The 97,588-nt window shown below is 69.4% G+C and carries 76 protein-coding genes (1 of these 76 cut by a window edge); 36 read left to right on the top strand and 40 right to left on the bottom strand.

Annotation, left to right across the window (positions count from 1 at the left end; all coding sequences use genetic code 11):
• The 4 genes from EV685_RS12495 to EV685_RS12480 form a co-directional block, all read right to left on the bottom strand.
• On the bottom strand, positions 1-9,768 hold a 9,768-nt coding region (locus tag EV685_RS12495), incomplete at its 3' end, for a hypothetical protein (protein ID WP_130482329.1).
• 111 nt (positions 9,769-9,879) lie between these two features.
• The gene (locus EV685_RS12490) at positions 9,880-10,497 is read right to left on the bottom strand and encodes a discoidin domain-containing protein (RefSeq protein ID WP_130482328.1); all 618 of its coding nucleotides are present in this window, start codon (positions 10,495-10,497) and stop codon (positions 9,880-9,882) included.
• 68 nt (positions 10,498-10,565) lie between these two features.
• The gene (locus EV685_RS12485; protein ID WP_130482327.1) at positions 10,566-11,279 is read right to left on the bottom strand and encodes a response regulator transcription factor; all 714 of its coding nucleotides are present in this window, start codon (positions 11,277-11,279) and stop codon (positions 10,566-10,568) included.
• A complete protein-coding gene (locus tag EV685_RS12480; protein ID WP_130482326.1) occupies positions 11,276-12,892 on the bottom strand; it encodes a sensor histidine kinase in 1,617 nt (538 codons plus the stop codon). The genes EV685_RS12485 and EV685_RS12480 overlap by 4 nt, the downstream gene beginning before the upstream one ends.
• 183 nt (positions 12,893-13,075) lie before the next feature.
• Here EV685_RS12480 and EV685_RS12475 point away from each other — a divergent pair, with 183 nt between their 5' ends.
• Positions 13,076-13,636, top strand: a complete 561-nt coding sequence (locus tag EV685_RS12475) for a hypothetical protein (RefSeq protein WP_130482325.1) — start codon at positions 13,076-13,078, stop codon at positions 13,634-13,636.
• A gap of 10 nt (positions 13,637-13,646) precedes the next feature.
• Here EV685_RS12475 and EV685_RS12470 read toward each other — a convergent pair whose 3' ends face one another.
• The 3 genes from EV685_RS12470 to dapF all read right to left on the bottom strand — a co-directional run bounded on the left by EV685_RS12470 (position 13,647) and on the right by dapF (position 16,323).
• Complete coding sequence (locus tag EV685_RS12470) at positions 13,647-14,603, bottom strand: tyrosine recombinase XerC (RefSeq protein WP_130482324.1); 957 nt, start codon at positions 14,601-14,603, stop codon at positions 13,647-13,649.
• A 27-nt stretch (positions 14,604-14,630) separates the two neighbouring features.
• Entirely contained in the window at positions 14,631-15,311 is a 681-nt protein-coding gene (locus EV685_RS12465) for a DUF484 family protein (RefSeq protein WP_130482323.1), read from the bottom strand.
• Positions 15,312-15,420: 109 nt separating this feature from the next.
• The gene (gene dapF, locus EV685_RS12460; protein ID WP_130482322.1) at positions 15,421-16,323 is read right to left on the bottom strand and encodes a diaminopimelate epimerase; all 903 of its coding nucleotides are present in this window, start codon (positions 16,321-16,323) and stop codon (positions 15,421-15,423) included.
• A 168-nt stretch (positions 16,324-16,491) separates the two neighbouring features.
• On the opposite strand from dapF, the gene EV685_RS12455 reads away from it, so the two are divergent.
• The 3 genes from EV685_RS12455 to EV685_RS12445 are packed head-to-tail and all read left to right on the top strand — an operon-like array spanning position 16,492 to position 22,465.
• Positions 16,492-17,742: a glycerophosphodiester phosphodiesterase gene (locus tag EV685_RS12455; protein ID WP_130482321.1), complete on the top strand. Its 1,251-nt coding sequence runs from the start codon at positions 16,492-16,494 to the stop codon at positions 17,740-17,742.
• 8 nt (positions 17,743-17,750) lie between these two features.
• Complete coding sequence (locus EV685_RS12450) at positions 17,751-20,708, top strand: ExeM/NucH family extracellular endonuclease (protein WP_130482320.1); 2,958 nt, start codon at positions 17,751-17,753, stop codon at positions 20,706-20,708.
• A gap of 17 nt (positions 20,709-20,725) precedes the next feature.
• Entirely contained in the window at positions 20,726-22,465 is a 1,740-nt protein-coding gene (locus EV685_RS12445; RefSeq protein WP_130482319.1) for an alkaline phosphatase D family protein, read from the top strand.
• Positions 22,466-22,491: 26 nt separating this feature from the next.
• Here the strand turns inward: EV685_RS12445 and EV685_RS12440 are convergent, their stop codons facing one another.
• Both EV685_RS12440 and EV685_RS12435 read right to left on the bottom strand, forming a co-directional pair.
• The gene (locus tag EV685_RS12440) at positions 22,492-23,442 is read right to left on the bottom strand and encodes a CYTH domain-containing protein (protein WP_130482318.1); all 951 of its coding nucleotides are present in this window, start codon (positions 23,440-23,442) and stop codon (positions 22,492-22,494) included.
• Positions 23,443-23,496: 54 nt separating this feature from the next.
• A complete protein-coding gene (locus tag EV685_RS12435; protein WP_338054450.1) occupies positions 23,497-23,715 on the bottom strand; it encodes a SlyX family protein in 219 nt (72 codons plus the stop codon).
• A 270-nt stretch (positions 23,716-23,985) separates the two neighbouring features.
• On the opposite strand from EV685_RS12435, the gene EV685_RS12430 reads away from it, so the two are divergent.
• On the top strand, positions 23,986-25,161 hold the full coding sequence (locus tag EV685_RS12430; RefSeq protein ID WP_130482316.1) for a 4-hydroxyphenylpyruvate dioxygenase family protein: 1,176 nt from the start codon (positions 23,986-23,988) through the stop codon (positions 25,159-25,161).
• Between the two features lie 51 nt (positions 25,162-25,212).
• On the opposite strand, the gene EV685_RS12425 is transcribed toward EV685_RS12430, so the two are convergent.
• The 3 genes from EV685_RS12425 to EV685_RS12415 all read right to left on the bottom strand — a co-directional run bounded on the left by EV685_RS12425 (position 25,213) and on the right by EV685_RS12415 (position 27,914).
• A complete protein-coding gene (locus EV685_RS12425; protein WP_130482315.1) occupies positions 25,213-26,127 on the bottom strand; it encodes a dienelactone hydrolase family protein in 915 nt (304 codons plus the stop codon).
• 113 nt (positions 26,128-26,240) lie between these two features.
• On the bottom strand, positions 26,241-27,128 hold the full coding sequence (locus EV685_RS12420) for an EamA family transporter (RefSeq protein WP_242615549.1): 888 nt from the start codon (positions 27,126-27,128) through the stop codon (positions 26,241-26,243).
• A gap of 27 nt (positions 27,129-27,155) precedes the next feature.
• Positions 27,156-27,914, bottom strand: coding sequence for a phosphonate utilization associated transcriptional regulator (locus EV685_RS12415; protein ID WP_130482313.1), 759 nt, complete (start codon positions 27,912-27,914; stop codon positions 27,156-27,158).
• A 197-nt stretch (positions 27,915-28,111) separates the two neighbouring features.
• Here EV685_RS12415 and EV685_RS12410 point away from each other — a divergent pair, with 197 nt between their 5' ends.
• Genes EV685_RS12410 through phnX form a run of 5 tightly spaced genes read left to right on the top strand, consistent with a single transcriptional unit; the run spans position 28,112 to position 34,035 of the window.
• Entirely contained in the window at positions 28,112-29,155 is a 1,044-nt protein-coding gene (locus EV685_RS12410) for a putative 2-aminoethylphosphonate ABC transporter substrate-binding protein (protein ID WP_130482312.1), read from the top strand.
• A complete protein-coding gene (locus EV685_RS12405) occupies positions 29,113-30,261 on the top strand; it encodes a putative 2-aminoethylphosphonate ABC transporter ATP-binding protein (protein ID WP_130482311.1) in 1,149 nt (382 codons plus the stop codon). Before EV685_RS12410 ends, EV685_RS12405 begins: the two co-directional genes overlap by 43 nt.
• Entirely contained in the window at positions 30,258-32,045 is a 1,788-nt protein-coding gene (locus tag EV685_RS12400) for a putative 2-aminoethylphosphonate ABC transporter permease subunit (protein WP_130482310.1), read from the top strand. The genes EV685_RS12405 and EV685_RS12400 overlap by 4 nt, the downstream gene beginning before the upstream one ends.
• A gap of 5 nt (positions 32,046-32,050) precedes the next feature.
• Positions 32,051-33,169 (top strand): 2-aminoethylphosphonate--pyruvate transaminase, encoded by a 1,119-nt coding sequence (locus EV685_RS12395; RefSeq protein WP_420820829.1) that lies wholly within the window; start codon positions 32,051-32,053, stop codon positions 33,167-33,169.
• 38 nt (positions 33,170-33,207) lie between these two features.
• Positions 33,208-34,035, top strand: a complete 828-nt coding sequence (phnX, locus tag EV685_RS12390; RefSeq protein WP_130482308.1) for a phosphonoacetaldehyde hydrolase — start codon at positions 33,208-33,210, stop codon at positions 34,033-34,035.
• Here the strand turns inward: phnX and EV685_RS12385 are convergent, their stop codons facing one another.
• Positions 34,036-35,385 carry a DEAD/DEAH box helicase gene (locus EV685_RS12385; RefSeq protein WP_130482307.1) on the bottom strand — a complete coding sequence of 450 codons (1,350 nt, stop codon included), beginning with the start codon at positions 35,383-35,385 and terminating at the stop codon, positions 34,036-34,038.
• Positions 35,386-35,616: 231 nt separating this feature from the next.
• On the opposite strand from EV685_RS12385, the gene EV685_RS12380 reads away from it, so the two are divergent.
• Together EV685_RS12380 and EV685_RS12375 are read left to right on the top strand one after the other, a co-directional pair.
• Complete coding sequence (locus EV685_RS12380; RefSeq protein WP_130482306.1) at positions 35,617-35,871, top strand: hypothetical protein; 255 nt, start codon at positions 35,617-35,619, stop codon at positions 35,869-35,871.
• A 64-nt stretch (positions 35,872-35,935) separates the two neighbouring features.
• Positions 35,936-36,670 carry a GntR family transcriptional regulator gene (locus EV685_RS12375; RefSeq protein WP_130482305.1) on the top strand — a complete coding sequence of 245 codons (735 nt, stop codon included), beginning with the start codon at positions 35,936-35,938 and terminating at the stop codon, positions 36,668-36,670.
• Positions 36,671-36,681: 11 nt separating this feature from the next.
• Here EV685_RS12375 and EV685_RS12370 read toward each other — a convergent pair whose 3' ends face one another.
• A complete protein-coding gene (locus EV685_RS12370; RefSeq protein ID WP_130482304.1) occupies positions 36,682-38,145 on the bottom strand; it encodes an amidase in 1,464 nt (487 codons plus the stop codon).
• Between the two features lie 237 nt (positions 38,146-38,382).
• On the opposite strand from EV685_RS12370, the gene EV685_RS12365 reads away from it, so the two are divergent.
• The 6 genes from EV685_RS12365 to EV685_RS12340 all read left to right on the top strand — a co-directional run bounded on the left by EV685_RS12365 (position 38,383) and on the right by EV685_RS12340 (position 44,597).
• Entirely contained in the window at positions 38,383-39,492 is a 1,110-nt protein-coding gene (locus EV685_RS12365; RefSeq protein WP_130482303.1) for an ABC transporter ATP-binding protein, read from the top strand.
• A gap of 69 nt (positions 39,493-39,561) precedes the next feature.
• Entirely contained in the window at positions 39,562-40,602 is a 1,041-nt protein-coding gene (locus EV685_RS12360; protein ID WP_130482302.1) for an ABC transporter substrate-binding protein, read from the top strand.
• Positions 40,602-41,462: an ABC transporter permease gene (locus EV685_RS12355; protein WP_130482301.1), complete on the top strand. Its 861-nt coding sequence runs from the start codon at positions 40,602-40,604 to the stop codon at positions 41,460-41,462. The genes EV685_RS12360 and EV685_RS12355 overlap by 1 nt, the downstream gene beginning before the upstream one ends.
• Positions 41,463-41,487: 25 nt before the next feature.
• Positions 41,488-42,300 (top strand): ABC transporter permease, encoded by an 813-nt coding sequence (locus EV685_RS12350; RefSeq protein WP_130482300.1) that lies wholly within the window; start codon positions 41,488-41,490, stop codon positions 42,298-42,300.
• Positions 42,301-42,328: 28 nt separating this feature from the next.
• Positions 42,329-43,774: a dihydropyrimidinase gene (hydA, locus tag EV685_RS12345; RefSeq protein WP_130482299.1), complete on the top strand. Its 1,446-nt coding sequence runs from the start codon at positions 42,329-42,331 to the stop codon at positions 43,772-43,774.
• Positions 43,775-43,790: 16 nt separating this feature from the next.
• The gene (locus EV685_RS12340) at positions 43,791-44,597 is read left to right on the top strand and encodes an aspartate/glutamate racemase family protein (RefSeq protein ID WP_130482298.1); all 807 of its coding nucleotides are present in this window, start codon (positions 43,791-43,793) and stop codon (positions 44,595-44,597) included.
• Here the strand turns inward: EV685_RS12340 and EV685_RS12335 are convergent.
• Entirely contained in the window at positions 44,573-44,959 is a 387-nt protein-coding gene (locus EV685_RS12335) for a hydroxyisourate hydrolase (protein ID WP_130482297.1), read from the bottom strand. The genes EV685_RS12340 and EV685_RS12335 overlap by 25 nt on opposite strands.
• Positions 44,960-45,105: 146 nt before the next feature.
• Between EV685_RS12335 and EV685_RS12330 the strand changes: the two genes are divergently transcribed.
• Together EV685_RS12330 and EV685_RS12325 are read left to right on the top strand one after the other, a co-directional pair.
• On the top strand, positions 45,106-46,278 hold the full coding sequence (locus EV685_RS12330) for an MFS transporter (protein ID WP_130482296.1): 1,173 nt from the start codon (positions 45,106-45,108) through the stop codon (positions 46,276-46,278).
• Positions 46,275-47,027 (top strand): maleate cis-trans isomerase family protein, encoded by a 753-nt coding sequence (locus EV685_RS12325; RefSeq protein ID WP_130482295.1) that lies wholly within the window; start codon positions 46,275-46,277, stop codon positions 47,025-47,027. The genes EV685_RS12330 and EV685_RS12325 overlap by 4 nt, the downstream gene beginning before the upstream one ends.
• A gap of 18 nt (positions 47,028-47,045) precedes the next feature.
• Here EV685_RS12325 and EV685_RS12320 read toward each other — a convergent pair whose 3' ends face one another.
• Positions 47,046-47,921 (bottom strand): NUDIX hydrolase, encoded by an 876-nt coding sequence (locus EV685_RS12320; protein WP_130482294.1) that lies wholly within the window; start codon positions 47,919-47,921, stop codon positions 47,046-47,048.
• 182 nt (positions 47,922-48,103) lie between these two features.
• Here EV685_RS12320 and alaC point away from each other — a divergent pair, with 182 nt between their 5' ends.
• A complete protein-coding gene (alaC, locus tag EV685_RS12315; RefSeq protein ID WP_130482293.1) occupies positions 48,104-49,336 on the top strand; it encodes an alanine transaminase in 1,233 nt (410 codons plus the stop codon).
• 114 nt (positions 49,337-49,450) lie between these two features.
• On the opposite strand, the gene EV685_RS12310 is transcribed toward alaC, so the two are convergent.
• The 8 genes from EV685_RS12310 to EV685_RS12270 form a co-directional block, all read right to left on the bottom strand.
• Positions 49,451-50,104 carry a hypothetical protein gene (locus EV685_RS12310; RefSeq protein WP_130482292.1) on the bottom strand — a complete coding sequence of 218 codons (654 nt, stop codon included), beginning with the start codon at positions 50,102-50,104 and terminating at the stop codon, positions 49,451-49,453.
• Between the two features lie 131 nt (positions 50,105-50,235).
• Positions 50,236-51,288, bottom strand: coding sequence for a dihydroorotase (pyrC, locus tag EV685_RS12305; RefSeq protein ID WP_130482291.1), 1,053 nt, complete (start codon positions 51,286-51,288; stop codon positions 50,236-50,238).
• A 42-nt stretch (positions 51,289-51,330) separates the two neighbouring features.
• The gene (locus EV685_RS12300; RefSeq protein ID WP_130482290.1) at positions 51,331-52,065 is read right to left on the bottom strand and encodes an amino acid ABC transporter ATP-binding protein; all 735 of its coding nucleotides are present in this window, start codon (positions 52,063-52,065) and stop codon (positions 51,331-51,333) included.
• A 97-nt stretch (positions 52,066-52,162) separates the two neighbouring features.
• Complete coding sequence (locus EV685_RS12295; protein WP_130480698.1) at positions 52,163-52,828, bottom strand: amino acid ABC transporter permease; 666 nt, start codon at positions 52,826-52,828, stop codon at positions 52,163-52,165.
• Positions 52,825-53,571: an amino acid ABC transporter permease gene (locus tag EV685_RS12290; protein ID WP_130482289.1), complete on the bottom strand. Its 747-nt coding sequence runs from the start codon at positions 53,569-53,571 to the stop codon at positions 52,825-52,827. Before EV685_RS12290 ends, EV685_RS12295 begins: the two co-directional genes overlap by 4 nt.
• A gap of 138 nt (positions 53,572-53,709) precedes the next feature.
• Positions 53,710-54,606, bottom strand: coding sequence for an amino acid ABC transporter substrate-binding protein (locus tag EV685_RS12280; protein ID WP_130482287.1), 897 nt, complete (start codon positions 54,604-54,606; stop codon positions 53,710-53,712).
• 172 nt (positions 54,607-54,778) lie between these two features.
• A complete protein-coding gene (locus tag EV685_RS12275) occupies positions 54,779-55,708 on the bottom strand; it encodes a LysR substrate-binding domain-containing protein (protein ID WP_130482286.1) in 930 nt (309 codons plus the stop codon).
• Positions 55,709-55,729: 21 nt separating this feature from the next.
• Positions 55,730-57,586: an ABCB family ABC transporter ATP-binding protein/permease gene (locus EV685_RS12270; protein ID WP_420820823.1), complete on the bottom strand. Its 1,857-nt coding sequence runs from the start codon at positions 57,584-57,586 to the stop codon at positions 55,730-55,732.
• Between the two features lie 49 nt (positions 57,587-57,635).
• Between EV685_RS12270 and EV685_RS12265 the strand changes: the two genes are divergently transcribed.
• On the top strand, positions 57,636-58,070 hold the full coding sequence (locus EV685_RS12265; protein WP_130482284.1) for an acyl-CoA thioesterase: 435 nt from the start codon (positions 57,636-57,638) through the stop codon (positions 58,068-58,070).
• 21 nt (positions 58,071-58,091) lie between these two features.
• Here EV685_RS12265 and EV685_RS12260 read toward each other — a convergent pair whose 3' ends face one another.
• From EV685_RS12260 to EV685_RS12230, 7 genes are all read right to left on the bottom strand, one after another.
• The gene (locus tag EV685_RS12260; RefSeq protein ID WP_165396784.1) at positions 58,092-59,015 is read right to left on the bottom strand and encodes an SGNH/GDSL hydrolase family protein; all 924 of its coding nucleotides are present in this window, start codon (positions 59,013-59,015) and stop codon (positions 58,092-58,094) included.
• Between the two features lie 34 nt (positions 59,016-59,049).
• Positions 59,050-59,814, bottom strand: a complete 765-nt coding sequence (locus EV685_RS12255) for an enoyl-CoA hydratase (RefSeq protein ID WP_130482282.1) — start codon at positions 59,812-59,814, stop codon at positions 59,050-59,052.
• A 165-nt stretch (positions 59,815-59,979) separates the two neighbouring features.
• Positions 59,980-61,206 (bottom strand): acetyl-CoA C-acyltransferase, encoded by a 1,227-nt coding sequence (locus EV685_RS12250; protein ID WP_130482281.1) that lies wholly within the window; start codon positions 61,204-61,206, stop codon positions 59,980-59,982.
• 113 nt (positions 61,207-61,319) lie between these two features.
• Positions 61,320-63,725 carry a 3-hydroxyacyl-CoA dehydrogenase/enoyl-CoA hydratase family protein gene (locus tag EV685_RS12245; protein WP_130482280.1) on the bottom strand — a complete coding sequence of 802 codons (2,406 nt, stop codon included), beginning with the start codon at positions 63,723-63,725 and terminating at the stop codon, positions 61,320-61,322.
• 47 nt (positions 63,726-63,772) lie between these two features.
• Complete coding sequence (locus EV685_RS12240; RefSeq protein WP_130482279.1) at positions 63,773-64,234, bottom strand: DUF2147 domain-containing protein; 462 nt, start codon at positions 64,232-64,234, stop codon at positions 63,773-63,775.
• Between the two features lie 37 nt (positions 64,235-64,271).
• Positions 64,272-66,062 (bottom strand): acyl-CoA dehydrogenase C-terminal domain-containing protein, encoded by a 1,791-nt coding sequence (locus EV685_RS12235; RefSeq protein WP_130482278.1) that lies wholly within the window; start codon positions 66,060-66,062, stop codon positions 64,272-64,274.
• Positions 66,063-66,173: 111 nt separating this feature from the next.
• Positions 66,174-66,851 (bottom strand): TetR/AcrR family transcriptional regulator, encoded by a 678-nt coding sequence (locus EV685_RS12230; RefSeq protein WP_130482277.1) that lies wholly within the window; start codon positions 66,849-66,851, stop codon positions 66,174-66,176.
• 194 nt (positions 66,852-67,045) lie between these two features.
• On the opposite strand from EV685_RS12230, the gene EV685_RS12225 reads away from it, so the two are divergent.
• Together EV685_RS12225 and EV685_RS12220 are read left to right on the top strand one after the other, a co-directional pair.
• Positions 67,046-67,603, top strand: coding sequence for an HNH endonuclease (locus tag EV685_RS12225; RefSeq protein WP_130482276.1), 558 nt, complete (start codon positions 67,046-67,048; stop codon positions 67,601-67,603).
• A gap of 80 nt (positions 67,604-67,683) precedes the next feature.
• A complete protein-coding gene (locus EV685_RS12220) occupies positions 67,684-68,178 on the top strand; it encodes a glycine zipper 2TM domain-containing protein (RefSeq protein WP_130482275.1) in 495 nt (164 codons plus the stop codon).
• Between the two features lie 148 nt (positions 68,179-68,326).
• Here the strand turns inward: EV685_RS12220 and EV685_RS12215 are convergent, their stop codons facing one another.
• The 3 genes from EV685_RS12215 to EV685_RS12205 all read right to left on the bottom strand — a co-directional run bounded on the left by EV685_RS12215 (position 68,327) and on the right by EV685_RS12205 (position 71,562).
• On the bottom strand, positions 68,327-68,569 hold the full coding sequence (locus EV685_RS12215; RefSeq protein WP_130482274.1) for a hypothetical protein: 243 nt from the start codon (positions 68,567-68,569) through the stop codon (positions 68,327-68,329).
• 188 nt (positions 68,570-68,757) lie between these two features.
• Positions 68,758-69,240 carry a cyanophycin metabolism-associated DUF1854 family protein gene (locus tag EV685_RS12210; RefSeq protein ID WP_207224812.1) on the bottom strand — a complete coding sequence of 161 codons (483 nt, stop codon included), beginning with the start codon at positions 69,238-69,240 and terminating at the stop codon, positions 68,758-68,760.
• Between the two features lie 3 nt (positions 69,241-69,243).
• Positions 69,244-71,562 carry a cyanophycin metabolism-associated ABC transporter gene (locus tag EV685_RS12205; RefSeq protein WP_130482273.1) on the bottom strand — a complete coding sequence of 773 codons (2,319 nt, stop codon included), beginning with the start codon at positions 71,560-71,562 and terminating at the stop codon, positions 69,244-69,246.
• Between the two features lie 136 nt (positions 71,563-71,698).
• On the opposite strand from EV685_RS12205, the gene EV685_RS12200 reads away from it, so the two are divergent.
• Together EV685_RS12200 and cphA are read left to right on the top strand one after the other, a co-directional pair.
• Complete coding sequence (locus EV685_RS12200) at positions 71,699-73,864, top strand: cyanophycin synthetase (protein ID WP_130482272.1); 2,166 nt, start codon at positions 71,699-71,701, stop codon at positions 73,862-73,864.
• Between the two features lie 61 nt (positions 73,865-73,925).
• Positions 73,926-76,553 (top strand): cyanophycin synthetase, encoded by a 2,628-nt coding sequence (gene cphA / locus EV685_RS12195; protein WP_130482271.1) that lies wholly within the window; start codon positions 73,926-73,928, stop codon positions 76,551-76,553.
• 23 nt (positions 76,554-76,576) lie between these two features.
• Here cphA and EV685_RS12190 read toward each other — a convergent pair whose 3' ends face one another.
• The 3 genes from EV685_RS12190 to EV685_RS12180 all read right to left on the bottom strand — a co-directional run bounded on the left by EV685_RS12190 (position 76,577) and on the right by EV685_RS12180 (position 79,726).
• Entirely contained in the window at positions 76,577-77,047 is a 471-nt protein-coding gene (locus EV685_RS12190) for a CopD family protein (protein ID WP_130482270.1), read from the bottom strand.
• An 84-nt stretch (positions 77,048-77,131) separates the two neighbouring features.
• Positions 77,132-79,057, bottom strand: a complete 1,926-nt coding sequence (locus EV685_RS12185; RefSeq protein WP_130482269.1) for a methyl-accepting chemotaxis protein — start codon at positions 79,055-79,057, stop codon at positions 77,132-77,134.
• 129 nt (positions 79,058-79,186) lie between these two features.
• Positions 79,187-79,726: a TlpA disulfide reductase family protein gene (locus tag EV685_RS12180; protein ID WP_165396783.1), complete on the bottom strand. Its 540-nt coding sequence runs from the start codon at positions 79,724-79,726 to the stop codon at positions 79,187-79,189.
• 98 nt (positions 79,727-79,824) lie between these two features.
• Between EV685_RS12180 and gatB the strand changes: the two genes are divergently transcribed.
• On the top strand, positions 79,825-81,276 hold the full coding sequence (gatB, locus tag EV685_RS12175; RefSeq protein WP_130482267.1) for an Asp-tRNA(Asn)/Glu-tRNA(Gln) amidotransferase subunit GatB: 1,452 nt from the start codon (positions 79,825-79,827) through the stop codon (positions 81,274-81,276).
• Between the two features lie 116 nt (positions 81,277-81,392).
• Here gatB and EV685_RS12170 read toward each other — a convergent pair whose 3' ends face one another.
• Both EV685_RS12170 and pyrE read right to left on the bottom strand, forming a co-directional pair.
• Positions 81,393-82,073, bottom strand: a complete 681-nt coding sequence (locus EV685_RS12170) for a DUF4124 domain-containing protein (RefSeq protein WP_242615548.1) — start codon at positions 82,071-82,073, stop codon at positions 81,393-81,395.
• Positions 82,070-82,762: an orotate phosphoribosyltransferase gene (gene pyrE / locus EV685_RS12165; RefSeq protein ID WP_130482266.1), complete on the bottom strand. Its 693-nt coding sequence runs from the start codon at positions 82,760-82,762 to the stop codon at positions 82,070-82,072. Before pyrE ends, EV685_RS12170 begins: the two co-directional genes overlap by 4 nt.
• Before the next feature lie 14 nt (positions 82,763-82,776).
• Here pyrE and EV685_RS12160 point away from each other — a divergent pair, with 14 nt between their 5' ends.
• On the top strand, positions 82,777-83,577 hold the full coding sequence (locus EV685_RS12160; protein WP_130482265.1) for an exodeoxyribonuclease III: 801 nt from the start codon (positions 82,777-82,779) through the stop codon (positions 83,575-83,577).
• A gap of 34 nt (positions 83,578-83,611) precedes the next feature.
• On the opposite strand, the gene EV685_RS12155 is transcribed toward EV685_RS12160, so the two are convergent.
• Entirely contained in the window at positions 83,612-84,796 is a 1,185-nt protein-coding gene (locus tag EV685_RS12155) for an ATP-binding protein (RefSeq protein WP_130482264.1), read from the bottom strand.
• Positions 84,797-84,969: 173 nt separating this feature from the next.
• Here EV685_RS12155 and EV685_RS12150 point away from each other — a divergent pair, with 173 nt between their 5' ends.
• The 8 genes from EV685_RS12150 to EV685_RS12110 form a co-directional block, all read left to right on the top strand.
• A complete protein-coding gene (locus tag EV685_RS12150; RefSeq protein ID WP_130482263.1) occupies positions 84,970-86,115 on the top strand; it encodes a gluconeogenesis factor YvcK family protein in 1,146 nt (381 codons plus the stop codon).
• Positions 86,116-86,225: 110 nt separating this feature from the next.
• Positions 86,226-86,903 (top strand): hypothetical protein, encoded by a 678-nt coding sequence (locus EV685_RS12145; RefSeq protein WP_130482262.1) that lies wholly within the window; start codon positions 86,226-86,228, stop codon positions 86,901-86,903.
• A 43-nt stretch (positions 86,904-86,946) separates the two neighbouring features.
• A complete protein-coding gene (locus EV685_RS12140) occupies positions 86,947-87,585 on the top strand; it encodes an MBL fold metallo-hydrolase (RefSeq protein WP_130482261.1) in 639 nt (212 codons plus the stop codon).
• Positions 87,586-87,717: 132 nt separating this feature from the next.
• Entirely contained in the window at positions 87,718-88,461 is a 744-nt protein-coding gene (locus tag EV685_RS12135) for a helix-turn-helix transcriptional regulator (protein ID WP_130482260.1), read from the top strand.
• A gap of 111 nt (positions 88,462-88,572) precedes the next feature.
• Positions 88,573-89,409: a Crp/Fnr family transcriptional regulator gene (locus tag EV685_RS21000; RefSeq protein ID WP_242615547.1), complete on the top strand. Its 837-nt coding sequence runs from the start codon at positions 88,573-88,575 to the stop codon at positions 89,407-89,409.
• An 18-nt stretch (positions 89,410-89,427) separates the two neighbouring features.
• On the top strand, positions 89,428-93,762 hold the full coding sequence (locus tag EV685_RS12120; protein ID WP_130482259.1) for an AAA family ATPase: 4,335 nt from the start codon (positions 89,428-89,430) through the stop codon (positions 93,760-93,762).
• 93 nt (positions 93,763-93,855) lie between these two features.
• Positions 93,856-96,699: a hypothetical protein gene (locus EV685_RS12115; RefSeq protein ID WP_130482258.1), complete on the top strand. Its 2,844-nt coding sequence runs from the start codon at positions 93,856-93,858 to the stop codon at positions 96,697-96,699.
• A 35-nt stretch (positions 96,700-96,734) separates the two neighbouring features.
• On the top strand, positions 96,735-97,588 hold the 5' portion of the coding sequence (locus EV685_RS12110) for a hypothetical protein (RefSeq protein ID WP_130482257.1). It continues 781 nt past the right edge of the window; the window shows 854 of its 1,635 coding nt (coding positions 1-854); it begins with the start codon at positions 96,735-96,737; its stop codon lies off the right edge, out of view.

Below are 97,588 nucleotides of genomic sequence, written 5' to 3'. Positions count from 1 at the left end.
CGTTCCGAGGCCATCCGCGTCCGACAGGTTGTTCGACGCCCGCAGCGTCTGTCCTTGCTTCGCCTCGCCGCTGATCGTGACGCTGCCGCTAGGCAGGTCGTTGACGTTGGCGACGACGCTCGTCGCTGCCGAAGTCTTCAACTCAACGGTGCCGCCGCCGTCGGTGTAGCTCGCGCGGACCTTGATGGCCTTGCCAACTTGGTCTTGCGTGAGCGTGTAGCTGTCACCGATCGCACCATCGATGGCGACGTCGTTGGCCAGCCATTGGTAGCTAATGGTGCCGAGGCCGTCGGCGTCAGACAGATTGTTGGTAGCGGTCAGCGTCTGGCCTTGCGTGGCCGTACCGCTGATCGTGACGCTGCCGTCGGGCAGGTCGTTGATGTTGGCGACGACGTTCGTCGCGGCCGAAGTCTTCGACTCAACAGCGCTGCCACCGTCGGTGTAGCTCGCCCGAACCGTGATGACCTTGCCGACTTGGTCCTGGGTCAGTCGGTAGCTGTCGCCTGTCGCACCGTCGATCGCGACTTCGTTGGCAAGCCACTGGTAGCGGATGGTGCCAAGGCCGTCGAGGTCTGACAGGTTGTTGGTTGCCGTCAGGATCTGGCCTTGCGTGGCCGTACCGCTGATCGTGACGTTGCCGCTGGGCAGGTCGTTGATGTTGGCGACGACGCTCGTCGCAGCCGAGGTCTTCGACTCAGCGGTGCTGCCACCGTCGGTGTAGCTCGCGCGGACCTTGATGGCCTTGCCAACTTGGTCTTGCGTGAGCGTGTAGCTGTCACCGATCGCGCCGTCGATGGCAATGTCGTTGGCGAGCCATTGGTAGCTGATCGTGCCAAGGCCGTCGAGGTCCGACAGGTTGTTGGTTGCCGTCAGGATCTGGCCTTGCGTGGCCGTGCCGCTGATCGTGACGTTGCCGCTGGGCAGGTCGTTGATGTTGGCGACGACGCTCGTCGCAGCCGAGGTCTTCGACTCAGCGGTGCTGCCACCGTCGGTGTAGCTCGCGCGAACGGTGATGACCTTGCCGACTTGGTCTTGGGTCAGTCGGTAACTTTCGCCGGTCGCCCCGTCGATCGCGATGTCGTTGGCGAACCACTGATAGCTGATCGTGCCGAGGCCGTCGTTGTCAGCCAGGTTGTTCATTGCCGTCAGCATCTGGCCTTGCGTGGCCGTGCCGCTGATCGTCACGCTGCCGGTAGGCAAGTCGTTGATATTGGCGACAACGCTCGTCGCTGCCGAAGTCTTGGACTCAACGGTGCTGCCACCGTCGGTGTAGCTCGCTCGGACCTTGATGACCTTGCCGACTTGGTCTTGCGTCAGCGTGTAGCTATCACCGATCGCACCATCAATAGCGACGTCGTTGGCGAGCCACTGGTAGCTGATGGTGCCCAGGCCGTCGGCGTCGGCTAGGTTGTTCACTGCCATCAGCGTCTGGCCTTGCGTGGCCATACCGCTGATCGTCACGTCCCCCGTTGGCGCGTCGTTCGAGTTCGTGACAACAGCCGTGTCCGCCGAGGTCTTCGATTCAGCGGTGCTGCCGCCGTCGGTGTAGCTCGCTCGAACCTTGATGGTCTTGCCAACTTGGTCTTGCGTGAGCGTGTAGCTGTCACCGATCGCGCCGTCGATGGCAATGTCGTTGGCCAGCCACTGGTAGCTGATGGCGCCTAGCCCGTCGAGATCAGCCAAGTTGTTGGTCGCCGTCAGCATCTCGCCTTGCGTGGCCGTGCCGCTGATCGTCACGCTGCCGCTGGGCAGGTCGTTGAGGTTGGCAACAGTGCTCGTCGCGGTTGAGGTCTTCGATTCGACGGTGCTGCCGCCGTCGGTGAAGCTCGCGCGAACCTTGATGATCTTGCCGACCTCGTCTTGGGTCAGCCTGTAGCTGTCACCGATCGCGCCGTCGATGGCGACGTCGTTGGCCAGCCATTGGTAGCTGATCGCGCCGAGCCCGTCGAGGTCAGCAAGGTTGTTCACCGCCATCAGCGTCTGGCCTTGCGTGGCCATGCCGCTGATCGTCACTTCGCCCGTTGGTGCGTCGTTGAGGTTGGCGACGACGCTCGTCGCGGCCGAAATCTTGGACTCAACGGTGCTGCCACCGTCGGTGTAGCTCGCTCGGACCTTGATGACCTTGCCGACTTGGTCTTGCGTCAGCGTGTAGCTATCACCGATCGCCCCTTCGATGACGACGTCGTTCGCGAGCCATTGGTAGCTGATGGTGCCCAGGCCGTCGGCGTCAGACAGGTTGTTCGACGCTCGCAGCATCTGGCCTTGCTTCGCCTCTCCGCTGATCGTGACTTCGCCCGTTGGCGCGTCGTTCGAGTTCGTGACAACAGCCGTGGCCGCCGAGGTCTTCGATTCAGCAGTGCCACCACCGTCGGTGTAGCTGACTCGGACCTGGATGGTCGCGCCGACCTGGTCTTGGGTCAGCCGGTAGCTGTCGCCCGTCGCGCTGTCGATGGCAATGTCGTTGGCGAGCCATTGGTAGCTGATCGTGCCCAGGCCGTCGAGGTCCGACAGGTTGTTGGTAGCGGTCAACATCTGGCCTTGCGTAGCCGTGCCGCTGATCGTGACGCTGCCGCTAGGCAGGTCGTTGACGTTGGCGACGACGCTCGTCGCTGCCGAAGTCTTCAACTCAACGGTGCCGCCGCCGTCGGTGTAGCTCGCGCGAACCTTGATGGTCTTGCCGACTTGGTCTTGCGTCAGCGTGTAGCTGTCACCGATCGCGCCGTCGATGGCGATGTCGTTCGCCAGCCATTGGTAGCTGATGGTGCCGAGGCCGTCGGTGTCAGCCAGGTTGTTCGACGCCCGCAGCGTCTGGCCTTGCTTCGCCTCTCCGCTGATCGTGACTTCGCCCGTCGGCGCGTCGTTCGAGTTTGTGACAACAGCCGTGGCCGCCGAGGTCTTCGATTCAGAGGTGCCGCCACCGTCGGTGTAGCTCGCCCGAACGGTGATGACCTTGCCGACTTGGTCTTGGGTCAGTCGGTAGCTGTCGCCCGTCGCGCCGTCGATGGCGATGTCGTTGGCCAGCCATTGGTAGCTGATCGTGCCAAGGCCGTCGAGGTCCGACAGGTTGTTGGATGCCGTCAGCATCTGGCCTTGCGTGGCCGTGCCGCTGATCGAGACGCTGCCGCTGGGCAGGTCGTTGAGATTGGCAACAGCGCTCGTTGCCGCCGAGGTCTTCGACTCAACGGTGCTGCCACCGTCGGTGTAGCTCGCGCGGACTGAGATGACCTTGCCGACTTGGTCTTGCGTCAGCGTGTAGCTGTCACCGATCGCGCCGTCGATCGCGATGTCGTTGGCCAGCCATTGGTAGCTGATCATTCCGAGGCCATCCGCGTCCGACAGGTTGTTCGATGCCCGCAGCGTCTGGCCTTGCTTGGCCTCGCCGCTGATCGTGACGCTGCCGCTAGGCAAGTCGTTGATGTTTGCGACGGCGCTCGTCGCTGCCGAGGTCTTCGACTCAACGGTGCTGCCACCGTCGGTGTAGCTCGCTCGGACCTTGATGACCTTGCCGACTTGGTCTTGCGTCAGCGTGTAGCTATCACCGATCGCCCCTTCGATGACGACGTCGTTCGCGAGCCATTGGTAGCTGATGGTGCCGAGGCCGTCGGTGTCAGCCAGGTTGTTCGACGCCCGCAGCGTCTGGCCTTGCTTCGCCTCTCCGCTGATCGTGACTTCGCCCGTTGGCGCGTCGTTCGAGTTCGTGACAACAGCCGTGGCTGCTGAGGTTTTCGACTCAACGGTGCCGTCGCCGTCGGTGTAGCTCGCTCGAACGGCGATGACCTTGCCGACTTGGTCTTGGGTCAGCCGATAGCTGTCGCCCGTCGCGCCGTCGATGGCGACGTCGTTGGCCAGCCATTGGTAGGTGATGCCGCCCAGGCCGTCGGCGTCAGATAGGTTGTTGGTAGCGGTCAGCATCTGGCCTTGCGTGGCCGTGCCGCTGATCGTCACGCTGCCGCTAGGCAAGTCGTTGATATTGGCGACAACGCTCGTCGCTGCCGAAGTCTTGGACTCAACGGTGCTGCCACCGTCGGTGTAGCTCGCTCGAACCTTGATGACCTTGCCGACCTGATTTTGGGTCAGTCGGTAGCTGTCACCGATCGCGCCGTCGATGGCGACGTCGTTGGCGAACCATTGGTAGCTGACGCTGCCCAGTCCGTCGGCGTCAGACAGGTTGTTGGTAGCGGTCAGCATCTGGCCTTGCTTCGCCTCGCCGCTGATCGTGACGTTGCCGCTGGGCAGGTCGTTAAGGTTGGCAACGACGCTCGTCGCAGTCGAGGTCTTCGACTCAACGGTGCCGCCGCCGTCGGTGTAGCTCGCCCGAACCTTGATGACCTGGCCAACTTGGTCTTGGGTCAGCCGGTAGCTGTCACCGGTCGCACCTTCGATGGCAATGTCGTTGGCGAGCCATTGGTAGCTGATGGTGCCGAGGCCGTCGAGGTCCGACAGGTTGTTGGTTGCCGTCAGGATCTGGCCTTGCGTGACCGTGCCGCTGATCGTCACGCTGCCGCTGGGCACGTCGTTGAGGTTGGCAACGGCGCTCGTCGCTGCCGAGGTCTTCGACTCAACAGTGCCGCCGCCGTCGGTGTAGCTCGCTCGAACGGCGATGACCTTGCCAACTTGGTCTTGGGTCAGCCGGTAGCTGTCGCCCGTCGCGCCGTCGATGGCGATGTCGTTCGCGAGCCATTGGTAGCTGATGGTGCCGAGGCCGTCGGTGTCAGCCAGGTTGTTCGACGCCCGCAGCGTCTGGCCTTGCTTCGCCTCTCCGCTGATCGTGACTTCGCCCGTCGGCGCGTCGTTCGAGTTTGTGACAACAGCCGTGGCCGCCGAGGTCTTCGATTCAGCGGTGCCGCCACCGTCGGTGTAGCTCGCCCGAACGGTGATGACCTTGCCGACTTGGTCTTGGGTCAGTCGGTAGCTGTCGCCCGTCGCGCCGTCGATGGCGATGTCGTTGGCGAACCACTGATAGCTAATGGTGCCGAGGCCGTCGGCGTCAGACAGGTTGTTCACCGCCATCAGCGTCTGGCCTTGCGTGGCCGTGCCGCTGATCGTCACGTCGCCCGTTGGCGCGTCGTTCGAGTTCGTGACGACAGCCGTGGCCGCCGAGGTCTTCGATTCAGCGGTGCCGCCACCGTCGGTGTAGCTCGCTCGAACCTTGATGGTCTTGCCGACTTGGTCTTGCGTCAGCGTGTAGCTGTCACCGATCGCGCCGTCGATGGCAATGTCGTTGGCGAGCCATTGGTAGCTGATGGTTCCCAGGCCGTCGGTGTCAGCCAGGTTGTTCGATGTCCGCAGCGTCTGGCCTTGCTTCGCCTCTCCGCTGATCGTCACGCTGCCGCTAGGCACGTCGTTGAGGTTGGCAACAACGCTGGTCGCTGCCGAAGTCTTCGACTCAACGGCGCTGCCGCCGTCGGTGTAGCTCGCGCGAACTGAGATGACCTTTCCGACTTGGTCTTGGGTCAGTCGGTAGCTGTCGCCGGTCGCCCCGTCGATCGCGATGTCGTTGGCGAACCACTGATAGCTGATGGTGCCGAGGCCGTCGGCGTCAGACAGGTTGTTCACCGCCATCAGCGTCTGGCCTTGCGTGGCCATGCCGCTGATCGTCACGTCGCCCGTTGGCGCGTCGTTGAGGTTTGCGACGACGCTCGTCGCGGCCGAGGTCTTCGACTCAACGGCGCTGCCGCCGTCGGTGTAGCTCGCGCGAACTGAGATGACCTTTCCGACTTGGTCTTGGGTCAGTCGGTAGCTGTCGCCGATCGCACCATCGATGGCGACGTCGTTGGCCAGCCATTGGTAGCTAATGGTGCCGAGGCCGTCGTTGTCAGCCAGGTTGTTCACTGCCGTCAGCGTCTGGCCTTGCGTGGCCGTGCCGCTGATCGTCACGCTGCCGCTAGGCAGGTCGTTGACGTTGGCGACGACGCTCGTCGCATCCGAGGCCTTCGACTCAACGGTGCTGCCGCCGTCGGTGTAGCTCGCCCGAACGGTGATGACCTTGCCGACTTGGTCTTGGGTCAGCGTGTAGCTGTCACCGATCGCGCCGTCGATCGCGATGTCGTTGGCCAGCCATTGGTAGCTGATCATTCCGAGGCCATCCGCGTCCGACAGGTTGTTCGATGCCCGCAGCGTCTGGCCTTGCTTGGCCTCGCCGCTGATCGTGACGCTGCCGCTAGGCAGGTCGTTGAGGTTGGCGACAACGCTCGTCGCTGCCGAGGTCTTCGACTCAACAGTGCTGCCGCCGTCGGTGTAGCTCGCTCGAACCTTGATGGTCTTGCCGACCTGGTTTTGGGTCAGCGTGTAGCTGTCACCCATCGCGCGGTCGATTGCGATGTCGTCGGCGAGCCACTGGTAGCTGATGGTCCCGACGCCATCCGCGTCCGACAGGTTGTTCGACGCCCGCAGCGTCTGTCCTTGCTTCGCCTCGCCGCTGATGGTGACGCCGCCGCTAGGCAGGTCGTTGAGGTTGGCGACAACGCTCGTCGCTGCCGAGGTCTTCGACTCAACAGTGCTGCCGCCGTCGGTGTAGCTCGCTCGAACCTTGATGGTCTTGCCGACCTGGTCTTGGGTCAGCGTGTAGCTGTCACCGATCGCGCGGTCGATTGCGATGTCGTTGGCGAGCCACTGGTAGCTGATGGTCCCGAGGCCATCCGCGTCCGACAGGTTGTTCGACGCCCGCAGCGTCTGGCCTTGCTTCGCCTCTCCGCTGATCGTGACTTCGCCCGTTGGCGCGTCGTTCGAGTTCGTGACAACAGCCGTCGCTGCCGAGGTCTTCGACTCAACGGTGCTGCCACCGTCGGTGTAGCTCGCTCGGACCTTGATGGTCTTGCCGACTTGGTCGTGCGTGAGCGTGTAGCTCTCACCGATCGCCCCTTCGATGACGACGTCGTTCGCGAGCCATTGGTAGCCGATCGTTCCGAGGCCATCCGCGTCCGACAGGTTGTTCGACGCCCGCAGCGTCTGTCCTTGCTTCGCCTCGCCGCTGATCGTGACGCTGCCGCTAGGCAAGTCGTTGATGTTTGCGACGGCGCTCGTCGCTGCCGAGGTCTTCGATTCAACGGTGCCGCCGCCGTCGGTGTAGCCGGCTCGAACCTTGATGGTCTTGCCGACTTGGTCTTGGGTCAGCCGGTAGCTCTCACCGATCGCCCCTTCGATGGCGATGTCGTTCGCCAGCCATTGGTAGCTGATGGTGCCGAGGCCGTCGGTGTCAGCCAGGTTGTTCGACGCCCGCAGCGTCTGGCCTTGCTTCGCCTCTCCGCTGATCGTGACTTCGCCCGTCGGCGCGTCGTTCGAGTTTGTGACAACAGCCGTGGCCGCCGAGGTCTTCGATTCAGAGGTGCCGCCACCGTCGGTGTAGCTCGCCCGAACGGTGATGACCTTGCCGACTTGGTCTTGGGTCAGTCGGTAGCTGTCGCCCGTCGCGCCGTCGATGGCGATGTCGTTGGCCAGCCATTGGTAGCTGATCGTGCCAAGGCCGTCGAGGTCCGACAGGTTGTTGGATGCCGTCAGCATCTGGCCTTGCGTGGCCGTGCCGCTGATCGAGACGCTGCCGCTGGGCGGGTCGTTGAGATTGGCAACAGCGCTCGTTGCCGCCGAGGTCTTCGACTCAACGGTGCTGCCACCGTCGGTGTAGCTCGCGCGAACTGAGATGACCTTGCCGACTTGGTCTTGCGTCAGCGTGTAGCTCTCACCGATCGCCCCTTCGATGACGACGTCGTTCGCGAGCCATTGGTAGCTGATGGTTCCCAGGCCGTCGGTGTCAGCCAGGTTGTTCGATGTCCGCAGCGTCTGGCCTTGCTTCGCCTCTCCGCTGATCGTCACGCTGCCGCTGGGCAGGTCGTTGAGGTTGGCAACAGCGCTGGTCGCGGCCGAGGTCTTCGACTCAACAGTGCCGCCGCCGTCGGTGTAGCTCGCTCGAACGGCGATGACCTTGCCGACTTGGTCTTGGGTCAGCCGGTAGCTGTCGCCCGTCGCGCTGTCGATGGCAATGTCGTTGGCGAGCCATTGGTAGCTGATCGTGCCCAGGCCGTCGAGGTCCGACAGGTTGTTGGTAGCGGTCAACATCTGGCCTTGCGTAGCCGTGCCGCTGATCGTGACGCTGCCGCTAGGCAGGTCGTTGAGGTTGGCAACTGCGCTGGTCGCGGCCGAGGTCTTCGATTCAGCGGTGCTGCCGCCGTCGGTGTAGCTCGCTCGGACCGAGATGACTTTGCCGACCTGGTCTTGCGTAAGGGTGTAGCTGTCCCCGATCGCACCATCGATCGCGATGTCGTTGGCGAGCCATTGGTAGCTGATCGTGCCGAGTCCGTCGAGGTCCGACAGGTTGTTGGTTGCCGTCAGGATCTGGCCTTGCGTGGCCGTGCCGCTGATCGTCACGCTGCCGTCGGGCAGGTCGTTGATGTTGGCGACGACGCTGGTCGCAGCCGATGTCTTCGACTCAACAGTGCCGCCGCCATCGGTGTAGCTCGCTCGTACCTTGATGACCTTGCCGACCTGGTCTTGGGTCAGCCGGTAGCTGTCACCCGTCGCACCTTCGATGGCAATGTCATTGGCGAGCCAGTGGTAGCTGATCGCACCCAGGCCGTCCGCGTCCGACAGGTTGTTCGACGCGTGCAGTGTCTGGCCTTGCTCCGCTTCGCCGCTGATCGTCACGTCCCCAGTGGCTGCGTGATTGACGGGTGACTGAGGCGTGCTCGTGGCGGATCTCGCTCGGGTCAGGGCGGCGGCCAGTTCGCCTTGGGCCTGCGCGTCGAGTCTCGGGAGGTCGTCTTCCGCGACGACCGCCACAAATGCGAGGTCGCTGGCGTAGGACGCTTGGACGGCGTCCAGGCTGTTTCCGGCCTGGACGGCCGCGTCCATTTGCGCCAGCAGTTGGCCATGGAGATCGGGGGAGCTGGCGTCAACCACCATGCCTTCGGCGTTCACCGTGACGGTCGGTGACGCGCCGAGGTGCTGGAGTTCGCGGCTGCCGTCGCCCAGGGACAAGCCCTTGGCAGCTGCGCGCGCGCGGGATTGGACCTCGGCGGGCGCCATGTCGATGGTGGCGCCGTCCTTGAGCATCGTGCGCGCCAGCACGTCGGTCAGCTGGGTGATGTGTACCCGCAGTGCGTCGCTCGACAGCACGGTGACGGTGCGCAGCTCGCCGGGCAGGTTCACCGGGCTGCGCTGGCTTTCGCTGGCGTGGTCGGGTGCGTCGCCGGTGCTCCACAAGCGCAGCACGATGACCGTGCCTATGTGGCTGGCGTCGATCGTTAGACGGAAGACGCCTTGTTCGTCGACGCTGGTGCTCGCCAGGATCGTCTGCCCATCGGCCGTGCGTGCGTCCACCTTCAGGTCATTGCCCAGGACCACCGGGCCCATCAGCGCCTGACCTTCGAGGGTGATCGTCGTTGCCGGTGCAGGTGACGGTGCAGGTGCTGGTGCAGGTTTGGCCGCGCCGCCACTCGCCACGGCCAGGACCAGTCCACCGATCAGGCCCGCCCCGGCGAGCCAAGTCAGGCCGGTGTGGGGTGCGAGCGCGGGTTCGTCCACGCCCGTCACCGGCGCGGCAGGAGCCGGCGCGGCCACGGTCGACACGTGCCCCTCGGCGGCTGGGGCCGCTGCGGTCGCGTCGGCCAGGATCTGCGTGGTGTCCGTCTCGGGCAATGCGCCTTCGATCGCTTCGGCGGGCGCATCGTGGACGTCTTGGGGCGGTAAGTCGAGGGTGTCCTCATCGACCCGCCGACGGCGAACGGGCGCAGGTGAAGGGATCGCCTGCGGGCGCGGCGTGGCGGGTTGGGTCATGACGGTTCTCCCTGAGCTGACATGGCCGCAGGCCTGGTCACCTGCGGAGAAACGAATTTTCTAGAGCGTGTACGAGCCGATTCGTCAGGTGTGCTCCCTGGCTTGGATCGGTCACCACTGACTCACAAAGGCCATTGACTGACCTTCGGGGCGCGACATGGCCCTGGAGACACCGCCGACGGTGCTGACCGGAGATGTGCCCGACAGCCGGACCTGGGTGCCCTGCAAATGCTCAGCGGACACCCTGAGGATGCTGGCATCGGCGTTCGGGGCGGTCATCAAGCCCAGGAGGGTGGCCCGGTTGACGGCCTGCGAGGCGCCCAGGTCCACTTGCAGCCAGCCGGTCACCGCCTGGTCTGCCGCGCCGTAGCTGTGGCTCCAGCCGTTGCTGGCGTCGACCAGAAGACTGGCTGACCAGCCAGGGCCGCAATCTCTTTGAGGAACGACGCGCACGGGCTTGTTCAGGGCCACGTTGGCGCCTCGTGCCTCCGGGATGAGTTCACCCAGGTCCCAGTCGTCCAAGGTTGACCGATCCAGAGACACATAGGCACAACGTGCGGCACGCGCCAGCTCGGCCTGAAGGATGTGCGTGCCGGCCGACAGTGCGGTGGTCGGCGTGTAGCGCCAGTCGGCGCTGCCGGCGCTGCCGGCGCTGACGCTGGCCGTGCCCAGCCAGCGCTGCGGACAGGCTGGCCTGCGCGGCCTCGCCCTTCTCGGCGACCGTCTCACCGGAGGCCTGTTGACTGTCGACGCCTTGCAGGCTGCGGAGGCGAGCGCGGGCCGCTGCCGGCGCGCGTTCAGGTCGATGACGCGGCTTCCAGTCGATAACCCAGCCCGCGAACGGTCTGGATCAGCGACGGCTGCCCCTCGACGTCGATGCGCAAGCGCAGGCGACGGATGTAGACATCGACGACGTTGGTGAGCGGGTCCTCGCTGCTGCCCCAGACACTGGCGAGGATGCGTTCCCGGCTGAACAGCCGACCAGGAGCGCCCAGAAACAGTTCAAGCAGCGCCAGCTCCCGGGCGGTCAGCGTCAGGGGCTTGCCGGCGCGGCTGGCCTGCATGCGCGTCAGATCCAGTTCGAGGTCCGCATGCCGCAGCACGCTGGCCTCCGGCGGTCGCATGTCGCGGCTGCGCCGCGCCAGGGCCTCCAGCCGCGCCAGCAGCTCCTCGAAGTCAAACGGCTTGCAGAGGTAGTCGTCCGCACCCAGGCGCAGACCAGCGACCCTGTCCTCCAGCGAGGTCTGGGCCGTGAGCACCAGGATCGGCAGCCAGATCCGTTGCGTGCGCAGCGCCTGGCAGATCTCCAGGCCGCCCATGCCGGGCAGCATCATGTCCAGCAGCAGCAAGGTCATGTCGCCATGCGACTGCGCCTGACGCGCCGCGTCCTGGGCCATCGCGAGGCCGGTGAGTCCATCGGCGGCACGCTGCACCCGGTGTCCCTCTGCGCGCAGACCACGCGTCAGGAAATCGGCGATGCGGTCGTCGTCCTCGACGATCAAGATGTTCATGCCTGCCTCAGCGGGTCGGTTTCCGGGGCCGCAGACGGCAACAGCAGGCGCGCGACCGTGCCTTGGCCGGGCTGGCTGCTGAGCTCGATCCAGCCGCCATGGGCCCGCGCCAACGACTGCGCGATCGCCAGACCCAGGCCGCTCCCCTCGGGACGCAGCCGGCGCGCCTGCTCGCCCCGGAAGTGACGCTCGAAGACCTGCGGCAGCTCGCTCGGCGCGATCCCGGCGCCGTCATCGGCCACCTCGACGCAGCAGGGGGCGCCGGGTCGTTCGGCCGCCCGCAAGCGCATGCGGACCTCACTGCCCGGCTCGGAGTAGCGCACCGCGTTGTCCAGCAGGATCAGCAGCAGTTGCCGCAGCCGCTGCGCATCGCCCAGGACGGTGCAGCCGCCCGCAGGCTTGTCGACGGCCTGCAAGGTGACGCCCCGGGACGCGCCCAGGGCAGAAGCCTGCAGCAGCGCATCTCGTGCGGTCTCGCAGAGGTCCAACGGACGCTTGATCAGCGACAGGGCATCGATGTCACTGCGCGCCGTGGCCAGCAGGTCATCGATCACCGCAGCCAACTGGCGCGAGGTGTCGACGATGCGGTGCAGCGTGGCCTTGTAGTCCTCGGGCGTCCGGTCCGCGCCGCGCAGCGTGATCTCGGCCTCGCCCCGGATCACGGTCGTGGGCGTGCGCAGCTCATGGCTCACGTCGGCGACGAGCTGTCGCCGCCGCAGGTCGGACTGGCTCAAGGCATGCAAGGCTTCGCGCAGTTCGAGGGTGCGCGCATCGACCTGGGCTTCCAGGCGCTGGCGTTGCGCCGCTTCACGCTCGCGGTGCTGCTCCAGCTCGGCGGCCATGGCATTGACACTGAGTGCGACGGCCGAGAACTCGTCGGCGCCTTCGAGCCGGATGCGATGCTGCAGTTGTCCATCGCGCAGCGCGAGCGCACCTTCGTTGAGCAAATGCATCGGCCGGCGCAGCGCCAGGTTGAAGTAGAGGGCCGCCACGACGGCCAGCACGGCCAGGGTCGCGGCCATGGCAAGCCAGAAGCCCCGCATCCAGGCCAAGGACGCATCGGCAGCGGAGCGCTCGCGGATCACCGCGTCGGACTCGCGCGCGAGGCTGTCGGCGATGAGCTGACGGACGTCACGCCCTTGCGAGCGTTCGAACACGGCATTCAGCGCCAGCCAGGCCTGCTGGGCGTCGGCATCCGGCGACAGGGGCCGCGCGGCACGGATGGCCACGTCCAGTTCGGCGAGGCTGGACGTCAGGACCTGCAGGGCATCTTGGCGGCGCAGGTGTTCTTCGCGCTTGAGGGCGCTGCCGTCCAGGGCAACGGCCGCCGTCGACAGCTGGTCCAGGCGCTCGAGCGTGCGCCGCATTTCCAGCTGCAGGGCATCCCTCGTCACATCATCCCCGCCGCCGCCCTGCTGGCGTTGGGCGACCCAGTTGCGCAAGCGTTGCTTGGTGGCTGACAGCTCGACGAAGGCGGTCCGTATGTCACTGGCCACGCGCCCGCGCTCGACCTGCAGTTCGGCCACGCTGAGCGCTGCGGCCGCGCCCAGACCTTCGGCCACCGCCACGGCGGCCAGCAGTCCCAGGGCGATGGAGAGGCGGCGTCTGAACATCGCACGATTCTCAGGTGCTCGCCGCTCGGCTCGGGCGGTTTCATCTGGCGTTCATTCGCGCCTCATCGTCTGCTCATCGGCCCGTCAGGGCCTGTCCATGCGGCGTGGCTGCAATAGCGATCAGGTTGAGGTCCACGTGACACCGGCCGCTCGACTTGTCTGACAAACCACAGAGGAATGAACATGAAACGCACCGCTGCCCTGCTCGCCCCCTTCATGCTGGCCTGCGCCAGCCTGACCGTCCACGCCAAGGGTGTCGTCGTCAACCAGGCCATCACCGAGGCGGAGGTCCTGGCGACCCAGCAAGGCTGGTGTCGGGCCTTGGTGGACATCTCCGCAGCCGGCGCTGCAGGCGGCCAGCCAGCGGCCAAGGCCCTGGCCGAGAAGGTGATCGACGCGGCCTACGGCTACCAGATGGGCGCCGTGCTGTTCAAGCCGACCCTGACGACGCAGCCGCAGACCTTCCGCACGACCCGTGCCGGCGCCTTGGCCTACTTTGTCGGCGGCGACGCGGCCTACCCGAAGGACACCGGCTTCGCGCTCAAGGGATGGACCCGCTGCGAGATCGACAACGCCGCGATCTTCATCACAGGCGACAGCGCGACCTCGATGGGCCGGGTCCACATCACTGGCACCAACGGCAAGGTGACGACCGTCGACAAGACCTGGGGCTTCGTCAAGGACGACGCCGGCAAGCTGCGCATCGTCGTCCATCACTCGTCGCTCGAACACGTCGAGCGCTGAGCCCTTGCTCTCAGCTCTTGCGCTTCGCCCGCGGATGCGCCGCGTCATAGATCGCCGCCAGGTGCTGGTGATCCAGCCGCGTGTAGACCTGGGTGGTGCTGATCTGGGCATGGCCGAGCAGTTCCTGCACCGCCCGCAGGTCGCCGCTGGACTGCAGCAGGTGCGAGGCATAGCTGTGGCGCAGCATGTGCGGATGGACATGGCTGGGCAGGCCGGCCTGGACGGCTCGGGCGGCCAGCCGGCGGCGCATCTGCGAGCCGGTCAGGCGGGTGCCGCGCTGGCTGACGAACAGGGCCGGCTCGTCGGGCCGGGCGAGCTGCTCACGCAGCGCCAGCCAGGCCTGGACGGCGGCGATGGCCGCCGCGCCAACCGGCACGACGCGGCGCTTGTTGCCCTTGCCGAGCACCTCGGCGTCGCCGCTGGTCAGATCAATCCAGCCGCCACCCGGGCCGCCGGGGTGCAGGTCCAGCCCGATCAGCTCGGCGCTGCGCAGGCCGCAGCCGTAGAGCAGCTCGACGATGGCGTGGTCGCGGGCATCCAGACGCGGGTCGTTCTCGCCGCTGTCGTCGCGGTGATCGGCCAGCGCGACGGCCTGGTCGACCGGCAAGGCCTTGGGCAACGGCCGCTGGCCCTTGGGCGGACGCAGGCCGTCGACCGGGTTGGACGTGACCCGCCCCTCGCGCCCCAGCCAGCGGAACAGCCCGCGCCAGGCCGCCAGGTGGATGGCGATGCTGCGCGAGCCCAGGCCCTGACCGTGCAACTGGGCCGCCCAGCGGCGCACGTGGTGGGGCCGGACCTGGTCGACGGCCAGCGTCTGGTCACGCATGGCAGCCTGCAATCGTCGCAAGGCCGCCGCATACATGATGCGGGTGCGTTCGGCCAGACGGCGCTCGACGCGTAGGTGTTCAAGGAAGGCCGTCGGGACCGGGCCGAGCGGTTCGACCGGCAGGGCCTCGGTCGGCTCCATGTGCAATGAACTCAATGCGCGGCGAACTCAGACCGGCTCGGGCAGCAGCCGGCTCAGCGCGGCACCGGCGAGTTCGCCGATGCGGGTGAGGAAGTCGGTGCCCATGTCGGCGCTGTAGCGGGTCGGGTCGGGCGAGCCCAGCACGAGCAGGCCGTAGACCGGGCTGGCGGCATCGGGCCGGATCGGGATCAGCGCCAGCGAGGCGATGCTGGCCGCATCAGGCAGCCAGTGCACGGCCTCGAAGGCCGCGTTGGCGCCGCAGTAGGGCTGGGTCAGGCCGGCGGCGAAGCTGCGCACCTCGTCGGCGATGTCGGCGGCCCACGGCCGCTCGGCGTGTTCGGGCGCCAGGTCCCACAGGCGGATCGCCGCTTGCGGGATCTGGAACTGCTCGCGCAGGTCGTCGACCAGCACGTCGGGCAGGTCGGCCGGCTCATCGACCAGCATCAGGCAGCGGGTCCAGTGGTGCAGGCGGTCGGCCAGGCCGGCGTTCTCTTGACCATGGCGGATCATGTCCATGATGCGGCGCTCCAGCCCGCGGATGCGCTCGCGCAGCATCTCCATCTGGCGCTGTTGCAGCGACACCGCCCGCTGGCCATGCGGGTTGGCCAGCTCGACGCTGGCGAGCAACTCGGCATGGCGCTCGAAGAAACCCGGGGTGTTGGCCAGGTAGTTGGCGATGTCGGTCTCTGTGATGCCCTGGATGGTCATGGGCGCCCCTCGTCCGATGGGTACATCGGCCGCTCCCCCGAGGGGATGCAGGCCTGCTTGGGAACGGCCCGGCGCTCGGCCCGCCGCAACTTCTGGTCAACAAGGGTCTTCATGCGACATGGTCAGGTAGTTGGATCTCGCCGGTGTAGACGGTCTGCGCCGGGCCGGTCATCAGGACCGGGTGGCCCAGGCCGGCCCAGGCGATGGTGAGCAAGCCGCCACGGGTGTGCACATCGACCTCGGCATCGAGCCAGCCCAGCCGGATGCCGGCGACCACCGCCGCGCAGGCGCCGGTGCCGCAGGCGAGCGTCTCGCCGGCCCCGCGTTCGTACACACGCAGGCGGACCTCGCGGCGCGAGACGACCTGCAGGAAGCCGGCGTTGACCCGGCGCGGAAAGCGGGCGTGGCCTTCGACCAGCGGGCCGATCTCGGCCACCGGCGCGGTGTCGACGTCGTGCACCCGCTGGACCGCGTGGGGGTTGCCCATCGACAGCACCGCGACGTCGACCGACGGCAGGCTGGCACCGGGCAGTGCCAGCGGCCAGAGGTCGTAGCCATCGGCCTTGTCGCTCGAATGGCCGTTGTGCGGACGCGGGCTCAGACCGTGGGCGTCGAAGGGGATGCGCTCGTGCGCGAAGACCGGCTGGTTCATGTCGACGGTGACGCGGCCATCCGGCTGCACATGCAGCTCGATCAGGCTGTTGACGGTCTCGACCTTGACGCTGCTGGCCAGCGTCAGCCCGGTGTCGCGCACGAAGCGGGCGAAGCAGCGCGCGCCGTTGCCGCACTGCTCGACCTCGTCGCCGCTGCCGCCGTTGAAGATGCGGTAGCGGAAGTCGACGCCCGGCGTGCTGCTGCGCTCGACCACCAGGATCTGGTCGGCCCCGACGCCGAAGCGCCGGTCGCCCAGAAAGCGGTAGTCGGCCGCCGACAGCGCCAGCGGCGCGCGGGTGGCGTCCAGCACGACAAAGTCGTTGCCGGCGCCCTGCATCTTGGTGAAGTGCAATCGCATCGCGGAATTATCGACCTCGGGGGCAGGGGTCTGTTGTGCAAAAGAGTGTTGGCGCCAGGGTCGGCGAGGGCGGCTCGGGACATTCCCGCGCTCGCTCGGGTTTCACCGGGCCGTCACGGCCGGAACCTACCTTGCGGGTTTTCGCCCGACCCGCAAGGAGGATCCGACATGTCCCGACTGAACACCCTGTTCGCCCGCGCCGCCGTCGCGCTGGCCGTTGCCGCTGCCACCGCCGTGGCCGCGCCCGCCCTGGCCCGTGACGATCACGGCGCGCGCGCGCCGTCCGGCCCGCTGGTCATCGGTCACCGTGGCGCTTCCGGCTACCTGCCCGAGCACACGCTGGCGTCCTATGCCTTGGCCATCGAGCTGGGCGCCGACTACGTCGAGCCGGATCTGGTCGCCACCCGCGACGGCGTGCTGATCGCCCGCCACGAGCCCAACCTGATCGCGACCACCAACGTCTCGCAGCTGCCGCAGTTCGCCGACCGCCGCCGCGACATGCTGGTCGACGGCGTGATGGAAAACGGCTTCTTCGCCAGCGACTTCACCCTGGCCGAGATCAAGACCCTGCGGGCCATCCAAGCGGTGGGCGAGCGCGATCACCGCTTCGACGGCGAGCTCTCGATCCCGACGCTGGAAGAGGTCATCGCGCTGGTCAAGCGCAAGTCGGCGCAGAAGGGCCGCACCGTCGGCATCTACCCGGAAACCAAGCACCCGACCTACCACCAGCAGCTCGGCCTGGCCCTGGAAGACCGCCTGCTGGCCGTGCTCGACAAGGCCGGCTGGAACCACCGCGACGCGCCGGTCTTCATCCAGAGCTTCGAGACCGCCAACCTGAAGTACCTGCGCAGCAAGACCCGCGTCAAGCTGGTCCAGCTGGTCGATGCCAACGACCTGAACGCTGATGGCTCGCTGGACTTCACCGCCCCCTATGACCGTCCCTACGACTGGACCGTGGACGGCCGCACCGGCCTGTTCAAGGACATCCTGAGCCCCGCCGGTCTCGACGAGGTCAAGACCTACGCCGACGGCGTCGGCCCGTGGAAGTACTACCTGCTGCCGACCGCCTGCACGGTCGTGGCCGGCGCCTGCACCGACATCAACGGTGACGGCCGCGTCAACGAGGCCGACCGCCAGCGCCTGCCCGGCACGGACGTGGTCGCCAACGCCCATGCCCGCGGCCTGGTCGTGCACCCCTACACCTTCCGCAACGAGCAGCGTCGCCTGGCGGCCGATGACGCCGGCCTGCCGGCGCGCGAGTACATGGCCTTCTACGCCCACGGCGTCGACGGCGTGTTCGCCGACTACCCGGACACCGCCGTGGCCGCGCGGGCGCTGCATCGCCTGGACAGCGACCCGAAGGCGCTGGCCTGCCTGCTCGACGAGCGCGCCTGCGCCCGTTCGCACAAGAAGGACTGAGCCCCACCATGAAGCGTCCCACCCGTCCCGCCTCGCCGGTCCGCCCGCTCGCGACCGCCCTCGTCGGCGCCCTCGCTGCGCTGGCTGCCGGCACCGCCGCCGCGTCGCCCAGCGGCGTGGTCATCAGCCAGATCTACGGTGCCGGCGGCAATGCCGGCGCGGTCTACAACCAGGACTACGTGGAGCTGCACAACGCCACCACGGTGCCTGTCAGCGTGGCCGGCTGGTCGATCCAGTACGCCTCGGCGACCGGGACGGGCAACTTTCAGGCAACGCCGTTGCCGGACCTCACGCTGCAAGCCGGCCAGTACCTGCTGGTGACGCTGGCCAGCGGTGCCAACGGCGTGGCGTTGCCGGTCGCCGGTGACACGAGCGGCACGCTCAACCTGTCGGGCACCGCAGGCAAGGTGGCGCTGGTGCGCAGCGCCACCGCGCTGGCGTGCAACGGCGGCTCGACGGTCTGCAGCGCCGAACAGGCCGGGCTGATCGAGGACCTGGTCGGCTTCGGCACGGCCAACTTCTTCGAGACGGCGGTCGCCCCGGCCAGCAGCGCCACGCTGGCCCTGCTGCGCGCGGCCGATGGCTGCACCGACAGCGACAGCAATGCGGCGGACTTCATCACCGGTGCGCCGCTGCCTCGCCACGGCGCCAGCCCGGCGCTGACCTGTGCCGGCGGGCCGGTCAACCCGCCCCCTCCGCCACCTCCGCCCCCGCCCCCGCCGCCCCCGGTCGAGCCGATCCTGACGCCCATTCCGGCGATCCAGGGCAGCGGCGCCGTCAGCACCTGGGTCGGCCAGACGCTCACCACCCGGGGCGTCGTCACGCTGCTGACCAACAACGGCTACTTCGTCCAGGACCCGGTGGGCGACGGCGATCCGCTGACCTCGGACGGCCTGTTTGTGTTCACCGGCGCCGCACCGACCGTGACCGTGGGCGCGCTGCTGGAGATCACCGGCCGCGTCAGCGAGTTCAACACCGGCGCGGCCAGCAACCCCGCGACCGCCAGCCGGCCGGTCACGCAGCTGGTCAACAGCAGTGCGCGGGTGCTGGGCAGCGGCACGGTCAACCCGGTCTCGATCAGCCTGCCGCTGGACTCGCACGACGCGCTGGAACGCCACGAGGGCATGCTGGTGGACATCGTCGGCAGCAGCCTGACGGTGGCTCAGAACTTCTTCCTCGGCCGCTATGGCCAGCTCACGCTGAGCGCGGGCGAGCGGGCCCTCACGCCCAGCAACGTGCATCGCCCGGGCACCCAGGCGATCGCCGATCTGGCGGCCGAGAACGCGCGCCGCTTCCTGCTGCTCGACGACGGCCGCACGGTCCAGAACCCGAACCCGATGCCCTACGCCGCCGCCGATGGCACGGTGCGCGCGGGGGACCGCCTGATCGGTTCGCTGACCGGTGTCATCGACTTCGGCCTGGCCACGAATGCCAACACCGGCATCGCGCTCTACAAGCTGCACCCGACGGTGGCGCCGCAGTTCGAGCGCAGCAACCCGCGTCCGGCCACGGCGCCCGAGGTCGGCGGCAACCTGCGCGTGGCCAGCCTCAACGTGCTGAACCACTTCACCACCTTCACCAACGGCAACACCGCCGCCGGTGCCAGCGGTGCAGGCTGTGCCCTGGGCGGGGTGGTCGCGGCGGCCAACTGCCGTGGGGCCAGCAACCTGGCCGAGTTCGAGCGCCAGCGCGAGAAGACGCTGCAGGCCCTGCTCGGCCTGGACGCCGACGTGGTCGGCCTGATGGAGATCCAGAACGAAGGCAACGTCGCCGTCGACGACCTGGTCGCCGGCCTCAACACCCGCGCCGGCGCCGGCAGCTGGGCCAGCGTGCCGGTTCCGGCCGAAGGCACTGGCAGCGACGCGATCCGTGTGGCCCTGATCTACCGGCCGGCCCGCGTCAGCCTGGTGGGCCTGCCGCAATCGGACGTCGATGCCGTCAACAGCCGGCCGACGCTGATCCAGACCTTTGCCGCGCTGAACGGCGAACGGTTCGCAGTGGCGGTCAATCACCTCAAGTCCAAGGGCTCCTGCCCGACGCCGGTGGAGGACCCGCTCAACATCGACCTCGGCGATCTGCAGGGCTGCTGGAACGCGCTGCGGGTGCAGCAGGCCGCACGATTGCATGACTTCGTCGCCGCGCACCGCGCCGCGACGGGCGTCGACGATGTCTTGCTGGTCGGCGACTTCAACGCCTATGCCCAGGAAGACCCGGTCCACACGCTGGCCGGGCTGGGCTGGATCGACCAGGTCGCGCGTTTCGAGCCCATCCCGGGCACCGGCTATTCCTACGTCTTCGACGGCGCAGCCGGGCGTCTGGACCAGGCCCTGGCCAGCGCCACGCTGAGTGCCAAGGTGACCGGCGCGGCCGAATGGCACATCAACGCCGACGAGCCCTCGGTGCTGGACTACAACCTCGAGTTCCGCCAGCCGGCCTGCGCCAGCTGCGCCCCGGACGGCTGGATGCCGGACGTCTATCGCGGCTCGGACCATGACCCGCTGCGCATCGGCCTGAGCCTGGTCAAGCAGATCGAGGCACCGCTGCGCGGCAACGTCACCGGCACGCCGGGCGACGACCGCATCGTCGGCGGCGCGCTGCGCAACGTGATCGACGCGGGCGGTGGCGACGATGTGCTGATCGGCAACGGCGGCCTGGACAGCCTGCGCGGCGGCGCTGGGCGCGACGTCTTCGTCTACGAGCGCTTGCTGCATGCCGGCGACGTGATCCAGGACTTCGTGCCCGGACAGGACCGGCTCGACCTGCGTGGCCTGCTGGGCTCGCTGGGCATCGATCCCGACAGCGCCTGGGCCGGCGGCCAGCTGCGTCTGGTGCGTGTGGGCCGTGACACCCAGCTGCGCATCGACCTGGACGGCAGCGCCGGCCGACTGCCGGCACTGCCCTACCTGACCCTGCGCAACGTCGCACCGACCGGTCTTGCGGTCGAACGTGACGTCATCCTGAAATGAACCGGCCGAACCCTCGCATGAACCCTTCCACTGGCCCCTCGACGGCCCATTCGGCGACATCACCGGACGCCACCGGTCGTCGCAGCTTCCTGCAGGGTCTGGCTGTCGGCGGCATGGCCCTGGGCACGCTCGGCCTGGCCGGCTGCGGCGGCGGTGACGATGCCGAGCCGGTGCAGTACCGGCACGGCGTGGCCAGCGGCGATCCGCTGGCCGACCGCGTCATCCTCTGGACCCGCATCAGCCCGGAGCGAGATCCGGCCGCCGTCGACGTGCGCTGGGAGGTCGCCGATGCGGCCGACTTCAGCCGCGTCGTCGCCCGTGGGATCGAACGCACCGATGCCAGCCGCGACTGGACCGTCAAGGTCGACGCCACCGGGCTCGCGGCCGGCTCGCGCTTCTGGTATCGCTTCAGCGTCGGCGACCGGCGTTCGCCGGTGGGCCGCACGCGCACGCTGCCCAGCGGCTCGGTCGCCCAGGTCAGGCTGGCGGTGTTCTCCTGCGCCAACTACCCGGCCGGCTACTTCAACGTCTATGCCGAAGCGGCCCGGCGCGACGACCTCGACGCCTGCGTCCACCTCGGCGACTACCTCTACGAGTACGACCGGGCCGGTTATGCCAGCGCCACCGCCAGCGCGCTGGGCCGCGAGGTCTTGCCGGCCGGCGAGCTGCTGACGCTGGCCGACTACCGCACCCGCCACGCCCAGTACCGCGGCGATGCCGACCTGCAGGCCCTGCATGCGGCCGCGCCGATGATCGCCGTCTGGGACGATCACGAGATCGCCAACGACGCCTGGACCGACGGAGCCGAGAACCACACCGCGCCCGCCGAAGGCCTCTACGCCGATCGCAAGGCCGCCGCCTTGCAGGCCTGGCATGAGTGGTTGCCGGTGCGCACCGGCAGCGATCGCGGCACGATCTACCGCAGCTTCGATTTCGGCAACCTGGTCTCGCTGCACATGCTCGATACCCGGCTGGCCGGCCGGGCGCTGCAGATCGACGTCGCCGACTACCTCGGTGCCGGGGGCGCCTTCGACGCGGCAGGCTTCACCACCAGCCTGAGCGACCCCGCCCGCAGCCTGCTGGGCAGCACACAGACAGCGTGGCTGCAGCAGCAGCTGACGGCATCGACCGCCACCTGGCAGGTGCTGGGCCAGCAGGTGCTGATGGGCCGCATGAACATCCCCGCGCCCATCCTGTTCGAAGCGCTGACGCCGGGCACCGGCGTGAGCGTGTCGGCCTACGGCGCGATCGCGGCCAAGGCCGCGACGGCGCCGCTGACGCTCACCCCCACCGAGCAGGCCATCCTGGCCCAGCCCAGCCTGCCCTACAACCTGGACGCCTGGGACGGCTACCCCGTCAACCGCGAGCAGGTGCTGGGCGCAGCGAGGACTCTGGGCAAGAACCTGGTCGTGCTGGCCGGCGACACGCACAACGCCTGGGCCTCGGACCTGGACGATGGCGCGGGCAACCCGGTGGGTGTCGAGTTCGCGACCTCGTCGGTCAGCTCGCCCGGTTTCGAGACCATCCTGACCGACGACCCGGCGGCGCTGGCCGCAGGTCTGACCCAGCTGATCGGGCCGCTGCAGTACTGCGACACCGCCCGGCGCGGCTACCTGCTGGTGACCGCGACGGCGGCCGAATGTGTCGCCAACTGGGTCTATGTCGACACGGTGGCCTCACGCACCTACACCGTCGACGCCAGCACGAGCCGCAAGGTGCTGGCCGGCGCGGTCGGGCGCCGCGTCGTGGCGGCCTGAAGCCGCCGCGACGCCGCGCGGGCGCGTCAGTGCCCTGTTGCCGCGCCGATCCAGTCCAGCCAGAGCGCTTGCACGGGGGCATCGCGCAGCCAGTCGGCCGGGTCGGCTGCGGCGTCAGGCCCGAAGGCCTGGAGCCGCCGGACGAGCGCCTCGGTGCGTGCGACCAGGTCCGGCTCGGTGCCCCGCTCGCAGAGTTGAACAAGGCCCGCCTGCGCCCAGCGTGCGTGGTCCCGGCGGTCGGCGCTGGCGCAGCGCGGATCGACCCGATCGGACAGGTTCGCCAGGACTGCGGCCAGCGTCTTCGCCAGAGCCGGCATCGGCGCGCGGCCGTCCCCGGTCGCTGGCAGCGCATGGGCCGGACCGACCACGAGGCCGCTGGCCAGCCGCTCGCCACGTTCGGCCTTGGAGCGCACATCCAGCCAGAGCCCGTGTTGCGCGACCCAGGTGCGCGCCTCGGCGAGCAGGCCGGCAACCGGTCCGGCCTTGAGCTCGAACTCCAGTTCGTGCAGCGGCCAGACCGCCGCGCCGGCGCGGATCTCGCCCAGATCCAGCGCCAGCTCGATCGTGGCGCCACCCTGTTCGACATGGCCCAGCGTGCGCGACACGTCGGTCTCGAAGCGGCAGGCCAGCCGGTCGGCGGCATCGCCCAGGGCGCGCCGCAGCGCCTCGCCAGCGGCGTTGCCGTCGTGACGCGACAGGTCCAGCAGCGGCGCGCGGGCGGGGTCGGCGCCATCGAGCACGACCTCGTGATCGAGCCGCTGCAGCATGCCGTCACCGCGCCCCTTGAGGGTCTGCACCCAGCGATCCCCTTCCAGCCGCAGACGCAGCGCCATCGCGGCGTAGCCGAGGCGACGGTCGGGCGTGTCGAAGTAGCGGGCCCGCAGGCGCAGCCCCCCGGCGGCGACGGTGGCCAGGGCCTGACGGACACCGGGCAGTCGCTCGGGCGGGATCTGGAACTTCAGTTCGGTCTCGAACATGGCAACTTCCGTCTGCAACGTCAGTGAGGTCAGGTCAGGTCAGGTCGGGTCAGGTCAGTAGTGCGGCGGCAGCTCGTCGCGCAGGCTGCGGGTGCCGGGCGCGCTGGTCTGGTCATCGGCCTGCTGGCGCAGCCGCGTCAGCTCGCGCACCAGCAGGTCGATCTGGCGGGCCTGCCCGATCACGACGGTGTTGAGGTGCTCCACCAGGTCCTCGGTGTAGCTGAGCTTGACCTCAAGGTCGGTCAGGCGCTGGTCGATCTGTTCGGGCGTCATGGCCGGCATTCTCGATGGCGTGCATGACCTTGTCGTTCCGGATGTTCAAGCCAGGGACCGCCCGATAGACTGGCCGTTCAGCGCTTTCCCCTCCTCCATGAACGAACCACGGCTCATCGTCGGCATGCACCTCGCGCGCAGCGTGCGGGGTCGCCCGTGCGCGCCGCCGGACGCGGCCTGAGCCTGTCCGTGTGCCGGCGCACTGGCGCGCCGGCTGTTTGCGTTCCGCCGTTCCGCCGTTCCGGCATTTGTCATCCATGGAGGACTTCCATGTCCGCAGCCGTTCCCGCATCCGTTCCCGTTTCTGTTCCCACACCCGCCACCATCGACAACCCGATGGGCCTGATGGGCTTCGAGTTCGTCGAGTTCGCCTCGCCCACCCCCGGCCTGCTGGAGCCGCTGTTCGAGCGCATGGGCTTCACGCTGGTCGCCCGTCACCGCAGCAAGGATGTGCTGCTCTACCGTCAGGGCGGCATCAACTTCATCGTCAACCGCGAGCCGCGCAGCCTGGCCGGCTACTTCGCCGCCGAGCACGGGCCGAGCGCCTGCGGGCTGGCCTTCCGGGTCAAGGACTCGCACCGGGCCTACGCGCGGGCGCTTGAACTCGGCGCCCAGCCCATCGAGATCCCGACCGGACCGATGGAGCTGCGCCTGCCGGCCATCAAGGGCATCGGCGGCGCGCCGCTCTACCTGATCGACCGCTTCGACAGCCCCCCACCCCCCGAGGGGGCCGAACCGACTTCGGGCGGCAGGGCGTCGGTCCAGGAAGGCAAGTCCATCTACGACATCGACTTCGAGTTCATCGAGGGCGTGCCGCGCCGCCCGGTCGGCCATGGCCTGCAGCAGATCGACCACCTGACGCACAACGTCTACCGTGGCCGCATGGCGTTCTGGGGCGGGTTCTACGAGCGGCTGTTCAACTTCCGCGAGATCCGCTACTTCGACATCCAGGGCGAATACACCGGCCTGACCAGCCGTGCGATGACCGCGCCGGACGGGCTGATCCGCATCCCGCTGAACGAGGAATCGGGCAAGGGCGCCGGCCAGATCGAGGAGTTCCTGATGCAGTTCAACGGCGAGGGCATCCAGCACGTGGCGCTGTCGACCGCCAACCTGATCGACACCGTCGACGCGCTGCAAATGGCCGGCATCCCGCTGATGACCGCCCCCAACGACATCTACTACGAGATGCTGGCCGAGCGCCTGCCCGGCCATGGTGAGCCGGTGCCCGAACTGCAGGCCCGCGGCATCCTGATGGACGGCTCGACCGCCGGTGGCCAGAAGCGCCTGCTGCTGCAGATCTTCAGCCAGCCCCTGCTGGGCCCGGTCTTCTTCGAGTTCATCGAGCGCAAGGCCGACGAAGGCTTCGGCGAGGGCAACTTCAAGGCCCTGTTCGAGTCGATGGAGCGCGACCAGATCCGGCGTGGCGTGATCCAGCCGACGTGAACAGGGCCCCGGCTGCGGCAAGCCGCAGCCGGGGCCCCGACAGACGCGTCCTCAGCCGCGCAGCGTGCGGTTGAACAGCGCCAGCGTGCTGGTCCAGGCCTGCGCCGCTGCCTTGGCATCGAAGCGCGGCGTGGTGTCGTTGTTGAAGCCGTGCTGCGTGCCCGGGTAGACCTGGGCGGCGTGGCGCACGCCGGCGGCCTTCAGCGCCGCCTCGTAGGCCGGCCAGCCGGCGTTGATGCGCTCGTCGTTTTCGGCGTAGACGATGAACAGCTCGGCCTTGATCTTCGCGACCTGATCGGCCGCAGGCGCGGGCCCGTAGAAGGGCGCACCGGCGACCAGGTCAGGCAACTGGGTGGCCAGGAAGTTCACCATGCCGCCGCCGTAGCAGAAGCCAACGCTGCCGAGCTTGCCGCTCGCACCGGCGAGGCTGCGGGTCCAGGCCGCAGCGGCCAGGAAGTCCTGCCGGATCTTGGTCTGGTCGAGCTTGCCAAAGGCCTCGCGCGCCTTGTCCTCGTCGCCGGGATAGCCGCCCAGGGCGGTCAGGGCATCGGGCGCGACGGCGATGAAGTTGTCCAGCGCCAGACGCCGGGTGATGTCCTCGATGTGCGGGTTCAGGCCACGGTTCTCGTGCACGACCAGGATCACGGGCAGCGGGCCGCTGACGTTGGCCGGCCGGCAGACATAGGCCTTGATCGAGCCCGAACCGTTGGGCGAGGCGATGGTCACGGTCTCGGTCTTCAGCCGCGCATCGTCGGGCTTGACCTGTTGGGCGCTGACGAAGTCCGGGCTGAGTGCGGCCAGCAGCGCCACCGAGGTGGTGCCCGCCACCGCCGCATATCGACCGGCCTGGTCAAGGAAACCGCGCCGGTCGAGCAGGCCGTGCACGTATTGGTCGAACAGCTTCAGGACGGCCGGATCGAAGTCGGCCGAAGTCAGGCGGCGAGGGGCATCGGACAGATCAGACATGGATAGGCTCCCGGGTGAGTTGGAGGCCCGGGTTGTACGTGAGCACACAAGGCCTTGTCACCCGCAGGCCCACCGACGGCCACGACAAGTTGTCGGCCCAGTTGGGGGTGACTTCAGCCCAGTCTCAGGGCCATTACGCCACCCACGATGACGGCGGTGCCGACACCCCGCTGCCAGCCGAAGGGCTCGCGCAACAGCACGGCACCGATCAGGGCCGCGAACAGCACCGAGGTCTCGCGGACGGCTGCGACCGTGGCGACTGGCGAGCGCGTCATGGCCCACAGCGCGATCCCGTAGCTGCCGATCGACGCCAGCGTGCCCAGCGAGGCCAGCGGCCAGCGTCCGGCCATGTAGCGGCGCACGGGGCCGAGGTCGGCACGCCGCTGCCACAGCACCAGGCCGAGGTAGGGCAGGCCGTCGAACAGGAACAGCGCCGCGATGTAGGGCCCGGGCTCGCCGGCCGCCCGCACGCCGATGCCATCGACCAGGGTGTAGGCGGCGATGAAGCCGGCGTTGCCGAAGGCGAACAGCAGTGCCCGACGGCGCCGGACGCGGTCTTCGGCGCCGTCCGGGCCCGGGCGCAGGCGCTGGCGCGACAGGCCCAGCGTCAGCACGCCAAGGCTGATCGCGGCGATGCCCAGCCAGGCCAGCGGCGAGAGCGTCTCGCCCAGCAGCGTCGAGCTGGACAGGGCCACCAGCAGCGGCGCGCTGCCACGCATGATCGGGTAGGTCAGGCCCAGGTCGCCATGGCGGTAGGCCCCGGCCAGCGCCACGTAGTAGCCGATGTGGATCAGCATCGATCCCGCGATCCAGGGCCAGGCTGCCGGCGGCGGAGGGCCCAGCCACAAGAGCGCCGGCACGGCCACGAGCGTGGCCATGCCATGGATCAACGCGGTGTCGAGTGTCTTGTCGGCCGAGGACTTGATCAGCGCGTTCCAGCCCGCGTGCAGCAGCGCGCCCACCAGCACGGCCAGCAGCACCGCGGCGGACATGTCGGGCATGGCGGGCATGTCGGTCCTGGCCACGCCTCAGACCGGCGAGCGGCGCCGCGCGGTCCGCGCGACCGCCTCGACCGGCTCGACCGCGTCGGCGTTCGCGCCAGCGGGCGGCGCGCTCGCCGCCTGCGTGGCCAGGTGGCGCTGCCAGGTCCGCTCGCGGCTGTTCATGACGTGGTCGTGCATGGCCCGGCCGGCGGTCTCGACGTCGCCGGCCGAGATGGCCCGCACGATCTGTCGGTGCTCGCGGGCATAGACCGCCATCGACTCGGGCGTGAGGTTCTGGCGCCGGTGCAGGCGCAGCTCGTTGGTGAGCTTGCGGTAGGTCGACGCCAGCTTGGCGTTGCCCGCCAGTTCGAGCAGGCGGTCGTGGAACTGCAGGTTGTGCAGGTGGAAGGTCGCCGCATCGCCGGCCTTGGCCGCCGTCTCCATCACCTCGACGAACTTGCGCAGCTCGCGCGCCTGCGCGGCGCTCACGGTCTCGGCCAGCTTGCGGCCGACGTGCTGGTCCATCAGGGCGCGGACCTCGAAGATCTCCAGCACCTCCTCGATCGGCAGCTCGCGCACAAACGTGCCGCGGTTCTTTTCGGTGCGCACCAGGCCGGCTTCCTCGAGCATGCGAAAGGCCTCGCGGATGGGACCGCGCGAGACGCCCAGCCGGGCGACCAGGTCGGCCTCGGTGAGCTTGGCGCCGGGTGCCAGCTCGCCCTCGAGGATCAGGCGCTCGACCTCGGCCTGCACCAGGGTGGCCAGTGACGTGCCTTGCAGCAGGGCGATGTTCTCGGTCGACATGGCGGTTCGGATCAGGTGGGCGAGGCCGGATTATCGGCCGCGACGCCACCGGGATTCATCTTGACGATCGCAGATTGTCAACAATCCACAACCTTCAATCGACGAAAACGGCTCGTGGCGACCGTCGATCCCGGTCTGACACCAACGTGTCATCTGCTGCTCCTACAACGACGGACATCCACCCAACGGAGCTCTCGATGACTCGCCTGAACATCCTCCGCAGCGCCCTCGCCGCCGCGCTCGTCCTGGCCTTCGGTGGCGTCGCCCACGCCCAGAAGACCACGCTGACCGTCTACACCGCGCTGGAGACCGACCAGCTCAAGGCCTATCAGCAGGGCTTCAACGCGGTCAACCCGAACATCGACATCAAGTGGGTGCGTGACTCGACCGGCGTCATCACCGCCAAGCTGCTGGCCGAGAAGGCCAACCCGCAGGCCGACGTGGTCTGGGGCGTGGCTGCGTCCAGCCTGGCGCTGCTCAACCGCAACGGCATGCTCGAACCGTATGCGCCGCTCAACCTCGACGCGATCATGTCGCAGTACCGTGACAAGAAGAACCCGCCGGCGTGGTTCGGCATGAACGTGTTCGGCGCGACGGTCTGCTTCAACACCGTCGAGGCGGCCAAGCGCAACATCGCCATCCCGACCAGCTGGAAGGACCTGACCAAGCCCGAGTTCAAGGGTCAGGTCGTGATGCCCAACCCGGCCTCGTCGGGCACCGGCTACTTCGACGTGGTCGCCTGGCTCGCGCTGTTCGGCGACAAGGACGGCAAGGGCGGCGGCTGGGAATACATGGATGCGCTGCACGCCAACATCGCCCAGTACACGCACTCGGGCAGCAAGCCCTGCAACATGGCTGCCGCCGGCGAGTACGTCGCGGGCATCTCCTTCGAGTACCGCGCGCAGTCCAACAAGCTCAAGGGCGCACCGATCGAGCTGGTGTTCCCGAAGGAAGGCCTGGGCTGGGACCTGGAGGCCTTCGCGATCCACAAGGGCACCCGCAACATCGAGGCCGCGCGCAAGCTGGCCGACTGGGCGTCCAGCAAGGACGCGATGACGCTGTACGGCAAGAACTTTGCGTTGACCGCCCAGCCCGGCGTCGCGCCCAAGCTGCCCAACATCCCGGCCGACTACGAGACGCGCCTGATCAAGCTGGACTTCGAGGAATCGGCGGCCAACCGCGAGCGCGTGCTGGCCGAATGGCTCAAGCGCTACGACAGCAAGAGCGAAGCCCGCAAGTGAGCGCCTCGCCCTGCCTGGTCCTGGAAGGCATCCACAAGCACTGGGGTGACTTCAGGGCGCTCGACGGCATCGACCTGACGATCGCGCGCGGCGAGTTCGTGTGCTTCCTCGGCCCCTCGGGCTGCGGCAAGACCACGCTGCTGCGCATCATCGCGGGCCTCGAGACCCAGAGCGCCGGCAGGCTGGTGCAGGAAGGCCGCGACATCTCGCGGCTGCCGCCGGTGGAACGCGACTACGGCATCGTCTTCCAGTCCTACGCGCTCTTCCCCAACCTGACCATCGGCGAGAACGTCGCCTATGGCCTGGTCAACGGCGGCGGCTCGCGCCAGGCGATCGCACGGCGGGTCGACGAGCTGCTCGACCGGGTCGGCCTGTCCGGCAGCGAGGCCAAGTACCCGGCGCAGATGTCGGGCGGCCAGCAGCAGCGCGTCGCGCTGGCGCGCGCGCTGGCGACCTCGCCGGGGCTGCTGCTGCTCGACGAGCCGCTGTCGGCGCTCGATGCCATCGTGCGGGTGCGGCTGCGCAACGAGATCCGCGCGTTGCAGCGCCAGCTGGGCGTCACCACCATCATGGTCACGCACGACCAGGAGGAGGCGCTGTCGGTGGCCGATCGCATCGTGGTGATGAACGGCGGGCGCATCGAGCAGGTCGGCACGCCGCTGGAGATCTACCGCGAACCGGCCACGCCTTTTGTCGCCGACTTCGTCGGCAAGTGCAACCGCCTGGAGGCCGTTGCCGAGGGCGGCGGCTGGTATCGCAGCGGCCAGTTGCGCCTGCCGGCCCGCGCGTCGACCGAGCCGGCAGCCGGCACGCCGGTGACGCTCTACCTGCGTCCGGAGGACCGCCGGCTGGAGGGGCTGGACGGGCTCGACCCGGCCACGCCTGGGCTGTGCCAGGGCCGCGTCGACGCGGTCGAGTTCCTGGGCGGCAACTGCCTCGCCTCGGTCCGGGTCGACGGCCTGCCCGAGGGCAGTGCGCCGCTGCTGCTGCAGTTCTCGCTCAACCAGATGGACGAGTTCGGCGTGCAGGCCGGACGCACGCTGCGCTTCGCGCTGCGCACCGATCGCCTGCGGGTGTTCGAGCGGGCCGAAGGTCAAGCGGCATGAGCGACCTGCCGCTGACCCGCGCCTGGCACGCCAACCGCGCGCCGCGCCTGCACGCGACGGCGCCGGACCGCCTGATCCAGGCCTTGCTGCTGGCCGTGCTGGCGCTGCTGCTGGTCGGCCTGGGTGGGCCACTGGCAGCCATCCTGGCGCAGGCTTTCACGCCGGCGAACGGGATGGGCAAGGTCGCCACGGACGCGGCGGTGGGCGCGGCCGTCCCGCCCGCCGGCTGGGCCGTTGCGCTGGCCGGGCTGCGCGACTACCTGGCCTCACCGGCCCTGCTGCGCAGCCTTGGCAACAGCCTGTGGGTGTCGGTGCTGGTGACGCTGATCGTGCTGCCGCTGGCCTTTGTCTTCGCCTATGCGCTGACCCGAAGCGCCATGCCCTTCAAGGGCCTGCTGCGCGCCATCACGCTGCTGCCGCTGCTGGCACCCTCGCTGCTGTCGGCCATCGCGTTGATCTACTGGTTCGGCAACCAAGGCCTGTTGCGCGACGCCTGGCGCGCGTTGGGCTTCGACGGCATCTACGGCGTCTCGGGCATCGTGGTGGCCGAGTGCTTCGCGGTCTTCCCGCATGTGCTGATGATCCTGGTCAGTGCGCTGGGTCTGGCCGATGCGCGGCTCTACGAGGCGGCCGACGCGATGGGCACCTCGGCCTGGCGCAAGTTCTTCACCATCACGCTGCCGGGCGCGCGTTATGGCCTGGTGTCGGCGGGCATGGTCAGCTTCACGCTGGTCATCACCGACTTCGGCATCCCCAAGGTCATCGGCGGCAACTACAACGTGCTGGCCACCGACGTCTTCAAGCTGGTGATCGGCCAGCAGGACTTCCAGCGCGGCGCCATCGTCGCGCTGCTGCTGCTGCTGCCGGCGCTGCTGAGCTTCGGCGTCGACCACCTGGTGCAGCGCCGCCAGACCGCCATGCTGTCGGCCCGCGCGGTCACGCTGGTGCCGCAGCCCTCGCCCGGCTTCGACCGGCTGATGTTGCTGGCCTGCGGGCTGATCGCCGGCCTGATGCTGTCGTTGTTCGGCATGGCGGTGTTTGCGTCCTTCGCGACGCTGTGGCCCTACAACCTGACGCCCAGCCTGGCCCACTACGTCAGCGGCCTGGTCGATGCCGAGCTGGACGTGGCCCTGTTCAACAGCCTGAAGCTGGCCGCTGGCACCGCGCTGATCGGACCGCTGGTCGTGTTCGCCGGTGCCTGGCTGCTGGAGAAGACCACCGTGCTGCCCGGGGCGCGCGCGCTGCTGCGCCTGCTGGCGTTGCTCCCGATGGCGGTGCCGGGCCTGGTGCTGGGCCTGGGCACCATCCTGTTTTTCAACGCGCCGGCCAATCCGCTGCACGGCCTCTACCAGACGGGCGCGCTGCTGGTGCTGTGCACGCTGGTCCATTTCTACACGACCGGCCACCTGACGATGACGACGGCGCTCAAGGCCATCGACCCGGAGTTCGAGGCCGTCTCCGCCTCGCTCAAGGTGCCGCTGCACCTGACCTGCTGGCGCGTCACCTTGCCGATCTGCCTGCCCACGCTGATCGATGTCTCGCGCCACTTCTTCATCAACGCGATGACGACGGTCTCGGCGGTGGTCTTCCTCTATTCGCCCGACACGCGGCTGGCCTCGGTGGCCATCCTCAACCTCGACGAGGCCGGCGAGACCGGCGCGGCCGCCGCGATGGCGGTGCTGATCACCGCCGTGTCGGCCACCGTCACGGTGCTCTACCTGCTGCTGGCCCGTTGGGCCCAGCGGCACACCCAGGCCTGGCGCCAGCCGGCCGGACCACGCTGAAACCCATCACCATGGATCGCGACAACATCCTCCTGACCCCCGGGCCTCTCACGACCACGCTGCGCACGAAGCTCGCGATGCTCAAGGACTGGGGCTCCTGGGACGCCGACTTCAACGCCCTGACCGCCGACCTGCGGCGCCGCCTGCTGGACGTGATCCACGCGGCCGACAGCCATGTGGTCGTGCCGCTGCAGGGCAGTGGCACCTTCAGCGTCGAGGCGGCCGTCGCCACCGTGGTGCCGCGCGACGCTCACCTGCTGGTGCTCGACAACGGGGCCTACTGCCAGCGCATGGGCAAGCTGGCCACGCTGATGGGCCGGCGCACGACGGTGCACAGCCGCGCCGAGGACCAGCCGATCTCGCCCGCAGAACTCGAAGGCCTGCTGCGCGCCGACCCCAGCATCAGCCACGTCGGCCTGATCCACTGCGAGACCGGCACCGGCGTGGTCAACCCGCTGGCCGAGATCGCCGAGGTCTGCGAGCGGCTCGGACGCGGCCTGATCGTCGACGCGATGAGTTCCTTCGGTGCGCTGCCGATCGACGCCCGCACGATCCGCTTCGACGCCCTGGTCGCCGCCAGCGGCAAGTGCCTGGAGGGCGTACCCGGCATGGGCTTCGTCTTCATCCGCCGCGACCTCGTTGACGCCTGCGCCGGCAACAGCCACTCGCTGGCCATGGACCTGCAGGACCAGCACGCCTACATGCAGCGCACGGGCCAATGGCGCTTCACGCCGCCGACCCATGTCGTCGCCGCACTGGCCGAGGCGATGCGCCAGTTCGCGGAAGAAGGCGGCCAGCCCGCCCGGCTGGCGCGCTACCAGGACAACTGCCGCACGCTGGTCGACGGCCTGGGCGCACTCGGGCTGCGCACCTTCCTGGCGCCCGAACTCGTCTCGCCCATCATCGTCACCTTCCACGCGCCGGCCGATGCGCGCTACGACTTCCGGGCCTTCTACGCAGCGGTCAAGGCGCAGGGCTATCTGCTCTACCCCGGCAAGCTGACGCAGGTCGAGACCTTCCGCGTCGGCTGCATCGGCGCCATCGGCCGCCTGGAGATGCAGCAGGCGGTCGACGCGGTCGGTCGCACGCTCGCCGCGATGGGCTTGCCGGCGGGCCGCGCATGAGCCGGACCTGAGCCTCCACGCATCCAGAGACGATCGCCATGAACACGACCTTGCCTTCCCCCGACACCACCCTGGCCGCCGTCGTCTTCGACTGGGCCGGCACCGTCATCGACTTCGGCTCGCGCGCACCGATGGGTGCCTTCGTGCAGCTGTTCGCGCGCCATGGCGTAGAGCTCAGCATCACCGAGGCGCGTGGCCCGATGGGCATGGCCAAGTGGGACCACATCCACGCCCTGGGCCAGCTGCCGCGCATCGCGGCGCAATGGCAGTCACGCCACGGCCGGCCATTCGGCAACGCCGACGTCGACGCGCTCTACGAGGAATTCACGCCGATGAACGCGGCCGTGATCCCAGCCCATGCCGACCTGATCCCCGGTGCGGTCGAGACCGTTCAGGCGCTGCGCGCGCGCGGCCTGAAGATCGGTTCGACCACCGGCTACAACCGGCCCATCATGGACGTGCTGCTGCCCTTGGCCGCGCAGGGCGGCTTCGCGCCGGACAACCTGATCTGCGCCGGTGACCTGGCCGCCGGCCGGCCCTCGCCGCTGATGATGTACCGCTGCTTCGCCGACCTGGGCGTCTGGCCGCCGCACCGTGTCGTCAAGGTCGACGACACCGGCGTGGGCCTGCAGGAAGGCCGGGCAGCCGGCTGCTGGGCGATCGGCGTGGCCGTCAGCGGCAACGCGGTGGGCATGGGCCGCGAGGAATGGCAGGCCACCGCGCCAGCCCAGCAGGCCGTGCTGCGCAAGCGCGCCACCGAACGCCTGCTGGCCGATGGCGCCCACCTCGTCATCGACAGCGTGGCCGACCTGCTGCCGGCACTGGACGGGATCGAGGCCCGGCTGGCGGCGGGCGAGCGACCCTGATCAAGCCTTGCGCGGGTCCTGGCCTGCGCCCGCCGCTGCGGCCGCCCGCAGCTTGTCCTTCTTGCTCGGGCGCCGTCCCTTGATGCCGCCGTTGCCGTCGACCGGTGGCGGGGGGGCGACCTCGGTCGGCTCGAAGCCGGGCAGCACCTCGCGCGGGACGCGCTGCTGCTGGCGCTTCTCGATCAGGCGGAAGTGGGCCTCGCCGGCCGGCGGGACGAAGCTGATCGCGGTGCCGGCCGCGCCGCCCCGGCCGGTGCGGCCGATGCGGTGCACATGGTCGGCCGCCGCGCGCGGCAGGTCGTAGTTGACGACCAGCGGCAGGCCGGCGATGTCCAGGCCGCGCGCGGCCAGGTCGGTCGTCACCAGCACACGCAGGCGCTTGAGGCGGAAGTCGGCCAGCACGGCATCACGCCCGCCCTGACTCATCTCGCCGTGCAGCGGCGCGGCGTGCAGGCCTTCCAGGCTCAGCTTGTGAGCCACCCGCTCGGTGGCCATGCGGGTGCCGACAAAGACCAGCACCGCATCCCACTCGGGGTGATCGGTCAGCAGGCGGCGCAGCGCGCCGGTGCGGCGGGTGCTGTCGACCACGAAGGCCCGTTGCTGGATGTCCGGGTGCGGCAGCGCGACCGGGGCGGGCTCGGTCGCTGCGTGGCCGGCGGCGGCGTCGACCCGCGCCGCATCGGTGCCGTCGCCGCTTAGGTCGATGCGCTGCGGGCGCGTCAGCAAGGCATCGGCCAGGCCGCGCACCGACTCGTCCAGCGTGGCCGAGAACAGCAGCTGCTGCAGCGTGCGGCCATCGGCGCGCGCGCGCAGCGGCGGCAGGCGGCTGCGGATGGCGGCCCATTCTTCGGCAAAACCGAGGTCGAGCAGGCGGTCGGCCTCGTCGAGCACCAGGACGGACAGCGCCTGCAGGCGCAGGCCGTTGTGGTCGAGCAGGTCCAGCAGCCGACCCGGCGTGGCGACGACCACCTCGGCACCGCCACGCAGCGCCATCAGCTGCGGGTTGATCGACACGCCACCGATCGCGGTGACGACCTTGGGCGCGTCGGGCAGGCGCCGGGCCAGGGCCTCGATGACGCCGCCCACCTGCTGCGCCAGCTCGCGCGTGGGCAGCAGCACCACCGCCTGGGTGCGACGCGGCCAGGGCCGGCGCGAGACCTGCAGCCCCTGCAGCAGCGGCAGGGCATAGGCCAGCGTCTTGCCCGATCCGGTCGGCGCGCGGCAGAGCAGGTCGTCGCCACGCAGCACCGCCGGAATGGCCAGGCTCTGGACGGGGGTCGGGACGCGCAGGCCCTCGTCGGCAAGGGCATGCAGCAGATCGGGCGCGAGGCCCAGCGAGGCAAAGGACATGGGGGTTCCAGGGTGGCCGCGGTGTGGCGGCCGAGCGCCGCACACCGGAGCGCGGATTGTGACGGGCGGGCACGTGGGCCGACCGTGTGCACTTTTTCCGGATCGGGCCGGCCACGTCCTTGGGTTCGGGGGAGCGCCACACACGGCCAAAACCTAGGGTTTACACTGATCATGCTGCGCCGCAACATGAAGGCGTCGCCTTCCATCCACGTTCTCCACGAAGGAACCGCCATGTCTTCCAAGCACCTCGCCGCCGCCACCCTGTTCGCCGCCATTTCGGCCACCGCCCTGCTGGCCATGGCCAGCACGCCGGCCGAAGCCGCGCTGCCCTTCAGCCACCCGGCCACGCAGGCTCGCCAGACCCAGGCGGGCAACCCGCGCCAGGCCGACGCGGGCATCGACGCCAACACCTTCATCGTCCAGCCGCCGGCCAGCGTGAGCTGGACGGTCGCCCCGGCGCCGGTGCTCAGCACGGCCGCACGCTGATCGAGGCCTGCGCGCATCCCGCCCGGATGCGCAACGGCATGGCGTTTGCTCAAATGCACCCGCCATGTCCCTGCCCCCACTTGCCGGCCGTCCGCGCCGGGCTGCTGCCGCCGCGTCCAAGGACGACATCCACGCGCGGATCTACACCGCCATCGTCGAACACCGCCTGCTGCCCGGCACCAAGCTGACCGAGGAGCGGGTGGCCGAGCTCTTCCACGTCAGCCGCACCCAGGTGCGCGGCGTGCTGCAGCGGCTGGCGGTGGAGCAGCTGGTCACGCTGATCCCCAACCGGGGCGCCTTCGTCACCACCCCCAGCGCCGCCGAGGCGCTGGACGTGCTGGAGGTCCGCCGCACGCTCGAACCGGGCATCGTGCGGCGGCTGCTGAGGCGGCTGGCGCAAGGCCAGGCACGCGATGCCGTGCGGCGCCTGCGCGCGCTGGTCGAGCGTGAGCACCAGGCCCATGCAAGGGGCGACCGACGCGCCGCCGTTCGCCTGTCGGGCGAGTTCCATGTGCTGCTGGCCGAGCTCAGCGGCAGCGGCATCTCGCACCGGATGATGCGGGAGCTGACCCCGCTGACCTGCCTGGCCATCCTGAGCTTCGAGGCCCCCACCGCAGCGGCCTGCCCGAACGACGAGCACACCCACCTGATCGACGCCATCGAGGCCGGCGACGTCGAGCGCGCCTGCCAGCTGATGGACCACCACCTGGCCCACATCGCGCTGGCGCTGGGTCTGCTGCCCGACGACGGCCACGAGGCCGCCGTGGACGACGACCTGGCCACCGTGCTGCTGGGCTGATCAGGCCCGCGTCAGGCCTGCATCAAGGGCGACACCGGCTGCGACCCCAGCACCTGCTCGGCCTGCCAGGCCAGCCGCAGCACGAGGTCGTCGCGGAACCGTGGCGCCGCGATCTGCAGGCCCACCGGCAGACCGTGCCGGCCGACGCCGCAGGGCAGGGACAGCGCCGGCAGCCCGGCGTAGTTGAACCAGGGCGTGAACGCGGCATGACCGCGCGGGCCGGCCGGCAGGCCGCCGATGGTGGCCGGGCCCAGCGCACCGATCGCCCAAGCCTCGACCGGCGAGACCGGGCACAGCAGCGCGTCGACGTCGGCAAACAGGGCCTCGAAGCGGTGGTGGATCTGCTCGCGCAGGCGCAGCACCTCGGCGACGCGGGGGCCGCTCAGCGCCAGTCCCAGCTCGATCTGGGCACCGATGTCGGGGTCGAACAGCTCGGGCTCGCGCCGCCAGCGTGGCCCATGCAGCTGCGCCAGACCGGCCTGCTGCAGGGCGATCAGCGGGTACTCGCGGGCGGCCTCGGGCCAGACAGGATCCACCCGCTCGATCTGCCAGCCGGCCTGCCGCAGGCGCTCGATGGCGGCCTCCAGCGTGGCCAGCACGTCGGCATCGATCGGGTAGCCACAACCCAGCCCCGGTGACCAGGCCAGCCGCAGCGGCGGCAGCGGCGCTTTCAGGTCAACCAGCAGCCTGGACCGGTCGAAGGCCGGGCTGGACAGCGGATCGGCCGGCGACCAGGCGCTCAGCAGGTCCAGCATCCAGGCGACGTCCTCGACGTCGCGGCCGATCTGGCCGATCACCGACAGCAGGTGGTTGGGGTCGTCGAAACCCCAGGGGTTGGGCACGCGGCCCAGCGTGGGCTTCATGCCGACCAGACCGGTGTGGGCGGCCGGGCGGCGGGTCGAACCGCCGGCATCGGTGGCCAGCGCCAGCGCGCCGATGCCAGACGCCAGCGCCGCGACCGCGCCACCGGACGAGCCGCCGGGCGTGCGGTCCAGATCCCAGGGGTTGCGGGTGACGCCGTGCAGCGGCGTCGCGGTGATGCCCTTGCAGGCGAACTCCGAACAGGCCGTCAGCCCGAGTGCAACGCCGCCCAGCGCGCGCAGCCGCGCCACACACCACGAGTCCTGCGGTGCGATGAAGTCGGCGTAGACCTTCGAGCCGAAGGTGGCCGGCCGGCCCGCGATCCAGAGGTTGTCCTTGACGGTGTAGGGCACCCCCGCCAGCGGCAGGTCCTCGCCGGCGGCGAGGCGGCGATCGACCGCCCGGGCCTCGGCCAGCACCCGGGCCGGGTCGTGGTCGACGAAGGCGTTGAGCTGGGGCTGCAGCGCCGCGAGGCGCGCGCACTGGGCCTGCGCGATGGCCTCGGCGCTGAGCCGGCCGGCGCGCACGGCGGCGGCCAGCGCACGGGCCGGCCAGCGGTGCAGCGGCAGGTCCGGGTCGGGCGCGGTCAGGGAGACGGGATCGGCGGCGTTCATGCGGTGGCTCCAGGTCGGCGCGGGCTGCACCAAGGCGGGTCTGTTTTGTATCCAGTACGGTGCGTCGATGGAGACCATCTGCAACCGTCACTGGTTTGCGCCGGATCCGATTGCAAGTCCGATTCCATAGCGAATCATCTGGAACATCAGGGGATATCCGAGGCGTGAAGCGGCCCTGAAGATTGGATACAAAACGACGAAGCAAGGTCTGGCACGGTGGTTGCAGAACACCTCGCCATGAGCGCCCCACAGACCGGTCAGGCATTGACCCTCGACGACATCGTGCACCGCTACGGCAGTGCGCTGGCGATCGACCACGTGACCCTGGAGGTGCAGGCCGGGGAACTGGTCGCCCTGCTGGGCCCCAGCGGCTGCGGCAAGACGACGCTGCTGCGCATCGTGGCCGGCTTCATCGCCCAGACCTCCGGCAAGGTGGTGGTGGGCGGACGCCGCATCGACGAGCTGCCGCCGAACCGGCGCGACGTCGGCATCGTGTTCCAGAACTACGCGCTGTTCCCGCACATGAGCGTGGCCGAGAACGTCAGCTACGGCCTCGCCGCACGCGGCACCGACAAGGCCGCCGCCCGCCGCCGGGTGGTCGAGATGCTGGAGCTGGTCCAGATGGGTCACCTGGCGCAGCGCCAGACCCGCGAACTGTCGGGCGGCCAGCAGCAGCGCGTGGCGCTGGCGCGGGCGCTGGCCATCGAGCCGCGCGTGCTGCTGCTCGATGAGCCCTTCTCGGCGCTGGACAAGAGCCTGCGCCTGGACATGCAGATCGAGATCAAGCGCATCCAGCGCAGCGCCGGCACGACCACGCTGATCGTCACCCACGACCAGGAAGAGGCACTGGGCATGGCCGACCGCGTGGCCGTGCTGAGCCACGGCAGGCTCGAACAGTTCGACGCGCCCGAGACCGTCTACGACCGCCCGGCCACCTTCTTCGTCAACCAGTTCGTCGGCAGCGCCAACGTGCTGGCCGGCCGGCTTGAAGCGGTCGACGGTGAACGCGCCTGGGTCCGGCTGGATGACGGTGGCGCCCTGTGGCCCACGCGCGCGCCATTGGCCAGCGCGGCGCTGAAGACCGGCAGTGCGGTGGTCGCCTGCGTGCGGCCGGAGAACCTGCGGCTCGATGCGGCCTCGCCGGACGATCCGGCCACGCTGGGCGCACACGTCGAACTGGGCATGGCCCTGGGCGCGACGCTGGTGCACGAGCTGCGCACCGGCAGCGGCCGGCCGATCAAGCTGAGCGAGCCGCGCAGCCCTGGATCGCAAGCCCGTGCGGTCGCCACGCCGGTGCGGGTGCGGCCGGTCGCACCCGAGGCCGTCAGCGTGTTCGCCGCGCCCTGAGTTCTCGCAGGCTCAGGCCATGAGCCACCCCCGTCACCCCTCATCCACCACCCCATCACAGGACCTGCCATGACCCTCGACCGCCGCTCGCTGCTCGGCTCCGCACTGACCCTCAGTGCGATGACGCTGTTCCCGCAAATGACCCGTGCGCAGGCCCGCAAGCTGGTCTTCGCCACCTTCACCGGCAGCTGGGAGGAAGCCCACCGCGACGTGCTGGTGCCAGCCTTCCGCAAGGCCGGCAACGAGGTGCTGCTCGATCCGATGCTGTCGGTCGACCAGATCGCCAAGGTCACCGCCGCACGCAACAACCCGCCGATCGACGTGATGCTGCATGACCCGGGTCCGGCGCTGACCGCCATCGCGCAGGACCTGGTCGAGCCCTTCCCGGTGGCCCAGAGCAAGCACTACGGCGACCTGATCGCCGAGGCGCAGGACCCGAGCGGCCCGGCGATGTTCTTCCAGGTCGTGGGCCTGACCTACAACCCCGAGAAGATCAAGACGCCGCCGACCTCATGGGCCGATCTGTGGAAGCCCGAGTACAAGGGCCGCGTCGGCATCACCAACATGAACTCGACGCTGGGGACCGGCTTCATGGTCGAGCTGGCGCGCATGTACGGCGGCAACGAGTCCAACATCGAGCCGGCCTTCAAGAAGATCGCCGAACTCAAGCCCAGCCTCGCGGCTGTGGCGGCCAACCCGGGCGCGCTGGCCGCGCTCTACCAGCAGGGCCAGATCGACATCAGCCCGGGCAACTTCAACGCCATCCAGATCCTCAAGGCGCGTGGCGTGCCGGTGGAGTTCGTCGCACCGAAGGAAGGTGCCATCGCCTTCAAGACCAGCGTGCACATCGTCAAGAACTCGCCCAACAAGGCCCTGGCCGCGCTGTTGATCGACACCGCGCTGTCGCCCGAGGTCCAGACCCGCCTGATGCAGAGCCCTTACCTGGTCGTGCCCACCCACGGCAAGGTCAAGATGGAAGGCGAGATCGCCAAGGTGCTGGCCCGCGATCAGGCCGAGATGAAGAAGAAGTTCGTGTTCCAGGACTGGAAGAAGATCAACGAACAGCGCCCGGCCTGGATCGACCGGTTCAATCGAGAGATCAAACTCTGATGTCGGCCGCCCGCGCACAAGCCGTCACCACCACCAGCCTGTGGTTTGCCACGCCGCTGGCGGGGTTCTTCCTGCTGTTCTTCGCGGCGCCATTGCTGATGCTGGTGCTGATCGCGCTGTATCAGGACACCAGCTTCAGCGGCATGGGGGTGACGCAGTTTGTGCGCGTGGCCAGCGACGACTTCACCTTGCCCGTCCTGGTCGACACCTTGTGGCTGGGCGTGCAGGTCACCGCGCTGTGCCTGCTGCTGGGCTATGCGCTGGCCTGGACGCATGTGCGCAGTCCCGCCTGGTTGCAGCAGCTGCTGATGCTGCTGATCGTCATGCCGCTGCTGACCAGCGTGGTGGTGCGGACCTTCGCCTGGGTCGTCATCCTCGGCCGGCAGGGCATCGTCAACACCGCCCTGGCCGACCTGGGCTGGATCGAGGAACCGCTCAAGCTGCTCTACACACGCGGCGGCCTGGTGGTCGCGCTGGCCAATGTGCAACTGCCGCTGATGGTGTTGCCGCTGATCACCGCGCTGCAGAAGCTCGACCCCAACCTCGAACAGGCCTCGGCCGCTCTGGGCGCCAGCGCCTGGCGCACCTTCGGGCTCATCACCCTGCCGCTGTCCTTGCCCGGCATCGTCGCCGGTGCGCTGCTGACCTTCGCAGCCTCGGTCACGGCCTTCATCTCGCAGTCGCTGATCGGCGGCGGGCAGATGCTCTTCATGCCCATGTACATCTACCAGCAGGCCTCGTCGCTGCAGAACTGGCCCTTTGCCGCCGCGCTGTCGCTGGTCTTCCTGGTCGCCGTGCTGGGCTGCGTCAGCGTGCTCAACCTGCTGGGCCGCGCCAGCCGCGGTCGCGCCACGACCTGATCCGGGCACGTCCCCCGACACGACCATGACCGCACGCCGCCACGACCTCTCGACGATCACCCTGCACGGCCTGCTCGGCGGCCTCGCGCTGCTGGCCGCCGCGCTGTTGCTGGCGCCCACGCTGGTGGTGGTGATCGTGTCCTTCTCCGATGGCTATTCGCTGAAGTTCCCGCCGCCCGCCTATTCGCTGCGCTGGTACCACGCGCTGGTCGACGCCTGGCAGCTGCAGTTCGCGGCCATCAACAGCCTGAAGGTGGCGACGGCCGCCACGCTGCTGGCCGTCGTGCTGGGCGTGCCGGCGGCGCTGGCCATCGCACGTTCCGAACACGCCATGGCGCGGGTGCTCGACAGCTTCTTCATGTCGCCGCTGGTGCTGCCGGCGCTGGCCTTCGGGCTGGCGGCGCTGATCTACTTCTCGCGCATCGGCGTGGGCCTGTCGCTGACCACGCTGGTGATCGGCCACACCGTCGTCGGCGTGCCCTACGTGATCCGCACCACCGTGGCCGCGCTGGCGCAGTTGCCGTCGGTGCTGCTGGAAAGCTCGGCCAGCCTGGGTGCCGGCCGGCTCTATACCTTCCGTCGGGTGACGCTGCCGCTGATCGCGCCGGGCATCGCCGCCGGGGCCTTCATCACCTTCATGTCCTCGTTCGACAACGTGCCGGTGTCGCTCTTCCTGCGCGATGCGCAGACCGACATGCTGCCCATCCGCATGTGGCAGGACCTGGAGAGCAAGCTCGACGTGAGCATCGCCGCCGTCGCCAGCCTGATGGTCTTCGCCACGCTGATCCTGATGGTGGTGATGGAAAAGCTCACCGGCATCAGCCGCCGCATCCGCTGAACATCCCGTCGCTACCGACACCCACGCCATGACCGACGATCGCCCCTTCGACCTGGTGCTGCGCCATGCCCGCGTGGCCACCGCCAGCGACGTCTTCGACGCCGACATCGGCATCCGCGACGGTCGCATCGCCATGCTCGGCCGTGGCCTGCCCGCGGGCCTGCGGGAGATCGACGCGGCCGGCCGCACCGTGACGCCCGGTGGCGTCGACGGCCATTGCCACCTGGACCAGCCGATGGCCCCGCCGGTGCGCATGGCCGACGACTTCGACACCGGCACGCGCAGCGCGGCCTGTGGCGGCACGACCACCGTCATCCCCTTCGCGGCCCAGGTCAAGGGCGGGTCGCTGCAGTCCGCCGTGGACGACTACCACCGCCGCGCCGAGGGCCGCGCGCACATCGACTACGCCTTCCACCTGATCGTCTCGGACCCGACGCCAACGGTGCTGCAGCAGGAGCTGCCAGCGCTGATCGCGGCCGGCTACAGCTCCTTCAAGCTGTACATGACCTACGACGATCTCAAGCTCGACGACGGCCAGATCCTGGACGTGCTCGCGGTCGGTCGACAGCACGGGGCGATGGCCATGATCCACGCCGAGAACGCCGACTGCATCGAATGGCTGACGCAGCGCCTCGAAGCCGCCGGCCGCACCGCGCCGCGCTTCCATGCCCATGCGCGGCCCATGCTGGTCGAGCGCGAGGCCACCCACCGCGCGATGGCGCTGGCCGAGCTGGTCGACATGCCCATCCTGATCGTGCACGTCTCGGGCCGCGAGGCGGTCGAGCAGATCCGCTGGGGCCGCGCGCACGGCCTGCAGGTCCATGCCGAGACCTGCCCGCAATACCTCTTCCTGAGCGCCGAGGACCTGGGGATCGACGACAGCTACCAGGGCGCGCGCTGCGTCTGCAGCCCGCCGCCGCGCGATGCCAGCAACCAGCAGGTGATCTGGAACGCGCTGGCCGACGGGCTGTTCACGGTCTTCTCGTCCGACCACGCGCCCTTCAACGTCGACGGCCCCAACGGCAAGAAGCCCGGCGGCGAGGAGGTGCCCTTCCGCCACATCCCCAACGGCATCCCCGGCATCGAGACCCGTCTGCCGCTGCTGTATTCCGAGGGCGTGCTGGGCGGGCGCATCACGCTCAACCGCTTCGTCGAGCTGACGTCGACCAACCCGGCCAAGGCCTATGGCCTGCACCCGCGCAAGGGCACGATCGCGATCGGCAGCGATGCCGATCTGGTCGTGTGGGACGAGCGCACCTTCACGCTCGACAACACCATGCTGCACCACGCCGTCGACCACACGCCCTATGCCGGCCGCACGCTGCGGGCCTGGCCGGGCTTGACGCTGAGTCGCGGCGAGGTGGTCTGGGACGGCACGACCTTCCACGGCCGTGCGGGCCGCGGCGAGTTCCTGCGCGGCGGCGAGCCGACGCTGGCACCGCGCAGGCACTCGCCCCGCACCGGGCCTGACTGACGCGGCGGCCGACACGATGCGCCTGCTGGTCATCAACCCCAACATCTCGACTGGCGTGACCGCGCTGATCGAGGCAGAAGCCCGCCGCAGCGCCGAGCCCGGCACCGTGTTGACGATGCGCACGGCGCCCTTGGGCGTGGCCTACATCGAGACCCGCTTCGAAGCCCTGATCGGTGCCTGGGCCACCGCCCAGATCGCCGCCGCCGACCATGCCGGCCACGACGCGGTGATCGTCGCCGCCTTCGGCGACCCGGGTGTCGCGGCCCTGCGCGAGGCCCTGCCGGTGCCCGTCATCGGCCTGACCGAGGCAGCGCTGGCAAGCTCGATGCTGCTGGGCCGGCGGGTCTCGATCATCGCGATCTCGCAGCGCATCCAGGCCTGGTACCGCGAGGTCGTGCGCGAGCTGGGCCAGCTTGACCGGCTGGCCAGCATCCGCGCACTGGACCAGACCCTCGGGCGCATCGACCGCATCGGCGACGAGCACGCCGATGCCCTGCTGGCCCTGTGCGAACGCGCCGTGCACGAGGACGGCGCCGAGGTGCTGATCCTGGCTGGCGCGCCACTGGCCGGGCTGGCCCGACAGATCGAGGCGCGCCTGCCGGTGCCGGTGGTCGACGGGGTCGGCAGCGCCGTGCGGCAGGCCAGCGCGCTGGTGCGTCAGCGGCCCGCGCCCGCCGTCGCAGGCGGCGGCGCGCCACCGCCGCTCAAGGCCAATGCCGGCTTGCCGGACGCCATCGTCCGCCTGCTCGCCGACGGCGCCGAGCGGGTCGCACAGGCCCGCTTGCAGCAGGCGTCGCCTCAGACCCCGCGAAACAACGAATAGCCCCAGGGCGTGAACTTGAAGGGCAGGTGCACATGCTGAGCCACCTCGGTCAAGCGGAAACGGAAGGGCACCACATCGAGGAAGGGACTGGCCTGCGGGCCGACCGCCTCGCGCAGATGGGCGCCAACGTGGAAGCGGGCCTCGTAGAGCCCGGCGACGATGCCCTCGCCGCGCACGCAGGGGTGATCGAGCTGGCCGTTGGCGCCGACCGGGCCGGCGGCGATGCAGCGCGGCGCCGCACCGGCGTCGGCCTCCGGTGGCAGCAGCCACAGCTCGGCCAGCAGGCCTTGCGCGGGCACGCCACGGGCCACGTCGACGGCATGCAGGGAGATGCCGCCTGCGGGCGCAACAGTCGTGTTCATCGAGGTTCTCCTTCAAGGGGTCGGTCGGACGGGAAGGCCATGGTGCCGTCTTGAGCCCGATGCAGGAAGCGCGCCCGCCGCACATCGCATCGCCCGTCGGATCTCCGGTCGGATCCCCGGTCGGACTGGCCGCCACGTTGGCGGCGATGACGGCGCTGCAGGCCGTGGTCGCGCTCGGCCTGTTCTCGCTGGCGACGCTGGCACCGCAGCTGGGCCTGCCGGTGGCGCGGCTGAGCCAGCTCAGTCTGCTGCTGTTTGGCAGCGGCGCGCTGGCGGCTTTCGCGGCGGGTGCCTTGTTGCGCCGTCTGGGTGGCTGGACGCTGGCGGCGGCCTGTGCCGCCGCCGTGGCCCTGGGCTTGGCCGCGCTCGCCGTCATCGGCCCGGACGCCGCGTTGTTCGCGGTGCTGTGTTTCGGCCTCGCCTTCGGCCCGGAGACGCCGGCCAGCGCCGCGCTGCTGTCGGTCGCGACGCGGCACCTGGCCCCCGCGCCGCGCGCCCGCGTCTTCTCCTGGCGGCAGACCGGCAACCAGCTGGGTGCCATCGCCGGTTCGCTGAGCCTGCCAGCGCTGTGGCTGCTGCACCCGCGCCTGCCCTTCGCGGTCGCTGCCGTGCTGGCGTTGGCGGTGGCGCTGGCTTGTCTCGGGTGCGGACGGCGTGAGGTAGCGGTCGACACGGGAGTGGCTCAGTCCATGAGCCAGCCAGAAGCCCCTGCCGACGCGCCCGCTGCGACCCGCTGGTTCAGCGCCACCGTGCAAGGCCTGGCCCTGGCGGTGCTGGCCTTGTCGGCGCTGCAGATGAGCCTGAACGTCTTCCTGCTCAGCCACGCGGTGGCGCACTGGTCGTTGACGCCGCTGGCCGCCGCCGGCTGGCTGGCCGCGGCGCAGGCCGGTGGCCTGGCCGGGCGACTGGGCTGGGGCTGGCTGCTGCCGGCCCACGGCCGGGCGGCCGGGCTGATCGCCGCCATCGGCCTGCTGGCCGCCGCGAGCGGCGCGGCGCTGGTGTTGCAGCCTGGGCTGTCGCAGGCGCAGCCGCTGGTCTTCGCGGTCCTGATGCTGGCGCTCGGTGCCAGCGCGAGCGGCTGGAACGGCCTGCTGGTGGCCGAGATCAGCCGGCTGGCCGGGCCGGCGCGGGCCGGCGCCTGGTCCGGCCGCATGCTCGGCCACGGCTACCTGGGCCTGACCGTCGCGCCGCTGCTGTTCGCCTGGGCGCCAGGTGGCGACACCACGGCGGTGTGGGTCGGGCTGCTGCTGCTGGCGGCCTGCGCATGCGTGGCCTTGCTGGCTTTGTCCTGGATGTCTGTCGACCGGAAACCCCGATGAACACGAATGAATCCACCGACGCCCCGACACCGCGCCGGCTGCGCCTGGGCATCCTGACGCCCTCGTCCAACACGGCGCTGGAGCCGCTGACCAGCGCGATGGTGTCGACGCTGCCGGGCGTGACGGCGCACTTCTCGCGCTTTCGCGTCACCCACATCGGCCTGGGCGCCGGGGCGCTGGGTCAGTTCGATCCGGCACCCATGCTGGCCGCCGCCGAGCTGCTGGCCGATGCGCGGGTCGACGCCATTGGCTGGAGCGGCACGGCGGCCGGCTGGCGCGGCTTTGACACCGACGTCGAGCTGTGCGCGCGCATCGAGGCGGCCACCGGCATCCGCGCCACCACGTCCATCCTCGCGCTCAACGAGCGTCTGCTGGCCGACGGCGTGCGGCGGCTCGCGCTGGTCACGCCCTACACCGCTGACGTGCAGGCCCGCATCGTGGCCCACTACCGCGAGATCGGCATCGAGACCGTGGCCGAGCGGCACCTGGGCATCCACGACAACTTCAGCTTCGGCACCGTCACCGGCGCCCAGCTCGATGCGCTGGTGGCTGAGGTCGCGGCGAGCCGGCCCGATGCGGTCGTGCCCTACTGCACCAACCTGGTCTCGACCGACCGGGCCGCCGGCTGGGAACGCCGCCACGGCTGCACCGTCTACGACACCACGACAACGGTGGTCTGGAAGATGCTGAAGCTGCTGGACGGCCCCTTGCCGCCGGCCGCCGACTGGGGGCGCTGGCTCATCCTCTGAGCCAGCGGAGGCTGTCCTTCAGGCCACGCTGATCGCGTCGATCTGGCGCGTCAGCGCGACCGCCTCGGCGGCCTCGATCAGGCCGTGGCGCAGCGCGAAGTCCAGCGTCACCAGCGCGGCGTCGACCGTCATCTCGATGCCGGCGGCACGCTCCAGCGCTTCGGCCACCGGCAGGCAGAGGAACTCGCCGACCTCGCCGTCCTGATTGACCGGCACCTCGCCGGGCGCGAGCCGCAGTTCATGGCTGTGCAGCCATTCGACCTGCAGGCCCTCGGGGATGTCGCAGCGCAGGTGCATGACACGACCGGGCACGGCGCAGCGCATGCGCTCGGGTGCCAGACCGGCCTCTTCCCAGCCTTCGCGCACGAGGGTCTCGAAGGGGCTCTGCGGCCAGGGCACACCGCCGCCGACGAGGTTGTCGAGCTTGCCGGGGTCGACCGCCTTGCTCAGTGCCCGCCGCGCGATCCACAGATGCGTGATCGGCCCGTGTTCATCGGCCACGTAGCCGGTCGCATGGGCGCCCAGCGTGCTGGTGCCCCAGAAGCGCGCGGCGGCCCGTTCGATGATGGCCAACGGTGTCGCGCCCGGCCGCGTGAAGACGGCATAGGGCTCGCCGCGCCAGGCGCGGATGTGGCCGGCGTCGCGCAAGGCGATGTTGATGGCCACCAGCGCCTCGTCGCGGGCCTCGCGCGGCAGGTCCAACGCGACGCCCTCGGTGCTCGACAGACGCCAGCCGGCGCGTTGCGGCAACAGGTCACCGATCGCTTCGATGTGCTCACGTCGCACGCTGCCGGCGAGTTCGCCGGCGATGGTGAAGGGCAGGCGCAAGGTCTCGTCATGGGCCTGCGCGGCCGGCAGGCAGGGCCAACGTGCGGGCCAGGTGGTCGGGATCATCGGCGGGTCTCCGGATGTCGGATCGGGATGGATCGCTCGATTCTGGCGTGGCGGGCCCACCACGGATGCGGGGTTGAGACGGGCTGGTGCGACCGGCCGGACGTCGCTTAGCATCCGCCTCGGCCGTGCCACACGGCCACGTCGCTCGGACGGTTCCGGGCGCTCACGTGAAAGTCATCGTCATGTCTTCCTCTTCGGTTGCCAGCCCTGGCAAGCGCCGCTTCGCGCGCATCGACCGCCTTCCCCCCTACGTCTTCAACATCACGGCCGAGCTCAAGCTCGCGGCGCGGCGTCGGGGCGAGGACATCATCGACCTCAGCATGGGCAACCCCGATGGGGCCACGCCGCCACACATCGTGGCCAAGCTGTGCGAGGTCGCGCAACGGCCCGACACGCACGGCTACTCGGCCAGCAAGGGCATCCCGCGCCTGCGCCGCGCCATCAGCCACTGGTATCAGGACCGCTACGGCGTGGCCATCGACGCCGACAAGGAGGCCATCGTCACGATCGGCTCCAAGGAAGGCCTCGCCCACCTGATGCTCGCCACGCTGGACCGTGGCGACACCGTGCTGGTGCCGGACCCGAGCTATCCGATCCACATCTATGGCGCGGTGATCGCCGGGGCCGACATCCGCTCGGTGCCGATCACGCCGGGCGATGTCGACGGGGCGCAGTTCTTCGCCGAGCTGGAGCGCGCCATCCGAGGCAGCTACCCCAAGCCCAAGATGATCGTGCTGGGCTTCCCGAGCAACCCGACGGCGCAGTGCGTCGAACTCGGCTTCTTCGAGCGTGTCATCGCGCTGGCCCGCAAGCACGACATCCTGGTCGTGCACGACCTGGCCTATGCCGACATCGTCTATGACGGCTGGCAGGCGCCCAGCATCATGCAGGTGCCCGGTGCGAAGGACGTGGCGGTCGAGTTCTTCACGCTCAGCAAGAGCTACAACATGGCCGGCTGGCGCATCGGCTTCATGGTCGGCAACCCGGACCTGGTGCATGCGCTGGCGCGCATCAAGAGCTACCACGACTACGGCAGTTTCACGCCGGTGCAGGTGGCCGCGATCGCCGCGCTGGAGGGCGACCAGCAATGCGTCAAGGACATCGCCGCGACCTACCAGAAGCGCCGCGACGTGCTGGCCAAGGGCCTCAACGAAGCGGGCTGGGCGGTCGAAAGCCCGAAGGCCTCGATGTACATCTGGGCCCCGATCCCGCCGCGTTATGCCCACCTCGGCTCGCTCGAATTCGCGCGCCTGCTGCTCGAACGCGCCAAGGTCTGCGTCAGCCCCGGCATCGGCTTCGGCGACCACGGCGACGGCCACGTGCGCTTCGCCCTGATCGAGAACGAAGGCCGCATCCGCCAGGCCGTGCGCGGCATCAAGGCCATGCTCAAGGCGGACGCCCCAGCGCCCGCCTGAAACCAGCGTCGAAGGTCGACCGGGTGCCGTCACCTCCTCAGCCGCCGCCGGGCCGCCCCAAGGCGGCCGAGACCCGCCCGGCGGGTGGTCGACGTACCCGTCGACCGGGTGCCGTCAATTCACGGCAAAGCAGTAGTACAAGCCACCGCCGCCGGTCGAGTTGAAGGCCGGGATCGTGCAGCCGCGCGTCGGGTGCGAGGTGCTCCAGCTCAGCATCGGCGGCGAGGTGTTCAGGCCCTGGCGGTCGTGGTGGCCGACGATGGCGGCGCCGACGTCCGGCGAGGTCCAGTTGCCGCAGGTGTGTCCGGCAGCGGTGCCGTCCGGGTTGGAGCCCGTCAGGATGTCGTGCAGGTTGGGCGTGTCGCCACGGCCGTTCACGACGGCACCCTTCTCGGTCAGCGCGGTCTGCTTGTTGAGGTTGTTGGTGCCGTGCAGCTCGGCCACGCTGTTGGCGACGACGATGCCCTGGGCGTTCTGCCACGGGCCCTTGCCGATGCGGTCGCGGGCGTGGATCAGACCCACGCCATCGGCCGTCGAGGTGCTCAGGTAGGCGCGCCAGGTCTTGCCGCCGGCACCGGCCTCGGTGGCCAGCTTCTGGCAGTGCGCATCGGCACCGGCCAGGCCGCCCAGGTCACCACCCTTGCCGGGGTTGGCGCTGGTGATGAAGAAGCTCATCGGGCTGGTCGACTGCATCGGCGTGCTGCAGGCCGACAGGGCGGCCAGGGCGACGGCAACGCCAGCCAGGCGCAAAGGGGTAGATCGGGTCATGGGAGGCTCCTCGTTGTGGGGCGTGCGAAATCTCACGTTTCGCACGGAAGGGCCAGCCTAACCATCTCCTTCAGACTTGCCAAGAATCCCAAGCGAAAACTCTGGTCGCTGGCCTTGGCAAGGCCTCGACATCAGGCTGTCACGAGCCGCCAGTCCAGCGTCTCGCCGCCACGCAAGGGCTTGAGCTGGGCATCGCCGAAGGCGAGCGTCTCGGGCAACTGCCAGGGCTCGCGCGCCAGGGTGACCGTGCCGGCGTTGCGCGGCAGGCCGTAGAAGGCCGGGCCGAACACGCTGGCGAAGCCTTCCAGGCGGTCGAGCGCACCGGCGGTCTCGAAGGCCTGGGCATACAGCTCCAGCGCGCTGAGCGCCGTGTAGCAGCCGGCGCAGGCGGCGGCGTGTTCCTTCAGGTGGGCCGGGTGCGGCGCGCTGTCGGTGCCGAGGAAGAACTTCGGGCTGCCGGACGTGACCGCGCGCACCAGCGCCCCGCGGTGGCGCTCGCGCTTGAGCACCGGCAAGCAGTAGTAGTGGGGCCGCAGGCCGCCGGTGAAGATGGCGTTGCGGTTGTAGAGCAGGTGGTGCGCGGTCACCGTCGCGGCGGTCAGCGCGTCGGCGCTGGCGACGTATTCGGCCGCCTCCTGGGTGGTGATGTGCTCGAACACCACCTTCAGGCCGGGGAAGTCACGCCGCAGCGGGCGCATCACCTGGTCGATGAAGACGGCCTCGCGGTCGAAGATGTCCACCGCCGGATCGGTCACCTCGCCATGCACCAGCAGCGGCAGGCCCTCGCGCTGCATCGCCTCCAGCGTCGCATGGGTCTTGCGGATGTCGGACACGCCGGCATCGCTGTTGGTGGTCGCCCCGGCCGGGTAGAGCTTGAGCGCGACGATGCCGGCGGCCTTGGCCCGCGCGATCTCCTCGGGCGGCGTGTTGTCGGTCAGGTAGAGCGTCATCAGCGGCGTGAAGTCCACGCCGGTTGGCACGGCGGCGGCGATGCGCGCGCGGTAGGCCAGGGCCTGCTCGGTGGTGGTCACCGGCGGGCGCAGGTTGGGCATGATGACCGCGCGGCCGAACTGGCGGGCGGTGTCGGGCACGACGGCCTGCAGCGCGGCGCCATCGCGCACGTGCAGGTGCCAGTCGTCCGGGCGGGTGATCGTGAGGGTCTGGGGGGCGTGGGTCGTGCTCATCGGGCGATTTTCACCGCCCCTGGGCCGGCCGGCCAGCCGCGCTCAGTGCTGGAGGATCTTCGACAGGAAGTCCTTCGCCCGCGGCGAACGGGCTTCCGGGTTGCCGAAGAACTCGTCCTTCTTGCAGTCCTCAATGATCTTGCCCGCGTCCATGAAGATGACGCGGTGGCTGACCTTCTTGGCGAAGCCCATCTCGTGGGTCACGCACATCATGGTCATGCCCTCGTGGGCGAGTTGCACCATGACATCGAGCACCTCGCCAACCATCTCCGGGTCGAGCGCGGACGTCGGCTCGTCGAACAGCATCACGATCGGGTCCATGCTCAGCGCCCGGGCGATCGCCACGCGCTGCTGCTGGCCGCCCGAGAGCTGGCCGGGGAACTTGTCCTTGTGGGCCGACAGGCCAACGCGGTCGAGCATCTTCAGGCCACGCGCGAGCGCATCGTCCTTGCTGCGGCCCAGCACCTTGATCTGCGCGAGCGTCAGGTTCTCGGTCACCGACAGGTGCGGGAACAGCTCGAAGTGCTGGAACACCATGCCCACGCGCGACCGCAGCTTGGGCAGGTCGGTGGTCGGCGCGCTGATGCTGATGCCGTCCACGACGATGTCGCCCTTCTGGATCGGCTCCAGCGCATTGACGGTCTTGATCAGCGTGGACTTGCCCGAGCCCGACGGGCCGCAGACCACCACCACCTCACCCTTGCTGATCTGGGTCGTGCAGTCGGTCAGGACCTGGAAGCTGCCGTACCACTTGCTGACGTTGTCGATCTTGATCACGTTGAACTCCTGTTAGCGCGCTCGGCCTGCGCCGGGCCGCCCCAAGCGGGCCGAGGCCCCCCTGGGGGGCGGTCGGTACCCCGGCCGGGGGCTTCATTTACCGGATGATTTGGATCTTGGCTTGCAGACGCTTGACCAGCATCGACAGGCTGAAGCAGATGACGAAATACACCCCAGCGGCGACCAGGTAGGTTTCGACGGGGCGGTTGAAGTTCTTGCCCGCGACCTCGAAGCCCTTGAGCAGGTCGTAGGCGCCGATGGCGTAGACCAGCGAGGTGTCCTGGAACAGGATGATGGTCTGCGTCAGCAGCACCGGCAGCATGTTGCGGAAGGCCTGCGGCAGCACGATGGTCTGCATGGTCTGGCGATAGGTCATGCCCACCGCATAACCCGCATGGACCTGGCCGCGCGAGACGCTCTGGATGCCCGCCCGCATGATCTCCGAGTAGTAGGCCGCCTCGAACAGCGTGAAGGTCACGATGGCCGACAGCTCCGCGCCCATCGGCCGTCCGATCAAGAGCGGGATCAGCAGGAAGAACCACAGGATGACCATCACCAGCGGCACGCTGCGCATGGTGTTGACATAGGCCGCCGCCGGCACCACCAGCCAGGGCTTGCCCGACAGGCGCATCAGCGCGAGCAGCGTGCCCAGCACGATGCCACCGACCATCGCGACCAGCGTGAGCTGGATCGAGAAGATCAGGCCCTTGAGGACGAAGCTGCCGATGACGTCGGACGTGAAGAATGCGAAGTCGAGGTTCACTTGCCACCTCCGCCGACCATGCCCGGCACGCGCACACGCTGCTCGATGAACTGCGCGATGCGGTTGATCGTGAAGGCCGAGATGAAGTACAGGCCCGTCACCGCGAGGTAGATCTCGATGCCGCGCGAGGTCTCTTCCTGCGCCTGCATCGCAAACATCGTCAGCTCGGCGATGCTGACCGCGAAGGCCACCGAGGAGTTCTTGATGATGTTCATGCTCTCGCTCGTCAGCGGCGGGATGACGATGCGAAAGGCCATCGGCAGGATCACGTAGCGATAGGTCTGGCCCAGCGTCAGGCCCATCGCCAGACCGGCATAGCGCTGGCCGCGCGGCAAGGTCTGGATGCCGGCCTTGACCTGCTCGGCGATGCGCGCAGAGGTGAAGAAGCCCAGGCCGACGACGACCAGCACAAAGCTCGGAACGCCCTTCAGCACGGGGAAAACCTGCGGCAGCACGTGATACCAGAGGAAGATCTGGACCAGCAGCGGGATGTTGCGAAACAGCTCCGTCCAGGCATTGCCGAAGAAGGCCCAGCCCCGGTGCGGCAGCGTGCGCAGGATGCCGATCAACGAGCCCACGACCAGCGCCACCAGCAGCGCCAGCACGGCCACCGACAGGGTCCAGCCCCAGGCGCTCAGCAGCCAGTCGAGGTAGGTGACATCACCGTCACGGCCAAAGCAGCCGGCAATGACCTCGCCCTCGAGCGTGCTCTTGCAGAAGACTTGCCAGTCCCAGTTGGACACGAGGGAATCCTTGATGGGGAAAGAAGGAAAGCGCCGGCAGTGCCCCAGCGCAACCCAGCAAACGCCGCGGAGCCGGCTCTGCCGGTCCGCTGGCGTTGCCCCCTTGAGGGGGACGCGCGTGAGCGCGTCGGGGGTGGGTCACTTTTTTGCGTAGTCTTCCATCGGCTTGTCGTTGGGATTGGCCCACGCAGACTTGGTGTTCTCGTTGGCCGCCATGCCGACCTTGGTGTTGGTCGGCGGGATCGGCTGTTCGAACCACTTGGTCCACAGGCGAGCGACCTCGCCGGACTTCATGCGCGACTTCAGCGCGTCGTCGACCGCCTTCTTGAAGGCCGGGTCGTCCTTGCGGATCATGATGGCGATCGGCTCGACCGACAGCACCTCGCCGACCAGCTTGAAGTCCGCCGGGTTCTTGGCCTTGGCGATGTTGCCGGCGAGGATGGCGCCGTCCATCACGAAGGCATCGGCACGGCCCGATTCGAGCAGCAGGAAGCTGTCGGCGTGGTCCTTGCCGTAGACCTCGTTGAAGTTCACGCCATTGGCGCGCTCATGCTTGCGCAGCGTCTGCACCGAGGTCGTGCCGGTGGTGGTGGCCACGTTCTTGCCGGTCAGCTGCTCGATGCCGGTGATGCCCGAGTTCGCCTTGACCGCGATGCGCACCTCTTCGACGAAGGTGGTGACCGCGAAGGACACGTCCTTCTGGCGCGAGGCGTTGTTGGTGGTCGAGCCGCACTCGATGTCGACGGTGCCGTTCTGGACCAGCGGGATGCGGTTCTGCGAGGTCACCGGCTGGTACTTGACGTCCAGCTTGGCCAGGCCCAGCTGCTTCTGCACGTCGCCCAGCACCTGCTGGCACAGCTCGACATGGAAGCCGGTGAACTTGCCATCGCCCAGCGTGTAGGACAGGGCGCCCGAAGACTCGCGCACGCCCATCGTCACACTGGCGCTGTCCTTGATCTTCTTGAGCGTGTCCGACTGCGCTTGCGCGGCACCGACGGCCAGCAGCGCGGCGGCGAGGATGAGGGTCTTTTTCATGAGATCTCCTGGGGTCTGTTGGGCGATGGAGAGAGCCACGGCCCGGGTGCTGAAGGTGTCGAACGATTCTAGGCAGGGCATCCGGCGCCACAGGTCGTGGGCGACCCGTAGGCTTGCCCCGGGAAACCCTGATCGACGATGCAGGACTCGTGCCGCCGCTGGGCAGGGCCCGTCAACGGGTCTGGCTCAGGAAGTCCCACAGCGCCTGTGCGGCGGGCTTGGACTGGCGCGCGAACTCGGGGCGTTCGCGGTAGAGGCGCACCTCGATGGTGACCTCGAAGGCCGGCGTGCCGCTCTGGCTGGGCGCGGCGGGCACGAGGCGGCGCGCGCGCAGTTCCTTGCGCACCGAGCTGGCCGGCAGGAAGGCCACGCCGTGGCCTTCGAGCGCCATCGCCTTCAGGCCCTCGGCCATGTCGGTCTCGTAGATCGGGTCGAGGTAGAGCGGCTGGCCGGCCTGCTTGAGCAGCAGGTCGACCATGCGACCCAGGTAGGCGCCCGAGGCATAGGCGAGGTAGGGCACCTTGGAGCTGACCCCGCCGGGCAGGCGGAACAGCGGCTCGCCGTCGGCATCGGCGCGGGCATAGGGCGCGATCGTCTCGGTGCCCAGCGTCAGCATCTCGTAGCGCTCGGGATTGAGCTGCAGAGGCTGCGAGGTGTGGTGATAGGCCAGCAGCAGGTCACAGCCGCCCTCGGTCAGCTGCAGCACCGCGTCGTGCACGTTGAAGCCGATCAGCCGGCTCTTGAACTGGCCGAAGCGCTGGCGCAGGTCCATCACCCAGTGCGGGAAGAAGCTGAAGGCCAGCGAGTGCGGCACCGCGAACTCGATCATGTCGTGATCGGCGTTCTGGTGGCTGCGCATCAGGTTGCGCGCGGCCTGCAGCGCACCGAGCACCTCCAGCGCCTGCGGCAACAGGGTCTGGCCAGCAGGGGTCAGGCGGGTCGGGTAGGACGAGCGGTCGACCAGGTCAACGCCGGCCCAGGCCTCGAGCGCCTGGATGCGGCGCGAGAACGCCGGCTGCGTCACATGCCGCGTCTGGGCCGAGCGCGAGAAGCTGCGCGTCTCGGCCAGACTGACGAAATCCTCGAGCCACTTGGTCTCCATGCGGATCAGTCTAGCGGTGGCTCAAGTGGCTGACGCTACGGGCTGACCCTCTGGATCGGGGCTCGCTTCCTGGCTGCTGCGCTGCAGGTGCCACATGCGGGCATAACGCCCGTCGAGGGCCAGCAGCTCGGCATGGGTGCCGATCTCGATGACCTGTCCGGCATCGAGCACGACGATGGCATGGGCATCGACCACCGTGCTCAGCCGGTGCGCGATCACCAGGGCGGTCTTGCCTTGGGCGGCGCTGGCCAGTTCGGTCTGGATGGCGCGTTCGTTGGCCGAATCGAGGGCCGACGTGGCCTCGTCGAAGATCAGGATGGGCGGGTTCTTCAACAGCGTGCGGGCGATCGCCACGCGCTGCTTCTCGCCGCCCGAGAGCTTCAGCCCACGCTCGCCGACCATCGTGCCGTAGCCCTGCGGCTGGGCGGCGATGAAGTCGTGGATGTGGGCCGCGCGGGCGGCGCCCTCGATCTGGGCCTGGCTGGCGCCGGGCTGGCCGTAGCCGATGTTGTAGCCCACGCTGTCGTTGAACAGCACGGTGTCCTGCGGGACGATGCCGATGGCCCGCCGCAGACTGGCTTGCGTGACGTCGCGCACGTCCTGTCCATCGATGGTGATGCGCCCGCCCCCCAGTCCAGACAGATCGGCGTCAACGTCGTAGAAGCGGTAGAGCAGACGGGCCAGCGTGCTCTTGCCCGAGCCGGAGGCGCCGACCACCGCCACCGTCTTGCCAGCCGGGATCTCGAAGCTCACGCCGTGCAGGATGCGGCGCTGCGGGTGGTAGCCAAAGACGACGTTCTCGAAGCGCACCGTCGCGCCGCGCACCTGCAGGTCGCGCGCACCGGGCGCATCGGCCACCTCGCGCTCGCGTTCGAGCAGGTTGAACATCTTGTCGAGGTCGGCCAGGCTCTGCTTGACCTCGCGGTAGAGCACGCCCAGGAAATTCAGCGGCACGTAGAGCTGCAGCAGCAGCGCGTTGACCATCACCAGGTCACCCAGCGTCATGCGGCCATCGACGACGCCTTGCGTGGCCCGCCACAACATGGCTGCGAGGCTCGCCGCGATGATGGCCTGCTGGCCGGTGTTGAGCATCGACAGCGTGGCCTGCGACTTCAGCTGCGCGCGCCGGTAGGCGTCCAGGCCCTCGTCGTAGCGGCGGGCCTCGAAGTCCTCGTTGTTGAAGTACTTGACGGTCTCGTAGTTCAGCAGCGCGTCGATGGCGCGGGTGTGCGCTTTCGAGTCCAGCTCGTTCATCTGGCGCCGGAACTGGGTGCGCCACTCGGTCACGCTGATCGTGTAGACGCCGTAGGCGACCAGCGCGGCCAGCGTGATCCAGACAAAGCCGAGGTCGAACTTGCCGCCCAGCAGGCTGAGCACCAGCACGAGTTCGACCAGCGTGGGCACGATGGTGAACAGCGAGTAGCTGACCAGCGACTGCAGCGCGCGGGTGCCACGCTCGATGTCGCGCGTCATGCCGCCGGTCTGGCGTTCAAGGTGGAAGCGCAGGCTCAGGTCATGCAGGTGGCGGAAGGTCTCCAGTGCGATCTGGCGCGCCGCGCCGTGTGTGGCCTTGGCGAAGACCAGTTCGCGCAGCTCGGTGAACACGGTGGTCATCAGCCGCAGGCCGGCATAGGCCAGCAGCAGGCCGGCGGGCACGACCATCAGCGCACGCGGATCGCCGGCCTTGAGATCGAGCGCGTCGACCAGTTCCTTGAGCAGCAAGGGCACGCTGACGTTGGAGACCTTGGCCGCCACCAGGCAGACCAGCGCCAGCGCGATGCGCAGCCGGTATTGCCACAGATAGGGCGCCAGACGCCGCAGCGTGGCCATGTCGCTGCGGTCTTCGGTGGCGACGCCCGACGGCGGCGGCAAGTCCATGGATCGGGCAGAACGCATCGTGGAGAATGGCTGGAAAGGTGGATGAACGATGACCGCAGCAACGACGTCTGACCTGCCGCCCTCCGAGGGTGGCGCGCCGGGTTCACATCAGCGTGAACTGGTCCTGCGGGTGATGCCGATGCCGGCCGATGCCAATGGCAACGGCGACATCTTCGGTGGCTGGATCATGGCCCAGGTCGACATCGCTGGTGCGGTGCTGCCTGCGCGCATCGCCCGAGGCCGCATCGCGACCGTGGCGGTCAACCAGTTCATTTTCAAGCAGCCGGTGTCGATCAGCGACCTGTTGAGCTTCTACGCCACGGTGCTGCGGGTGGGCAACACCTCGGTGACGGTGCATGTCGAGGTCTATGCCGAGCGCAATCCGGAGAACCCGGAGGTCGTCAAGGTGACCGAGGCCAACCTCACCTACGTCGCCATCGACGGCGAGGGCAAGCCCCGCCAGATCCCGCCAGCGCGGCGGTGAAGACCTGAAGGTGTCCGCGGCCTAGCCGAGCGCACCGAAGCGGCTGTCGCCACTTTCCACATCGTCGTCCTGCAAGGACGCCCAGGCGCTGGGCGTGAAGCCGGTGGGCAGCACGGCACCTTGGGCCGGGTTCTGGGTCAGGTCGTATTCGATGTGGTCGGCAAGCGCCTCGGCCCAGCGCGCATACAGCGCCTCGTTCGGATGGAAGCGGTCGACCGCCAGCCAGTGGTCGATGCTTTCGGTGGTCGGGTCGAAGGGCAGCACGAAGCGGCTGCGCCGGTAGGCATGGCGGACATGGCTGCGCAGCGCGCTGTCGAGCCGGCTGGCCTGCGCGCCCATCAGCCAGCGCAGCGGCTGCGGCACGAACTGCATCAGGTCCATGCGCGGCGGCGCGCAGTGCACGGTGAAGCGCACCTTGGCGCGGTGCTTGGCGTGGCTGCGGATGGCATCGAGGTTGGCCAGCCAGCGACCGGCCGGCGTCTGTTCGAGCACGTCGTTGACGCCCAGCACGGTGACCAGCACATCGGCTGGATCGAGCTGCTGCGCGGCCATCATCGGCAAGGCCGTGTTCGACGACACCCCCGTGCGCGCCACCAGTTGCCAGCTCACACGGGTCAGACCCATCTCGGTCTCGGAGATGCGCCGCGACAAGGCCTCGGCCAACAGGGGCGCCAGCGTCAGCGCCGGATCGGCGGCACCCACGCCGGCCGCCGACGAGTCGCCAACGATCAGCAGGCGCAGCCGCGAGAAGCCCAGTCCTGCGCCGCCGTGGCTGGCCACCCCGGGCTCGGCCAGGCGCGGCGTGCTGCGCCGCAACTGGGCGGCCTGCCAGGCCAGCAAAGGGCTGGCGAGTGTGCGCACCAGCGCGACCGTCCGCGCCGAAGGCGGCTCGGGTGCGACCGGCGGCCGGGGCAGGCCGACGCTGGGCGGGCGGGTGGCGGTCACGGCAGGGGCGGCGTTGGGCTCAGGTAGGTGGCGTTCAGCTGAACTGCGAGAAGTCCGGCTTGCGCTTGTCGAAGAAGGCCTGGAAGGCTTCGCGGGCCTCGGGGCTGCGCAGCCGTTCGGCGAAGACCTTGGACTCGGCAGCGACGGCCTCGCGCACCGCCGCGTCGGTGGGCGCGCGCATCAGGCGCTTGCTGTCCCGCACGGCACCCGGCGGCAGGCCGTTGAAACGGGCGGCGACGCGGCGCGCGTGCGGCAGCACCTCGGCCGCCGGCAGCACCGCGTTGGCCAGGCCGAACTCGACGGCCTGGTCGGCCGTGAACGGATCGCCCAGCAGCAGCTTCTCGGCCGCGCGGGCATGGCCCATCAGGCGGGTCACGGTCAGGCTGGAGCCGAACTCCGGCACGAGGCCCAGGCCGACGAAGGGCATGGCCAGACGGGCCTCGTCGCTGACGTAGACAAAGTCGCAGTGCAGCAGCATCGTGGTGCCGATGCCGATGGCCGGGCCGGTGACGGCGGCGATGACGGGCTTGTCGCAGTCCAGCAGCGCGCGCATGAAGACAAACACCGGCGAGTGCTCATCGCGCGGCGGCGCGGCCATGAAGTCCTCAAGGTCGTTGCCGGACGTGAAGATGCCCGGCTGGCCGGTGATCAGCACGGCGCGCACGCTGGTGTCGCCGCGTGCTTGCACCAGGGCCTCGGCCAGGGCGCTGTACATCGCCATCGTCAGCGCGTTCTTCTTCTCGGGACGGGCGATCTCGATCTGGAAGACACCGTCGAACAGGGCGGTCTTGATGCTCATGAACTCTCCGGGCAAGACAGGAAGTTTGTCACGGCTGGGTGACAAAACTGAAAAAAGGCCGTGCCACACAAGGTGGAACGGCCCTGGAACGCACCCGGATTTTCCCGGGTGCGCGAGGAGATCGGGGAGAACGGGGGAACGGGAAAAACGCGCCCGTGCTGTCGTTCAGACCCGTTCGAAGATGCCCGCCGCGCCCTGGCCAGTGCCCACGCACATGGTCAGCATGCCGTAGCGCTGCTGGCGCCGACGCAGGCCGTGCACGACCGTGGCCGCTCGGATCGCGCCGGTGGCGCCCAGCGGGTGGCCCAGCGCGATCGCGCCGCCCAACGGGTTGACCTTGGACGGGTCCAGCCCGACGCTGCGGATGACGGCCAGCGCCTGAGCGGCAAAGGCTTCGTTGAGCTCCACCCAGTCGAGGTCGCCCAGTTGCAGGCCGGCATGGCGCAGCGCCACCGGAATGGCCTCGATCGGGCCGATGCCCATGATGGACGGCGGCACGCCCTTGCTGGCGAAGCTCACGAAACGGGCCAGCGGCGTCAGGCCGTGCTCGCGCACCGCCCGCTCGCTGGCGAGGATCAGGGCGCCCGCGCCGTCGCTGGTCTGCGAGCTGTTGCCGGCCGTGACGCTGCCCAGGCCGGTGGCCTTGCCGCTCGGGTCCTTGGGCGCGGCAAAGGCCGGCCGCAGCTTGCCCAGGCCCTCGATCGACGTGTCGGCGCGTGGGCCCTCATCAAGGCTGACGGTGCGACGGCGCTCGCGCACGGTGCCGGTCTGCAGGTCGGGGCTGCGCTCGATGACCTCGAAGGGCGTGATCTCGTCACCGAACTCGCCAGCGGCCTGCGCGGCCAGCGCCTTCTGGTGCGAGGCCAGCGCAAAGGCGTCCTGGTCGGCCCGGCTGACGTTCCATTGCTGCGCGACCTTCTCGGCCGTCATGCCCATGCCGTAGGCGATGCCGATGTTCTCGTCGGCGCTGAAGATGGCGGGGTTGAAGCTGGGCACGTTGCCGCTCATCGGCACCATGCTCATGCTTTCGCAGCCGGCCGCGATCATGACGTCGGCCTCGCCCACGCGGATGCGGTCGGCCGCCATCTGCACCGCCGACAGGCCGGAGGCGCAGAAGCGGTTGACGGTGATGCCGCCGACGCTGTCGGGCAGCCCCGCCAGCAAGGCGGCGACCCGCGCCACATTGAGGCCCTGCGGCCCTTCGGGCATGGCGCAACCGACGATCGCGTCCTCGATCGCCTTCAGGTCCAGGCTCGGCACCTGAGCCAGCGCGCCACGCAGGGCGGCCACCAGCAGGTCATCGGGCCGGGTGTTGCGCAAGAAGCCGCGGTGCGACTTGCCGATCGGCGTGCGGCTGGCCGCAACGATGTATGCCTCTTGAATCTGCTTCATGACGGTTCCTTCGATTCGTGCTCGTTCCACCCAACGCGGCCGTGGATCCGGCTGCGCCGGTCCACTGGCTGCGCCCCCCTGGGGGGGTGCGCCGCAGGCGCTCCGGGGGGGGTTCAGTTCCTCACCGGCTTGCCGGTTTGAAGCATGCCCATGATTCGCTCTTGCGACTTGGGGTGCTCCAGCAGGCTGCAGAAGTGCTGGCGTTCGAGCGCCATCAGGTAGTCCTCGGTGACGAGGCTGCCGGCGTCGACGTCGCCGCCGCAGACCACATGCGCGATGCGGCTGGCGATGTCGAAGTCATGGCGGGTGATCTGGCCGCCGTCGCGCATGCCGACCAGGCTGGCCTGGATGGTGGCGATGCCGCTGCGGCCAGCCACCGGGAACAGGGCCTTGTTCGGCGCGCGCCAGTTGGCGTCCGACAGCGCGCGCACCTGGCCGATGGCGATGTGCAGCAACTCGTCCTTGTGGGCCACGACGATGTCGTCGTCCAGCAGGTAGCCGAGCTGACGGGCCTCGATCGCGCTGGTGGCGACGGTCGCCATGGCCGCCGCCTGGAAGCCGTCCTTCAGGAAGGCCAGCAAGTCGGTGCCGGGTGCGGCGGCAGCCTTCTCGGCCGCACGCCGCGCGATGTAGGTCAGGCCGCCGCCACCGGGGATCAGGCCGACGCCGACCTCGACCAGACCGACATAGCTCTCCAGCGCCGCAACCCGGCGGGCGCAGTGCACCGCCAGCTCGCAGCCACCGCCCAGCGCCAGGCCGCGCATGGCGGCCACCACCGGCACACCGGCGTAGCGGATGCGCAGCATCAGGTCCTGCAGCTTCTTCTCTTCCGGCGCGATGCCCTTGGCGCCGGCCTTCATGAAGACCGGCATCAGCGCTTCGAGGTTGGCGCCGGCCGAGAACACGTCGTCGGGCGACCAGATCACCAGGCCCCGATAGTTCGCCTCGGCCAGTTCGACGGCCTTGAGCAGGCCTTCGGTCACCGTCGGGCTGATCAGGTGCAGCTTGCAGTCGATGCTGGCGATCAGCACCTCTCCGTCCAGCGTCCAGGCGCGCAGCTCGTCGTTGCGGAAGACCTCCGTGCCGGACTTCAGCGGCGCGACCGCACCGGTGCCGACCAGCGACTCGGGGAAGGCCTGGCGCGCATAGACCGGCAGGTCCGGGCGTGGCAGGAAACGGCCTTGCGCGGCCGACCACGAACCGTCGGCGGTGTGCACACCGCCCGCCTGCGCGACCGGGCCGTCAAAGACCCAGGCCGGCAATGGCGCGCGACACAGCGCGGCGCCGGCCTCGATGTCGGCCTGCACCCACTGGGCCACCTGCAGCCAACCAGCCTCCTGCCACAGCTCGAACGGGCCCTGCTTCTGACCGAAGCCCCAGCGCATCGCAAAGTCGACCTCGCGGGCGCTGTCGGCGATCTCGGCCAGATGGACCGCGACGTAGTGGAAGCTGTCGCGCAAGATGGCCCACAGGAACTTCGCCTGCGGGTTGGACGACTCGCGCAGCAGCTTGAGGCGCTCGGCCGCCGGCTTCTTGAGGATGCGGTCGATCAGCGGTTCGGCCTTGGCCCCGCCCGCGACGTACTGGCCGGTGGCCGGATCGAGCCGCTGGATGTCGCGGCCCACCTTCTTGTAGAAGCCGGCACCGGACTTCTGGCCCAGCGCGCCGGCCGCGATCAGTCCGGTCAGCACCGCTGGCGTCGTGTAGGACGGGTAGAACGGGTCATCGCCCTTGCCGGGCCCGAGGTTGTCCTGCAGCGTGCGGATCACGTGGGCCATGGTGTCGAGGCCCACCACATCGGCGGTGCGGAAGGTGCCGCTGCTGGCGCGGCCGAGCTTCTTGCCGGTCAGGTCGTCGACCAGGTCCACGCTCAAGCCCAGCGCCTGGGCCTCATGCAGCGTCGCCAGCATGCCGGCGATGCCGACGCGATTGGCGATGAAGTTGGGCGTGTCCTTGGCCCGCACGACGCCCTTGCCGAGCGTGCGGGTGGCGAAGGTCTCCAGGCCTGCAAGCACGTCCGCGCGGGTGTCGGCGGTCGGGATCAGCTCGACGAGCTGCATGTAGCGCGGCGGGTTGAAGAAGTGGATGCCGCAAAAGCGCGGTCGCAGCGCCTCGGGCAACACCGCCGCCAGCCGGCCGATCGACAGGCCGGACGTGTTGGAGGCCACGACCGTGTCGGCGCCGATGTGCGGCGCGACCTTCTGGTAGAGGTCCAGCTTCCAGTCCATGCGCTCGGCGATCGCCTCGATCACCAGGTCGCAGCCGGCCAGCAGGCCGAGGTCTTCCTCGTAGTTGGCCGCACGGATGCGCCCGGCGTGAGCGGCCAGACCCAGCGGTGCGGGCTTAAGCTTCTTGAGGTTGTCGATGGCCTTGAGCGCGATGGCGCTCTTGGGGCCTTCCGGTGCGCTCAGGTCGAACAGCACGACGGGCACGCCGACATTGACGAGGTGGGCGGCGATCTGCGCGCCCATCACGCCAGCGCCGAGCACCGCGACCTGGCGGACTTGAAATCGGGACATGGGATCTCCTGGGGGGAAAGGGTGTTCAGGACGTCAGCCGCGTCGAATCATTCGACGCGTTGCCAGGTCTGCGGACGACCCAGCAACGGGATGCCGATGTAGCCCCGCAGTTCGAGCGATTTGCCCTCATTGGCCAAGCGCATGCGCACGCTGTAGGTCTTGCCATTGGTCGGGTCGAGGATCTCGCCGCCATCCCACAACCCGGCCTCGGACTTGCTGGCCTTGACGCCCTGCATGATGGTCATCCCGAGCACCGGTTGACCCTTGCGGGCATCGCTGCAGTCGTCGCAGCGGGCATCCTGGCGAGCCGGGTTCAAGATCTTTTCGACCTTGCCGCTGAAGGTGCCGGCGTTGTCGGTGATGCGCACCAGCGACTTCTCGGTCTTGCCGTCGTCATCGATCGTGCGCCACAGGCCGGCCGGTGTGGACTGAGCCCAGGCGGCGGCGCCCGTCAAGGTCAGGGCGACGGTGGCGGCGATCGCCGCGATCTTCGGGATGTGCGTGTTCATCGGTTGTCTCCTCGATCTGCTGGTTGTCAAACGGGCCTCAGAACAACGACTCGTCCATCGCCATCAGCGGGTTCAGGCCGCTGCGAGCGGTGCGGATCAGGCCGGCGGTCTCGGGCAACAGCTTGGCGAAGTAGAAGCGGGCGGTGTGCAGCTTGGCGGTGTAGAACGCGTCGCCGCTGGCCTGCTTGTCCAGCGCGATCAGCGCCATGCGGGCCCAGAAATAGGCGAACACCAGGTGGCCCACCACACGCAGGTAGTCGACCGCCGCAGCACCGACCTCGTCAGGGTTGCCGAAGGCCTTCATGCCCAGTTCGGTGGTCAGCTTGGTGACCTTGTCGCCCAGGTCGGCCAGCGGGTTGACGAACTCCTGCATGTCCTCGCGCACGCCGGCGTCCTCGACGAACTCGGCGATGCGCCGGCCGAAGGCCTTGAGCTTCTTGCCGTTGTCGGCCAGCACCTTGCGCCCCAGCAGGTCCAGAGACTGGATGGTGTTGGTGCCCTCGTAGATCATGTTGATGCGGGCATCGCGCACGTATTGCTCCATGCCCCACTCGCGGATGTAGCCGTGGCCACCGAAGACCTGCATGCAGTGCGAGGTCGCGATCCAGCCGTTGTCGGTCAGGAAGGCCTTGACGATGGGCGTCAGCAGCGCGACCTCGTCGGCACTGGCGCGGCGCACGTCCTCGTCGGGGTGGCTCAACTCCTGATCCAGCAGCAGCGCGGTGTGCACGCACAGCGCCCGGCCGGCCTCGGCGTAGGCGCGGGCGGTCAGCAGCATCTTGCGCACGTCCGGATGCACGATGATCGAATCGGCCGGCTTGTCCGGGTTCTTCGGGCCCGACAGCGCACGCATCTGGATGCGGTCCTTCGCGTAGGCCACCGCGTTCTGGTAGGCCACCTCGGTCAGGCCCAGGCTCTGCATGCCCACGCCCAGTCGGGCCGCGTTCATCATCACGAACATCGCCGCCAGGCCCTTGTGCGGCTCGCCGACCAGCGTGCCGATGGCGCCTTCGAGCACCATCTGCGCGGTCGCGTTGCTGTGGATGCCCATCTTGTGTTCCAGGCCGCCGCAGTGGATCGGGTTGCGCGCACCCAGGCTGCCGTCGGCATTGACCAGGAACTTGGGCACCACGAACAGCGAGATGCCCTTGCTGCCGACCGGCGCGTCGGGCAGGCGGGCCAGCACGAGGTGCACGATGTTCTCGGTCAGGTCGTGCTCGCCGGCCGAGATGAAGATCTTCGCGCCGGTGATCGCGTAGCTGCCGTCGGGCTGCGGTTCGGCACGGGTGCGCAGCAAGCCCAGGTCGGTGCCGCAATGCGGCTCGGTCAGGCACATGGTGCCGGTCCAGACGCCGCTGGTCAGCTTGGGCAGGTAGGTCGCCTTCTGTTCGGGCGTGCCGTGCGCATGCAGGCATTCATAGGCGCCATGCGACAGGCCGGGATACATCGTCCAGGCCTGGTTGGCGCTGTTGAGCATCTCGTAGAAGCACTGGTTCACGACATGCGGCAAGCCCTGGCCGCCATAGGCCGGGTCGCAGCTGAGCGAGGGCCAGCCCCCGTCGACGTACTGCGCATAGGCGGCCTTGTAGCCGGCAGGGGTGCGGACCTCGTGCGTGCTGCGGTCGAGCGTGCAACCCTCGGCATCGCCGCTCTGGTTGAGCGGGAAGACCACGCCAGCGGCGAACTTGCCGCCTTCTTCCAGCACGGCGTTGACCGTGTCGACGTCGACCTCGGCATGGACCGGCATCTGCTTGAACGATTCGGTCACCTGGACCAGTTCGTGCAACACGAACTGCAGGTCACGCAAGGGCGGGGTGTACTGGGGCATGTCGTCTCCTGGATGGGGTGGCGTGTCGGTCGGCCTGCGGCTGGCAGGCCGGTTCGGTTCTGGAAGAAAAACGTCCGTCGCCAGCCGTCATGGCGGCGACGGACGGGTCATTCAGCGTTGGGGCGCGGGCAGCGCGACGTGGCGCGCCAGCAGGGATTCGAAGCCGCGTCGGGCCCGCTCGATCGCCCCGGGCACACGCAGGAAGCGGGCATCGTGGTGCAGCGCCAGGATCAGGCCGTGCATCTCGAAGGCCATCTGCGGGGCGTCGGTGTCGGGCCGCAACTCGCCGACCTCGCGCGCCAGCTCGATCGCCCGGTGCAAAGCCGTCTGCCAGGCGATGACCATGTCGGCCAGCGCGTCGCGCACGGGACCCGGCCGGTCATCGAACTCGACCGCACCGCTGATGTAGATGCAGCCCGAGTCGATTTCCACCGTCACCCGCTCGATCCAGCGGTCGAACAGCGCACGCAGGCGCAGCACGCCGCGCGGCTGCCGGATCGCGGGGTAGAAGACCTCTTCCTCGAAGCGGCGGTGGTACTCGCGGATCACCGAGATCTGCAGTTCCTCACGCGAGCCGAAGTGGGCGAACACGCCCGACTTGCTCATGCCGGTCACCTCGGCCAGCGTGCCGATCGACAAGCCCTCCAGCCCCTTCTGAGCCGACAGCAGCAGGGCCGCATCGAGGATGGAGGCTCGGGTCTGCAGGCCTTTCTGCAGGGAGCGCGATCCCGACCGATGGACGGTGCGGGCACGGGTGGCGCTGCTGGCGGGCGGGTTGAGGAGGGTCACGGCGGCTCTAAATCGAACGATCGTGCTATTTTGTTCGAGATCCCGATTTCGGCAAGCCCCGGGCTTTCGCGGAGGCCTAGAGTCTGCCCTCTAGGTGCAGCCGACACATCCTCAGGATGTCGGACGAAGGGTCGCCCGGACGCGTCTTGAAGCTGACATTGCGCATGATCTATGCTTGGCCCGAGGAAACTGCCATGGACGTGCTGCAACTCGATGTATCGGGTCGCCCTCAGGCTTGGATCTCGCCGAAGGAAGCGGCCACTCTTTACGCCAGCGACGCGGTCGCGTGGACGATTGGAGAGCCGTGCCTGGTGCTGCGAGGCGGCATCCAGCGCAGCAGCGGGCTGCAGTCGCGCATCGAGCTGCACCCGATCATCGCGGTGCGCGGTGCGGTCCCGAGCCGGGCCTGGCGACAGGCACCGGCCCTGTCGAACCCGAAGCTGTTCGTGCGCGACAAGATGGTTTGCGCCTACTGCGGTGGCATCTTCCACCCCGAGGACCTGACGCGCGAGCACATCATCCCGACCTCGCGCGGCGGCATCGACAGCTGGATGAACTGCATCACCGCCTGCCGCTCCTGCAACGGCCGCAAGGGCAGTCGGCTGGTCCATGAGGCGCGCATGGAGCTGCTCTACCTGCCCTACGTGCCCAGCCTGCACGAGGACATGATCCTGCGCGGGCGCCGCATCCTGGTCGACCAGATGGAGTTCCTGCTCGCCAGCGTGCCCAGCCACAGCCGGCTGCACGGTTGACGGGAAGGTGGGCGGCAGGTCAACGCGGCCGGCGGGGTGCCGCGTTAGCATCTTTTGACACCTTCGATCGGCCCGCCACCATGACCCACATTCACCTGTCCCTGCGAGCGCTGTTCGTCGGCCTCGCAAGCGCGGCTGCCCTGGCGCTCGGCGCCTGCAGCACCACCAGCCCGGACGTCGTGCAGCCGCGCGATGCGCAGCGGCTGTCGAACGTTCAGGATGCCGTCGTCCTGAACGTGCGGCCGGTCGTCGTCGAAGGTCAGCAGAGCGGCACCGGCGCGGTGGCTGGCGGGGTCGTCGGCGGCATTGCCGGAGGCTCGGTCGGCGGGCGACGCGAGAGTGCGGCCGTGGCCATCATCGGTGCAGCCGCCGGCGCGGTGATCGGCAACACGGTCGAGCGCTTTGGCACCCGCGAGGACGCGGTCGAGATCTTGATCCAACTGCCCAACGGCGATCGACGCGCCATCGTCCAGGCCAAGGGCAACGAGACCCTGCTGGCCGGCGACGCCGTCCTGCTGATCAACACCGGCGGCAAGACCCGGGTGATCAAGGCACCGCCGGTGCAAAACCGTTGAACGGCAGCTCAGAGGCGTCCGAGAACGTTTTCACCCCATGACAAAGCCGCCTGTCGGCACCGCCGTCAAGGCGATGTCGGCCAGGCGGCCAGATTTGAAGACTGAACGCAGCGACCGACGCCTCAGGTGCGTCGGCGCGGCAGGCCGATCAGGGCTTGCTGCTGCGCAGCTGCTCTTCGAGTTCGTTGCAGGTCGGGGCGCAGACCAGCTGCGACTTGCCCAGCAGCTTGCGGGTCTTCAGCTGCGAACGGGCACGGTGCTTGCCGCACAGGAAACACGACATCGTGGCAGCCGAGTGGGTACCGGCCGAGCCGAACGGCGAACCGGGCGTCTTGCTCAGGTAACGCAGGCCATCGGAGTCGATGGCGGTCTTGACAGTGTCTTTGCTCATGGATGTCTTCGGTCGCGGGAAAAGGGATCGCGGCGTGAAACTTCGACCACGCGAGACTGTGGCCAGTCGACACAATAGACGAAGTTTCCGCTCACTGCTCGTGAAAGGTTGATGCACGCCCGAACCGGGGGGTGCGGGCGTGGCTTCTGGTCAACGCGCAAGGGCCGGGGTGTCGTTCAGGACGGGCTTCAGAGAAAACGTTCCAGCAGACGGCGCGAGGCGCGGTCCAGGCCGAAACGGTCGTGGATGCGGAAGGCGATGCCGTGGGCGCTGGCGATCAGCAGGGCGCTGCCGGTGAGGCGTCGGATGTCCTCCTCGGCCTTGAGCACGAAGGTGGTGGCGCCGCGGTCGGTTTCAACCGTCCACGTGCTGGGCGTCGAGAAGGTCGACACGCCGACCAGCCGCACGATCTCCGGCACGAACTCGCGCAGCGCCAGTTCTTCGGCGATCAGCGCGCGCGCCGGCTCGGCCACGGCGTCGAGGCTGTCGATCCAGACCAGCTCGTGGCCATCCGGGCTGACCAGCGACAGGCCCTCGTCGGGCGCGCCCAGCGGAAAGGCCCGCACGGGCACCACACCGACCTGCTCGATGCCGTCGGCGCCGGTCCAGACCAGCCGGCCCATCGGGTTGCGGGCCAGGGTCCAGGCCGGCTTGTCGTTCAGGTGTTCCATCGTTCAGCCCTGTCCGGTCGACGAAAGGCCGGACTCGGCATCGTCGGCCAATTGCTCGGTGCGGCGGGCCTGGGCCTCGTAGAGACGCCAGTAGGCGCCCTGGCGGGCCATCAGTTCGTCGTGCGGGCCGACCTCCACGATCTGGCCGCGGTCCATGACGACCAGCCGATCGGCCTTGCGCAGCGTCGACAGGCGGTGCGCAATGGCGATGGTGGTCCGGCCCAGCACAAGGTTGTCGAGCGCCTTCTGGATCTCCTTCTCGGTCTCGGTGTCGACCGCCGAGGTGGCCTCGTCGAGGATCAGGATCTTCGGGTCGATCAGCAGCGCGCGGGCGATCGAGATGCGCTGGCGCTCGCCGCCCGACAAGCCCTGGCCACGTTCGCCGACCAGCGAGTCGTAGCCGTGCGGCAGGCGCAGGATGAACTCGTGCGCATGGGCCGCGCGGGCGGCGGCGACGATCTCGGCGCGGGTCGCCTCCGGCCGGCCGTAGGCGATGTTCTCGGCGATCGTGCCGAAGAACAGGAAGGGCTCCTGCAGCACCAGACCGATGTGACGGCGGTAGTCGGCCACGCGGTAGCGGCGCAGGTCGTTGCCGTCGACCCGGATGGTGCCTTCGGTGACGTCGTAGAAGCGGCAGATCAGGTTGACCAGCGTGCTCTTGCCCGAGCCGCTGTGGCCGACCAGGCCGATCATCTCGCCCGGCCGGATGTCGAGGTCCAGCCCGCGGATCACCGCCCGGTTGCCGTAGCGGAAGCCGACGTTGCGCAGCTCGATGCGGCCTTCGGGCTTCTCGTAAGGCTGCGGCTGTGTCGGGTCCGGCACGTTGGAGACATGGTCGAGGATGTCGAAGATGCGCTTGGCGCCAGCCGCCGCCTTCTGGGTGACTGAGACGATCCGGCTCATCGAGTCGAGCCGGCCGTAGAAGCGCCCGATGTAGGCGAGGAAGGCGGTCAGCACGCCGACGGTGATCTCGCTGCCGGCGACCAGCCAGATGCCGAAGCCCCAGACCACCAGCAGGCCGATCTCGGTCATCAGCGAGACGGTGGGCGAGAACAGGCTCCAGGTCCGGTTGAGCTTGTCGTTGACCGCCAGGTTGTGGGCATTGGCGTCGCGGAAGCGCTGAGCCTCGCGGCCTTCCTGGGCAAAGGCCTTGACCACGCGGATGCCGGGGATGGTGTCTGCCAGCACGCTGGTGACCTCGGACCAGACCCGGTCGATCTTCTCGAAGCCGGTGCGCAGACGGTCGCGCACGATGTGAATGAGCCAGCCGATGAAGGGCAGCGGCAGCAGCGTGACCAGCGCCAGCATCGGGTTGATCGAGAACAGGATCAGCGCGGTCATGCCGATCATCAGCACGTCGGTGGCGAAGTCCAGCGCATGCAGCGACAGGAAGACGTTGATGCGGTCGGTCTCACTGCCGATGCGCGCCATCAGGTCGCCGGTGCGCTTACCGCCGAAATAATCCAGCGACAGCCGCAGCAGGTGCTCGAACGTGGTGGTGCGCAGGTCTGCGCCGATGCGTTCGGAGACCAGCGCCAGCAGATAGGTGCGGGCCCAACCCAGGCCCCAGGCCGCCAGCGCGGCGGCCAGCAGGCCGCCGAGGTACATCGCCACCACCTCGATCTCGATGTGCTTGCCGTTCTGATAGGGGATCAGCACCTCGTCCATCAAGGGCATGGTCAGGTAGGGCGGCACCAGCGTGGCGGCCGTCGAAGCCAGCGTCAGCAGGAAGCCGACCAGCAGCTGGCCCTGGTAGGGCCGGGCGAAGCGCGCCAGCCGCAGCAGCACCCAGGTCGACGGCGGCGTCTGCAGCTCGCGTTCGCAGACCGGGCAGGACTCGCTGTCCTCGGGCAGCGGCGCGGCACACGTCGGGCAGGTGCCGGCCTCCTCGCGCAGCAGCCGGGACTGCAGCGGTGCACCGTCGTCGCCACGGGCCAGATCGGCCTGGCGGCGCTCGAACTGGTCCAGCAGGCGGGCGGCCTGGGCGTGCTGGCCGAGCGTGAAGCGCCAGGTCGCCAGCAGCCGTGCGCCGTCATGCAGCTCCAGCAGGCCGACACCGCCGTGATCGCTCAGGCGCAGCGAGCCGCCCTCGTCCAGCGGCCAGACGCGCCACTCGGCCGGCTCACCGACCCGCGCATGCAGCGCCTGCCGGTCGAGCACCAGCTGGCCGTTGGTGAAGTGCATCCGGGCGTCGAGGTCAACCTGCAGCGTCGCCAGGGCGTTCTCGTCTGCAGCTTGCAGAGCGACCGGGCCGAGGCCTGAGGCGCTCGCCGCAGGTCGCGACGACGACGAATCTGACGAGGCGGTGTGGGATGGATGCATGGTGGGAGGAAGTGAACCCTCGATTTTCGCCGAAGCACGGACAACGTCCCAGCGCATCGTCTCGCCGACGTCAGCCCCGTTGATGTTCAGCGACGCACAATCCCTTCCCGTCCGGTTGACCGACACCTTTCAGCCCATGAGCCTCAAAGAAGACATCCAGCTGCTGCGCATCAACTACCTGCGCGGCCCCAACGTCTGGACCTACCGCCCGGTGCTGGAGGTCTGGCTTGATCTGGGCGAGCTGGAAGACCACCCGTCCAACCTCTTGCCCGGCTTCAACCAGCGCCTGACGACGATGCTGCCGGCGCTGGTCGAACACCACTGCGGCGTCGGCGAACGCGGCGGTTTCCTGCAGCGGCTGGAAGAGGGCACCTGGGCCGGACACGTGCTGGAACACGTCGTCATCGAGCTGCTGAACCTGGCGGGCATGCCCACCGGCTTCGGCCAGACCCGCAGCACGACGCGCCGCGGTGTCTACCGCATGGTGTTCCGGGCCCGCGACGAGCAGGTCGCCCGCACCGCGCTGGGCTGCGGCCACGCGCTGATCATGGCGGCGATCAATGACTTGCCCTTCGATGTGCCCAAAGCGGTCGAACAGATCCGCGAGCGCATCGACGAGTGCTACCTCGGCCCGAGCACCGCCTGCATCGTGTCGGCGGCGACGGACCGGCAAATCCCGCACATCCGCCTGAATGACGGCAACCTGGTGCAGCTGGGCTATGGCCGTGCCCAGCGCCGCATCTGGACCGCCGAGACCGACAAGACCAGCGCGATCGCCGAAGGCATCGCCGGTGACAAGGACCTGACCAAGGCGCTGCTGAAGTCGGTCGGCGTGCCGGTGCCCGAAGGCGAAGTCGCCCGCGATCCGGCGCATGCCTGGGAGATCGCGCAGGACCTGGGCCTGCCTGTGGTGGTCAAGCCGACCGATGCCAACCACGGCCGGGGCGTCAGTCTGGAGCTGATGGCGCAGGCCGAGGTCGAGTCGGCCTGGGGCATCGCCGATGCCGAGGGCAGCGAGGTCATCGTCGAGCGCTACATCCGTGGCGACGAGCACCGATTGCTGGTGGTCGCCGGACAGGTCGTGGCGGCCGCTCGCGGCGAGAGCCTGTGGGTCAACGGCGACGGGGTGTCGACCATCGCCCAGCTGATCGACAGCCAGCTCAACACCGACCCGCGCCGCGGCGAGGCCGAGGAGTTCCCGCTCGAGACCATCAAGCTCGACCGCGAACCGGTCATCCGCCTGCTGCTGGAACGGCAAGGCCTGGAAGGCGCCTCGATCCCGGCGGCCGGCCGGCGTGTGCTGATCCAGCGCAACGGCAACGTCGCGATCGACTGCACCGATGCCGTGCACCCGGAAGTGGCCCACGCCGTCGGCCTGGCCGCCCGCGTGGTTGGCCTGGACATCGCCGGCATCGACCTGGTGGCCGAGGACATCTCGCGCCCGCTGCAGGCGCAAGGAGGCGCGATCGTCGAGGTCAACGCCGGCCCTGGCCTGCTGATGCACCTGAAGCCGGCCGTCGGCACGCCGCGTCCGGTCGGGCAGGCCATCGTCAACCACCTGTTCGACGAAGCCAGCAGCGGCCGCGTGCCCATCGTCGGCATCGCCGGCCGGCGCGACACCCACCGCATCGCCCGCCTGGTGGCCTGGCTGGCTCACCTGGGCGGTCGCCGCACCGGTCTGGCCTGTCGGGACGGCCTGTTTCTCGGCACCCGCGCGGTCGAACGCCGGCCCAGCGCCCATTTCGACGCCGCGCTGCGCCTGCTGATGAACCGCGAGGTCGACGCGGTGGTGCTCGAGAACGGCCCGGAAAGCATCCTTCAGGACGGCCTGGCCTACGACCGCTGTCAGGTCGGCGTCGTCACGGACCTGGACGGCGCCGAGACGCTCGGTGCGCACGACATCGCCAGCATCGACCAGATGCCGCGCGTGCTGCGCACCCAGATCGACGTGGTGCTGGCCGACGGTGTGGGCGTGCTCAACGTCGACCATGCCGAGGTTGCCGAGCTGGCACGGCTGTGCGACGGCGAGGTGCTGCTCTATGCCAGCACGTCCGACAACGCCGCACTGGCCGTCCAGCGTGCGCAAGGCGGTCGCAGCGTCTGCGTGCGCGACGGCCGCATCGTGCTGGCCACCGGCAGCGCCGACACCTTCCACCTGCCGCTGAACAACCCGCGGCGCGCCCACCTCGGCCTGAGCGCCGAGGTGCTGCTGGCGGCCGTCGCCACCGCCTGGGCGATGGGCATCTCGCCCGAGCTGATCGCCGCCGGCATCGAGACCTTCGAGCCCGACGCGGTGCGCTGACCTGCCGCTGCGCAGAGACAGCCGCCGCCGACCCTCCACGATCCACGCACCCACCGAACCGATGGAACTCACCCGCATCCGGGCCCTGCGCGGGCCCAACCTCTGGAGCCGCCACACGGCCGTCGAGACCATCGCGCGCTGCGAGCCCGCCGAGTTCGACATCAGCCGGCTGAGCGGCTTCGAGACGCGCCTGCGTGCGCTCTTCCCGGCCCTGGGCGCGATGCCCGCCAGCAGCCAGACGGGCCCGCGCTCGCTGGCCCACGTGCTTGAACTTGTGACGCTGACGCTGCAGACCGAGGCGGGTTGCCCGGTGACCTTCAGCCGCACCTCGGCGACGGTCGAGGCCGGCGTCTACCAAGTCGTGGTCGAGTACAGCGAGGAGGCGGTCGGCAAGCTCGCCCTCGAACTGGCCGAGCAGCTCATCAACGCCGCGCTGGCCAACGGCGCGGGCGAGGCAGCCACCCCGTTCGACGTCGACGCCGCCGTGGCCCGGCTGCGCGAGATTGACGAGGACGTGCGCCTGGGCCCGAGCACCGGCTCGATCGTCAACGCCGCCGCTGCCCGCGGCATCCCCTGGCGCCGCCTGACCCAGGGCAGCCTGGTGCAGTTCGGCTGGGGCTCGTCGCAGCGTCGCATCTGGGCGGCCGAGGTCGATTCAACCAGCGCGGTCGCCGAGTCAATCGCGCAGGACAAGGACCTGAGCAAGCGCCTGCTGGCCGCCGCCGGCGTGCCGGTCCCGATCGGTCGACCCGTGGCCAGCCCGGACGAGGCCTGGGCGGTGGCCGAGGAGATCGGCCTGCCGGTCGTGCTCAAGCCGCAGGACGGCAATCAGGGCAAGGGCGTGACGGTCAACATCATGGACCGCGCCCATCTGGACATCGCCTATGCCGCCGCCGCCGAGATCGGCGAGGTCATGGTCGAGAAGTTCCTGCCCGGCAGCGACTACCGCATGCTGGTGGTCGGCAACCAGCTGGTCGCCGCCGCCCGGCGCGATCCACCGCATGTCAACGGCGACGGCGTGCACACCGTGCGCGAGCTGGTCGACCAGGTCAATGCCGACCCGCGACGCGGTGACGGCCACGCCACGTCCTTGACCAAGATCCGCTTCGACGAGATCGCGGTGGCGCGCCTGGCGCTGCAGGACCTGACGCCCGAGAGCGTGCCGGCCAAGGGTCAGCGCGTGATCCTGCGCAACAACGCCAACCTGAGCACCGGCGGCACCGCCACCGACGTGACCGACGACGTGCACCCCGAGGTCGCCGCGCGCGCCGTGGCCGCCGCGCAGATGATCGGCCTGGACATCTGCGGCGTCGACATCGTCTGCGAAGGCGTGCTGCGCCCGCTGGAAGACCAGAGCGGCGGCGTGGTCGAGGTCAACGCCGCGCCCGGCCTGCGCATGCACCTGTCGCCGTCCTACGGCAAGGGCCGCAACGTGGGCGAGGCCATCATCAACCACCTGTTCGGCCCGGTCGGCCACGGCAGCGACGGCCGCATCCCGGTCATCGCCGTGACCGGCACCAACGGCAAGACGACGGTGACGCGGCTGACCGCGCACATCCTGGCCAGCAGCGGTCTGCGCACCGGCATGACCAACACCGACGGTGTCTATGTCAACGGTCGCCAGATCGACAGCGGCGATTGCTCCGGCCCCAAGAGCGCCCGCAACGTGCTGATGCATCCGGAGGTCGATGCGGCGGTCTTCGAGACCGCCCGTGGCGGCGTGCTGCGCGAGGGCCTGGGCTTCGACCGCTGCCAGGTCGCGGTGGTCACCAACCTCGGCGCCGGCGATCACCTGGGCCTGAACTACATCACCACGGTCGAGGACCTGGCGGTGCTCAAGCGCGTGATCGTCCAGAACGTCGCCGCCAGCGGCTACGCGGTGCTCAACGCGGCCGATCCGATCACCGCCGCGATGGCGTCGGTCTGCCCGGGTCAGGTGATCTTCTTCGCCGCCGACCGCACCCATCCGGTGATGGCCACGCACCGTGCGCAGGGCCGGCGCTGCGTCTACATCGACGGCGACCATCTGGTCGCGGCTGAAGGCGCCTGGCGCGAGCTGATCGCGCTGCGCGACATCCCGCTGACCCGCGGCGGCGCGATCGGCTTCCAGGTCGAGAACGCCATGGCCTCGGTCGCCGCTGCCTGGGGCATCGGGCTGGACTGGGCCGCGATCCGCAGCGGTCTGGCCAGCTTCGTGAACGACGCGGACAACGCGCCCGGCCGTTTCAACGTGCTGGACCATCGCGGCGCGACCGTCATCGCCGACTACGGGCACAACCCGGACGCGATGCGCGCCTTGGTCGCCGCCGTCGAGGCCATGCCGGCACGCCGCCGCTCGGTCGTCATCAGCGGTGCCGGCGACCGGCGCGACGAGGACATCCGCGAGCAGACCCAGATCCTGGGCGCGGCCTTCGACCAGGTCATCCTCTACCAGGACGCCTGCCAGCGCGGCCGCGAGGACGGCGAGGTGCTGCGCCTGCTGCGCGAAGGTCTGGTGGGTGCGCCGCGCACCGGTCAGGTCGACGAGATCTACGGCGAGTTCGTCGCCATCGACACCGCGCTGGACCGGCTGGAGCCGGGCGACCTCTGCCTGGTGCTGGTCGACCAGGTCGAGGCCGCGCTGGGCCACCTCAAGCAGCGCATCGCCGGCGGGGCACCGGCGCCGCTGCAGACGCCGCCAACGGCCTGATCAGGTCGGGGCGGATGCGGCGGTCAGCGCGCCGCCCACGTCCGCCCCAGCAGGGCGACGGCATAGACGGCCACGCCCAGGCCGAGATTGACCGTCACCAGCATGCGGATGCGGGCCAGCGCCACACCGGCCGCCGGCCAGTCCTGCCGCGCGACAGCCGCCGTCAGGCGGGGCAGCGCCTGGTGCGCCACCAGCGCGTAGACCAGCGTCATCGCCAGCCCCAGCGCCAGCATCAGGTGGACATGGCGCAGCACCACGGCCATGCCGCCAGCGACCTCGATCATCGCCAGACCGGAGGCCCAGACGGCCAGCACCGCCACGGCCGCGCCGCGCACGAAGCGGCGCAGCGTCTCGGCCATCAGCGGCAGCCGTTGCGGGGGCGCCAACGTGACCACGGCGGCGGGTCGCACGCACAGGTGCAACACCGCCATGCCACCGACCCAGAAGGTGGTGGCCAGCAGGTGGACAAGCAACAGGGTCGGGTAGGTCCACATGGCGGAAAGCCCCGCGCGGGCGGGGCTTGAAGCGGGTCAAGGGACCTGGATTGTCGACCGGCCAGTCGAGCCGCCGGATCAGGCTTAGGCGGCCGTGCGGAAGCGCGACACCACCTGCGTCAGGCGGTGCGCCTGCTGGTTCAGGCTCTCGGCGGCGGCGGCCGTTTCCTCCACCAGCGCGGCGTTCTGCTGCGTGGCCTGGTCGAGTTGCACCAGCGCGGCATTGATCTGGTCGGCGCCTTGCTGCTGCTGGTCGCTGGCGGCGTTGATGTCGGCCATCAGCGTGTTGACCTGACGGACCTGGTCGACCACGTCGCCGATGGTCTTGCCGGCCTCGTTGACCCGTTCGTGGCCCATCTCGACCTTCTCCACGCTGTCCTGGATCAGCGACTTGATCTCGCGCGCGGCCTGCGCCGAGCGTTGCGCCAGCGTGCGGACCTCGGCGGCCACGACCGCAAAGCCACGCCCCTGTTCGCCGGCCCGTGCGGCTTCGACGGCCGCGTTGAGCGCCAGGATGTTGGTCTGGAAGGAAATGCCGTCGATCACACCGATGATGTCGCCGATCTTGCGGCTCGAGCCCTGGATGCCGTCCATGGTCTGGACCACATGCCGGACCGACTCGCCACCGCCGGCCGCAACCGCCGAGGCGCGCGACGCCAGTTCGTTGGCCCGTCGTGCGCTCTCTGCATTGGCGCGCACGGTGTGGTTCATCTGCTGCATCGACGCGGCCGTCTCCTGCAGGCTGGCGGCCTGGTTCTCGGTGCGGGCCGACAGGTCGGCATTGCCCTGGGCGATCTGCGTCGAGGCGGTGGCGATCGCGTCGGTGCCGGCGCGAACCTCGCCGACCATGCGCGACAGGCTGACCGACATGTGGTCGATGGCCTGCAACAGCGCGCCGATCTCGTCGTGGCTGGTGGCCTGCACCCGCTGACTCAGGTCGCCGTCGGCCACGGCCTCCGCCACGCGCACGGCCTGCTGCAGGGCCTGCCGGATGCTGCGGGCAATCGCCAAGGCCACCAGCACCGTGACCACCACGCCAACCAGGGCCAAAAGGCCCATGCCAACAAGGCTGTTGCGGGCGCTGGCCACCCGCACATCAAGCAAGCCCTGCAGCATCGGCAGGGCCGCGTCGATCAGCGCGAACTGGGCATCGACGGCTTCGGTCGTCAACTTGAAGTAGGCCTCGGGCGCCAAGGCATAGGACTCGAACTCGGTGGTCATCAGGCCCACCTGCCGCGCGACCTCGGCGAGTTGCGCGACGGCCAGGTCGCGCGCGGGCTGCAGCTGCCGGATCAGCTCGGGATTGGCCGACGCAGCCGCCGCCAGGTGACGGCCCGCCGAACGGCTGCGCGAATTGGCCAGCGCAATGTCGCCCAGCATCTCGGCGCGCAGGGTCGGGGTCATGGCGCGCTGGGTCAGCGTTGCCGTGCCACGCGCACGCAACTGGCCGAGCACCTCGGCGACCGGCGGCATGTCGCCGAGCGTCGCGATCAGTACGTGGTAGCTGTCGGCATGTGGGTCCAGGCTCAGCCCGGAATCGTTCATCACCAGGCCTAGCAAATCCATCTGGTCGACGATCAGATCGGTGTGCTGGCGAAAGCTGGTGGGCCCGTCGATGCTTTTTTGCGCCACCGCATCGGGCAGTCGGAGCCAGGACTGCTCGATCTTGTTGAGCAACTCCCGGGTCGGCGCCTGGTCGTACATGGACACCGTCGCCTTGACCACCTTCAGGGCTTCGTTCACTTGGGGTGCGATGTCCAGGCGACGCGACGCCATCGCCTGATTGCCTGCCAGCGCGCCGGCCGTTGCGCCACGATGCTGCTGGGTCAGCCGGACAAGTTGCAGCAGCGCACGAGCGGGGGTCAGACCATCCAGCTCGGATTGCGCGGCGCGCCATTCGTCCATGCGCACCTTGAACAGGCTGGTCATGGGTGGCAATGCCAGCAGCAGCGCCAGGCTGCCCATCAGGAGCAGCTTCTTCGAGAGCGAGATTCGTTCGAGCGAGACCATCGGGGACCTCCCACGTTTGCCGCCACCCTCAACAGGGGTGAGCCCGGCAACACGGTGTTGGCCACATCCTGACGCGACGGCGCCATCTCGATTCCCCGAACAGAGCCTGAACGAGCCCTCAGATTCGTCTCAAGACGACGGGCGCGCCAGCAGATCCCGGACCTTGAGGTCCAGCGCCACGAAATCCGGCGCCCCTTCATGGCGCCAGACGATGCGTCCGGCCCGATCGATCAGCAGGCTGGTCGGGGTGCCGACGATGCCGCCGAAGGCCCGCGCGATGGCGCCGGTGTTGTCCAGCGTGACCTCGAAGGGCAGCGGCCGGTCGGCCAGATAGTTCACCACCGCCGCTGGGGGGTCGTACTGCATCGCCACCGACAGCGTCCGGTAACCCTGACGCTCATGCCGCCGGTGCAGGGCGACCAGCGCGGGCATCTCCTGGCGGCAGATCACGCAGGTGGTGGCCCAGAAGTTCACCAGAACGACCTGGCCGCTCAGGTCGGCGAGTTGCGCGGGTGTGCCGTCCATGCGGACGTAGCCAACGGCGGGCGCGTCGACCGGACGGGTCTGCCACCAGGCGGTCGCCGCCAGACCACCGGCCACCACGGCGGTGCCGCCGAGGCCGCCCAGCAGCAGGCGGCGTCGGATGTTCGTGGCGGGGTTCTCGGGCATCGGACGGAGGGACGGCGCAACAGGGTTGTCGAGTTTAGGCCGCACGGCCATGGCTTAGCATTGAAGATCCTTCCGAACCCGGACGTTCCGTCCTGACCATGACCGCATCGCTCCTCGTGCGTGGCTACGAAGTCGTGATCGGCTTCGAGACCCACGCCCAGCTCTCGACCCAGTCCAAGATCTTCTCCGGCGCCTCGACGGCCTTTGGCGCCGAGCCCAACACCCAGTCCTGCGCGGTCGATCTCGCGCTGCCGGGTTCCTTGCCGGTGATGAACCGTGGCGCGGTCGAACGCGCCATCCAGTTCGGCCTGGCGGTCGGTGCCACGGTCGCGCCGATGTCGATCTTCGCGCGCAAGAACTACTTCTACCCGGACCTGCCCAAGGGCTACCAGATCAGCCAGTACGAGATCCCGGTGGTGCAGGGCGGCGCGATCGAGTTCCTGGTCGACGGCGAACGTCACCGCATCCGCCTGACCCGCGCCCACCTCGAAGAAGACGCCGGCAAGTCCCTGCACGAGGACTTCCACGGCATGAGCGGCATCGACCTGAACCGCGCCGGCACGCCGCTGCTGGAGATCGTCTCCGAGCCCGAGCTGCGGTCGAGCCGCCAGGCGGTCGAATACGCCAAGTCGCTGCACACGCTGGTGGTCTGGCTGGGCATCTGCGACGGCAACATGCAGGAAGGCAGCTTCCGCTGCGACGCCAACGTCTCGGTGCGCCGGCCGGGCGAACCCTTCGGCACGCGCCGCGAGATCAAGAACCTCAACAGCTTCCGCTTCCTGCAGCAGGCGATTGACTTCGAGGTGCAGTGGCAGATCGACCAGATCGAGGACGGCCACGAGATCGTGCAGGCCACCGTGCTGTTCGACCCGGACAGCGGCGAGACCCGCATGATGCGGACCAAGGAAGACGCACACGACTACCGCTACTTCCCCGACCCGGACCTGCCACCGCTGGTGATCGCCCCGAGCTGGGTCGAACGCGTGCGCGCCGAGATGCCTGAGCTGCCCGGCTCGCTGGCCGCCCGCTTCGAGGCCGAACACGGCCTGCCGGCCCACGACGCCGCGATGATGACCACCAGCCGCGCGACAGCTGCCTACTACCAGACAGCGGCGGCGGCCTGCGGCGCCCCCAAGTTGGTCGCCAATTGGGTCATGGGCGAACTGAGCAAGCGCCTGAACGCCGAAGACATCGACATCGCCGCCGCGCCGGTCTCGGCCACGACGCTGGCCGCGCTGATCGGCCGCATCCAGGACGGCACGATCTCCCACAACGCCGCGCGCCAGGTCTTCGAGTCCTTGTGGACCGGCGAGGGCGCGACGGTCGACGCCCTGATCGAGGCCAAGGGCCTGCGCCAGATGAACGACAGCAGCGCGCTCGAAGCCATCCTCGACGAGGTGCTGGCCGCTAACCCGAAGTCGGTCGAGGAATACCGCGCCGGCAAGGACAAGGCCTTCAATGCGCTGGTCGGTCAGGCCATGAAGGCGAGCAAGGGCAAGGCCAATCCGGCCCAGGTCAACGAGCTCTTGAAGCGCAAGCTGGGGCCGTGAATAGGAGCCCCTCGTCCGACGGGTACGTCGGACGATCCCCCCGGGGGCGGTGCACGGTCTGGCGGGTGAGGGAGGCCGCGCCCGCGAGGGGGGTTCGGTGAGCCTCTCGTCCGGCCTCAGCGGGCCAGCACGGTGCTGGGCGCCGGGCCGAGGCTGCCGGCTGGGGCGCCGGCCCAAAGCTTGTTCAGGCGGGCCAGTTCCTCGTCGTAGCGGGCGTTGATGCGCTGCATCTCGGACTGGTGGTTGGCCGCTGAGCTGCGCTGGGCTTCCAGGCTGGTCTTGTTGTCGTCGAAGCGGACCTTGAGCTTGCGGGGCATCTCCTTGCCCTTGTAGAACTCGGCCTCCTCGCGCAGCGACTTCTGCTCGGTCTCCAGCACGGCGAGCCGCTTCTCGACCCCGCGCAGCGCCTGTTCCAGGGGCTCCAGCGCCGCTTCGCGGGCCTTGCGGTGAGCCGCCTCGTTGGGGTAGCGGGTCAGCAGGTTGCGGTCGTGACGCAAGGCGTCCTTGCGCGCGGCATCGCGCGCCAGTTCGGCGCGCAGCGCCTCTTCCTGCGCGGCGCGCTCCTCGGCGGTCAGGCTGGGCGGCACCCGCGTGCGCACCGATCCGTCCTTGTTGCGCAGATCCTGCGGCCGGTCCAGGCACTCCGGGATCGGCCGGTCCGACGTCAGGCGACGCCCCTTGGCGTCGATACAGGTGTAGATACCAACCCCGCTCTGGGCCCACGCGACCTGGCCTGCCAGCAGCAGCCCCAGCAAGGCTGCGACGGACCGCAGCGCCGGCCGGCGGGACGAGTTCACTCGCCAGCCCCGTAACGCGTCCGATAGGCCTGCACCGCCGGCAGGTGGCTCGCCAGGACGGCATCGCTCTGGCGGCCCAGGAAGGCCAGCAGGTCGGCCAGCGTGGCGATGGCGACCACGTCCATGCCCAGCTCGTCACGCACATGCTGGACGGCCGATCGGTCCGATTCGACACCGCCGCTGCCGGCCTTCTCCTGACGGTCCAGCGCGATGGCCACGCCGCAGGGCGTCGCCCCGGCCTTGCGGATCATCTCGATGGACTCGCGCACCGAGGTGCCGGCCGAGATCACGTCGTCGATGATCAGCACCCGACCGCGCACCGGCGCACCGACCAGCGTGCCGCCTTCGCCGTGGTCCTTGGCTTCCTTGCGGTTGTAGGCATAAGGCACGTTGCGGCCGAGCCGCGCCAGCTCGATGGCCACCGCTGCGGCCAGCGTGATGCCCTTGTAGGCCGGGCCGAACAGCATGTCGAAGGGCAAGCCCGACTCGATCAGACGGCGTGCATAGAATTCCGCGAGTCGGCCCAGCTTGGCGCCGTCATCGAACAGGCCCGCGTTGAAGAAGTACGGCGACAGCCGTCCCGCCTTGGTCCTGAACTCCCCGAAGCGCAACACACCGGCCTGCACCGCGAAGGCCACAAAGTCTTGCGCCAGGCCATCCTGGCGGATCGGGGAGCTGTGCTCAGTCATCGGAAAGATCACCCATGCGTCTGGTCAGCCTCAACCTCAACGGCATCCGCTCGGCAGTGAGCAAAGGCCTGATTCCATGGGTCGAAAGCATGTCGATCGATTGTATGGGGGTGCAGGAACTGAAGGCCCAGTTGGGCGACCTCACAGAGCCCATGCGCGTGATCGACGGCATGACCGGGCACTTCCACTGTGCCGTGAAAAAAGGCTATTCCGGTGTCGGCTTGTACGGCCGGGTCGAACCGTCGGAGGTCCTCATCGGCCTGGGCAAGGCCGACGTTGACGGCGAGTTCGACGACGAAGGCCGCTATGTCGAGGCCCGTTACGACCGGCCGGGGCGCAAGCTCTCCGTCATCAGCTGTTACTTTCCGAGCGGATCGTCCGGCGACGAGCGCCAGCAAGCCAAGTTCCGCTTCCTCGACCGCATGGCCCCCCACCTGCGTGCGCTCAAGGCCGAGCGCGAGTTCATCCTGGTCGGCGACGTCAACATCGCCCACCGCGAGGTCGACCTGAAGAACTGGAAGGGCAATCTCAAGAACAGCGGCTTCCTGCCCGAGGAACGCGCCTGGATGAGCGCCCTGCTGGACGACATCGGCCTGGTCGACGTCTACCGCTCGCTCGAACCCGACGCCACCGACGCCGGCTACACCTGGTGGAGCGCCCGCGGCCAGGCCTGGGCCAAGAACGTGGGCTGGCGCATCGACTACCACCTCGCCACCCCCGCCACCGCCGCGCTGGCACGCGCCACGTCGGTCTACAAGGACCAGCGCTTCAGCGACCACGCGCCGCTGGTGGTGGATTACGACATCTCGCTCTGAAGTGGCAAGCCGGGCTTGAAATCGGATGGCGGGTCTACGTCTTCCTCGGCTTGTTGACGTAGTTGCGCATCAGGTAGTCGTTGAACATGGGAACGGTGAAGGCGATGTCGCCGTGCGATGGGCTGTAGATCATTCCCTTGTTGATGATTTGCGCTCGTCGTGGCCCCAAGCTCTGATGTGTTTCATTGAGGGCAATCGCCACTTCTGATGAACGGTAGGGACCAGCACCCAGTTGTGCCATGGCAATGACGTACTCGCGCTCCTTGGGCGTGAGTCGGTCAAACCGTACCTTGAAAAAACCATCGTCCAATCGACGCGTCGCAGCATGAGCCGCTTGCGATGCATCGGACCATTCGATCTGCGGACCCTGAGCGATGTTCCAGCATTGATAACCCCATTCCTGAAGGAAATAGGGATAGCCCTGCGTTTTTTGCAAGATATCGTCGAGGGCGATATCCGTTATTTTCTCGCCCTCATTTTCGATCGGCTGTCTGATGGCACTTCTTGCATCGTCACCGACGAGAGGCCCTACGGCCGGAAAGTGGAAAACTCGCTCAGCATACGATTTTGCTTCGCCCGACAAGGCGGCAACTTGCGGCAGACCCGCGCCAAAGAACAATACCGGCAGATCCTTCTGGCTGATCTTGTGCAATGCGACGATCAGCGCTGCAAGATCAGTTCCACTCAAATACTGGACCTCATCGATGAGCAGCGTCCAAGCCTTGCCGGCGGCCTTGGCTGCTTCACCGACACGAACAAACAGCTCAGGCAGATCATTCTCGATGTCGCCGCTGTCGGCGACGCCGATTTCAGGGTCCACGGACAGGGTGGCGTCGCCGTAAGTCACCTTGAAAACGGACGCGAATGCACGCAGCGCACGCAGTGCTTGGTGCGACTTGGCCTTGGCCTGTTCAACCAGGGAGAACTTGCGCAAGGTCTGGTTGATCTTCGGCACCAGAAGTTCACTGAGGGACTTGCCCTCGGGAGCCTCGATGAACGAAGTGACGTGCCCGGCGCCTTCAGCCATCTCCGCGATTTTGTTGAGAAGCACCGTCTTTCCGACGCCGCGCAAGCCGAGCAGCATCTGCGATCGGCTGTGCTTGCCGATCAGTGCGCGCTGAATGGCGATGTTCGCCTCGTCCAGGATGGCGCCACGCCCCGACAGTTCGGGTGGCTGGCTGCCTGCGCCTGGTGCAAAGGGATTGCGGACGGGATCCATGGTTCATCCAAGCGTCAAAGCTACTGGTTGATAGGCAATTCTATGTGATGTCAGATAGACATTATTAGACTTTTGTAGAGAAATCGTCCGGCGCGTGCGCGGGTCGACCCGGTGCGATCATCCGCACCACATCCAGCGCCAGACGGCACCGGTCATCCCCAAGGTTCCGAGCCATGAATCGCATCGTCATGTTCGGCGGCGGCAGCGGCAGCCGCGACATCACCATCGCCCTGAGCCAGGCCGGCTGGGACGTCACGCGCATCGTGCCGGCCTGGGACAGCGGCGGCAGTTCCAAGGCGTTGCGCGAGTCGCTGGGCATCCTGGCGATGGGCGACATCCGGCAGGCGCTGATGACGCTGGCGCACGGCGAGGGCCGGCTCAGCAACGTCGTGCGCTACTTCAACGCCCGACTGTCCGAGAACCCCGACCCCACCGCGCTGCGCGCCGAGTTCGCGTTCTACGTGCGCGGCGCCCACCCGCTGCTGCGGACCCTGCCGCCGGAGGTGCGGCGTGCCATCGTCGACTACCTGGGCGTCTTCGAGGCCTGCATCGGGCCCGACTTCGACCTGTGTCGCGGCAGCATCGGCAACTTCGTGCTGACCGGCGCCTATCTGGCGCACCAGCGCGACATCAACCGCGCCATCCTGGTCTTCCGCGCCCTGTGCGGCATCGGCGGGCATGTCTGGCCGTCGACCACCGACGACGCGGTCGAACTGGTCGCCGACCTGCGCGACGGCCGCCAGGTGCGCCGCCAGGACCATGTCACGCGGCTGTCCGGCGAGCAGGCCCGCACCGGCATCGAGCGGGTGCACCTGCATGGCGAACGCGGCCGGGCGCCACAGGCCAACCCGACCGCGCTCGAGGCCATCGGGCGCGCCGACGTGATCGCCTTTGGCCCCGGCAGCTTCTTCACCAGCACGCTGGCCCACCTCGCGGTCGACGGCATCGCGCGGGCGCTGGCCGCCGTGCCGGACGTGCCCAAGGTCTTCATCGCCAACATCCTGCAATGCCCCGAGACGATCGACCGCAGCGCCGCCGACCTGCTGCAGGCCTTCGACCAGGGCGGCGGCGCGGGGCTGCTCAGCCATGCGCTGGTCAACCGCGGCTGGGTGCCGTTCGAGCGCATGGCGCACGGCCAGCGCTACCTTTCCGAAGGCGAGTCGCTGTTGCACCAGGCCGAGCGTCTGCACCTGCTGGTCGACGACTTCGAGGACCCTTGGCAACGCGGCCGCCACGATGCCCAGAAGGTCGAGATGACGCTGGGCCACATCGCCGACCCGGCCTCCGAGCCGACCGCCTCCGCGATGATGTGGCTGTGACATCCATCCTCTGTTGAAGGGGATGGCGCAGGCCCAGGCTTGCACGACCGCACGGTTGGGGCGATAACAGCGGCGCCCGGCGTCTGGCCGGCTCGACACAGGGAGTTCTCATGCAGCGCAAGCCTCTTTCCACCCTTCACACCGCCGGCTTCGCGCTGGCGGCCTGCACCGGCCTGCTGGCGGGCACCGCCCAGGCCGGCGAGGTCTACGGCCAGGTCGGTTTTCCCGGCGCCGGCATCGGCTACGCCCATCCGGTCAGCGACTCGGTCACGCTGCGCGCGGACGCCATCTCGCTGGGCTCGCGCGAGAGCGACTACGACGAGGAAGGCATCAAGTACAAGGGCACGCTCAAGGCCAACCGTTTTGCCGTCTTCGCCGACTGGTTCCCCTTCGGCGGCGTGTTCCGTTTCACCGGCGGCGTGGCCTCGAACACGTTTGACCTGACGCTGGACGCATCGGGCACCGGTCAGTCCATCTCCGTCGGCAACAACCAGTACGTCCTGGGCCCGGGCGATGGTCTGACGATGCAGATCAAGTACCCGCGCACGATGCCCTACCTCGGCGTCGGCTGGGGCCACCAGCCCAACGTGAGCGGCCTGCGCATCAGCTTCGACGTCGGCGCGCTGATCGGCAAGCCCAAGGTCTCGGCCACCGGCCGTGGCCAGCTGTCCAGCAGCAACCCGGCGGCCCAGGCCGACATCGACCGCGAAGTCGCCGAGATCAACGACGGCATCGGCAAGGTCTCGCTGCTGCCGCAGTTCAGCTTCAGCCTGGGCTACAGCTTCTGAGCCTGCCCGGGGACGGTCCGGCACGGACGCTAGCATCGCGGCCATGCTGCGCTACCACACCGTCCCCGTCACCGCCTTCCAGCAGAACTGCTCCATCGTCTGGTGCGACCAGACCCTCGCCGCCGCCGTCATCGACCCGGGCGGCGATCTGCCCGAGCTGCTGGCCGAGGTCGAGCGACGGGGTCTGCGGCTCGAACAGATCTGGCTCACCCACGCCCACATCGACCATGCCGGCGGCACCGGCACGCTGGCACGTGAACACGGCCTGCCCATCGTCGGCCCGCACCCGGGCGACCAGTTCTGGATCGACGGCCTGGCCCAGCAAAGCCGCATGTTCGGCTTCCCGCCGGCCGAGCCCTTTGTGCCCACGCGCTGGCTGGCCGATGGCGACCATGTGCAGATCGGCCTGAGCACCCTGGCGGTGCGCCACTGCCCGGGCCACACGCCCGGCCACGTCGTCTTCCACAGCGCCGAGATCGACCGCTGCTTCGTCGGCGACGTGCTGTTCGCCGGCAGCATCGGCCGCACCGACTTCCCCGGCGGCGACCACGCCACGCTGATCGCCAGCATCACCGAGCGGCTCTGGCCGATGGGCGACCAGACCGTCTTCATCCCCGGTCACGGCCCGGAAAGCAGCTTCGGCCACGAACGCCGCCACAACCCCTACGTCGGCGGGACCTGAGCGGGCGCTGCGGGGCCGCTTGTGACCGGCGGCCGGGCAATAGATCACAAGGGCGGCGTGAATGCACACCACCCGGACCGGTGGCGCCTCCCTAGATTGATGGACATCGCGACCCCCGCCGGGAAGACCATCATGCTGATCGAGACCCTTGCACCGCCCGAGGCCCAAGCCGAGGCCCAAGCCCTGCACATGCCGGTGCTGGACCTGCTGCTCGCCGGCTCGACCACAGCCGCCCGCAGCGGCGACCTGGACAGCGCCGGCCTGCTGTTTCCGGCGCTGCAGAGCCTGGTGACCCAGGCCCTCGACGAGCTCGACTACGGCATGGCCATCGTCAACCGGCAGGGCCGGCTGATGCTGGCCAACCACTGCGCGCGACGTCTGTTCGAGCGACCCGATGGGGTCTGCCTGCTGCAGCTTGACCGGCCGGTAGCGCGCCACCCCGCGCGCGAGGAGCCGCTGGCCCGTGCCATCCAGGCGGCGGCGCAACAGGGTCGGCGCGGCCTGGTTGCCGTGGGCGACGACAAGCGGCCGCAATCGGTCGCCGTGGTGCCGCTGGGCGGCCTGCCAGTGCAGGGCGTGCTGCTGGTGTTCGGCAAGGCGCAGATGTGCGAGGCCCTCAGCGTCGACCACTACGCCCGGGTGCATGGCCTGACCCATGCGGAAGGCATGGTGCTGGCCGCCTTGTGCGACGGCGACACGCCGGCCGAGGTTGCGACACGCTTCGGCGTGGCGGTCTCGACGGTGCGCACGCAGATCTCGGCGATCCGCCAGAAGACCCGCTGCGGCAGCATCCGCGAGCTGGTCCGGCGCGTGGCGGTGCTGCCACCGATCGTGCCGGCCCTCGGTCGCGCGCCCCTGAACGGGGTGGCGCACTGAACCTGGCCCGAACGGCACGGCGGACTCATGGCCTGAGCCACCCGCCGATCTGAACAAGTCGCCCGCCCGTCTGGGGCCGGGGTGACATCCGCCCGTCACGCCGAGGACGCCATGGACACGGATGCTTGCATCGAGCTGGACCTTCGCCTAAGTTCGGGCGCGATGAACTCTCGCGCCGGCCGTTCAGGCCCCATCCTGCCTTCCCTCCACGACCTGCCGATCTCGCCGGCCCTGCGCGCGCTGGCCGAACGGGCCGAGCCGCGCCGCTACCGCAAGGGCGTGCTGCTGATTCAGGAAGGCGACCAGGGCGACACGCTCTACATCGTGCTGTCGGGCAAGGTGCGGGCCTACTCGCAGGGCGACAACGATCGCGAGATCACTTACGGCGTCTACGGCGCCGGCGAGTACATCGGCGAGATCAGCCTGGACGGCGGTCCGCGCTCGGCCAGCGTGATGACGCTGGAGCCGACCGTCTGCGTCGTCATCCCGCGCCAGACCCTGCTGCTGCACATCGCCCAGTACCCCGAGTTCGCCTTCGAGCTGCTGTCCAAGGTGATCCGGCGGGCGCGCTCGGCCACGCTGTCGGCCAAGCAGTTGGCGCTCAACGACGTCTACGGACGGCTGCGGGCGCTGCTTGAATCGCTGGCCGAGACCCGCAGCGCCGAGGCCACGCCAGCGGCCGCTGCCAGCGTCGACAGCGTGTTGCAGCGACTGACCGGCGTGAATGCTGCCAATGGCATGAATGGCATGAATGGCACGCCTGGCCTGGCCGCTCAGGAGTCGCCACCACGCCGGGTGCCGCGCCTGACCCATCAGGACATGGCCAACCGGCTGGGCTGTTCGCGCGAGATGGTCAGCCGGCTGATGAAGGACCTCGAACATGGCGGCTACGTCACGGTCGAAGGCGCCGACCTGATCCTGCACCGTGCGCTGCCAGCGCGCTGGTAGCCCGGCCGCCCAAGCGCCATGCCAGCCACCCGGGCCGAAAGCCCTCGGCCGTCCCTGCTGCTGATGATCGTCCGAGAGGGCGACCGGCTGTGCTGCACGCTGACCGACGGTGGCGGCATCGGCCTGCGGGCCGAGCTGCCGGTGGCGCCGTACTGGCGACTGGAGGCCATGGCCGCCAGCCTGTCCGGGCATGACGGCGCCACACAGCGTCAGACCTACGGCGGTCTGGTGTACCGCGAGTTGCTGCCCCTGCCGGTGCGCCAGACGCTGGCCCGGCTCGGGCCCTGTGACCTGACCTTGCAGCTGGCGCCCGACCTGGCTGGCGTGACGTGGGAGCTGGCCTTCGACGGCGAGCTGCACCTGGATGAGCGGCATGCCGTGGCGCGGCGACTGATCGACGGTCAGGCCACCGTGGCGCGACCTCATGCCGGTGCACCGCGCGAGCTGCTGCGTGTGCTGATGCTGGCCGAGGACGGCGCCCAGCCGGTCACCGAGCTGCTCGACACCTTGCAGGGCAACGGCCTGCGGGCGCTGTTGGTCGACCGGGCCGCTGTCGGCAGTGGCGCGCTGCAGGCCCTGCTGCACCGGCACGACGTGCTGCACCTCGTCGGTGGCCTCGACGGGGCCGGAGCGGCCGACCCGGCCAGCGCCGCCTTGCTGCCGCTGCAGCACTGGCCCAACGCCAGTGGCCGGGCCATCGAGGCCAGCGTCGAACTGGCGGCTGAGGCCGGCGGCGGACTCGCGTTGGTCGTGTTGCAGGCGACACCGTCGCAGCTGCGCGCCGCACTGGCCTCACGCAGCGGTGCCGTGCGCCAGCTGATCAACGCCGGGGTGCCGGTGCTGCTGCATGCCGGTGCGCAGCCGTCCGACCCGCCATGGCCCGGTCGGACCAGCCCGCAGGCCTTCCTGTCGACGCTTTACCCCTGCCTGGGGGCCGGGCTGACGCTGGGGGAGTCGGTCCGGCGCGCCCGCCTTGCCGCTCGCGCCCAGGGCGAACCGTGTGCACACACCCAGCTGCTGGGCAACCCGTCGCTGCGCCTGTTGCAGCCAACCCGCCCGGCCAGCGGCGCGGCCGACCATGTGCGTCAGGTCACGGTGCTGTCCTGCGACCTGGTCGACTCGACCCGTCTGATGCATCAGCTCGGCGACGAGGCCTACAGCGAGCAGCTGGCGCGTTACCACGCCGTCCTGGGCGAGACCGTCGCCGCCCATGGCGGACGGGCCGACGACCCCCAGGGGGATGACGGCGTGATGTGCTACTTCGGCTTCCCGCAGGCGATCGAGAACGCCGCCGTGCTGGCGCTGCGGGCTGGCCTGCAGATCCTGGCGCGCTGCGCCGCGCTGGGGCTGCCCGTGAGGCTGGGTGCGGCGACCGGGCAGGTGGTCGTCAAGTCGGACCAGCCGGTCGGCGCGGCGGTGCACTACGCCGCCCGCCTGCAGGCGATCGCGCCGCCGGGCCAGCTGATCGCCAGCGAGGCGACCTGGCGGGTGGTGGCCGAACGCTTCGAGTTCGAGTCGCTCGGCGCCGCGCCGTCCATGAAGGGCTTCGACCAGCCCGGCGAGATCTACCGCGTGCTGGGCGAATCGACGCTGCGCGGCACCGAGCGCTTTGACCGTCAGTCGCAGCTGGCGCCCTTCGTGGGCCGGGTCGAGGAACTCGCCTGGCTGCGCGCGCGCAGCCGGCTCGACGAGCGCGCCGACCCGCGCGCCCGCGCGCTGCTGGTGTTGGGTGAGGCCGGCATCGGCAAGTCCCGCCTGGTGCGGGAGTTCCGGCGCGGCGAGGCCGGCCGCGGCTGGCGCTTCATCGAATGGCGCTGCGCCCCGGAACAGGCCACCACGGCCTGGTTTCCGGTGACGGAGTTCCTCGGCCGCTACCTGCGCTTTCGCGACACCGACAGCGCCCAGCAGCGACGCGACAAGATCGCCGCCAGCGACATGGGCCAGTTGCGCCACGAACAGGGCGGCGCACTGCTGGCCCAGCTGCTGAGCGTGCATGGCGACCCGGCCGCGCTGGCCGGCTGGTCCAGCGAGCGCCAGCGCCGCGCCACCATGGACCTGCTGCTGCAGTGGATGTGGCAGGCGGTCGAGGCCGAACCGGTCTGCCTGGTGGTCGAGGACCTGCACTGGATCGATCCGTCCACCCGCGCCCTGATCGCCCGCGCCCTGAGCGAAGGCAACGGGCGACGCCTGCTGCTGCTGATGACGTCCAGGCCCGAGCCCGGCCAGGACGACAGCGACCTGGGCGCCGACACCCTGCTGCTGCCAGGCCTGACGCCCGACACCGCCCGCCAGATGGTCGACAGCCTGTGCGGTGCGCGTCGCATCGATCCGGACACGGCCCATTGGCTGCTCGAACGCGCCGACGGCGTGCCGCTGTTCCTGGAAGAGTCCACGCGCATGTTGCTGGACCTGGCCGGACCGGCGGTCGACCCCCGTCCGGCCACCGCGCCGGTGCCCGCCACGATCCACGACCTGCTGATGGCCCGGCTCGACCGCGCCCCGGCGGCCAAGCGGCTGGCCCAGGTCGCCAGCGTGATCGGGCGCGAGTTCACGCGCTCGCTGCTCGGCGCGGTGGTCGCGCACACACACTGCCCCGTCGGCGTGGCCGACCTGGACGACAGCATGGCCACGCTGGTGCAGGCCGACCTGCTGATCCCGCGTGGCTCGGACCATGAGCCGCTCTACCTGTTCCGCCACGCGCTGCTGCGCGACGCCGCCTACGGATCCTTGTGGGAACGTGACCGGCGCCGGCTGCACGGCGTGATCGCCGAGGTCATCGAGCTGACGCTGCCCCACGTCGCCGAGGCCCAGCCCGAGCTGCTGGCGCGCCACCTGACCGAGGCCGGCCTGATCGCCGAGGCGGTCGCGCAATGGGAACGCGCCGCCCGCCGCTCGGCCGCCCGCTCGGCCCACCTGGAGGCCATCGCCGACCTGGAGACCGCGCTGGTCCTGCTCGACCACATGGCGCCGGGCCTCGAACGCGAACGCAGTGCGCTGCGGCTGAACCTGCTGCTGGCCAGCCGCCTGATCGCCACCGAGGGCTATGGCGCCGACCGGGTCGAGCATGTCTACGGTCGTGCGCTGGACCTGGCCCGCCAACTCGGCGACGACGTCGCGCTGGCCAAGGCGCTGTTCGGGCTGGAAGGCTTCCACTTCATGCGCGCCGACTTCGACCGGGCGCGCCAGATCGGCCAGCAGGCCGGTGAACTGGCGCAACGCTCGACCGACCCGATGGCGCGGCTGCAATCGCAGTGGTCCGAGGCCAACCTGGTCTTCCACCAGGGTGACCTGATCGGCGCGGTCGACCGCATGAACCAGTGCCTGGCCGACTACCGCAACTTGCCGCACCGCCCCAGCGCCGTGCAGGACCCGGGCGTGATGTGCCTGTGCTACTCGGCCTGGGCGCTCTGGCAGCTCGGCCAGCCCGACGAGGCACTGCGGCGCGCCGAACAGGTGGTCGAACTCGCGCGGGGCCTGAAGCACCGTTTCAGCATGGCCGAGGCCTACGGCTTCCTCAGCGTCGTGCACTTCTTCCGGGGCGAGAACGAGGCCGCGCTGCAGAGCGTGCAACAGGCGATCGAGATCAGCCAGGAGGGCGGCTTCAGCGTCTGGCTGGCCCATGCCGAGGTGGTGCGCGGGCGGCTGCTCGTGCAGGTCGGCGACGTCGACCGCGGCGTCGCGCTGCTGCGCACGGGCTACCAGCGCTGGGTCGACAGCGGCGCGGTTGTCACGCGTTCGTTCTACCTCGCGCTCTGGGCCCAGGGCGAGGCCGCCGCCGGCCGCAGCGACCAGGCGCTGGCGCTGCTGGCCGAGGCCCTTGAACTGGTGGCCACGCGCGGCGAGCGCTACTTCGAGCCCGAGCTGCTGCGCCTGAGCGGCGAGTTCCAGCGCCTGCTGGCCCTGGGCGACCAGGCCGTCGATCCCGGTGCCGATCCGCAACGTCTGAAGGCCATGCTCGATGCCTCGCGGGACTGGCTGGCGCAGGCCCGTGAACGGGCCGCCGCGATGGGCCAGCACGGCATCGCGCTGCGGGTCGCCATCAGCCGGCTGCGGCTGGAGCAGGACCGGCAGGCTCTCCGGCTGGACGACGACCGGCCGGGCCAACCCATCGCCGTGGCCCGCGTCGAACAGGCCCGCCGCGACCTGGAGGAGGCCCTCGCCGCCATCCAGGGTGGACGCGGCAGCCGCGACGTCCTGTGGGCCGAGGCGCTGCTGGCACGGCTGTCGGGCGAGCCCCGCGCGGCGCGCGCGCCGCTCTGGATCGACGCCGACATGGCGCGCTCCTTCGACCTGCCCACGCTCGATGCCCGTCTCTGGCCGCAGGCCGGACTGGCGACCCAGGACAGCGGTTGATGCCAGCGGCTCACGCCTGAACCCCGATCCCGGACGACCACAGACCGGCCCCAGCCGGCAACCGACGTTCCACCGCGCTGCCAGGGAGGCCGCATGACCCGACGTATCCCCGACCACCGCGTCACCGACGCCCTGCGTCGTTGCCTCGAACAGGATGACCGGCGTCCACCCGACTGGGCTCGGCATGGCCTCGACCAGCCGGTGTTGGCCTTCACCAGCCGGGCCGAACCCGAGACGCCCACCTTCCTGGTGCGCGACGCCGCCCTGGTGCGCGAGGTGCTGACCGACACCGCCGGCCGTTACAGCAACAAGCCCTATGCCGAGCTGGGCGGTGGCGAGTTCATGCTGGCACTGGATGGACAGGCCCATGAGCAACAGCGCCACTGGGTCACCCATGTGCTGTTCGGCGGTCGGGCCGCCGCCCACCTGCCGGTGCAGGCGCTGGCCCGGCTGGCCTGGGACGAAGCCGCCGTGCTGGCGCTCGGCAAAGAAAGGCTGGATGCCGTCGCGCTGGCCCGCGATGCGGCCGTGCGCTTCGTCGCCCACCTGTTCGGCTTCCCCAGCCAGGACCTGACGCTGCTGACCGGCCTGACCCGCTACGTCTACGACGGCCTGGTGCACGTCATCCTGGGGCGTCACATCGGCGTCTCGCCCAAGACCGCCTGGAAACGCGATGCCAGCGCCACCGCGCGTGAACGGGTGCAGCAGCTGATCCTGGACCACGCCCATCTGCAGGCCGCGTCCAGCGCAAGCGGTGCCAGCGGTGCAAGCGGTGCGCCCCGCCGCACCACCCCCGAAGACCTCGACCGCTGCGACGTGCTGCAGCGCGAACTGGCCCAGCTGCGCGCCGACCTGGTCGCTCACGGGGCAGGCATCGCCGGCGCCACCTTCGTGCCGCTGTGTGCGCGCCTGGGGGGAGCGCCCAGCAGCCTGCCGGGCGCGCCGCTCACGCCCGATGAACAGGCCGCCATCGTGCTGGGCCTGCTCGGTGGCACCGTCGGCAACGTGCAGACCAGCGTCGGGCTGATCGTGGACCGCCTGCTTGATGCCGACGTCGACCACGCCAGCGCGCTGCGCCGGTCCGCCCATGCGCTGCAGGCCGACACCCACATCGCCGAGCTGCAAGCCCTGCGCGACGCCACCTGGCAGGTCCTGGCCGAACAGCCGCCGGTGGCCTTCCTGCCGCGCCGGGTCGTGGCCGAGGGCCTGACGCTGGGCGGCGTGGACCTGCCGCCTGGCGCCAACCTGGTGCTGTGGGCGGGCGCACCCGAACCGCGTCCGAGCGCCGCCGTCACGCCCTGGCAGACACGCGTCTTCACCACCCGTGCCCCCCACGACTGCATCGGCGACCATGTCGTGATGCCGCTGCTGCTGCAGCTCACCGCCGGCCTGCTGCGCCTGCCCGGACTGGCGCGCGAGTGGGCCGAGGTCGAAGGCCGCGAACGGCGGCTCGAACGGCGCTGGCACTTCGCCGCCCGCAGCCTGCCGCTGCGCCACCTGCGCGAACGCCACCTGCGCCAGCAGCCGCTGTGCGTGGTGATGGACGTGCGCGAGCCGATCGCCGAACACGGTCCGGCCCTGCAGCGCCTGATCGGCTGCGCCGCGCCGCTGATCGAGCAGAGCCTGCTGCAATCGCAGCACATCCACAGCGCCTGGTTCGTGATGTTCAACGGCGGTCGCCAGCTCGCCCTGTTCACCACCTACGACGGCAGTTTCGATGCCTACATCGAGTACTTCGCCGGCCGGGTCGGGCCGCTGTTCGACCTGCTATTCGTGCACATCGTCGACGCGCCGGTCAAGCGCCCGATCGGCCGCTACCCGAAGGAGTTCGTCGGGCGCATCCGCAAGGCCCACGCGCTGCATGCGCCGGTCGCCGGACTGGTCTTCAGCGCCTGCCCGCAGCTCACCACCGCCGAGATGGCTGCCGCCGATGCCTGGCAACGTCGCCAGCTTGGACAAGGGCCGCGCCAGCGCCCCTTGGGTGAACGGCCCGACGCCCGCGACGCGGTCGAGCGCGCCGCCCACGACGCGCTGCTGGCCCCTGCCATGCGCGAGCTGTTCGAGCCCTACACGCTCGCCCGACAGGCTGGCCTGCGGCTGGCCTTGTTGCGCCAGTCGGCCACGCGGGTGCGGGACGCGCTGTCCCGCCACCCCGACACGCTGCGCGACGAAGCCCGCTGCCTGGCCGAGGTGATGGCCGACGACGGCGGCGCGCCACCGGACGATGGCGTGCCGGCCGACTCGGCCGAACTGCGCCGCCGGGTCGTCGAGCTGGTCGACCGCCTGCCGCTGCAGGTCGAGGCCCGGCTGGCCGCCACCCAGGGTGGACGGGGCCGGTCGACACCCGCCGATCCCGGCCCGCCGCTGGCACATGCCGACGCCCAGGCACTGGCCGACCGGCTGGTCGAGCGCATCGCCAGCTGGCCCGGCCTCGGACCGGCCGACCCCAACGGCGAACGGCTGCGGCTGCGCCATGCGCCCGACCTGCAACGGGTGCACGGCCCGCAGTGCCTGGTGCTGGACATCCGGGCACCGCAGCGCGACCACGCCCGCGCACTGGTGCGCGAGATCGCGCTGGCGGCGCCGGTGCTGGCGCGTTGCCTGCGCGAGTCCGGTCTGGCCCATTTCGCCTGGTTCGTGCTGCTCGACGACGACCGCCAGCTCGCCCTGCTGGCCCAGGTCGACGGCGGCCTGGAGCCCCTGCTCGGCCTGCTGGCCCGCGAGGCCTCCGACCTGTTCGACCGCCTGTTCGACCACCTGGCCGACCCACCGCCACGGCCCGTCAGCCGCCACCGCTCCGCCTTTGTGAGCCGCCTGCGCGCCAGCGTCAGCGGGCACGAGGCGGTCGGCGGCTACTTCTTCAGCGCCGCCCCGGCGCTGCGCGTGACCGACATCCAGCGCGCCGAGCGCGAATGGCGTCGCCGCCTGCCCGCCTGAGCCCGATCGCTGCCGGCAGACCCTGGGAGACCGACATGAACCTCGACGACCGCCACGCGCCACAGCGCCTGGCCGGCTGCGGCTACCGCCGGGCCGATGCGGTGCGGCACCTGGTGCTGCGCATCCGGGATGAGCAGGGCCATGACGACAGCCCCGCGCTGACCGGCCGGCCGGCGCGCCGGGTGCTCAACGCCTTGCGCGACCTGCGCGGCCTGCGCGATGCCCAAGGCCCCTTGTGTGACCACGCCTCGGCGCTGGCAGGCGGGGTGGATCTGGCCACGCGCGACGGCGCCATCGACATCGGGCTGACCTTGTCCGGACTGCGTCGCCTCGGCCTGCCAGCGGCCTGGGTCGAGCGCGCGGCCGGACGCTCCGAGGCCTTCCGGCAAGGGGCCGCCGCCCGCGCCTGGCGGGTCGGTGACGGTGGCCCGGCGGCGCCCTCGCGCTGGGAAGACTGGGCCCGCGACGACCCGGCGCGGCGCGTCGACCTGGTGCTCAGCCTGCACGCCGCCACGGCGGCCCAGGTGGAGGCGCTGCGCCAGCGGGTCGAAGGCCTGCCCGCCTACGCGCTGGCCTTCGAGCCGCTCGCCTGCCTCGCGGGTGAACGCCTGCCCGAGCCGGACGGTCAGGGCCGCAGCGCCGTGGCGGTCGAGCATTTCGGCTACCGCGACGGCATCGCCCGACCGGTCTTTGTCGACCGCCGCAGCCCGCAGGGCGGCCTGGGCCGGCATCCCGAGCCGGTCGCGCTGGGCGAGCTGCTGCTGGGCCACCTCAACGAGGTCGGCGCCAACCCCTGGGACTTCCGTGACCTGCGCTGGCAGGACGCCAGCCAAGCGCCGCCGCCCAGCGAGGAACCGCATGTCAGCCTGACCGAGGCGAGCGACTTCTT

Origin of the sequence: Sphaerotilus mobilis, assembly GCF_004216565.1 — a bacterium.
GTDB lineage: Bacteria > Pseudomonadota > Gammaproteobacteria > Burkholderiales > Burkholderiaceae_C > Sphaerotilus > Sphaerotilus mobilis.
This window is presented reverse-complemented; position numbering and strand designations above follow the sequence as displayed.

Coding starts and splice junctions, on each gene's coding strand:
- EV685_RS12485 (WP_130482327.1), bottom strand. CDS start 11,279: ATGAACATCTTGATCGTCGAGGACGACGACCGCATCGCCGATTTCCTG.
- EV685_RS12480 (WP_130482326.1), bottom strand. CDS start 12,892: ATGTTCAGACGCCGCCTCTCCATCGCCCTGGGACTGCTGGCCGCCGTG.
- EV685_RS12475 (WP_130482325.1), top strand. CDS start 13,076: ATGAAACGCACCGCTGCCCTGCTCGCCCCCTTCATGCTGGCCTGCGCC.
- EV685_RS12470 (WP_130482324.1), bottom strand. CDS start 14,603: ATGGAGCCGACCGAGGCCCTGCCGGTCGAACCGCTCGGCCCGGTCCCG.
- EV685_RS12465 (WP_130482323.1), bottom strand. CDS start 15,311: ATGACCATCCAGGGCATCACAGAGACCGACATCGCCAACTACCTGGCC.
- dapF (WP_130482322.1), bottom strand. CDS start 16,323: ATGCGATTGCACTTCACCAAGATGCAGGGCGCCGGCAACGACTTTGTC.
- EV685_RS12455 (WP_130482321.1), top strand. CDS start 16,492: ATGTCCCGACTGAACACCCTGTTCGCCCGCGCCGCCGTCGCGCTGGCC.
- EV685_RS12450 (WP_130482320.1), top strand. CDS start 17,751: ATGAAGCGTCCCACCCGTCCCGCCTCGCCGGTCCGCCCGCTCGCGACC.
- EV685_RS12445 (WP_130482319.1), top strand. CDS start 20,726: ATGAACCCTTCCACTGGCCCCTCGACGGCCCATTCGGCGACATCACCG.
- EV685_RS12440 (WP_130482318.1), bottom strand. CDS start 23,442: ATGTTCGAGACCGAACTGAAGTTCCAGATCCCGCCCGAGCGACTGCCC.
- EV685_RS12435 (WP_338054450.1), bottom strand. CDS start 23,715: ATGACGCCCGAACAGATCGACCAGCGCCTGACCGACCTTGAGGTCAAG.
- EV685_RS12430 (WP_130482316.1), top strand. CDS start 23,986: ATGTCCGCAGCCGTTCCCGCATCCGTTCCCGTTTCTGTTCCCACACCC.
- EV685_RS12425 (WP_130482315.1), bottom strand. CDS start 26,127: ATGTCTGATCTGTCCGATGCCCCTCGCCGCCTGACTTCGGCCGACTTC.
- EV685_RS12420 (WP_242615549.1), bottom strand. CDS start 27,128: ATGCCCGACATGTCCGCCGCGGTGCTGCTGGCCGTGCTGGTGGGCGCG.
- EV685_RS12415 (WP_130482313.1), bottom strand. CDS start 27,914: ATGTCGACCGAGAACATCGCCCTGCTGCAAGGCACGTCACTGGCCACC.
- EV685_RS12410 (WP_130482312.1), top strand. CDS start 28,112: ATGACTCGCCTGAACATCCTCCGCAGCGCCCTCGCCGCCGCGCTCGTC.
- EV685_RS12405 (WP_130482311.1), top strand. CDS start 29,113: ATGGCTCAAGCGCTACGACAGCAAGAGCGAAGCCCGCAAGTGAGCGCC.
- EV685_RS12400 (WP_130482310.1), top strand. CDS start 30,258: ATGAGCGACCTGCCGCTGACCCGCGCCTGGCACGCCAACCGCGCGCCG.
- phnX (WP_130482308.1), top strand. CDS start 33,208: ATGAACACGACCTTGCCTTCCCCCGACACCACCCTGGCCGCCGTCGTC.
- EV685_RS12385 (WP_130482307.1), bottom strand. CDS start 35,385: ATGTCCTTTGCCTCGCTGGGCCTCGCGCCCGATCTGCTGCATGCCCTT.
- EV685_RS12380 (WP_130482306.1), top strand. CDS start 35,617: ATGTCTTCCAAGCACCTCGCCGCCGCCACCCTGTTCGCCGCCATTTCG.
- EV685_RS12375 (WP_130482305.1), top strand. CDS start 35,936: ATGTCCCTGCCCCCACTTGCCGGCCGTCCGCGCCGGGCTGCTGCCGCC.
- EV685_RS12370 (WP_130482304.1), bottom strand. CDS start 38,145: ATGAACGCCGCCGATCCCGTCTCCCTGACCGCGCCCGACCCGGACCTG.
- EV685_RS12365 (WP_130482303.1), top strand. CDS start 38,383: ATGAGCGCCCCACAGACCGGTCAGGCATTGACCCTCGACGACATCGTG.
- EV685_RS12360 (WP_130482302.1), top strand. CDS start 39,562: ATGACCCTCGACCGCCGCTCGCTGCTCGGCTCCGCACTGACCCTCAGT.
- EV685_RS12355 (WP_130482301.1), top strand. CDS start 40,602: ATGTCGGCCGCCCGCGCACAAGCCGTCACCACCACCAGCCTGTGGTTT.
- EV685_RS12350 (WP_130482300.1), top strand. CDS start 41,488: ATGACCGCACGCCGCCACGACCTCTCGACGATCACCCTGCACGGCCTG.
- hydA (WP_130482299.1), top strand. CDS start 42,329: ATGACCGACGATCGCCCCTTCGACCTGGTGCTGCGCCATGCCCGCGTG.
- EV685_RS12340 (WP_130482298.1), top strand. CDS start 43,791: ATGCGCCTGCTGGTCATCAACCCCAACATCTCGACTGGCGTGACCGCG.
- EV685_RS12335 (WP_130482297.1), bottom strand. CDS start 44,959: ATGAACACGACTGTTGCGCCCGCAGGCGGCATCTCCCTGCATGCCGTC.
- EV685_RS12330 (WP_130482296.1), top strand. CDS start 45,106: ATGACGGCGCTGCAGGCCGTGGTCGCGCTCGGCCTGTTCTCGCTGGCG.
- EV685_RS12325 (WP_130482295.1), top strand. CDS start 46,275: ATGAACACGAATGAATCCACCGACGCCCCGACACCGCGCCGGCTGCGC.
- EV685_RS12320 (WP_130482294.1), bottom strand. CDS start 47,921: ATGATCCCGACCACCTGGCCCGCACGTTGGCCCTGCCTGCCGGCCGCG.
- alaC (WP_130482293.1), top strand. CDS start 48,104: ATGTCTTCCTCTTCGGTTGCCAGCCCTGGCAAGCGCCGCTTCGCGCGC.
- EV685_RS12310 (WP_130482292.1), bottom strand. CDS start 50,104: ATGACCCGATCTACCCCTTTGCGCCTGGCTGGCGTTGCCGTCGCCCTG.
- pyrC (WP_130482291.1), bottom strand. CDS start 51,288: ATGAGCACGACCCACGCCCCCCAGACCCTCACGATCACCCGCCCGGAC.
- EV685_RS12280 (WP_130482287.1), bottom strand. CDS start 54,606: ATGAAAAAGACCCTCATCCTCGCCGCCGCGCTGCTGGCCGTCGGTGCC.
- EV685_RS12275 (WP_130482286.1), bottom strand. CDS start 55,708: ATGGAGACCAAGTGGCTCGAGGATTTCGTCAGTCTGGCCGAGACGCGC.
- EV685_RS12270 (WP_420820823.1), bottom strand. CDS start 57,586: ATGGACTTGCCGCCGCCGTCGGGCGTCGCCACCGAAGACCGCAGCGAC.
- EV685_RS12265 (WP_130482284.1), top strand. CDS start 57,636: ATGACCGCAGCAACGACGTCTGACCTGCCGCCCTCCGAGGGTGGCGCG.
- EV685_RS12255 (WP_130482282.1), bottom strand. CDS start 59,814: ATGAGCATCAAGACCGCCCTGTTCGACGGTGTCTTCCAGATCGAGATC.
- EV685_RS12250 (WP_130482281.1), bottom strand. CDS start 61,206: ATGAAGCAGATTCAAGAGGCATACATCGTTGCGGCCAGCCGCACGCCG.
- EV685_RS12245 (WP_130482280.1), bottom strand. CDS start 63,725: ATGTCCCGATTTCAAGTCCGCCAGGTCGCGGTGCTCGGCGCTGGCGTG.
- EV685_RS12240 (WP_130482279.1), bottom strand. CDS start 64,234: ATGAACACGCACATCCCGAAGATCGCGGCGATCGCCGCCACCGTCGCC.
- EV685_RS12235 (WP_130482278.1), bottom strand. CDS start 66,062: ATGCCCCAGTACACCCCGCCCTTGCGTGACCTGCAGTTCGTGTTGCAC.
- EV685_RS12225 (WP_130482276.1), top strand. CDS start 67,046: ATGGACGTGCTGCAACTCGATGTATCGGGTCGCCCTCAGGCTTGGATC.
- EV685_RS12220 (WP_130482275.1), top strand. CDS start 67,684: ATGACCCACATTCACCTGTCCCTGCGAGCGCTGTTCGTCGGCCTCGCA.
- EV685_RS12215 (WP_130482274.1), bottom strand. CDS start 68,569: ATGAGCAAAGACACTGTCAAGACCGCCATCGACTCCGATGGCCTGCGT.
- EV685_RS12210 (WP_207224812.1), bottom strand. CDS start 69,240: ATGGAACACCTGAACGACAAGCCGGCCTGGACCCTGGCCCGCAACCCG.
- EV685_RS12205 (WP_130482273.1), bottom strand. CDS start 71,562: ATGCATCCATCCCACACCGCCTCGTCAGATTCGTCGTCGTCGCGACCT.
- EV685_RS12200 (WP_130482272.1), top strand. CDS start 71,699: ATGAGCCTCAAAGAAGACATCCAGCTGCTGCGCATCAACTACCTGCGC.
- cphA (WP_130482271.1), top strand. CDS start 73,926: ATGGAACTCACCCGCATCCGGGCCCTGCGCGGGCCCAACCTCTGGAGC.
- EV685_RS12190 (WP_130482270.1), bottom strand. CDS start 77,047: ATGTGGACCTACCCGACCCTGTTGCTTGTCCACCTGCTGGCCACCACC.
- EV685_RS12185 (WP_130482269.1), bottom strand. CDS start 79,057: ATGGTCTCGCTCGAACGAATCTCGCTCTCGAAGAAGCTGCTCCTGATG.
- EV685_RS12180 (WP_165396783.1), bottom strand. CDS start 79,726: ATGCCCGAGAACCCCGCCACGAACATCCGACGCCGCCTGCTGCTGGGC.
- gatB (WP_130482267.1), top strand. CDS start 79,825: ATGACCGCATCGCTCCTCGTGCGTGGCTACGAAGTCGTGATCGGCTTC.
- pyrE (WP_130482266.1), bottom strand. CDS start 82,762: ATGACTGAGCACAGCTCCCCGATCCGCCAGGATGGCCTGGCGCAAGAC.
- EV685_RS12160 (WP_130482265.1), top strand. CDS start 82,777: ATGCGTCTGGTCAGCCTCAACCTCAACGGCATCCGCTCGGCAGTGAGC.
- EV685_RS12155 (WP_130482264.1), bottom strand. CDS start 84,796: ATGGATCCCGTCCGCAATCCCTTTGCACCAGGCGCAGGCAGCCAGCCA.
- EV685_RS12150 (WP_130482263.1), top strand. CDS start 84,970: ATGAATCGCATCGTCATGTTCGGCGGCGGCAGCGGCAGCCGCGACATC.
- EV685_RS12145 (WP_130482262.1), top strand. CDS start 86,226: ATGCAGCGCAAGCCTCTTTCCACCCTTCACACCGCCGGCTTCGCGCTG.
- EV685_RS12140 (WP_130482261.1), top strand. CDS start 86,947: ATGCTGCGCTACCACACCGTCCCCGTCACCGCCTTCCAGCAGAACTGC.
- EV685_RS12135 (WP_130482260.1), top strand. CDS start 87,718: ATGCTGATCGAGACCCTTGCACCGCCCGAGGCCCAAGCCGAGGCCCAA.
- EV685_RS21000 (WP_242615547.1), top strand. CDS start 88,573: ATGGACACGGATGCTTGCATCGAGCTGGACCTTCGCCTAAGTTCGGGC.
- EV685_RS12120 (WP_130482259.1), top strand. CDS start 89,428: ATGCCAGCCACCCGGGCCGAAAGCCCTCGGCCGTCCCTGCTGCTGATG.
- EV685_RS12115 (WP_130482258.1), top strand. CDS start 93,856: ATGACCCGACGTATCCCCGACCACCGCGTCACCGACGCCCTGCGTCGT.